The sequence below is a fragment of the Cupriavidus sp. 291-E7 genome, assembly GCF_057798835.1.
In genome coordinates this window covers 111,669-209,787 of sequence record NZ_JBYOJV010000012.1, presented here as the reverse complement: position 1 = coordinate 209,787, position 98,119 = coordinate 111,669, and the positions used below count along the sequence as shown (strand labels likewise).

88 protein-coding genes and 2 tRNA genes (1 of these 90 running past the window's edge) are annotated in these 98,119 nt (G+C 63.4%); 44 read left to right on the top strand and 46 right to left on the bottom strand.

Annotated features, from left to right (window positions below; translation table 11 throughout):
* Nucleotides 1-39: 39 nt before the first annotated feature.
* The 4 genes from AC3FLX_RS21735 to AC3FLX_RS21720 all read right to left on the bottom strand — a co-directional run bounded on the left by AC3FLX_RS21735 (nt 40) and on the right by AC3FLX_RS21720 (nt 2,384).
* Nucleotides 40-1,127 (bottom strand): IS3 family transposase gene (locus AC3FLX_RS21735; protein WP_488696234.1). Its coding sequence is split into 2 segments (ribosomal slippage): nt 40-875 and nt 875-1,127, totalling 1,089 coding nucleotides; the frame shifts between segments, so codons are not numbered across the junction.
* A 54-nt stretch (nt 1,128-1,181) separates the two neighbouring features.
* Nucleotides 1,182-1,370, bottom strand: a complete 189-nt coding sequence (locus AC3FLX_RS21730; RefSeq protein WP_488699383.1) for a hypothetical protein — start codon at nt 1,368-1,370, stop codon at nt 1,182-1,184.
* Between the two features lie 37 nt (nt 1,371-1,407).
* Nucleotides 1,408-1,770 (bottom strand): GPW/gp25 family protein, encoded by a 363-nt coding sequence (locus AC3FLX_RS21725; RefSeq protein WP_488699382.1) that lies wholly within the window; start codon nt 1,768-1,770, stop codon nt 1,408-1,410.
* Nucleotides 1,767-2,384 (bottom strand): phage baseplate assembly protein V, encoded by a 618-nt coding sequence (locus AC3FLX_RS21720; RefSeq protein ID WP_488699381.1) that lies wholly within the window; start codon nt 2,382-2,384, stop codon nt 1,767-1,769. Before AC3FLX_RS21720 ends, AC3FLX_RS21725 begins: the two co-directional genes overlap by 4 nt.
* Before the next feature lie 486 nt (nt 2,385-2,870).
* Here AC3FLX_RS21720 and AC3FLX_RS21715 point away from each other — a divergent pair, with 486 nt between their 5' ends.
* Nucleotides 2,871-3,686: a pentapeptide repeat-containing protein gene (locus AC3FLX_RS21715; protein WP_488699380.1), complete on the top strand. Its 816-nt coding sequence runs from the start codon at nt 2,871-2,873 to the stop codon at nt 3,684-3,686.
* Nucleotides 3,687-3,969: 283 nt separating this feature from the next.
* On the opposite strand, the gene AC3FLX_RS21710 is transcribed toward AC3FLX_RS21715, so the two are convergent.
* From AC3FLX_RS21710 to AC3FLX_RS21695, 4 genes are all read right to left on the bottom strand, one after another.
* Complete coding sequence (locus tag AC3FLX_RS21710; RefSeq protein ID WP_488699379.1) at nt 3,970-4,422, bottom strand: phage virion morphogenesis protein; 453 nt, start codon at nt 4,420-4,422, stop codon at nt 3,970-3,972.
* Between the two features lie 263 nt (nt 4,423-4,685).
* A complete protein-coding gene (locus tag AC3FLX_RS21705; RefSeq protein ID WP_488699378.1) occupies nt 4,686-5,342 on the bottom strand; it encodes an SOS response-associated peptidase in 657 nt (218 codons plus the stop codon).
* Between the two features lie 126 nt (nt 5,343-5,468).
* On the bottom strand, nt 5,469-6,818 hold the full coding sequence (locus AC3FLX_RS21700; protein ID WP_488699377.1) for a DUF1254 domain-containing protein: 1,350 nt from the start codon (nt 6,816-6,818) through the stop codon (nt 5,469-5,471).
* Nucleotides 6,819-7,179: 361 nt separating this feature from the next.
* Nucleotides 7,180-7,908: a GntR family transcriptional regulator gene (locus tag AC3FLX_RS21695; protein ID WP_488699376.1), complete on the bottom strand. Its 729-nt coding sequence runs from the start codon at nt 7,906-7,908 to the stop codon at nt 7,180-7,182.
* Nucleotides 7,909-8,137: 229 nt separating this feature from the next.
* Between AC3FLX_RS21695 and AC3FLX_RS21690 the strand changes: the two genes are divergently transcribed.
* The 6 genes from AC3FLX_RS21690 to AC3FLX_RS21665 all read left to right on the top strand — a co-directional run bounded on the left by AC3FLX_RS21690 (nt 8,138) and on the right by AC3FLX_RS21665 (nt 15,512).
* Nucleotides 8,138-9,457, top strand: coding sequence for an NAD(P)/FAD-dependent oxidoreductase (locus tag AC3FLX_RS21690; protein WP_488699375.1), 1,320 nt, complete (start codon nt 8,138-8,140; stop codon nt 9,455-9,457).
* A gap of 92 nt (nt 9,458-9,549) precedes the next feature.
* Nucleotides 9,550-10,878 (top strand): MFS transporter, encoded by a 1,329-nt coding sequence (locus tag AC3FLX_RS21685; protein WP_488699374.1) that lies wholly within the window; start codon nt 9,550-9,552, stop codon nt 10,876-10,878.
* 47 nt (nt 10,879-10,925) lie between these two features.
* Complete coding sequence (locus AC3FLX_RS21680) at nt 10,926-11,834, top strand: dihydrodipicolinate synthase family protein (RefSeq protein ID WP_488699373.1); 909 nt, start codon at nt 10,926-10,928, stop codon at nt 11,832-11,834.
* Nucleotides 11,834-13,336, top strand: coding sequence for an aldehyde dehydrogenase (locus AC3FLX_RS21675; RefSeq protein ID WP_488699372.1), 1,503 nt, complete (start codon nt 11,834-11,836; stop codon nt 13,334-13,336). The genes AC3FLX_RS21680 and AC3FLX_RS21675 overlap by 1 nt, the downstream gene beginning before the upstream one ends.
* Nucleotides 13,337-13,375: 39 nt before the next feature.
* On the top strand, nt 13,376-14,308 hold the full coding sequence (gene yddG, locus AC3FLX_RS21670; protein ID WP_488699371.1) for an aromatic amino acid DMT transporter YddG: 933 nt from the start codon (nt 13,376-13,378) through the stop codon (nt 14,306-14,308).
* A 40-nt stretch (nt 14,309-14,348) separates the two neighbouring features.
* Complete coding sequence (locus AC3FLX_RS21665; RefSeq protein WP_488699370.1) at nt 14,349-15,512, top strand: porin; 1,164 nt, start codon at nt 14,349-14,351, stop codon at nt 15,510-15,512.
* 54 nt (nt 15,513-15,566) lie between these two features.
* On the opposite strand, the gene AC3FLX_RS21660 is transcribed toward AC3FLX_RS21665, so the two are convergent.
* Nucleotides 15,567-17,270 (bottom strand): DUF1254 domain-containing protein, encoded by a 1,704-nt coding sequence (locus AC3FLX_RS21660; protein ID WP_488699369.1) that lies wholly within the window; start codon nt 17,268-17,270, stop codon nt 15,567-15,569.
* Between the two features lie 214 nt (nt 17,271-17,484).
* On the opposite strand from AC3FLX_RS21660, the gene AC3FLX_RS21655 reads away from it, so the two are divergent.
* The gene (locus AC3FLX_RS21655) at nt 17,485-19,509 is read left to right on the top strand and encodes an FUSC family protein (RefSeq protein WP_488699368.1); all 2,025 of its coding nucleotides are present in this window, start codon (nt 17,485-17,487) and stop codon (nt 19,507-19,509) included.
* A 259-nt stretch (nt 19,510-19,768) separates the two neighbouring features.
* Entirely contained in the window at nt 19,769-21,412 is a 1,644-nt protein-coding gene (locus AC3FLX_RS21650; RefSeq protein ID WP_488699367.1) for an FAD-dependent oxidoreductase, read from the top strand.
* 74 nt (nt 21,413-21,486) lie between these two features.
* On the opposite strand, the gene AC3FLX_RS21645 is transcribed toward AC3FLX_RS21650, so the two are convergent.
* The 4 genes from AC3FLX_RS21645 to AC3FLX_RS21630 all read right to left on the bottom strand — a co-directional run bounded on the left by AC3FLX_RS21645 (nt 21,487) and on the right by AC3FLX_RS21630 (nt 24,117).
* Nucleotides 21,487-21,804, bottom strand: coding sequence for an NIPSNAP family protein (locus AC3FLX_RS21645; RefSeq protein WP_488699366.1), 318 nt, complete (start codon nt 21,802-21,804; stop codon nt 21,487-21,489).
* A 31-nt stretch (nt 21,805-21,835) separates the two neighbouring features.
* Nucleotides 21,836-22,810, bottom strand: a complete 975-nt coding sequence (locus AC3FLX_RS21640; protein ID WP_488699365.1) for a Bug family tripartite tricarboxylate transporter substrate binding protein — start codon at nt 22,808-22,810, stop codon at nt 21,836-21,838.
* A gap of 106 nt (nt 22,811-22,916) precedes the next feature.
* Nucleotides 22,917-23,816: a helix-turn-helix domain-containing protein gene (locus AC3FLX_RS21635; RefSeq protein WP_488699364.1), complete on the bottom strand. Its 900-nt coding sequence runs from the start codon at nt 23,814-23,816 to the stop codon at nt 22,917-22,919.
* A gap of 100 nt (nt 23,817-23,916) precedes the next feature.
* Nucleotides 23,917-24,117 carry a DUF2188 domain-containing protein gene (locus AC3FLX_RS21630; RefSeq protein ID WP_488699363.1) on the bottom strand — a complete coding sequence of 67 codons (201 nt, stop codon included), beginning with the start codon at nt 24,115-24,117 and terminating at the stop codon, nt 23,917-23,919.
* Between the two features lie 157 nt (nt 24,118-24,274).
* On the opposite strand from AC3FLX_RS21630, the gene AC3FLX_RS21625 reads away from it, so the two are divergent.
* Complete coding sequence (locus AC3FLX_RS21625) at nt 24,275-24,613, top strand: VanZ family protein (protein WP_488699362.1); 339 nt, start codon at nt 24,275-24,277, stop codon at nt 24,611-24,613.
* Here AC3FLX_RS21625 and AC3FLX_RS21620 read toward each other — a convergent pair.
* A complete protein-coding gene (locus AC3FLX_RS21620) occupies nt 24,588-25,445 on the bottom strand; it encodes a 23S rRNA (adenine(2030)-N(6))-methyltransferase RlmJ (protein ID WP_488699361.1) in 858 nt (285 codons plus the stop codon). The genes AC3FLX_RS21625 and AC3FLX_RS21620 overlap by 26 nt on opposite strands.
* Nucleotides 25,446-25,559: 114 nt before the next feature.
* On the opposite strand from AC3FLX_RS21620, the gene mnmC reads away from it, so the two are divergent.
* From mnmC to AC3FLX_RS21580, 8 genes are all read left to right on the top strand, one after another.
* Nucleotides 25,560-27,548, top strand: coding sequence for a bifunctional tRNA (5-methylaminomethyl-2-thiouridine)(34)-methyltransferase MnmC2/FAD-dependent 5-carboxymethylaminomethyl-2-thiouridine(34) oxidoreductase MnmC1 (gene mnmC / locus AC3FLX_RS21615; protein ID WP_488699360.1), 1,989 nt, complete (start codon nt 25,560-25,562; stop codon nt 27,546-27,548).
* A 157-nt stretch (nt 27,549-27,705) separates the two neighbouring features.
* The gene (gene tig / locus AC3FLX_RS21610) at nt 27,706-29,055 is read left to right on the top strand and encodes a trigger factor (protein WP_488699359.1); all 1,350 of its coding nucleotides are present in this window, start codon (nt 27,706-27,708) and stop codon (nt 29,053-29,055) included.
* 105 nt (nt 29,056-29,160) lie between these two features.
* Nucleotides 29,161-29,811: an ATP-dependent Clp endopeptidase proteolytic subunit ClpP gene (gene clpP / locus AC3FLX_RS21605; RefSeq protein WP_488699358.1), complete on the top strand. Its 651-nt coding sequence runs from the start codon at nt 29,161-29,163 to the stop codon at nt 29,809-29,811.
* 279 nt (nt 29,812-30,090) lie between these two features.
* The gene (gene clpX, locus AC3FLX_RS21600; protein WP_238267923.1) at nt 30,091-31,368 is read left to right on the top strand and encodes an ATP-dependent Clp protease ATP-binding subunit ClpX; all 1,278 of its coding nucleotides are present in this window, start codon (nt 30,091-30,093) and stop codon (nt 31,366-31,368) included.
* A 267-nt stretch (nt 31,369-31,635) separates the two neighbouring features.
* Complete coding sequence (gene lon / locus AC3FLX_RS21595; protein WP_124685116.1) at nt 31,636-34,047, top strand: endopeptidase La; 2,412 nt, start codon at nt 31,636-31,638, stop codon at nt 34,045-34,047.
* Nucleotides 34,048-34,291: 244 nt separating this feature from the next.
* Nucleotides 34,292-34,367, top strand: a tRNA-Val gene (locus tag AC3FLX_RS21590).
* A gap of 40 nt (nt 34,368-34,407) precedes the next feature.
* Nucleotides 34,408-34,484 (top strand) — tRNA-Asp (locus AC3FLX_RS21585).
* Nucleotides 34,485-34,741: 257 nt separating this feature from the next.
* Nucleotides 34,742-36,688: a SurA N-terminal domain-containing protein gene (locus AC3FLX_RS21580; protein ID WP_488699357.1), complete on the top strand. Its 1,947-nt coding sequence runs from the start codon at nt 34,742-34,744 to the stop codon at nt 36,686-36,688.
* Between the two features lie 85 nt (nt 36,689-36,773).
* Here AC3FLX_RS21580 and AC3FLX_RS21575 read toward each other — a convergent pair whose 3' ends face one another.
* Nucleotides 36,774-37,466, bottom strand: coding sequence for an arylesterase (locus AC3FLX_RS21575; RefSeq protein WP_488699356.1), 693 nt, complete (start codon nt 37,464-37,466; stop codon nt 36,774-36,776).
* On the opposite strand from AC3FLX_RS21575, the gene AC3FLX_RS21570 reads away from it, so the two are divergent.
* Nucleotides 37,465-38,163, top strand: a complete 699-nt coding sequence (locus AC3FLX_RS21570) for an ABC transporter ATP-binding protein (RefSeq protein WP_488699355.1) — start codon at nt 37,465-37,467, stop codon at nt 38,161-38,163. The two genes, AC3FLX_RS21575 and AC3FLX_RS21570, sit on opposite strands and share 2 nt — an antisense overlap.
* Before the next feature lie 44 nt (nt 38,164-38,207).
* On the opposite strand, the gene pgi is transcribed toward AC3FLX_RS21570, so the two are convergent.
* The 8 genes from pgi to AC3FLX_RS21530 all read right to left on the bottom strand — a co-directional run bounded on the left by pgi (nt 38,208) and on the right by AC3FLX_RS21530 (nt 48,368).
* Nucleotides 38,208-39,836 (bottom strand): glucose-6-phosphate isomerase, encoded by a 1,629-nt coding sequence (gene pgi / locus AC3FLX_RS21565; RefSeq protein WP_488699354.1) that lies wholly within the window; start codon nt 39,834-39,836, stop codon nt 38,208-38,210.
* Nucleotides 39,837-40,060: 224 nt separating this feature from the next.
* Nucleotides 40,061-41,008 (bottom strand): DMT family transporter, encoded by a 948-nt coding sequence (locus tag AC3FLX_RS21560; protein WP_488699353.1) that lies wholly within the window; start codon nt 41,006-41,008, stop codon nt 40,061-40,063.
* Nucleotides 41,005-42,609, bottom strand: coding sequence for an NAD(P)H-hydrate dehydratase (locus tag AC3FLX_RS21555; protein ID WP_488699352.1), 1,605 nt, complete (start codon nt 42,607-42,609; stop codon nt 41,005-41,007). Before AC3FLX_RS21555 ends, AC3FLX_RS21560 begins: the two co-directional genes overlap by 4 nt.
* Before the next feature lie 7 nt (nt 42,610-42,616).
* Nucleotides 42,617-43,912, bottom strand: a complete 1,296-nt coding sequence (locus AC3FLX_RS21550; RefSeq protein ID WP_488699351.1) for a D-amino acid dehydrogenase — start codon at nt 43,910-43,912, stop codon at nt 42,617-42,619.
* 30 nt (nt 43,913-43,942) lie between these two features.
* A complete protein-coding gene (locus AC3FLX_RS21545; RefSeq protein WP_488699350.1) occupies nt 43,943-45,253 on the bottom strand; it encodes a TRAP transporter large permease in 1,311 nt (436 codons plus the stop codon).
* On the bottom strand, nt 45,253-45,804 hold the full coding sequence (locus AC3FLX_RS21540) for a TRAP transporter small permease subunit (protein ID WP_488699349.1): 552 nt from the start codon (nt 45,802-45,804) through the stop codon (nt 45,253-45,255). Before AC3FLX_RS21540 ends, AC3FLX_RS21545 begins: the two co-directional genes overlap by 1 nt.
* A gap of 97 nt (nt 45,805-45,901) precedes the next feature.
* Nucleotides 45,902-46,873 (bottom strand): TRAP transporter substrate-binding protein, encoded by a 972-nt coding sequence (locus AC3FLX_RS21535; RefSeq protein WP_488699348.1) that lies wholly within the window; start codon nt 46,871-46,873, stop codon nt 45,902-45,904.
* Nucleotides 46,874-47,006: 133 nt separating this feature from the next.
* Nucleotides 47,007-48,368 carry an amidase gene (locus AC3FLX_RS21530; protein ID WP_488699389.1) on the bottom strand — a complete coding sequence of 454 codons (1,362 nt, stop codon included), beginning with the start codon at nt 48,366-48,368 and terminating at the stop codon, nt 47,007-47,009.
* A gap of 198 nt (nt 48,369-48,566) precedes the next feature.
* Here AC3FLX_RS21530 and AC3FLX_RS21525 point away from each other — a divergent pair, with 198 nt between their 5' ends.
* Nucleotides 48,567-49,163: a winged helix DNA-binding protein gene (locus tag AC3FLX_RS21525; RefSeq protein WP_488699347.1), complete on the top strand. Its 597-nt coding sequence runs from the start codon at nt 48,567-48,569 to the stop codon at nt 49,161-49,163.
* A gap of 220 nt (nt 49,164-49,383) precedes the next feature.
* The gene (gene purL / locus AC3FLX_RS21520) at nt 49,384-53,430 is read left to right on the top strand and encodes a phosphoribosylformylglycinamidine synthase (protein ID WP_488699346.1); all 4,047 of its coding nucleotides are present in this window, start codon (nt 49,384-49,386) and stop codon (nt 53,428-53,430) included.
* Nucleotides 53,431-53,503: 73 nt separating this feature from the next.
* Here the strand turns inward: purL and AC3FLX_RS21515 are convergent, their stop codons facing one another.
* The 8 genes from AC3FLX_RS21515 to AC3FLX_RS21480 all read right to left on the bottom strand — a co-directional run bounded on the left by AC3FLX_RS21515 (nt 53,504) and on the right by AC3FLX_RS21480 (nt 58,630).
* Nucleotides 53,504-53,641, bottom strand: coding sequence for a hypothetical protein (locus AC3FLX_RS21515; protein WP_488699345.1), 138 nt, complete (start codon nt 53,639-53,641; stop codon nt 53,504-53,506).
* 41 nt (nt 53,642-53,682) lie between these two features.
* On the bottom strand, nt 53,683-54,126 hold the full coding sequence (locus AC3FLX_RS21510) for a hypothetical protein (RefSeq protein WP_488699344.1): 444 nt from the start codon (nt 54,124-54,126) through the stop codon (nt 53,683-53,685).
* 164 nt (nt 54,127-54,290) lie between these two features.
* Nucleotides 54,291-54,632, bottom strand: a complete 342-nt coding sequence (locus AC3FLX_RS21505; protein ID WP_488699343.1) for a hypothetical protein — start codon at nt 54,630-54,632, stop codon at nt 54,291-54,293.
* Between the two features lie 192 nt (nt 54,633-54,824).
* Nucleotides 54,825-55,619 (bottom strand): peptidylprolyl isomerase, encoded by a 795-nt coding sequence (locus AC3FLX_RS21500; protein ID WP_488699342.1) that lies wholly within the window; start codon nt 55,617-55,619, stop codon nt 54,825-54,827.
* A gap of 35 nt (nt 55,620-55,654) precedes the next feature.
* Complete coding sequence (locus AC3FLX_RS21495; RefSeq protein WP_488699341.1) at nt 55,655-55,939, bottom strand: BolA family protein; 285 nt, start codon at nt 55,937-55,939, stop codon at nt 55,655-55,657.
* A 47-nt stretch (nt 55,940-55,986) separates the two neighbouring features.
* Nucleotides 55,987-56,541, bottom strand: coding sequence for a septation protein A (locus AC3FLX_RS21490; protein ID WP_488699340.1), 555 nt, complete (start codon nt 56,539-56,541; stop codon nt 55,987-55,989).
* A gap of 94 nt (nt 56,542-56,635) precedes the next feature.
* A complete protein-coding gene (gene msrB, locus AC3FLX_RS21485; RefSeq protein ID WP_488699339.1) occupies nt 56,636-57,043 on the bottom strand; it encodes a peptide-methionine (R)-S-oxide reductase MsrB in 408 nt (135 codons plus the stop codon).
* Nucleotides 57,044-57,079: 36 nt separating this feature from the next.
* Complete coding sequence (locus AC3FLX_RS21480) at nt 57,080-58,630, bottom strand: protein adenylyltransferase SelO (protein ID WP_488699338.1); 1,551 nt, start codon at nt 58,628-58,630, stop codon at nt 57,080-57,082.
* A gap of 432 nt (nt 58,631-59,062) precedes the next feature.
* On the opposite strand from AC3FLX_RS21480, the gene AC3FLX_RS21475 reads away from it, so the two are divergent.
* The 6 genes from AC3FLX_RS21475 (at nt 59,063) to AC3FLX_RS21450 (ending at nt 65,952) form a co-directional block, all read left to right on the top strand.
* On the top strand, nt 59,063-60,688 hold the full coding sequence (locus AC3FLX_RS21475; protein ID WP_488699337.1) for a 3-(methylthio)propionyl-CoA ligase: 1,626 nt from the start codon (nt 59,063-59,065) through the stop codon (nt 60,686-60,688).
* A gap of 148 nt (nt 60,689-60,836) precedes the next feature.
* Nucleotides 60,837-62,096 (top strand): branched-chain amino acid ABC transporter substrate-binding protein, encoded by a 1,260-nt coding sequence (locus AC3FLX_RS21470; RefSeq protein WP_488699336.1) that lies wholly within the window; start codon nt 60,837-60,839, stop codon nt 62,094-62,096.
* A gap of 108 nt (nt 62,097-62,204) precedes the next feature.
* Entirely contained in the window at nt 62,205-63,152 is a 948-nt protein-coding gene (locus tag AC3FLX_RS21465) for a branched-chain amino acid ABC transporter permease (RefSeq protein WP_488699335.1), read from the top strand.
* A 3-nt stretch (nt 63,153-63,155) separates the two neighbouring features.
* Nucleotides 63,156-64,469 carry a branched-chain amino acid ABC transporter permease gene (locus tag AC3FLX_RS21460; protein WP_488699334.1) on the top strand — a complete coding sequence of 438 codons (1,314 nt, stop codon included), beginning with the start codon at nt 63,156-63,158 and terminating at the stop codon, nt 64,467-64,469.
* Complete coding sequence (locus tag AC3FLX_RS21455; RefSeq protein WP_488699333.1) at nt 64,466-65,242, top strand: ABC transporter ATP-binding protein; 777 nt, start codon at nt 64,466-64,468, stop codon at nt 65,240-65,242. The genes AC3FLX_RS21460 and AC3FLX_RS21455 overlap by 4 nt, the downstream gene beginning before the upstream one ends.
* Entirely contained in the window at nt 65,239-65,952 is a 714-nt protein-coding gene (locus AC3FLX_RS21450; RefSeq protein WP_488699332.1) for an ABC transporter ATP-binding protein, read from the top strand. The genes AC3FLX_RS21455 and AC3FLX_RS21450 overlap by 4 nt, the downstream gene beginning before the upstream one ends.
* A gap of 64 nt (nt 65,953-66,016) precedes the next feature.
* Here the strand turns inward: AC3FLX_RS21450 and AC3FLX_RS21445 are convergent, their stop codons facing one another.
* Complete coding sequence (locus AC3FLX_RS21445; protein WP_488699331.1) at nt 66,017-67,507, bottom strand: amino acid permease; 1,491 nt, start codon at nt 67,505-67,507, stop codon at nt 66,017-66,019.
* 518 nt (nt 67,508-68,025) lie between these two features.
* On the opposite strand from AC3FLX_RS21445, the gene AC3FLX_RS21440 reads away from it, so the two are divergent.
* The 11 genes from AC3FLX_RS21440 to AC3FLX_RS21390 all read left to right on the top strand — a co-directional run bounded on the left by AC3FLX_RS21440 (nt 68,026) and on the right by AC3FLX_RS21390 (nt 80,433).
* A complete protein-coding gene (locus AC3FLX_RS21440) occupies nt 68,026-70,107 on the top strand; it encodes a 3-hydroxyacyl-CoA dehydrogenase NAD-binding domain-containing protein (RefSeq protein ID WP_488699330.1) in 2,082 nt (693 codons plus the stop codon).
* 34 nt (nt 70,108-70,141) lie between these two features.
* The gene (gene pncA, locus AC3FLX_RS21435) at nt 70,142-70,807 is read left to right on the top strand and encodes a bifunctional nicotinamidase/pyrazinamidase (protein ID WP_488699329.1); all 666 of its coding nucleotides are present in this window, start codon (nt 70,142-70,144) and stop codon (nt 70,805-70,807) included.
* Between the two features lie 69 nt (nt 70,808-70,876).
* On the top strand, nt 70,877-72,055 hold the full coding sequence (locus AC3FLX_RS21430) for an acetyl-CoA C-acyltransferase (protein WP_488699328.1): 1,179 nt from the start codon (nt 70,877-70,879) through the stop codon (nt 72,053-72,055).
* A gap of 204 nt (nt 72,056-72,259) precedes the next feature.
* The gene (locus AC3FLX_RS21425) at nt 72,260-74,119 is read left to right on the top strand and encodes an acyl-CoA dehydrogenase (protein ID WP_488699327.1); all 1,860 of its coding nucleotides are present in this window, start codon (nt 72,260-72,262) and stop codon (nt 74,117-74,119) included.
* A gap of 92 nt (nt 74,120-74,211) precedes the next feature.
* The gene (locus tag AC3FLX_RS21420; protein ID WP_488699326.1) at nt 74,212-74,994 is read left to right on the top strand and encodes an SDR family oxidoreductase; all 783 of its coding nucleotides are present in this window, start codon (nt 74,212-74,214) and stop codon (nt 74,992-74,994) included.
* Nucleotides 74,995-75,112: 118 nt separating this feature from the next.
* Complete coding sequence (locus AC3FLX_RS21415; RefSeq protein ID WP_488699325.1) at nt 75,113-75,544, top strand: PaaI family thioesterase; 432 nt, start codon at nt 75,113-75,115, stop codon at nt 75,542-75,544.
* Nucleotides 75,545-75,600: 56 nt separating this feature from the next.
* Entirely contained in the window at nt 75,601-76,614 is a 1,014-nt protein-coding gene (locus AC3FLX_RS21410; protein WP_488699324.1) for an NADP-dependent oxidoreductase, read from the top strand.
* Between the two features lie 38 nt (nt 76,615-76,652).
* Entirely contained in the window at nt 76,653-77,495 is an 843-nt protein-coding gene (locus AC3FLX_RS21405) for a class II aldolase/adducin family protein (RefSeq protein ID WP_488699323.1), read from the top strand.
* A gap of 41 nt (nt 77,496-77,536) precedes the next feature.
* Entirely contained in the window at nt 77,537-78,472 is a 936-nt protein-coding gene (locus tag AC3FLX_RS21400; RefSeq protein WP_488699322.1) for a glutathione S-transferase family protein, read from the top strand.
* Nucleotides 78,473-78,550: 78 nt separating this feature from the next.
* A complete protein-coding gene (locus tag AC3FLX_RS21395) occupies nt 78,551-79,453 on the top strand; it encodes an SDR family oxidoreductase (protein WP_488699321.1) in 903 nt (300 codons plus the stop codon).
* 47 nt (nt 79,454-79,500) lie between these two features.
* Nucleotides 79,501-80,433 (top strand): alpha/beta fold hydrolase, encoded by a 933-nt coding sequence (locus tag AC3FLX_RS21390; protein ID WP_488699388.1) that lies wholly within the window; start codon nt 79,501-79,503, stop codon nt 80,431-80,433.
* A gap of 13 nt (nt 80,434-80,446) precedes the next feature.
* Here AC3FLX_RS21390 and AC3FLX_RS21385 read toward each other — a convergent pair whose 3' ends face one another.
* Nucleotides 80,447-80,968 carry an O-acetyl-ADP-ribose deacetylase gene (locus AC3FLX_RS21385; RefSeq protein WP_488699320.1) on the bottom strand — a complete coding sequence of 174 codons (522 nt, stop codon included), beginning with the start codon at nt 80,966-80,968 and terminating at the stop codon, nt 80,447-80,449.
* Between the two features lie 281 nt (nt 80,969-81,249).
* On the opposite strand from AC3FLX_RS21385, the gene AC3FLX_RS21380 reads away from it, so the two are divergent.
* The 3 genes from AC3FLX_RS21380 to AC3FLX_RS21370 all read left to right on the top strand — a co-directional run bounded on the left by AC3FLX_RS21380 (nt 81,250) and on the right by AC3FLX_RS21370 (nt 83,842).
* Nucleotides 81,250-82,248 carry an alpha/beta hydrolase gene (locus AC3FLX_RS21380; protein WP_488699319.1) on the top strand — a complete coding sequence of 333 codons (999 nt, stop codon included), beginning with the start codon at nt 81,250-81,252 and terminating at the stop codon, nt 82,246-82,248.
* A 112-nt stretch (nt 82,249-82,360) separates the two neighbouring features.
* Nucleotides 82,361-83,344 (top strand): tripartite tricarboxylate transporter substrate binding protein, encoded by a 984-nt coding sequence (locus AC3FLX_RS21375; protein ID WP_488699318.1) that lies wholly within the window; start codon nt 82,361-82,363, stop codon nt 83,342-83,344.
* A gap of 60 nt (nt 83,345-83,404) precedes the next feature.
* Nucleotides 83,405-83,842 carry a YbgC/FadM family acyl-CoA thioesterase gene (locus AC3FLX_RS21370; RefSeq protein WP_488699317.1) on the top strand — a complete coding sequence of 146 codons (438 nt, stop codon included), beginning with the start codon at nt 83,405-83,407 and terminating at the stop codon, nt 83,840-83,842.
* A gap of 119 nt (nt 83,843-83,961) precedes the next feature.
* Here the strand turns inward: AC3FLX_RS21370 and denD are convergent, their stop codons facing one another.
* The 7 genes from denD to AC3FLX_RS21335 form a co-directional block, all read right to left on the bottom strand.
* Nucleotides 83,962-84,933 carry a D-erythronate dehydrogenase gene (gene denD / locus AC3FLX_RS21365; RefSeq protein ID WP_488699316.1) on the bottom strand — a complete coding sequence of 324 codons (972 nt, stop codon included), beginning with the start codon at nt 84,931-84,933 and terminating at the stop codon, nt 83,962-83,964.
* 19 nt (nt 84,934-84,952) lie between these two features.
* On the bottom strand, nt 84,953-85,735 hold the full coding sequence (otnI, locus tag AC3FLX_RS21360) for a 2-oxo-tetronate isomerase (protein ID WP_488699315.1): 783 nt from the start codon (nt 85,733-85,735) through the stop codon (nt 84,953-84,955).
* A 40-nt stretch (nt 85,736-85,775) separates the two neighbouring features.
* Nucleotides 85,776-87,134, bottom strand: coding sequence for an MFS transporter (locus AC3FLX_RS21355; protein WP_488699314.1), 1,359 nt, complete (start codon nt 87,132-87,134; stop codon nt 85,776-85,778).
* Nucleotides 87,135-87,317: 183 nt separating this feature from the next.
* Nucleotides 87,318-87,959, bottom strand: a complete 642-nt coding sequence (gene otnC, locus AC3FLX_RS21350) for a 3-oxo-tetronate 4-phosphate decarboxylase (RefSeq protein ID WP_488699313.1) — start codon at nt 87,957-87,959, stop codon at nt 87,318-87,320.
* Nucleotides 87,956-89,230, bottom strand: coding sequence for a 3-oxo-tetronate kinase (gene otnK / locus AC3FLX_RS21345; protein ID WP_488699312.1), 1,275 nt, complete (start codon nt 89,228-89,230; stop codon nt 87,956-87,958). The genes otnC and otnK overlap by 4 nt, the downstream gene beginning before the upstream one ends.
* A 4-nt stretch (nt 89,231-89,234) precedes the next feature.
* Nucleotides 89,235-90,128 (bottom strand): L-threonate dehydrogenase, encoded by an 894-nt coding sequence (gene ltnD / locus AC3FLX_RS21340; protein WP_488699311.1) that lies wholly within the window; start codon nt 90,126-90,128, stop codon nt 89,235-89,237.
* Between the two features lie 21 nt (nt 90,129-90,149).
* A complete protein-coding gene (locus AC3FLX_RS21335; protein WP_488699310.1) occupies nt 90,150-90,893 on the bottom strand; it encodes a FadR/GntR family transcriptional regulator in 744 nt (247 codons plus the stop codon).
* Nucleotides 90,894-91,067: 174 nt separating this feature from the next.
* Between AC3FLX_RS21335 and AC3FLX_RS21330 the strand changes: the two genes are divergently transcribed.
* Complete coding sequence (locus tag AC3FLX_RS21330) at nt 91,068-91,502, top strand: GNAT family N-acetyltransferase (RefSeq protein WP_488699309.1); 435 nt, start codon at nt 91,068-91,070, stop codon at nt 91,500-91,502.
* Between the two features lie 30 nt (nt 91,503-91,532).
* Here AC3FLX_RS21330 and AC3FLX_RS21325 read toward each other — a convergent pair whose 3' ends face one another.
* From AC3FLX_RS21325 to AC3FLX_RS21315, 3 genes are read right to left on the bottom strand one after another with little or no spacing between them, the layout of a single operon-like run.
* Nucleotides 91,533-92,687, bottom strand: coding sequence for a CaiB/BaiF CoA transferase family protein (locus tag AC3FLX_RS21325; protein ID WP_488699308.1), 1,155 nt, complete (start codon nt 92,685-92,687; stop codon nt 91,533-91,535).
* A gap of 35 nt (nt 92,688-92,722) precedes the next feature.
* Nucleotides 92,723-93,718: a tripartite tricarboxylate transporter substrate binding protein gene (locus tag AC3FLX_RS21320; protein WP_488699387.1), complete on the bottom strand. Its 996-nt coding sequence runs from the start codon at nt 93,716-93,718 to the stop codon at nt 92,723-92,725.
* Nucleotides 93,719-93,771: 53 nt separating this feature from the next.
* Complete coding sequence (locus tag AC3FLX_RS21315; protein ID WP_488699307.1) at nt 93,772-94,533, bottom strand: enoyl-CoA hydratase/isomerase family protein; 762 nt, start codon at nt 94,531-94,533, stop codon at nt 93,772-93,774.
* A 78-nt stretch (nt 94,534-94,611) separates the two neighbouring features.
* Here AC3FLX_RS21315 and AC3FLX_RS21310 point away from each other — a divergent pair, with 78 nt between their 5' ends.
* Complete coding sequence (locus tag AC3FLX_RS21310) at nt 94,612-95,268, top strand: GntR family transcriptional regulator (protein WP_488699306.1); 657 nt, start codon at nt 94,612-94,614, stop codon at nt 95,266-95,268.
* A 37-nt stretch (nt 95,269-95,305) separates the two neighbouring features.
* Here AC3FLX_RS21310 and AC3FLX_RS21305 read toward each other — a convergent pair whose 3' ends face one another.
* The 3 genes from AC3FLX_RS21305 to ygfZ form a co-directional block, all read right to left on the bottom strand.
* Complete coding sequence (locus tag AC3FLX_RS21305; RefSeq protein ID WP_488699305.1) at nt 95,306-96,163, bottom strand: NRDE family protein; 858 nt, start codon at nt 96,161-96,163, stop codon at nt 95,306-95,308.
* Nucleotides 96,164-96,233: 70 nt separating this feature from the next.
* On the bottom strand, nt 96,234-96,524 hold the full coding sequence (locus AC3FLX_RS21300; RefSeq protein ID WP_488699304.1) for a DUF4936 family protein: 291 nt from the start codon (nt 96,522-96,524) through the stop codon (nt 96,234-96,236).
* 19 nt (nt 96,525-96,543) lie between these two features.
* Entirely contained in the window at nt 96,544-97,554 is a 1,011-nt protein-coding gene (ygfZ, locus tag AC3FLX_RS21295; RefSeq protein ID WP_488699303.1) for a CAF17-like 4Fe-4S cluster assembly/insertion protein YgfZ, read from the bottom strand.
* Nucleotides 97,555-97,760: 206 nt separating this feature from the next.
* Here ygfZ and mltG point away from each other — a divergent pair, with 206 nt between their 5' ends.
* On the top strand, nt 97,761-98,119 hold the 5' end (the start) of the coding sequence (gene mltG / locus AC3FLX_RS21290; RefSeq protein WP_488699302.1) for an endolytic transglycosylase MltG. Its footprint extends 640 nt past the window's final position; 359 of the gene's 999 nt are visible here — the first part of the coding sequence; it begins with the start codon at nt 97,761-97,763; its stop codon lies off the right edge, out of view.

Genomic DNA, 98,119 nt, shown 5'->3' with positions numbered 1-98,119 from the left:
GGTATTCCCCCCATTTCTAGCGGTCGCTGGAAGTAGAGGCTAGGCCATGATGGCCGATCGTTGTTTCGGGGTAATGCCACCGAGCGCCATATTGGGGCGTTCGTGATTGTAAGACCATAGCCATTTTGTCGCGTAGTCCTGGACTTCGGCGACGGTCTCGAACAGGTAATGCGCCAGCCAGTCATACCGCACAGTCCGGTTGTACCGCTCGATATAGGCGTTCTGTTGAGGCTTGCCTGGCTGGATGAACTGCAACCTGATTCCCCGCTTGCGGGCCCAGTTCTTCAATGCTTCGCTGACATACTCCGGGCCGTTGTCACACCGAATCGCCTGCGGCGGCCCTCGCCACTCGATGACCTGATCCAGAGCGCGGATCACTCGCGGTGATGGCAGCGAGAAGTCCACGTCGATGCACAGGCCTTCCCGGTTGAAGTCGTCGATGACATTGAACAGCCGAATGCTGCGGCCGTCGGCCAACTGGTCGTGCATGAAGTCCATCGACCAGCTTTCATTCAACGTCAATGGCACCGCCAACGGTTCGGGCTGCTCACGCACCAGCCGCTTGCGGGGCTTGATGCGCAGGTTCAACTCCAACTGCCGGTAGATACGATAGACGCGTTTGTGATTCCAGCCAAAGCCTTTGACGTTGCGCAGGTACAGGAAGCACAGACCGAACCCCCAGTTGCGCTGGTTGTGGGTCAGCTTGACCAGCCAATCGGCGATGACGTCATTCTCCGTCGAGCTCTTGGCCTGATACCGATAGCACGTCTCGCTCACGCCAAAGGCAGCGCAGGCCGTCTTGACCGTCAGGGCGCGTTCTCGCACGGCACGCATGGCCATCTCACGTCGGTGAGATGGCCTTACCACTTTTTTTCGATGGCTTCCTTCAGGACATCGGCCTTCAGGCGTTCCTCGGCATACATCTTCTTGAGGCGGGCGTTCTCGGCTTCCAATTCCTTCATCCGTGTCATCAGCGCCGCATCCATGCCGCCATATTTGGCCCGCCATTTGTAAAAGCTAGCGTTGCTCATGCCGTGCTCCCGGCATAGCTCCGGAACCGGTGTGCCGGCTTCGGCCTGCTTCAAGATGGCGATGATCTGGCTGTCCGTGAATCGGGAGGTCTTCATGCAAATTTCCTAAGGTACCGCTGATAGAAAATTCTACTTCCCGCGACGCTTACTTTACGGGGGGAATACCCGTTGGCGCAGCACGACCTCACCGTATGCGTTCTCCTGGATCAGCTTTACTACGGGCTCGGATTCCAGTTCCAGCGTGCGCGCTACGGCGTTCTGCTGGTGAGTGGGGAAGTAGCTCACATAGCGCGCTTTCCGCTCGTCGACGATGGCCTCAAAGTCGATAGGTTCGACCACGAGCGGAGGGGGGGGCGGGACAAATCGATCGGGGTGGTCATTGCCGGGGTTCCTGCAGTGGGATGGAGAACCTGTCGGGTCCGCTGGCGCGCGCCCCATCGACCCGGTCGGCATCGATCTCGACGGTCATCCTGCCTTTGGCATCGATACCAAACGAGGCGGCATGGACCCGCACCCGGGGTTCCCACCGGACGACGGCGGCCACGGACGCCGACATGACGCGCAGCCGCGTGATGGGGTTCAGCGGCTGGTCAATGAGCATGGGTACTTCAGAACCATAGCGGCGGCGCATCACGCGCGAGCCAATAGGCGTGGTCAGGATGTCGCGGATCGATTGAAGGATGTGCGCGAAGCCGGTGATGGCGCGGCCGGTGAGGCTGTTCAGGCCGAGGTAGGTCATTTCGGGCCGTCCGTCGAATCGCCGCCACGCCGCACGCCGCCGTGTTGGTGGGTGTCGAGCACCACGTCGTTGGAGGACAGCTTGCCGCCCCGGTGGACGAAGTCGCCTGAGATGGTGTTGCCGTGATCGCCACCCCGGCCGGCGATGCCGTTCTGGTAAGAGAACAGCCCCCTCACGGTAACGTCGCCGTCGAATGTGGTGTCGGGACACTTGACCAGCACGCTGGTCGCGGCTTCGACGATGACCTTCCGGATGCCTGTGATCGATAGGGTGCCGTTGGCGTGGTTGTAGATCGTCGTGGCGCCGTCCGGGTACTGCGTTACCGTTTCGGTCGGGCTATGGCTCGGTGTGTCGATGCCGTCGGACGGGATGCCGCACAGGATCACACCATTGCGCAGTTCACCGCTGGGGCAGAGGAGCAATACCTGCTCGCCGATGCTCGGCGGGCACCAGGTGCGCGTCTGACCGGCGCGGCGCTCGATCCAAGGGAGCCAGTCGGTGGTGATGCCGCCGGTCTTGACGCGGACACGGGGCGGCTTGGCGTGCTGCACGTCGGCGACGGTGCCGAGGCGCAGTAGGTTCTCAAGAAGGCGGAGGAGTTCGGCGGAAGGCATGACCGCCAGCGTGCCTCAGGCGCGCGGGGAGGTCATTTGGTGGCTGTTGTGCGCGTCAGGCGAACAACAAGGGCGTTCTATACGAAGTCAAGTAAGCGCTTTGTTTGTGCTTAGTTTGGAAATGAGGCAGACAGCGGTAATGAAACAAGGCGAATTCAATCGTTAGCTTTGCCGCTCAGGGAGGGGGTACATCTTTCGCGTTGGGGCAACCCAGCTAAGGAGGGGTCATTCTCAGTCGCTCGATGGCCGTAGATTTTCCGTGAAGGAAAAGTTGAGTCGGTGGGTGTGCGAGCGAATATTAGTCGTGAGTTGACCATCGACTTCGCGATATGGGTATTCTAGTTTTTTGCAAACGGTGTGATTCTTCGTGGAATCAGGGCCAAATAAAGAGGTGAAGATAGTATGACAGAAGAGTCTTAAATATCTTTGGGGGTGCACCAAGCTAGGTGTGGATTTGATACGGATGGTAGAACTAATATTTATTATATGGAAAGATTGTCGCTGCTTTTGAAGATTTTTCTGTTGTTAATTGTCGCGGTGGTGGTCGCGACAGTTCTTTATCAAGAATTGCCTTTGTATTTTGAATATTCTTTGTGGGGGCAAGATTCATTTTATTCTGGCATCATCACGAACTTTTATAATAGCGTGATAGATTTCTTTATATTCACCATTATTTTGATGGTGGTATTTAATGGGTATGAGAATAGGGATAAGATTCGGCGCTACAAAGAGAATATTGATGACTGTAGATTTTTCTATTCTGAGGATGCTGCATTTAGAAATGCCGGCAACATCAGAAGGTTGCAGGAAATGAAGGTGTTCTCCTTGGACTTATCTAAGGTGTCGCTTATTAACACTAAGCTAAAGAAAATAGAATTGTCCGATTGTCGAGTGATGGGTTCGGATTTAACGGCCTCAAATTTCGACGGGTCGAGCTTTTCGAAATGCGATTTTAAAGGTGTGCAAGCTCAAAGATCATCATTCAACACAGTTGCAATCAATGATTGTAATTTCAAATATCTTGATTTTTGTGGGGCGCAGATGACGAGTGCAAAAATCAAAAGCTCAAGCTTTAATAAAGCTAAATTGCAGAATGCGCGATTTAGAGCGACCGTCTTCGAAGACTGCGAGTTCTTCGATGCCGTGATGGAGGGTTGTGATTTTGAGCGCGCAGATCTGCGAGGGGCGCGCGGATTGACAGTCGAGCAGCTTTTGGCTTGCGCTAACATCAAATATGCGAAAGTGGATTCACACTTGAAAGCGCAAATAGATGCGATAGACCCAAAGCTGTTGACGAAATGAACAAATAATCTGGGTAAAGCACACTGCCAGCAATGTGCTTTACCCAGAGGGGAATCGAACCCCAAGCACCAAGTAAATTGATACTGAATCAGCCGAAGCTGAAACCGCCCATGCGTCCGAGTGTGAGAGCATTCTAATGGCCGATGAAGCAGTCAGTCAAGGTGCTCCAATTTTCTTTCGGCGTGTCATCTACACAGCCCCCCTGCGCACTCAATCCTCATGGACCTGGCTTCGAGTCGCTGCTCCGCAGGAAGGACTGCATGTTGAGTGTACGGCGCCATACTTACTTGTCGCCGGTCCAGCTTAGCGAGACATCCACCAACCGCCTTACATCCCCCTCCCCAAATCCCAACAACTCCCGCCGCGCATACTCCACCTCCATCCCGCCCCGATTCACCCGATCCCGCAGCCCAAACTGGTGAACCGCCGCTATCCGCCGGACGCCGCCGGCGAACTCCACTACCGCGCTGTCCGGCCCCGCCTGCACCTTCAAGAACCTCGTCGTCCGCAGCTTGGCAAACATCATTCGCCTGACGCGGCCGGCCTTCGCCCGTAGGCGTGGCTTGCGCGGCTCGTAGGCCGTGCCGTCCGGGTTGCGTTGCTCAGCGATGCGGGCGGACTGGCGACGGCGTAGCTCGGTCGCCACGGCGCGCATTAGCTTGCGGCGTTGGCCGGGCTTGAGCTGCTGTAGAAAGCCGCTGGCCCAGGCTGCGAGTTCGTCCAGGTCGGCGGTCACGGAGTGGGAAATTTCCAGCCGGCGGGGTCGTCGTAGGGGTCCGGCGGCTCCGCGGCGTGGTTGATGGCGTAGCGGGTGCCGTCGAACCTGCCTATGGCGTTGATTTAGCAAGAGGAGCGAGTCCCCTCCCGCGCACCAACTAATCTTTTTGTTGAGTAACCGCAACTTCTACACTCCACACCATTCAACGGCACTTAACGCCGTAAAGCCAGACCCAGTAACGGTTGGCGAGTGTTTTCCCTATCTCAGGATCAATGCCTAGATCAGCCGTCGCCAGCCTGCGCAGCGGTTTTGGCTGGCGGGACTGGCGCCGCTTCCGCGACCATCGCGTCGCTCGGATATAGCCGCAGGATGCTGCGCGCCAACTCCGAGTTGCGACATTCCAGCCAATCGTCCCAATCCTCGCGCGGCAAAACCACGATGCCGCGCTTTTCGTCACCTGGTTTGTGAAAACGTCGCATCAGCGGGTGTGCGTCGGCATTGAGCGTTGGCATCGTGAACGACGTAGCGCCGTCTGGCCACTCGCGCCACAGGCCGGCGATGGCAAACGGCTCGCCCCCTGGTAGTCCGATGCGCCAACGCACCGCCTTGCCTGTCTCCCAGTTCGGCTCGAAGAACCCCGTCGCAGGTATCAGGCACAGCTGACCAGCCTTCCAGTACTTGGCGAATGAACTCAGCTTCCCGATGGTCTCCATCCGCGCATTGGCTGTGGGGTAGTACCGCACACCAGGCGGAATCGTCCGCTTTGGAACCATGCTGAATGAGCCGAGAACCGCCTCGCGGCCACCATCTGGGGTGGAGCGGATGATTGGCGCGGCATAGTCCGGCCACGCCTCTGCCTTCCACTCGCCGGGCGGTGGCTCAACGCCAAATATGTCACGCAGAACTTGTCGCTGGACTGGGGCATAGTTCACGCACATTGGTTCGTCTCCCATGCGGGGTGAGCAATGGTACGGCGTGCCTCGTATCCCACTCGTCCTGATGCAGACGAATACTGGCGTCGGCAAGATGGGAGGGGCGCTTGTTCGCCCCTCATGCCCAGCGCACTATTCGACGGCTTTCACCGGCGGTGGATTCCACTGGCCCGTAATGACCTGAGGCTTGGGTGCATACAGGCGTAGCGTCAGTCCGAGTTTGCCGGATTTCGGAGCGGGCAGCCAATTCGACGTCTTACCCGACCCAGGGTCATCGCTCTGTATGTAGAGATCCAGCGAACCGTCAGCGTTGTACTTCAACGCATCGCGGTCACCGATTGCGAATCGGTTGAGGGCATTTGCAACCTGGAAGCCTTCCGCGTCGTACATGGTGAGCGACCAGAATGCGTCCACCGGCGGCAGTTCCTCCTTGCTGAAATGCATCACGTAGCGCTTGTCGGCGGTGACAGGCTTGCCGCTGGCATCGCTGACATTCAGCGGATATATCGCGTCTTCCACCTGATTCGCACCCAGACCAACTTGCGCGATGATGGCGCGTTTCAAGTAGTAGTTGCCGTAGACGCCCATCGTGTCTGTATTCATCGACCAGCCGTTGGCAACCCGGGCAATCGAATCTCGCTTTTCGCGCATCATTCGCTGGCCTTCCGCCATAGCTTGAGCGAGGACATCGTTACTGACTTTCGTGGTATCAAACGCCTTGCCTGGCTCCAGACCTATGCGTCGCATGCGGGCGACGATCGACCAGTCGGTCTCGTGCGGCGGGTTCGCCTTCATCAACTCCGCGGCGTACTGAAAGTACTGCGTAGCGGGCATGCCGCCGACCTGTCGAAGCGGCTCGGTCCGGGTGTCCACGGACGGATCAATGCGCTGCTCCAGTTTCGGCGGCGTCTTTCCCCAGCTCGCCAGCGGCGTCAGGCGGAATCCGTCCTGTATCTTGTGGACGGCGGCGTAGTCGGTCGGGCTGTTGGTCTGCGTTCTGCCGATGATCCACGCGAACGTGGTGGGCGAATCGATTCGCCAGACACCCTTGGGCAGCGTGCCGCGCCAGCCCGGTGGCACGATGGCGAAGTCAGCGGCCTGAGTGCCATTGGTACGCTTGCCGGGCACTGCGAAGACGTCCGACCACATGTCCATAATCGGCAGCATGTAATAGCGGCCGCCGGTATCGGCCGTCGACAGCACGATTGGCCCCTTGCTCAGGTCAAGCCACGCCGAGGAATACAAGGTGTCGAAGTTTGGCCGAACCACGCTGCGCATGTCGGCGGTGGGGAACGCACGAACGTGCCTGAATGAGTTGGCCGGGCCGCCGAACGGGCTGACCTTGGGGTCCAGGTTGACGAGCTGCTTGCGTGTGACATCCATCACCACCAGTGGATAGAAATAGATGTAGGCCTCTCGGGCAATTTCCCGCAGATCCTCGGCATCGCCTTGCGCAGCGGACGCATGATTTACCGGAAGCATAGTGACAGCCGAAACTGCCAGGATGGCACTCAGCCATGTTCGGAAACGCTCTCTCATTTTTCTCTCGCTTAGAGTCGGGAAGCAGGATGCGACCGGAGAGATTGTCGGGCTAGAGCGATGCGGCGTTCGAACCTGCGAAAACTTTCATATCCTCGATAAGGACGGCTTAATACAAGAGCGTCGCCGCAGGGGGGACCAGCCGACAGACTTCGATTGGGAAGCTGCCAGCTAGTCGCCGCCAAGCACTAAGTTGATCGGCGTCGCAGTGATAAGGCGGTGCGGTATCGAGAGCGCAGACAATACATAGCCGAGGCGGGATCAAAAGAAAGCCCGCGTGAGGGACGTCTCGACGCTCCAGAAATCACAGGACGAGCGCGACATCCACGCCCACGGGTGCTACGTACTCTGTCATGCGGCGGCGCGACAGGTCCATATGGGCCCGCACGATGTCGCCCGCCGCCTCTGCATCGTGGCGCGCAATGGCATCGATGATCTCGTCGTGCTGGTCGGCTGCCTTGCCCAGATCCAGTTCCATATCGGGGGGCGCGGGATGCCGGTAGAAGATTTTCCCTAGCCGCGCATGGTCGATGAGGATGCGGCGCAGGCTCGGCATCAGGTACGGGTTGTGCGCCATCTTGCCGATCTGCAGGTGAAACTGGTCGTTGTTGAGGACGCGATTTTCCACGTCGTTGTTTTCGATGGCTTCGCGGAACCGCCTCTGGATGTCCTTCAATTCCTCGATTTCGCGCGCCGTCGCGTTCGTCGCGGCCAGTTGCGTGGTCGCAATGTAGATCATCGGCGCCGCCAGGAAGAAATTCCGCAGCGACTGATGGTTCATTGACGACACGCGCGCCGCCCGGTTGGCTTCCAGCTCGATATAGCCCTCGGCCGCCATCTGCCGCATCAGCTCGCGCACGGGCGGGCGTGACAGGCCAAATTCCTCGCTTAGCGCCAGTTCGTCCACGACCGCACCTGGTGCCATTTCCATGCTGACGATCCGGCGTCGCAGTGCTTCCGCCAGCAGCGCCTTGCGATCCACCGAAACGTCAGACGTTGGCGCGTCGTCCGCACCAGCCTTGGTTCTTGCCATTTGAGACCCCTGTCTATCAATCGTAGACATTCTATGGCATTGCGGTCGCTCGATCGTTCATTCCCGCCAAAAAGTGAACTGAACAACATATTCAGCGATTGTGCCTGCCCAAGCGTAAACCCTCATAGCCGTTTGTCTATCGTATAAATATTCTGTGTCTACAAATGATAGACACAAAAACCGGGGCAGCCAGGAACGATGGCAAAGCTGCTCCGGAAGTGAGGGCGACATGACCAAAGTAACTTCGACACCGGCCGACGATTCCACCTGCGGCTGGTTTCACCTGAGCCGGGCGCGCAAGCCGATGCCTGCCCATTCCGGCAAGACCACCGCGCGCTGGGTGATCATCGGCGCGGGTTTCACCGGCCTGGCAGCGGCCCGCCAACTAGCACAGCGCTTCCCGAGCGACACCGTGGTACTGGTGGAAGCCCAGGAAGTCGGCTTCGGCTCGTCCGGCCGGAATGCTGGCTTTGCGATCGACTTGCCGCACGACATCGGCGCCGACGACTACATCGGCGACATCACCACGGCGCGGCACTGTATGAACCTGAACCTGACCGGTCAGCGGATACTCAAGGCGCTGGTCGACCAGTACCGAATCGATTGCCAGTTCCGGGCGTCCGGCAAGTACCAGGCGGCGATCGAGGATCGGGGCATCGCGGTGCTGGACGCCTATCGCCGCGGCTTGGACAAGCTGGGCCAGCCGTACGACATGATCGAAGGGGCAGACCTGCCGGATCACATCGGCACGTCGTTTTACCGGCGCGCGCTGTTCACGCCGGGTACGGCGCTGATCCAGCCGGCGGCGCTGGTGAAAGGGCTGGCGGACAGCCTGCCGCCGAACGTGGAGCTGTACGAGCACACCGCGATCACCGATGTGGAGTACGGCGACAAGATCGTGCTCACTCATCGCGATGGCAGCATCTCGGCCGACACGCTGATCCTGACCAACAACGCCTTCGGCCAGCGCTTTGGCTTCCTGCGCGGCACGATGCTGCCGGTCTTCACCTATGCCAGCCTGACCCGCCCGCTGACGCTGGCCGAGCAGGTCCAACTGGGCGGCAAGGAATTCTGGGGCCTGATCCCCGCCGACCCGTACGGCACCACGCTGCGCCGCACCCACGACAACCGCATCCTGGTCCGCAACAGCTTCAGCTACAACCCGGACGGTCGCAGCAATCCCAAGTATCTGGAGCGTTTTGTTCATACGCACAGGGAGTCGTTCGCGCGGCGTTTCCCGATGCTGCCCGGCGTGGAATTCGAATACACGTGGGGCGGATCTCTGGCGCTGTCGCGCAACCACATGGGCCACTTCGGCCAACTCGCCCCGAACGTCTACGGCGCGCTGTGCTGCAACGGGCTGGGCATCACGCGTGGCACGGTCACGGGTCATCTGCTGGCCGAACACCTGGCCGGCGAACGCAACGAACTGATCGACTTCCTGCTGTCGTCGCCGGGTCCGAACCGCAATCTGCCTGAGCCGATCCTGTCGATGGGCGTCAACGCCAACCTCTGGCTCGGCCAGCGCCGGGCGGGCAGGGAGGTCTGAACACGCAGGCGGGCGGCAGCGCCGCACCGAACCTTATGAATGCCAGGCCCAAAGCAGGTCTGAGCAATACACGGTCAACCAGGAGACAAACGGTGGCAAACAATGTGTCAATCGAGGACGTTCCTCTTAACAACTTTCATCAACTGCTATGCATCCGTTCGGGCGGAGGCTGGCTGCTGGACGGCTATGTGCTGAGCATCATCGGCGTGGCTATGGTGCCGCTGGCCGCGGCGCTGGGGCTGAGCAGCTTCTGGCAGGGCATGGTGGCGGCATCCGCGCTGATCGGCATTTTCTGCGGCGGATTTCTCGGCGGCCTGCTGACCTGCCGGCTGGGCCGCAAGAAGCTGTATTTCGTGGGGCCGACGATTTTCGTGCTGTGCTCGCTGCTCCAGTACTGGGCCACTTCCGGGGCGGAACTGTTTTTCATGCGCTTCCTGATCGGCATCGGCGTTGGATTTGAGTACCCGGTGGCCGGCGCGTTGCTGGTCGAGTTCCTGCCGAAGAAGTATCGCGGCCCCCGGCTGGCGATGCTGACCATCCTGTGGTTCGCCGGTGCCGCACTGGCCTATGTCGTCGGCAACGCGCTGCTGGGCTCCGGACGCGCCGATGCCTGGCGCCTGGTGCTGGCCAGCCCGGCAATCATTGGCGTGGTGCTGCTGGTCATCCGCATGGGAACGCCGGAGTCGCCGCGCTGGCTGTTGAGCAAGGGCAGGGCGTCGGAGGCCGAGCGCATCATCCGCAAGGTCTACGGTCCCACGTTCTCGCTGCGTAACCTGCCCGAGCAGGCGGCCGAGAAGAAGGTGTCGCTGCTGGCGCTGCTGCACTCGGGCTACGGCAAGCGCATGTTGTTTGTCTCGGTGTTCTGGAGCTGCTCGGTCATTCCGGTCTTCGCCGTCTACGCCTTCGCCCCCACAGTGCTGCAGGCGCTGAACCTGAAGGGCGAATGGGCATCGCTTGGCTCGGTGGCCATCACCTTGCTGTTCGTGGTCGGCTGCATCATTGCGACTCGCCTGATCAATGTCATCGGCCGCCGCAGCATGCTGATCCACAGCTTCCTGTGGTCGGGCCTGGCCCTGCTGGGCCTGGGCGCCTGTTCTGACGGCAACCAGATGCTGGTGCTTGTGCTGTTCGGCGCCTATGCGCTGTTCATCGGCGGTGCGCAGGTGCTGCAGCTTGTGTACCCCAACGAGTTGTTCCCGACGGAAATCCGCTCGGCCGCGGTGGGCCTCGGTGCTTCGCTGTCACGAGTGGGGGCGGCCATCGGCACCTGGCTTGTGCCGATCTCGCTGCAGACCATCGGCATCGGCCACACGATGTACGCCGCAGCCGGCGTCACGCTGGTGGGCCTGCTGGTCTCGCTGCTGCTGGCCCCCGAGACCCGTTCGCTCAGTCTCCAGGAGGCGGCCTCGCTGAGCCGCTAACCGTCCCTTATCCCCTTTTCTGAATTCCTGAAGTAACGGAGAGCATCATGAAGTTCGAAGGCATCTATACGCCGGCCATCACGCCGCTGACCCCGGAAGGCAAGATCGACAACGCCGCGTTCGGCGACGTGCTGGAGTCGCTGATCGAAGCCGGTGTGCACGGCATCATCATCGGCGGGTCCACCGGCGAATACTATGCGCACACCACGGAAGAACGCCTGGCTCTGGCTTCCCTCGCCAAGGAAGTGATCGGCACCCGCGTGCCGCTGATCATCGGCACCGGTGCCGTGCGCACCGAGGATTCGGTCGAGTATGCCAAGGGTGCCAAGGCCATCAAGGCGGACGCTATCCTGGTCGGCTCGCCGCCCTATGCGCTGCCGACCGAAGCCGAGAATGCCATACACGCGCTGACCGTGGACAAGGCGGCCGGCCTGCCGATCATGCTCTACAACTATCCGGGCCGCATGAGCGTGTCGATGGGGCGCGAGTTCTTCCGCACGGTCACGTCGGCGTCGAAGAACTTCGTCGCGATCAAGGAAAGCTCGGGTCAGACGTCGCAACTGCATATGCTGGCCACCGAGTTCCACGACATCGACATCTCGTGCGGCTGGGACGACCAGGCGCTGGAGTTCTTTGCCTGGGGCGCTCGTAGCTGGGTGTGCGCCGGCTCCAACTTCATCCCGCGCGAACATATCGCGCTGTACGAAGCCTGCGTGATCGAGAAGAACTTCGACAAGGGCCGCCGCATCATGTCGGCCATGATGCCGCTGATGGACTTCCTCGAAGGTGGCAAGTTCGTGCAGTCGATCAAGCATGGCTGCACCGTTGCCGGATTGAAGGCTGGCGGCGTCCGTGCTCCGCTGCAGGATCTCGACGACGCGGACAAGCGGCGCTTGCAGGCGATCATCGCCGAACTCAAGCGCGTAGTGGCCACCATCGTCGAGGAGAAGGCGTAATGACCCAGCTGCTGACTGCTGTCGAGTACGCCGCCATTGCGGACAAGATCACGCTGCCGACGCAGGCTTTCATCGACGGAAAGTTTGTTCGCGCGGTGTCGGGCAAGACCTTCCAGACCACCAACCCGGCAACGGGCCAGGTGCTGACCGAGATTGCCGCCTGCGATGCACGTGACGTGGATATCGCCGTGGCCAAGGCCAGCGCCGCCTTTGAGGACGGTCGCTGGCACCGCCAGTCGCCGGGGCAACGCAAGGCTGTGCTGCTGAAGTTCGCGGACCTGCTGGAAGCGCATGCCCACGAGCTGGCCGTCATGGAGAGCCTGGATAGCGGCAAGCCGGTCCGCGAGTGCCAGAACACCGACGTTCCAGAGACCATCCATACGATCCGCTGGCATGCCGAACTGATCGACAAGATCTACGACAGCACGGCACCCGTGGGCTCCGCCGCGCTGTCGCTGGTGGTGCGCGAGCCGATCGGTGTAGTCGGCCTGGTGTTGCCGTGGAACTTCCCGCTGCTGATGCTGGCGTGGAAGATCGGCCCGTCGTTGGCGGCCGGATGCTCGATCGTGGTCAAGCCGGCCAAGGAAACCACGCTGACCGCGCTGCGCGTGGCGGAGCTGGCCCATCAGGCTGGCGTGCCGGCCGGCGTATTCAACGTGCTGCCTGGCGGCGGCAAGGAAGTTGGCGAGCCACTTGGCATGCATATGGACGTGTCGATGGTGAGCTTCACGGGCTCCACCGCTACCGGCCGGCTGTTCCTGAAGTACGCGGCGGAATCGAACCTGAAACGCATCGTGCTGGAATGCGGCGGCAAGAACCCTGCCGTGGTGATGAGGGACGTCGAGGACATCGATGCCGTGGCGCAGCATGTGGTGAACGGTGCGTTCTGGAACATGGGCGAGAACTGTTCAGCGTCGTCGCGGCTGATCGTTCATGCCGATGTCAAGGACGAACTGCTGGCTCGCATCGGCGTGCACATGCGTGACTGGAAGATGGGCGATCCGCTCGATCCCGAGCACCGCATTGGCTCGCTAGTCAGTGAGGCGCATTTCCAGAAGGTGCGCTCGTATATCGAGCAGGCCGACGCCGAGAACCTGCGCGTGGCATTTGGCGGCGGTACGAAAGGCGAATCGTTTGTCGAGCCCACCGTGGTCGATGGCGTACCTGCCGAAAGCCGGCTGTTCCGCGAGGAAATCTTCGGGCCGATCCTGTCGGTGACGACCTTTGCCGATACCGATGAAGCCATCGCATTGGCGAACGATTCCGTGTACGGCCTGGCGGCATCGGTCTACACCAGCAACCTGAACCACGCGATCCGGCTGTCGCGCGAGATCCGCGCAGGGGTGGTTACCGTGAACTGCTTCGGCGAGGGGGACATCACCACCCCATTCGGCGGCTACAAGGAGTCTGGCTTCGGCGGCCGCGACAAGTCGATCTGGGCGCACGACCAGTACACCGAGATCAAGACGATCTGGATTGATGTGCCCGCTGCGGCCAGCTAATCGACAGCGCTTTACGTTCCTCACGACGGTTTGACCCACATGGCAGTCATGCAAAGAAAACAGGCAACGCTGATCGGCTTGGTCGCGGTGCTCCTCTGGAGTTCCATTGTTGGCCTGATTCGCGGCGTCAGCGAGAGCTTCGGCGCCACGGGCGGGGCTGCCCTGATGTACTCGGTGGCCTCCGTGCTGCTCTGGATCTCGGTGGGTCCTGTGCGGCTCAAGGCGCTACCTCCGTCCTACCGCATTTGGGGCAGCCTGCTGTTCGTGTCGTATGAGCTGTGCCTGTCTCTGTCGATTGGCTACGCCAACACGGGCCGGCAGGCCATCGAAGTGGGCATGGTCAATTACCTGTGGCCGACGTTCACGATGCTGGCCGCGATCCTGTTCAACCGTCAGCGGGCCAACTGGCTGATCGTGCCCGGCTTTCTGGTGGCGATTCTGGGTATCACGTCGGTACTCGGTGGCGACCAGGGGCTGGACATTTCCAGTATGGCGGCCAACGTGCGCGACAACCCGCTGAGCTATGGCCTGGCGTTTGCTGGCGCGGTGATCTGGGCCGGCTACTGCACGGTGACCGCGCGCATTGCGCAGGGCAAGAACGGCGTCACGCTGTTCTTCATTCTGACCGCGCTGACGCTGTGGGCGAAGTTCCTGTTCACGGGTGGCGAGATGATGGGTTTCAGCGCCGGCGGCTTGATCTACCTGGCGCTGGCGGCCTGCGCGATGGGCTTTGGGTATGCCGCGTGGAACGTCGGCATCCTGCACGGCAACGTCACGGTGCTGGCCGGGGCGTCGTATTTCATACCCGTGCTGTCGGCGGCGCTGGCCGCCGCATTGCTGCATGCGCCGTTGTCCTTTGCATTCTGGAAAGGCGCGGCGATGGTTGTCGCGGGGTCCATCCTTTGCTGGCTGGCCACCCGGGGCAAGGGCGAGCGGGCTGCACCAGCAACGGGGTCAAGTCAGACGACCTAGCAAATCCACCCCGGGGCAATGTACCCCAAGGAAAAATCAGATGAAATCGGAGAGAGACAAGCGCGCGCAGTGGCTGTGCATGGCAGCCCTGTGCGCGGGTTCCGCGTCGGCCTCGGCGCAGAGTTCGGTGACGTTGTACGGTGTGCTCGACGAGGGCATCAACTACACCAACAACGTTGGCGGCCATAGTCAGGTGGCAATGGCCAGCGGATTTCCGCACGGCAGCCGCTGGGGCCTCAAGGGCAACGAGGACCTGGGCGGCGGGACCAAGGCGATTTTCCAGCTTGAGAACGGCTTCGACGTCGACAACGGCCGTGCCTTCCAGGGTGGCGCGCTATTCGGCAGGCAGGCGTACTTGGGACTGAGCGACGAACGCTGGGGCGCAGTGACGCTGGGGCGCCAGTATGACTCCGTGGTCGACTATCTGGCGCAGACGTCGGCGGGAGGTACTTGGGGTGGCTACATGTTTGCCCATCCCTACGACAACGATAACCTGATCAACACGTTCCGCGTCAACAACACGGTCAAGTACTCCAGCCCCGTGCTGGGCGGCGTAAAGTTCGGCGGCATGTACGGCTTCAGCAACGACACGAAGTTCTCGAACAACCGCGTGTTCAGCGGCGGCGCGCAGTACGCGAGCGGTGGGCTGACATTGGCGGCTGCATACCTGCAGGCAGACAACCCGTCGGCGACGTCCTTTGGCGCAATCAATAATGGCGGAGACCAGAACCTGCCAGGCAGCAAGCTCAGGATCTGGGGCGCGGGCGGCACCTACGAGACCGGCAAGTTCCAGTTCGGCGTTTCGTACGCCAGGACCGATGTGGCAGACCCGCGCAGCTCCGCCTATGTCGGGGATATCACGCCTCCGTCCGGGACGCTCAGCGCGCTACGGTTCGACAACGTCGAGGTGAATATCAAGTACCGACCAGCCCAGCAGTACTGGTTTGGCGCGATGTACGCCTACACCCGCGCCACCTTCGACGCGACATCTGGCAAGCAGCACCCGGTCTATCACTCGGTTGGCCTGATGGCGGATTATCTTCTCTCGAAGCGCACGGACGTCTATCTGCAAACGGTGTACCAGCACGTGGGCGGCGACAAGACCGGCAGCGTGCTGGATGCCGCCTACGTGGTCAGCGCCGCCGGCGTGGCGTCTGGCCGGAATCAGGTGGTGTTCCGGCTGGGGCTTCGGCACTTTTTCTGAGGAATTCTGTGCCGGATTTGATGGGCGGTGTTCGACCATGCCTCCGCGGTGAGGTCAAGCGATCTTGCGAATCGCGGGCGGCTTCCAGGAGCCGTCCAGGATCGGCTGCTTGCCCCAGTACGCGCGGATGTACAGCGAGAAGGCGCCACCAGGTGCGGGCAGCCAGTTAGATTCGCGTTCCGCGCCTGGGGATTTCGCTCCGGCGTAGAGCGTCAGCGAGCCATCGGGATTACGCTTCAACGTTTTGTTCTTCGTGCCGAGCGAATAGCGCTTGTGATCGTTCGGGTGGAACAGGTGCTTGTCGTTGTACAGCGTCAGCGACCAGAAACCGTTGACGGGAGGCTCCTGGCCTGCGGGGAATACGATTTCGTAGGTATTTCCGCCGCTGAGCGCGGCACCCGACGCGTCGAAGTCGGTGTAGAAGTACTGGGTCTCGGTTGGCCTGTTGTCGAACATGTTCGACTTGGCGGTGCCGGTGCGGTCGAAATAGTCGAAGCCCGTCTGCGCGTTGTTGGTCGAACGGTTCCATCCGTTGCCAGCGGGCAGCCCATTGCGGCGCCATTCGAAGAAAGGGTTGATGGCGTCGCGCTCGGTCTCGACTGCCACAGCGTCCAGCGCCTTCTTGATATCCGGATCGCGCTTGGCCACTTCCATCATGGAGCGGAACTGAGCGTACATCGCCTCTTCGCCCGGCAGCGGCGGCACGGTTTCCAGGACTTCACCGAACTGGTCGAAGAATTTTTCCGGGATGACCCATTTGGTTTCGCCGCCCTCTGCGCCATCAGATTTCGGACCCTTGATTTCCGGTGCCTTGGCCCACTCGATGGTCTTCATCTTGCCGTCGAACTGCTTCAGCGGGTAGAAGACCACCTGGTTCAGCAACGGCTGGATCGCCTTGCGATCCTCGGCGGTATCGTTCATGAAGATGCGCGGGATGGCGTTTGCCAGTGTTGTCGGGCAGCGGACGATCTCGGTGATGCCCGCAGGCTTGCTGCCTTTCCAGTTTGGCCCGGCGAGCAGATAAAAGCCGGGCCTGGTCTTATAGGGCTTGCCAACGTGCCCGAACTGATTTGTGCGTGCGTCGTAGAGCGCGTAGACCCAGAACCGGTCACCGAAGTTGGGCACCTGGGCCACAATGGGTTCCTCGTCGAGCGAGAAGAATCCCAGCCCATACACAACGTCCTGATTCGGGCAGGTGACGAAGGTTTCGGCTGGATCGATATAGTCGTGGAGCATGGCCACCTGGCCACGCGGCGCGGCAGGCAGCACGCCATTCAGTAACCCCGGATACGGCGCCTGGGTTATTCGGGCATTCCGATTGAGCATATTGACCATTGGCCAGCCCCACACATAGGCCATACGCGCAATGACCTGCGCGTAGCCGGCGTGCATCGGCAAGCCAGCCGGAGGCTGGACTTCCTTTGCAGCGGCTGACTCCGCCTGGCGCCCCGTGGCCTTTGTATTGCCTTTGGCGTCGGCCGCTGCCGCGATTCCCGGAGCGGTGGACAATGAAGCCAACGTTAGCGGCGTGGCCCCTCCGAGTACCGCGATCAGTCTGCGCGTGACGTTGATGCTCTCTTGGTCTGCCATCGTCAGCCTCTTGTAGTAATGAACGGGACTGGTGTGGCACCTGCCAAAGGGCGAAAACTGCAAGGCGATGGCTTGGAACACGCAGTCAGCATTCAATACTGCACGTCTTCCCGGACGGCCAGAAGTCAAAGATTTTGTGGCTGATGTTGCTGTTTTGGGAGAGCGCATATATACAACCAAATGCTCGCCAATCGCCTGATCTCATGCACTGCAGTGCGGCCGTGTGAGACGCGGCTCAATACGCACGATTCACCTCGGCCACGCCGAACTCCTATCCTCCTGTTCGCAAGATCGACCTGCGTTCTCCTAGAATGGGGAAGCAGCAGCGCTTAAAGAAATCGTCCAACGCGCGAGTGACTTTGCGGAGGAAGGGTGCCTTGCCATGATCGGAAAACTGGTATCGCTGGTCAGCCGTCGCACCCTGCGAGCAGAAGGGCATGTGTTTGCAATAACACCTGAGCGCATTGCGATGACCGAGGGGATACACGCAGCGCTTGCAATGGCGCCAATGCTCTGTGCGGCAGCGCTTGTCAATCGTCCGGAAATCGCGTTCGGTGCCGTGGCGGCGTTCTGGACCTGTCTTTGCGATCCCCAGGGGGCAAAGTCGGAGCGCCTGAAGACGATGGCCATGTTCACAGCGCTGGGAGGCGTCGTCTTGCCGATGGCGGTATATGGCGCGCATTGGGGTTACGCCGCCAGCATCGTCACCCTGTTTGTCCTGGTCTTTCTCTGCGGGCTTACGCGGTCCTACAAGCCAGCGCTGGGACCCATGCCGGCGCAGGCGGGATTGATTGCCTCGCTCGCTGTCGTCATTGGTATTGCATCGCCCGAACCACTGGCCGGTGCTTTGGCGCACGCCGGCTATTTTCTGCTTGGATCGGTATGGACCATCTTCTTTTGCGTCTTTCTCTGGCCGATGCCGTTTCCCCAGTCATCGTGTCTGACCCTGGCGAGCATCTTCGGCAGGCTTGAGGACATGACGGGATATCTGCTGTCGCTGGATGCGCGTCCGGGGATGGATGCCAAGAGCTGGGAAGAGTTCGATACGGTCCATCGGCGCGGTGTGCGCATGTCGATTGAGCGCGGCCGGGCTTTGGCGGCGCATGACGTTCGCAACAACCCCGTTCTGGGGCGGGGTATCGATGCGGCGGGCAGGGTGTTTTCCGCGTTGATTGCCTTGGGCCATTGCCGGCGCAATGGCGCGCTGGCGCAGGACGAACAGGTGCAGGAAATGCTGGAGGACCTTCGGCGACTGCTGCAAAGTGTAGGCGCGCAGGTACAGCATCAATTGCCGGAACCCGAAATCTTGATGACCCAGTCCGCGGACCTGTTGCGGCGGACGGCCGATCGAAACGATCCGACAGCACGTGCCGTTGCCTTTGCGGCGATGGCAATCGGTCGCCTCGCCGATCATGACCACACGCCTGCCGCTGAACGGCGCACCGTGCCTGGCTCGGTTGCCGGTGCGATCAGGATCGATGCACTGGTCTGGCGTCATGCGCTTCGCGTCGCCGTCGCGGCGGTGTTGGCCTACATGATTGGTACATCTTTCAGCGTCACGTTTGCGTACTGGGGCGCTATCGCTGCCATCGTCGTGACGCAGCCGATGTCGGCCAATACCTGGTTGCGCATCGTAGAACGCGCCTGCGGGACACTCGTTGGCGGGGCCATCGCGGCGGTGCTGCTGACGACCCTGCACGGGCCCGTGGCGATGACCCTCGCCATACTGCCGCTTGCCGTAGTGACCGTCGCATTGCGGCTGGTGAACTATGGTCTGTTCGTTGTCTTCCTGACGCCGATGTTCATGATGTTGTCGGATTTCATCCATCCCGCCGAGGGATTGGTGCTAGCCAGGCTGACAAATGAATTCGTGGGCGCCTGCGTGGGCGTCGCCGCGAGCTTTCTGCTTTGGCCAGAGAAAGAGCATGGCGTCCTGAAAGCCGCCATAGCCGCTGCGATATCGGCCAATATGATGTTCGCATCGGCGGCGCTTCGCATGGGATGCGACGCCGCTGCCAAGCTGGACCGGCTGCAACGCGAGGCCGGGCTCGCGAGCACGCGTCTGGAAGTGGCAAGAGAGCGCATGCTGCTGGAGGGGCATTGGCGCTCGGTGCAACTGGAACGCCTCCGCGAGGTCATCGTGGCGCTAAGGATGGTATGTGGTGTTACCGCGGTCATCGAAATCTTGCGGAACGGAGAGCCAGATGCGCATGACCTGCAGCGTGCCGATCGCTACGACGCGATGACAGCGGGATTGCTGGAGGCGCTGAATTCGGGCCAAACGAGGCTGCCCGTCCATGCTGGTACCCCAGCGGGCGATGATCTGGAGCAGGCGATACGGGGACTCGTGAACGTTTTTGACGCCTACCTGGCGGAGGCGCCGGAGCGTCGGCATGCCACGGCTTGACCGGGCTTGTGGCCGCGCGCAAAGACCGGCAAGCGCTCGGTGAGCGCCTGCCTTCTTGCAGGCGCGGGCGCGCGGCGTTGCGGTATGCGGCAAATTCTTGCGATGGGCGTCCTGGTGGCTAACAATTCTTAGCAGCTTTTCACGCCCGCGCGCACTTTGGCGGAAGTAACGTTGGAGATTCCCGGCCGACGGGCAACCCGCACTGGAGCCCACGATGACAAGCGACGCCCCCAGCACAATGACTTCACGGCGCCACCAGATGTACCCGCAGATCACGGAAGCCGATATCGAGCGCATGATGCACTTTGGCGCCCGGCAAACCTACGAGTCTGGCGTACACCTGGAAAGCACTGGTGTTCGTACGCCAGGCATGTTCCTCATTCTGAACGGTACGGTTGCCATCATTCAGCGAGATGGCTTGGGTAACACCAGGCCTATCGTCCAGTTCGGACGAGGTGATTTCGTTGCCGAATTGGGCGCGATGTCTGGTAAGCCCTCGCTCGTCGACGCCGTAGCGGTAGGCCGCGTGGATGCATTGCTCATTCCGCCGCGGCAGCTCAGGGCACTGATCGTGGCCCAAGCCGACCTGGGCGAGCGATTGATCCGCGCGTTGATCCTGCGCCGCGTCTCGCTGATCGAGTGGGCGGCAAGCGGTCCGGTACTGATTGGTCACGCCGGTTCGGCAGAGTTGCTAAGACTCGAGGGATTCTTGCGCAGCAACGGCGAGCCTTATCGTGTTCTGGACGCTCGTGAAGACGCCGCCGCCGCCGCGCTGATCGAAGAGTACGGCGCGGCGCACGATGAACCGGTGGCAGTGTGTCCCGATGGCTCGGTGCTGGTGAATCCCAGCGAAGCGGCATTGGCCCGTTGCATGGGAATGGTGGACACGGAAGAGCGGCACGAGATCTTCGACGTGGCGGTCGTGGGCGCGGGGCCCGCCGGGCTGGCGACAGCGGTGTACGCCGCGTCGGAAGGCCTGCACGTCGTGGTATTGGATCGACGCGCGTATGGCGGCCAGGCGGGGGCGAGCGCACGGATCGAGAACTATCTTGGCTTTCCCACCGGCATTTCGGGCGCGGCACTGACAGGGCGCGCGCACGTCCAGGCAGAAAAGTTCGGCGCGGAGATCCTGATTCCGGCCGAGGTGCAGACGCTCGACTGCGCGCGCGTCGGGCCCGACAGGGCGTTGCGGCTCCAGTTGACCGATGGCCGGTGGCTGCGCACGCGCGCGGTGGTGATCGCCAGCGGCGCAAGATATCGCCGCCCGGCGGTACCTACGCTGCCTGACTATGAAGGGCGAGGCGTCTGGTACTGGGCCTCTGCCATCGAAGCCCGGATATGCGCGCAGGCAGAGGTAGCACTCGTGGGCGGTGGGAATTCGGCGGGGCAGGCGGCGGTATTTCTTTCTCAGCATGCGTCGCGCGTGCATGTCCTGGTTCGCGGGCCAGGGCTTGCGGCGAGCATGTCGCGGTATCTGATTGATCGCATCGCCGCCGCGCGCAATATCGTGGTACGTCCGTTTACGGAAATCGTGCAATTGCACAAGGGAGAGTGCAACAGCTTGGCCGGAGTCACCTGGCATGATCGCCACACTGGTACTACGGAACAGAAAAGTCTGAAAAACGTGTTTCTGTTCGTTGGGGCCGATCCGGAAACGGCGTGGCTGGGCGACTGCGGCGTGACCACCGACCGTTCCGGGTTCGTACTCACAGGGCCCGCGGTTGGTGACACGGGCCCTGACGATCGGCCGCCAGCAGCACTGGAGACTTGCGTACCCGGCGTATTCGCCGTGGGCGACGTCCGATCTGGATCGGTCAAGCGTGTCGGCGGGGCAATCGGCGAGGGCGCGGCCGTTGTCGCACAAATCCATGAATATCTGGCGATGGCCAACGAATCGTCCTGAGGCGGAACGTTGGCAGCCGTCTTTCCCAAGTCTCCGGCTGCCGGGCGCTTCGCGCGCCACGGTGGCAGGTCAGCTTACGGCTCGAAGAACGATACCGGTGTCATCAGCCGGTTCTCCTGTCGGATCAGATAGCTGGCCTCGGCACTCTTCTTCAGATACTCGGCCCACGCCGGGTCTTTCTGCAGCGCCTGGCGCTTGGCTTCTCGATCGGCCGCGCTGTCATAAACCCAGATATGCGTGTAGCTGTTGACGTCGCCGGTTTCGGTTTGCATATAGGCCAGCGGCTTGCCCAGGTGACGGCTCTGGGTCGCATAGCCATGCTCGGCATACAGCGCCAGGTGTTTCTTGATGGTGCCAGGGTGGCAGGTGTAGGTGCGAACGTCGTACAGCATGGTGATCCTTGAACGATGGCGGTGAGTGGTGTCAATCGACGGTGGCGCCGGACTGCTTGACCAGCACGGCCCAGCGCGACACCTCCTGATTTACGTATTTCTGGAACGCGGCGTGGTCGTCGCCCACTGGGTCGGCGCCGAGACCCTTGAGCCGTTCCTTGACGGATGGATCGGCCACGCTCTGGACGATGGCCTGCGACAGTTTTTCGACGGCCGCCGGTGGCGTGCCGGCCGGGGCGAACAGACCGAACCACGACCGGGCGGTCATCGCCGGGAATGGTGTTTCGGAGAAAGCCGGTACGTCGGGCAGGGCGGCATGGCGCTTGTTGCCGGTGACCGCGAGCGCCTTGAGCTTGCCGCTCTGCACCTGTGCGAGCACTTCGGGCAGGTTGGCGAACATGATTTGAACCTGGCCGCCCATCACGTCATTGAGCGCCTGCGATCCACCCTTGTAGGCCACGTGCGTCATCGTTGCGCCGGCCAGTGTGCTGAATTGCTGCCCGGCCAGGTGCGACGCGGTACCGGTTCCGCCCGACGCGTAGTTGACGCGGCCGGCATGGGCTTTGGCATAGGCGGCGAGTTCGCTCGCCGAATTGACCGGTACCGACGGATTCACCACAAGCAGCAGGGGTACCGACGCCAGGTTCGACAGACCGACGAAATCGCGCGTGAGACTGTAGTTGAGCTTCTGGTACAGCGATGCGTTGATGGCGTGGCTCGATGTTGCCATCAGCAGCGTGTATCCATCCGCGTCCGCGCGGGCGGCCGAGACGGCGCCGATGTTGCCGTTGGCGCCGGCCTTGTTCTCCACCACCACCGACTGGCCAAGCCGGGGCGACATGGCTTGCGCCACGGTGCGCGCAATCACGTCGGTGGCGCCGCCAGCGGCGAACGGTACGATGATGCGCAAGGGACGGTCCGGGTACTCCGCCATCGCGTTAAAAGTAGTGACGGCCAGCGCGGTGGCCACGGCAAGGCCCCGCCATGCGGCAATTGCTTTATACATCCTGTCTCCTGTGCCTCTGGTTCTGACGACCATGCGGAACACTCTACGCAACTGCGGGGCAGTGGCGTTAGGACGGATCAGACGTTGTATTGGACTTTTTCGCGCGTTATTCCAGCGGACGACAGTGCTTGCGACGGAATTCGCCCGGCGTCAGGCCGGTCTGTTTCTTGAAGAAGCGCGCAAAGTAGGCCGGGTCTTCGATATTGAGGCGGAAGGCAATCTCGGCGATGCCGGTTTCGGTATTGCTGAGCCAGCGCTTGGCTTCCAGCACCACGCGTTCCTGTACCACCTGGCTGGCCGTGCGTGCCAAGGTCCGCTTGACCGCGTCGTTGAGTTGACGCTCGCTGACGCATAGCGCTTCGGCGTATTGGCCGATCGTTGCAAAGCGCAGATAGTGGGTTTCCACCAGCATCGTGAAACGGCGCGTGAGCGCCTGATGCGGGCCAACGTCGCCAGCCTGCCCGCTGTCGGGGCGCAGGCGGCGCAGTCGCGTGAGCAGGATCAGCAGGCTGGCTTGCACCACATCGGTAAAGCCGGGCTGGCGATCGCGCGCCTCGCGCTCCATGTCGCCCAGCAAGGGCAGCAGGGCGTCATGCTCGGCCTGAGTCAGATAGAGCGCGCTGTTGCCTTGGGATGGATGGATGAACGGGAATTTTGCGACATCATCGGCGCGCGGGAACATCCGCGCGAAAAAGTCGGTGCTGAAGTTCAGCACGTAGCCATAAGGCTTGACCGATGACGTCCACGCATGGACCTGGCCTGGCGACAGGAAGAACACCGAATGGTCGCACACGTCGAAATGCGCAAAGTCGAGCATGTGCGTGCCGCTCGCCCGCGTCATCCAGAGCAGGTGATAGTAGTTGTGCCTGTGCAGGAAGCCGCGCGGAATATCGTCGCGGTCCTGCAATCGCACGAGGTCGAAATAGAACGACCCATCGCCCGCGAAATCGGACGTATCAAAGGTGGGAAACTCACCAGAGAGGCTGGAGGAGAGGGCTTCGGGCAAGCGCGGGTCTTCCTTGCGATGGCGTGGGTATCGAGCGCCATCCTATCGCAAATCCTCCGGGTGACAATCGTGGCTTCTGGGCGCCGCCTGCGAGGGCGGATCAACGGAAGTCGTCGCGTTCCTGAATCTGGCCATCGGGGCCATAGATAATCAGTTCCACCCTGTCTTGCCTGGCCTTTTCCCTGGCAGCGGCAATGGCTTCTTCCTGTGACGGATAGTGCGAGGTTGCGCCGTCCGTGCCTTCCACCTCGACAACCCAGCCGTTACGCTCCGTGGGTACCACAAGTATGTTGTCAGCCATGATGAATCTCCAGGCGTGGATCCATTTCACCAGTCTCGCGCGGGTCGGCATCCGGGCGGTATCGGGCAAACGCCTACACCGCTCTGTGCTGCGCACCACAGAACGCGGCGGCATCCTGTAGGATCCTCGCTGCCATTACATTCCGCGATTTACTTCGGTGCTACGTCTGACGTCCGTCCACTTCCGCCTGCTGTTCGGCCTTTGCGCGCTTGCCGTGCTGGTGCTTTCGCTGCTGCCGCCCGACATCCCCGAGCCTTCCACGGGCTGGGATAAGACCAACCATCTGCTGGCCTTCGGCGTGCTGGCGATACTGGGCCTGCGCGGCTGGCCAGGGCGAAGCTGGCACGTGGTGGCGGCGCTGGTCGCCTACGGCGCCTTGATCGAATGCCTGCAATCGCTGACGACCTATCGCGATGCCTCATGGCTCGACCTGCTGGCCGATGTCATCGGCATCGGCATCGGGCTGGTCTTCAGTTATCGAGCGATTCGAGCGTAAACGTCGCGCCGCCGTCCTGGCCCAACAGTTCGACGAGCTTGGGCATCGCTTCCTGCAGCGCGGCCTTGAGCGTCCACGGCGGGTTGACCACGAACATGCCGCTGCCATGCAGGCCCAGTCCGCCTTCCACCGGGTGCTTGACGGTCAGCGTCACATGCAGCCAGCTCTTGAGCGGCAGGCGCTTCAGTTGCGCGGGCAACTGGGTGGATTCGCGGCGCTGGACTTCCGGATACCAGATCGCGTAGACGCCCGTGGCGAATCGCTCCAGGCCGGCTTTCAGCGTATCGAGCGTGCGGGCGTAGTCCTGCTTGTCTTCGTAGGAAGGATCGATCAGCACCAGCGCACGGCGCGGCGGGGGCGGCAGGATGGCGCGGATGCCGTTGAAGCCGTCACCGTCGTACAGCATCACCTTGCGGCCCGCGCCGCGGAAGTTGTCGCGCAGCACCTGGATCTCGGTGCTGTGCAGTTCGAACAGGCGCAGGCGGTCAGGTTCGCGCAGCATTTGCCACGCCAGCCACGGTGAGCCTGGGTAGTGCTTGAGGCTGCCATCCTGGTTCAGCTCGCGCACCTGGTCCAGGTAGGCTTCGAGCATCTCTGGCAGAGCCTGGCCATTGGCCGCCGCCCGCCAGAGTGGGCCGATACCGGTTTCAAATTCCGATTTTTTCTGCGCGTAGGCGTGGTCCAGCGCGTAGAGGCCGGCGCCCGCATGCGTGTCGACATACCAGAACGGCTTGTCCTTCTGCGTCAGGTAATCCAGTAACTGGACGACGACGGCGTGCTTGAGGACATCGGCATGGTTGCCGGCGTGGAAGGCGTGACGATAACTGAGCATGGCAAGGCGGGATGACGGCGCGCAAACTTGGGTCAGATAAGGCCTGACGGGCAGCGCGCGCGAAGGGCGCTATGCTACCATCCGCCGCCATTTCCGGCCGTATTCCCGATCATCATGTCGCGAGCCATCGAGTCCGCAGCGCCCATTCTTTCCGATCAGGGCATCCCATATTCCCCGCGTTACGACGATGTTTATCACAGCACCGCCGGCGGGCTTGCGCAGGCGCAGCACGTCTTCCTGGCAGGCAATGGCCTGCCCGGCAACTGGGCCGGACGTGACCAGTTCGTCATCGTCGAAACCGGCTTCGGGCAGGGGCTGAACTTCCTGGCTACCTGGCAGGCGTGGCGCGACGACGCGTCGCGCTGCGGGCGCCTGCATTTCGTATCCATCGAGAAGCACCCGTTCACGCGCGAAGGGCTGGCGCAGCTACACGCCGGCCTGGGCGACCTGGTGCCGCTGGCGCAACAGCTCCAGCAACAGTGGCCCGATGCGCTGCCGGGACTGCATCGGCTGACATTCGAGGGTGGGGCGGTCACGCTCACGCTGGCATTTGGTGACGTGGAAGCCGTGCTGCCGAAGCTCATGGTTGGCGCCGACGCGTTCTATCTGGACGGCTTTTCGCCAGCGCGCAATGCCGATATGTGGTCGGATACCGTGTTTCGCGGACTCGCGCGGCTGGCGCGCATGGGCGCCACGCTGGCCACCTATACGGCAGCCGGATTCGTGCGACGGGGGCTGCAGGTGACCGGCTTCGAAGTCAATAAATCGCCTGGCTTCGGCGGCAAGCGCGATATGACCGTCGCCCGTTTCGCCCCGGCCTGGAAGAACCGCCGGCACTCGCCGCCGGACGCCGCCCGCTGGCCGGAGCGGCATGCCATCGTTATCGGAGCAGGGCTTGCAGGTTGCGCCGTGACCGAAAGACTGGCGGCGCGTGGCTGGCGTATCACGCTGTTGGACGCACATGATGCGCCGGCGCGCCAGACGTCAAGCCATCGCGCGGCGGCAATGCACGCGCATGTGTCCGCCGATGACAGTCTGCTTTCGCGGCTGTCCCGTGCCGGGAACCTGTATGCGCTGCAAGCGTGGCAGGCGCTGGCAGAGGCGGGTCAGCCGGTTGGGTGGCATGGCAGTGGCGTGCTGCAGATTGGCGAGGACGATTCGGAGGACGACGCGCAGCGTGCCGCGCTGGATACGTTGGGTTTTCCGGAGTCGTTCGTGCGCTGGATGTCGCCCGAAGAGGCGGCTGCGCGGCATGGCGCCACGGTGCCACGCGGCGGACTCTGGTTTCCGCGCGGCGGCTGGGTGGCTCCGCCGGACATCTGTCGCGCCCAGCTGGCGGCCGCCGGCAAGCATGTGGACGCCCGGTTCCAGAGTCACGTCGCCAGCATCGAACATACCGATGGCGTGTGGCATGCCAGGGATGCTTCGGGAGCGGTGCTGGCCAGCGCGCCAGTGCTGGTGCTGGCCAATGCGTATGAGGCCGAGCGCCTGGTGTCGGGCCGCTTCCTGGCGCTCCGGCGCATAAGAGGGCAACTGACCGACCTCGATGCAGGGCAGGTCGAGATGCTGGGCGGCTGGCCCGATTGCGTGGTGACGGGCAGCGGTTACCTGCTGCCGCCCGGCGCGGACGGCGGCGTGCGCGTGGGTTCCAGCTATCAACCTGACGCAGGGCCCCTTGCCGAAAGTGTCGAGGTGCACGCCGCGAACCTTGGCCGGCTGAAGTCGCTGTTGCCGGACCGGTCCGCCGCGTTGGCGACGATCGATCCTGCCACCCTGCGCGGCCACGTCGGCGTGCGCACGGTGACGCACAACCGCCTGCCACTGATCGGCCGCATGGTCGATGAGACGCAGGCGCTGGCGCATGCTGGTGCGTTGCGCGGTGCCCATTTGCGCGATGTGCCGCGCATGCCAGGCTTGTACGGGGCCCTTGCATATGGTTCGCGCGGCCTTACATGGGCAGCTCTGGGTGCGGAACTGATTGCTTGCCAGCTCGAAGGCGAGCCGCTGCCGCTGGAGACGGATCTGGCGGATGCGATCGACCCGGCCCGCCTGCTGCTGCGCGCGCTGCGTCATGATCAGGCGCTGGACCCGGAACAGGACTGACTAGGGTAAAAACTGCCGGAAGCGAACCAAAACCGTGCGATAATCCGCGTTTTCCGTTTGCGCGGAGACCTCCGCTCGCGGGCACTGGCCGCGATCAGGCGGCAGGCGCGCAGACGGTTGCGCTGACAACAACTATTTCTGGATTGGATTAACGACCATGTCGAACGTCATTGAAAACCTCGGCAAGCTGGACCGCAAGGTGACCCTGGCTATCCCCAAGGCCGAAGTGCAGAAGGAAACCCAGGAACGCCTGGCACGTCTGTCGAAGACCGTGAAAATGTCCGGCTTCCGTCCGGGCAAGGTGCCGATGAAGATGGTCGAGAAGCAGTATGGCCAGCAGGTGGAATTCGAAGTGCGCTTCGACAAGGCCGCCCGCAAGTTCTTCGACATCACCCAGGCTCAGGAAGTGAAGGTAGCCGGTCAGCCGAAGTTCGACATCAAGACCGAAGGCGTGGCTGAAGACGAACTGGCTTTCGAAGCCACGTTCGAGGTGTATCCGGAAGTCAAGATCGGCGAGCTGGCTTCGGCCGAAGTGACCCGTACGAAGACCGAAATCGGCGACGCCGAGATCGACAAGACCGTCGACATCCTGCGCAAGCAGCGCGTGCACTTCCACCATCGCGGTGAGTCCGGCGCCCACGGCGACGGCGGCGGCGACGTGACCGCCCAGAACGGCGACCGCGTCACGGTGGACTTCGTCGGTAAGATCGACGGCGTCGAATTCGCCGGCGGCAAGGCCGAGGATTTCGTGTACGTGCTGGGCGAAGGCCGCATGCTGCCCGAGTTCGAGCAAGCCACGCTGGGCCTGAAGGAAGGCGAGGCAAAGACTTTCCCGCTGACCTTCCCCGAGGACTACCACGGCAAGGAAGTGGCCGGTAAGACCGCTGACTTCACGATCACGCTGAAGAAGGTCGAGTGGGCGCACATGCCGGAAGTGGACGACGCCTTCGCCAAGTCGCTCGGCATTGCCGACGGCAGCGTGGAAAAGATGCGCGCCGACATCCGCGAAAACCTGGAGCGCGAAGTCAAGCGCCGCACGCACGCCATGCTGAAGGATCAGGTCATGGAAGCGCTGCTGAAGGTGAGCGAGCTGGACGTGCCCAAGGCACTGATCGAGCAGGATCAGGAGCGCCTGGTGGAAATGGCTCGCCGCGACCTCGAGCAACGTGGCATGCCGAACGCCAAGGACATGCCGATTCCGGCCGAGATGTTCGCGCAGCAGGCAGAGCGCCGCGTGAAGCTGGGCCTGATTCTGGCGGAGATCGTCAAGGCCAATGGCCTCGAAGCCAAGCCGGACCAGGTCAAGGCTGAAATCGAGGACTTCGCCAAGAGCTACGAAGACCCGAAGGAAGTCATGCGCTGGTACTACGGCGACCAGCAGCGCCTGGCTGAAATGGAAGCCTACGTGCTCGAAAACAACGTGGTAAATTTCGTGTGCGACAAGGCCAAGGTTTCGGACAAGACGGTGTCGTTCGAGGAACTCACCGCCGCGCCTGAACAAGCCTGAGGTCGGGCTTGACCGGCGGCTGCGCCACGCAGCCTTGCCGGTCAACGTCAACCGGCCTCGCGCGCTGGCCGGTTGACGCCATTCCTGAATATCTGGAGAACCTGCATGACCCGCAATGATTTGCTTGATCGTCTGGCCACCACGCAGGCTTCTGCCCTGGAGACCCAGGGTCTTGGGCTGGTGCCGATGGTTGTCGAGCAGTCCGGCCGGGGTGAGCGCGCGTACGACATCTACTCGCGCCTGCTGAAGGAACGCGTCATCTTCATGGTTGGCGAGGTCAACGACCAGACCGCCAACCTGGTAGTGGCACAGTTGCTGTTCCTGGAAAGCGAGAACCCGGACAAGGATGTGTCGCTGTATATCAATTCGCCCGGCGGCTCGGTTTCGGCCGGTCTGGCGATCTATGACACGATGCAATTCATCAAGCCCGACGTGCAGACCCTGTGCATGGGCATGGCCGCAAGCATGGGTGCATTCCTGCTGGCTGCCGGCGCCAAGGGCAAGCGTAGCGCACTGCCGAATTCGCGCATCATGATTCACCAGCCGCTGGGCGGTGCCCGTGGCCAGGCCTCGGATATCGAAATCCAGGCGCGCGAAATCCTGTATCTGCGCGAGCGTCTGAACGGCATCCTGTCCGAAGTCACTGGTCAGCCGGTCGAGAAGATTGCGCGCGATACCGATCGCGACAACTTCATGAGCGGTGATCAGGCGGTGGATTATGGCCTGATCGACAAGGTGATTTCCCGCCGCGCTTGAAATCTGGCCGGTGTGTCGGCACATTGGTCCGGACGCGATCCAGTCGGAATCGTCCGGACTGTGTCCGGCAAAGCCGGGCACCAGCCGCATAGGCCTAGCGTCGTTCCAAATGACGAAGGCTACACCGGAACGAGGCTGTGTGCCTCGTTTTTGCGTTTTGCCCCACATGCAGGGGATGCCGCCGACTGTGCCAATTGTTTTGGCGTATGATGCGTTTAATGCGTTTCCCGCCCGGCCTTGGGCTTGGCGGGATCCACACTGCTAATGTGACTGATTCCTATGGCGGACAAAAAAGGTTCATCCAGCGAGAAACTTCTCTACTGCTCGTTCTGCGGCAAGAGCCAGCACGAGGTGAAGAAGCTCATCGCGGGCCCGTCGGTGTTCATTTGCGACGAATGCATCGACCTGTGCAACGAGATCATCCGTGACGAGGCCGCCGCGACCGACAAGGACGCCGCCGCAGTTACGCGCTCGGATTTGCCCACGCCCCATGAAATCCGCGAAAGCCTCGACCAGTATGTCATCGGTCAGGAGCAGGCCAAGAAGATCCTGGCCGTCGCGGTCTACAACCATTACAAGCGCCTGAAGCACCTCGGCAAGAAAGACGATGTCGAGCTGTCCAAGAGCAACATCCTGCTGATCGGGCCTACGGGCTCCGGCAAGACGCTGCTTGCCCAGACGCTGGCGCGCCTGCTGAATGTGCCGTTCGTGATTGCCGATGCCACCACGCTGACCGAAGCCGGTTACGTTGGTGAGGACGTCGAGAACATCATTCAGAAGCTGCTGCAGAACTGCAACTACGAGGTTGAGAAGGCGCAGCGCGGCATCGTCTACATCGACGAAATCGACAAGATCTCGCGCAAGTCGGATAACCCGTCGATCACGCGTGACGTGTCGGGCGAAGGCGTGCAGCAGGCACTGCTGAAGCTGATCGAAGGCACGATGGCCTCGGTGCCGCCGCAAGGTGGCCGCAAACATCCGAATCAGGACTTCCTGCAGGTGGATACCACCAACATCCTGTTTATCTGCGGCGGTGCGTTCGATGGCCTTGAGAAGGTCATCATGCAGCGTTCGGACAAGACCGGTATCGGTTTTGACGCGCAGGTGCAGAGTAAGGAAGAGCGCGAGGTCAGCGAAGTGCTGCCGCAGACCGAGCCCGAAGATCTGATCAAGTTTGGCCTGATTCCGGAACTCATCGGGCGTCTGCCTGTAGTGGCAACGCTGGCAAAGCTCGATGAAGCCGCGCTGATGCAGATCCTGGTCGAGCCGAAGAATGCACTCGTCAAGCAGTATCAGAAGCTGCTGGCGATGGAAGGTGTCGAGCTGGAGATTCGTCCCGGCGCGCTGACTGCGATCGCGCGCAAGGCGATCCGCCGTAAGACCGGCGCACGCGGTCTGCGCTCGATCCTCGAGCAGTCGCTGATGGACGTCATGTACGACCTGCCCAACTACAAGGGTGTGCAAAAGGTGGTGATCGACGAAAACACGATCACTGGCGACGCGCCGCCGCTGCTGATGTATGAAGAGCAGCAGCCCAAGGTAGCGGGCTCGAACTGAACGAGGTCGAACTGACGCCGAACGCGCAGGACCCACGTGGTCCTTACCATACTGGCGAAACTTTCAAGCTGCCGTTCGCTGGAAAGCGAGCGGCTTTTTTTCTTCAATTCCACAAACGAACGGGAGCAAACGCGGGTATGCTGTTTCAGAGTGGGTTGCAGGTGCATTTCGCAGCACTTGAATTTGTACCGGGGAATTGAAGGTGGGTATCTTGCAATCGATTCCCGAGACCCTATTTACGCCTTAAATGACTGACTGGGGAAAATGATGTCCGGAACACAACTCCTCCCGGCTGAGCCGATTCGCCTCCCACTGTTGCCGCTGCGCGACGTGGTGGTGTTTCCGCACATGGTGATCCCACTGTTCGTGGGTCGCCCGAAGTCCATCAAGGCGCTCGAGACTGCGATGGAGTCGGGCAAGAGCATCATGCTCGTGGCACAGAAGACGGCCGCCAAAGACGAACCGACTGCCGAAGACCTGTATGAGGTCGGCTGCATCGCGAATATCCTGCAAATGCTGAAGCTGCCCGACGGCACCGTGAAGGTGCTGGTGGAGGGTACGCAACGAGCAAACATCACCGAAGTGAGCGAGGACGATTCGCACTTCATGTGCGAAGCCGTGCCCGTACCGCCCGCACCGGACGAGTCGGCCGAGACCGAGGCGCTGCGCCGCGCCATCGTGTCGCAGTTCGACCAGTATGTGAAGCTCAACAAGAAGATCCCTCCTGAGATCCTGACCTCGCTGTCGGGCATCGATGAGGCAGGCCGCCTGGCCGACACCATTGCTGCGCATCTGCCGATCAAGCTCGAGCAGAAGCAGAAGATCCTGGAAATGGTGAAGGTGACCGAGCGCCTGGAAAGCCTGCTGTCGCAGCTTGAAGGCGAGATCGACATCCTTCAGGTGGAAAAGCGCATCCGTGGCCGCGTCAAGCGCCAGATGGAAAAGTCGCAGCGCGAGTACTACCTGAACGAGCAGGTCAAGGCCATCCAGAAGGAACTGGGCGAGGGCGAGGAAGGTGCCGACCTTGAAGAGCTGGACAAGCGCATCAAGGCTGCCCGCATGCCCAAGGAGGCCAAGAAGAAGGCCGACGCCGAGTTCAAGAAGCTCAAGCTGATGTCGCCGATGTCGGCGGAAGCGACCGTCGTTCGCAACTACATCGACACGCTGGTCAACCTGCCGTGGCGCAAGAAGAGCAAGGTCAACAATGACCTGGCCAATGCTGAGCGCGTGCTGGACGAAGACCACTATGGTCTGGAGAAGGTCAAGGAACGCATCCTTGAGTATCTTGCCGTGCAACAGCGCGTGGACAAGGTCAAGGCGCCGATCCTGTGCCTGGTTGGGCCTCCCGGCGTGGGCAAGACCTCGCTCGGCCAGTCGGTGGCACGCGCAACGAACCGCAAGTTCGTGCGCATGGCACTGGGTGGCGTGCGTGACGAGGCCGAGATCCGTGGCCACCGTCGCACGTACATCGGTTCGATGCCCGGCAAGATCCTGCAGAGCCTGTCGAAGGTCGGCGTGCGGAATCCGCTCTTCCTGCTCGACGAAATCGACAAGATGGGCATGGATTTCCGTGGCGACCCGTCGTCGGCACTGCTCGAAGTACTGGACCCGGAACAAAATCACACGTTCCAGGACCACTACATCGAAGTGGACTTCGACCTGTCGGATGTGATGTTCGTGGCGACATCGAACTCGCTGAACATTCCGCCGCCGCTGCTGGACCGGATGGAAGTGATTCGTCTCTCGGGTTACACCGAAGACGAAAAGGTGAACATCGCAACGCGTTACCTGCTGCCCAAGCAGATCCGCAACAACGGTCTGAAGCAGGGCGAAATCGACGTCACCGAAGCGGCGATCCGCGACATCATCCGCTATTACACGCGTGAAGCCGGCGTGCGATCGCTGGAACGCGAGGTGTCGAAGATTGCGCGCAAGGTGGTCAAGCTGCTGCTGCTGAAGAAGGAGTCGGGCGCGGTCAAGGTGGATTCCGAAAACCTCGACAAATTCCTCGGCGTGCGCAAGTACGACTTCGGCCTGGCCAACAAGGAAAACCAGGTAGGCCAGGTGACCGGTCTGGCGTGGACGGAAGTGGGCGGCGATCTGCTGACCATCGAAGCCGCGATCATGCCGGGCAAGGGCAACATCTCGCGCACCGGTTCGCTGGGCGACGTGATGAAGGAGTCGGTCGAGGCAGCGCGTTCGGTGGTGCGTTCGCGGGCGCGTCGTCTGGGTATTGCGGATGAGATGTTCGAGAAGCGCGACATCCACATCCACGTGCCGGAAGGCGCCACGCCCAAGGATGGTCCTTCGGCGGGTATCGCAATGACGACCGTGCTGGTTTCGGTGCTGACGGGCATCCCCGTGCGTGCCGATGTGGCGATGACCGGTGAGATCACGCTGCGTGGTGAAGTGTTGCCGATCGGTGGTCTCAAGGAGAAGCTGCTGGCTGCCCATCGTGGCGGTATCAAGCTGGCGCTGATCCCTGAGGAAAACGTGAAGGACCTGGCGGACATTCCCGACAACGTCAAGAACGCCATCGAGATCGTGCCGGTACGCTGGATCGACAAGGTGCTGGAGCTGGCACTCGAGCGCAAGCCCGAGGCGCTGCCCGAGGAAGAAGCCAAACCTGCCGAAGTGGCAGACAAGGCTGCGGCCCAGGTCGAGCGTATTCATCACTGACCGACGTCCGACGTCAGAAAAAACGCCGCGGGAGTAATCCCGCGGCGTTTTTGTTTGTGCTGGATTCATACGAGGCGTGTTCGAAGCGCGGGATGAAGAGAATCTTGCAATCAACACTTGGCAAATCGAAAAGTCTCGTATTACAATCGCGGCCTCGCAACGCAAACAGCGGCAACTAAGCAGTAACCGCCGAATCGTGCGAAGCGAGATTACCCTGCAGGCAATTAGCTTGCGCGGTCCAAGTGGGTGCTTAGCTCAGCTGGTAGAGCGGCGCCCTTACAAGGCGTAGGTCGGGGGTTCGAACCCCTCAGCACCCACCACACTTGACCGTTGCGATGCAGCCGAAAAAGGGCCCAATCTGGAGTGGTAGTTCAGTTGGTTAGAATACCGGCCTGTCACGCCGGGGGTCGCGGGTTCGAGCCCCGTCCACTCCGCCAAATAAAAATGCCCGCGCAAGCGGGTTTTTTTATTTGTATCGTCCAAGTCGATACTGGCAACGGATTCCCAGGGTGCCAAGCATGGCGAATGCCAGCTATGCGGCTATCGTGCGGGGCGCGAAGGTGTCGCCGTATCGTGGCGATTCCTGACTCAACACCATCTCTCGCCACATATTCCGCAGGTCAGTCGTTCCGCTCCTGCTAGAATCGCAAGGTTTGACCGTCGGCCCAAGGCCCAACCCATTAACCCGACCAGCATGCTTGATTTCGTACGTAACAACCGGCGCCTGATGCTTATGCTGCTGCTGGTGCTTGTCTTCCCGTCGTTCGTGTTCTTTGGTGTCGAGAGCTACTCGCGCTTCATGGACAGTTCGCACGATCTTGCCAAGGTCGATGGACGTACCATCACCGTGCAGGAAGTTGACAACGTGGTGCGGGACCAGAGCGAGCGCATGCGCCAGATGCTTGGGAACAACTACGATCCGCGCATGTTCGAGGGTGCTGCCGCACGCCAGTCCGTGCTGGATCAACTGATCCAGCAGCGAGTGGTTGCCGATGCCACGGCAAAGAAGAACCTGACCGTCACCAAGGAACAACTGCGCCAGGCGATCTCGACCATTCCTGCGATCGCGCAATTGTATGGCTCGGATGGCAAGTTCGACGAGAAGGCCTATGTGGCGCTGCTGGCCCAGCAGGGCATGACGCCTGATCAGCTCGAGGCGCGCATGCGTTTCGAACTGGCCACGCAGCAGCTCGGCAGCGCCGTCGGTACCACCGCGTTCGTTCCGAAGTCGCTGCTCGATCGCCTGATCGCTATCCGCGACCAGCAGCGTGAGGTGCAGGCCCTGAACTTCAAGCCGGCCGACTTTACGTCGAAGGTCACGCCCGATGCCGCTGCGCTGAAGGCCTACTATGAAGCCCACCTTTCGGCTTACAGGACGCCCGAGCAGGCCAAGGTCGAATACGTGGTGCTGTCTGGCGATGCACTGGCGGCCAGCCAGGCCGTGACGCCGGAGGAACTGAAGTCCTACTACGACAGCAACGCCCAGCGCTTCCGCACGGAAGAGCAACGACGCGCCAGCCACATCCTGATCACGGTTCCGAAGGACGCCAAGGAAGCGGATCGCAAGGCAGCGAAGGAAAAGGCCCAGAAGCTGCTCGATGACGTGCGCAAGCATCCCGAAACGTTCGCCGACGTGGCGAAGAAGAGTTCGCAGGATCCGGGTTCGGCGGAGAAGGGTGGCGACCTCGGCTTCATGGGACGTGGCGCACTGGTCAAGCCGTTCGAGGACGCCATGTATGCGCTCAAGGATGGCCAGATCAGCGATCTCGTGGAGACCGACTACGGCTACCACATCATCAAGCTCACCGGTATCAAGCCCGCGGCCACCCAGCCGCTGGATGAAGTGCGTCCGGAACTCGAAGCCGAGCTGAAGAAGCAGCTGGCCAGTAAGAAGTATGCGGAACAGGCCGATGCCTTTGGCAACACGGTCTACGAACAGTCCGATAGCCTCAAGCCGGCCGCCGACAAGTTCAAGCTGACGATCCAGACGGCTGACAACGTGACGCGCAATCCGAACCCTGCGCTGGGCAAGGACAATCCCTTGAACAACGAGAAGGTTCTGAAGGCGCTGTTCAGCGACGACGCAATCAAGAACAAGCGCAACACCGAAGCCATCCAGGTTGGCCCGACGACGCTGGTTGCAGCGCGCATCGTGGATTACCGCCCGGCCGCGGCCCGCAAGTTCGAGGAAGTGGAAGCGCAGGTGCGCCAGGCCTACATCGCCCAGCAGGCAGCCGAGCTGGCCCGCAAGGATGGCGAGGCGAAGCTGGAAGCGCTCAAGAAGGCGGACAGCGCCACCGGCTTCGGCCCGGCAATGACGGTGTCGCGTGCCAAGGCCGATGGCCTGTCGCCGAAGGCCGTGGATGCCATCATGCGCGCCGATGCCACCAAGCTGCCGTCCGTGGTCGGCGTGGATCTGGGTGCCGATGGTTACGCGCTCTATCGCATTACCAAGGTGGCTACGCCGCCGCAGACGAATGCGGGCCAGCGCGATGCCGACGCGCAACAACTGAGCCAGCTGGCTGGTCAGACCGAGCTGGCCGCCTACTACGAGGCACTGAAGGCACGGGCCAAGGTGAAGGTACTGCGTCCGCCGAAGTCCGGCGATGCAGCGCCCGCCAGCGAAGCGGCTGCGAACTGACGCGCTGCCCGTAACGTGCCCCAGCAAAAAGCCCCTGCAGGTGCAAACCTGCAGGGGCTTTTTCTTGCTTCCTTGTTTCCCTGCTTCAGCCAGCCTTGTGGGGTGACTTGAGTATCGGCTTCAGTGCCGGCCACACAGTGTCGAGCAGCGTGGACTGTGCTGCCGATGTCGGATGAATCCGATCCTCCTGGAACCACTCGGGCCGCGTCACCACCTTGTCCAGGAAGAATGGCACGAGCTGGGTACGGTATTCCTTGGCCAGCTTGGGAAACAGGCCGAAGAATCGCTCGGTATAGTCGGCGCCGTAGTTCGGCGGAATACGCATGCCGACGAGCACCACCTTGGCACCGGCCTTCTGGGCATCGCCAATGATGCTCCGCAGGTTGGATTCGGTCGACGGCAGGGAAAGGCCGCGCAGCGCGTCGTTGGCGCCCAGTTCCACGACGACGATGGCCGGCTTGTGCCGCTTGAGCAGATCAGGGAGCCGGGTCTTTCCGCCAACCGTGGTTTCGCCGCTGATACTGGCATTCACGACGCTATAATCGAACCGCTCGCCACGCAGGCGTTCCTGAAGCAGGCTGACCCAGCCAGTGCCGCGTGCAATGCCGTATTCGGCTGACAGGCTGTCGCCCAGTATCAATACCGCTGGCCCGGTCGGTGCGCCGGCTGGTGTCTGCGCCGCGGCGGGCAGCGTCAGTGAACAAAGCAGGGCGACGGTTGTCGCACAACAAGCAGCCAGCATCCGCCGGCGCCCAACGTTTGCAATCTTCTCGCGCATGTCCTCTTCCATTCTTGCTGTCGAGTCACTCGGAAAGACCGTAGCCGACACGACGGGTTCGCTGACGATTCTGCACGACGTCTCGTTTTCCGTCACGGCCGGTGAAACGCTGGCGATCGTCGGCGCATCGGGTTCCGGCAAATCCACGCTGCTGGGCCTGCTTGCCGGTCTGGATCTGCCGAGCACCGGCTCCGTGCGGCTGCATGGGCACGATATCTTCCAGCTTGACGAAGACCAGCGTGCGGCGCTGCGCGGTCGCCACGTCGGCTTTGTGTTCCAGTCGTTTCAGTTGGTCGGGCATCTGACGGCTCTCGAAAACGTGATGCTGCCGCTGGAGCTGCGCGGCGAGACAGCGGGTGTGCGTGAGCGTGCCACGGAAATGCTGGAGCGGGTAGGGCTGGCCAAGCGGCTGACTCACTATCCGCGTACGCTGTCCGGCGGCGAGCAGCAACGAGTGGCCCTGGCGCGTGCCTTCGTGGCGCGTCCCGACGTCCTGTTTGCCGACGAGCCGACCGGCAGCCTGGACACTGCGACCGGCGAGGCCGTGATCGCACTGATGTTCGAACTCAATCGCGATGCCGGGTCCACGTTGGTGCTGGTCACGCACGACCGCTCCGTGGCGGCGCGCTGCGGCCGTATCCTGACCATCGACGCCGGCCGGGTGGCCAGCGATGAACTGATGGGTACCGAAGTTTGAATCGATAGGTGTCGGCCAGCGCGGCCGCCATCCCTGTCCCGCGTTTAGCCGCGGCTCAACACGCCTTGTGCGCGGGCGATCAGCGCGGCGGTCGACGCATCGTGCGTTGCTTTGCCCTGGCCAGTGAGTTCCTGCTCGATCGGCCGCGCCAGGATCTTGCCTAGCTCGACGCCCCACTGATCGAACGAGTTGATATTCCACACCACGCCCTGCACGAACGTGCGGTGTTCATAGAGCGCGATCAATGCGCCCAGCACGTGTGGGGTGAGGTCGTCCATCAACAGCGTGTTGCTGGGGCGGTTGCCGTCGAACACCATATGCGGAATGCGCGATTCGTCGGTCACGCCAGCCGTGCGCAATTCTTCGGCGCTACGGCCGCGCATTAGCGCCTCGGCCTGGGCAAAGCAGTTGGCCAGCAGCTTGGCGTGGTGGCCGGGCAGATCGCGCGGCGGCACCAGCGGGGCCACGAAATCCACGGGCACGATCTGCGATCCCTGATGGATCATCTGAAAGTACGCATGCTGACCGTTGGTGCCTGCCGTGCCCCAGACCACAGGGGAAGTGTCCACCTGCACGGGGTCACCGTTGAGCTGGACCGACTTGCCGTTGCTTTCCATTTCCAACTGCTGCAGGAATGCGGGAAACAGTTCGAGCGATGTCGAGTACGGCGCCATGCAACTGGTAGGCATGCCGAAGAAGTTGCGGTACCAGACGCCCAGCATGCCCATGACCACTGGCATGTTGCGCGCCAGCGGCGCGGTGCGGAAGTGATCGTCCATCGCCCGGCCGCCCAGCAGCAGATCTTCGAATGCGTCGAAGCCGATGGCCAGCGCAATCGACAGGCCAACGGACGACCAAAGCGAAAAGCGTCCGCCGATCCAGTCCCAGAACTCGAACATATTGGCCGGATCGATGCCGAACTTCACCACCGCCTCGCGGTTGGTGGACACGGCCACGAAATGGCGGGCCAGCTGGTTCTCAGCCACGCCATTGCGCAGGAACCAGTCGCGCATGCTGCACGCGTTGGCCATCGTCTCCAGCGTGGTGAACGTCTTCGAACACACGATGACCAGCGTGCGGGCAGGGTCCAGTCGCACCAGCGTTTCGGCGAGTTCCGTGCCGTCGACATTCGAAACGAAATGCATACGCGGGCCGTGCGGGTCCGCCAGGTGGGCCAGCGCGCGACAGACCATGCGCGGGCCAAGGTCCGAGCCACCGATGCCGATGCTGACGATGTCGGTGATGGTCCGGCCGCTGAAGCCCTTCCACGCCCCGGTGCGCACGCGTGCGGCGAAATCGCGCATGCGGTGCAGGACATCGTGGATGCCCGGCATGACAGACGCGCCGTCAACCTTGAACGGCGCATCGGGCAGGGCCCGCAGCGCGACGTGCAGCGCCGCGCGGTCCTCGGTGGTGTTGATATGCTCGCCCGCGAACATGGCGTCGCGGCGCTGGGTCACGCCTGCTTCCTCGGCGAGCTTCATGAGCAGCGCGAAGGTTTCGAACGTGATGCGGTTCTTCGAGAAATCGAGGTACAGGCCAGCGGCTTCCAGCGAGAAGTCCTCGACCCGGCGGGCAGCCTCGGCGTCGGCAAACCACTGCTGTATCGGCGTGTGGCGGATGGCGTCGTGGTGTTGGCGAAGGGCGGTCCAGGCGTGGAATTCAGTCGGCATGCGTGATTCTGGGTGTCTTAGGCGTGGAGCGAGCGGCAAGGCCGATCTGAACGCAAGTATATCGCTCCGATGTGATGTCAAAAGCCGAAAGTAGCAGCAAAAAGTAACGGCACTTGCGGTATGCCTAAAACGTTAGCAGGCCGGCCCTCCTGGCCCTATCGGTCATTGTCTGACGTGCACGCTGTCAGGCACCCGACTCGATTTTTTGTGCGCGGATCTGCGCGTCAGCGCCGCAGACGCCCGGCAATGCGGCGCAGCAGCGGTTCGCCACCGGCCACGAACACACCCCCCGCGCAGATCACGGCGATGCCCAGTGCCGTCGTCCAGTCCGGCAGGTGATCGAACGCGAAGTACCCGACCACTGTGGCGGAGAATATCTGCAGATACAGGAACGGACTCAGGAAGGAGGCATCGGCGTACTGGAAAGCACGGATCACAAAGTAGTGCCCCAGTGACCCCGTCAGACCCGCCGACAGCAGCAGCGCGCATTGCATGGGCGTCGGCATCGCCTCGAACCAGAAGAAGGGCACCAGAAGCGTGGTCAGCGCGGCACCCGTCACACCGCTCTGGATCAGCGTAGTCATCGGCGCATCGTGGGCGGCAATGCGCCGCGTCAGCATCTGCAGCAGGGCGAACAGCAGGGCCGACAGCAGCCCCAGCGACACGCCAAACGCATCGAGTTCGCCGCCTGGGCGCACCACGACCAGCATGCCTGCAAAGCCAATGCCGACGCCGATCCAGCGCGTCCAGCGCACATGCGCGCCCGGTCGTTCGCCGAGCAGCCACGGTGACAGCGCCACGACGATCAATGGTGCGCAGAAGTTCAGCGCCGTCGCGGTCGCCAGCGGCATCAGCTTCAATACGCTGAAGAACACCAGAGTCGAAGCCAGCATCAACGCGCCGCGCAGCCACTGCAGGCGCGGTGCGGCAGGGCGCGATTGCTGCCGCCAGCGGGCCGGGCCGATCAGCAGGAAGATGGCAACCACGTGGCCCAGGTAGCGTACCCAGGCCACCGCCACGACGGGCAGCCCCTGCTGGGTCAGCGTCTTGCCGGTCGCGTCCAGCAGGCTCAGGATCCATTGGCCGATCACAAGCAGCGCAATGCCCGTCAGCAGATGCCGGCGCGTGTGTTCGCCGCCTGTGCCGCCATTGAGTGTCGCAGCCTGGGTCATGCGTCGCCGCCTTGCAGCAGCGCATTGAAGATGGTGCGAGCGGGCAGGTAGAGTTCGCTTGCGGTCAGCCCCGCTGGCCCGGTGCCGCCCTCGACGAGGCGGTCCGCCGCGCGGCCGTGGATCCACACCGCCGCGCGCGCCGCTGTCAGCGGCGGCATACCCTGTGCCAGCAGCGCTCCGATCATGCCGGCCAGCACATCTCCGGTACCGGCCGTGGAAAGCCCCGCATTGCCAGTCGGATTGATGGTGGCCGGCGCGTTCTCGCGCGTGGCGATCACCGTGCCCGACCCCTTGAGCACCACGGTGGCCTGCCAGCGCGCCGCCAGCGCCTGCGCGGCGGCCAGGCGGTCGCGCTGCACGTCGGCGACGCTGGCGCCAAGCAGGCGCGCGGCCTCCAGCGGGTGCGGCGTCATGACGTAGTCGAGCCCGCTGTCTGTCAGCTGCTGTTTGAGCGTTTCATCGGCGGCCAGCAGATTCAGCGCATCCGCGTCGAGCACCAGTGGCAGTGGCGGTTCCGCATTGGCGCAGACGTCGATCAACTGCGCAAGCTGCTTGCGGGCGGCTGTGCCGCTGCCCATGCCGGGTCCGGCAACGAACGCGGACATCGTGTCGAGCGCCAGTTCGGTGACGGGATGGAGCATCAGTTCGGGATGCACCGGATCGATGCTCGGCGCCGGCTGCGCCAGAAATCCCACGTGCACGCGGCCCGCGCCAAGATGCAGTGCCGCGCGCGCGCCAAGCAGCGGCGCGCCGGTCATGCCGTGGTTGCCGCCAATCACCGCCAGGCTGCCGAAGCGGCCCTTGTTGGCGGCATGGTCGCGGCGCGGCAGCGCGTGTGCAAAGGCGCCGGGCTGGTTGACGATGGCCACGGGCCGCTCGGCCGGCGGATAGTCCAACCCGAGCGGGGCGATGTCGATGCTACCCGCGCAGTCGCGGCCATCGAGGGTCAGCAGGCCAGGCTTGGCCGCCAGGAATGTCAGCGTGCGCCGCGCGCGGATAGCCGGCTGCCCCGCGCCGGTATCGGCAAAAAGGCCACTGGGAATGTCGAGCGCATACACCGGCAGGTGCGAGTCATTGAGGTGGGCAATCCAGCGCGCCACGTCGCCATCGGCGGCGCGGTTCAGGCCGATGCCAAGCAGGCCATCGACAATCGCGACGCAGCCGGTGGGCCACGGTGGCAATGCGGTATCGGCGTCGGGATGCATGGCGAGCAGCGGCACCCCGGCGGTGCGCGCCTCGAACCACGCTCGCGCGGCATCGGCAGGCAACCGGTCGGCTTCCGCAATCAGCCATGCCTCGACCAGGCGCCCCGCCTGGTGCAGGCGCGTGGCCGCTACCAGCGCATCGCCGCCGTTGTTGCCACGCCCGGCAAGGAACAGGATGCGCCCGCTGGGCACGTGGTGGTGGACCCAGTCGGCGGCCGCGGCGCCGGCGCGCGACATCAGCGTGAAAGGCGGGGTCGCATCAAGGCCGGCCTGTTCGATATGGCGAATCGTTGCCACATCGTAGAGCGGCGTCGCATCGCTGCCGGCAGCGTCCAGCGTGAACCACTCGGGCGCGTTCTCGGCAGGTGCGGGGGCTGGTGGCACTACGGTATTCATGTCCTTGTCACGCGGGCGCGAGGCGGTAGCGCGCCGGGGTCAGCCCCTCCATGTCGATGGACGGGCCGCCGCCCCGGCCTGCACTGGCGGCAATCTGATCTGCGGCAATTTTGCCCGATCCGCAGCTCATCGCCCAGCCCGTCGAACCGTGGCCCAGATTCAGGAAGAGTCCCGGCACCCTGGTAGCCCCGATCAGCGGCGGCCCGTCGGGCAGCATTGGCCGCGCACCCGCCCAGAGCGTGGCTTCCTGATAGTGGCCGGCTACCGGAAACCAGTCGCGTGCCACCTTGATCAGCGTATTCAGCGCGGCTGGCCGAAGGTCCAGCCGGCGCGAACCCAGTTCCGCAGTGCCGGCCACGCGCAGCCGGTTGCCCATGCGGGTAATGGCCACCTTGAACGATTCGTCCATCAGCGCACCGAGCGGCGCCTGCAGTTCGTCGCGCACCATGACAGTGGCCGAGTAGCCCTTGATCGGATAAAGCGGCACCCTCAACCCCAGCGGGCGCAGCAGGCGGGGGCTGCCCACGCCGGCGGCAACCAGCACGCGGTCGGCGGTAAGGATTTCGGGAGCGGCGCCGCGTTGCGCGGGTACCAGTTCTACCGACAGCGTCCCGGACTTGCCGATGCTCAGCCGTGCCACATCCGTCTGAAAGCGGAATTGCACGCCGGCCGCTTCGGCGTGCTGATGCAGGCGGCGCACGAACATGGGGCAGTTACCCGACTCGTCCTCGGGCAGGTGCAGGCCGCCCGCGAGCGGTGTGTCATCGGTCAGCCCCGGCTCGATGCGCCGGCAGCCGGGTGCGTCCACGAGTTGATGGGGTACCTTGTTCTCGCGTAGCAGAGCCAGTGCCGGCGCCGCCAGATCCAGGTCCTGCTGGGTGCGGAATAGTTGCAGGTAACCGCGCGACTGCTCGTAATCGATGGCCAGTTCCTCGCGTAGCTGGTGAAGGCATTCCCGGCTGTAGAAGGCAAGGCGCTGCATGCGCAGCTTGTTGGCGCGGTAGCGTTCGGCGTCGCATTCCCGCAGCCAGCGGCCAATCCAGCGCCACATCGCAGGGTCGGCGCTTGGGCGGAACAGCACCGGCGATTCGCGCTGGAACAGCGCGCGCAGGATCTTGCCCGGCATGCCGGGCGCGGCCCACGGCGTGACATAGCCGGGCGCGATCACGCCGGCATTGCCGAAGCTGGCTTCCTGCGCAGCGGCGCCGCGCCGTTCCAGCACGGTGACATTGAAGCCGGCCTGGCGCAGGTACCAGGCCGAGCAGACGCCGATGGCGCCGGCGCCAATCACGATGACGTTCATCCGGGCAGATGTCCTGTTGAGGAACGCGGTTTACTTGAGCTCCTTCGCCATCACCACGTCGGGCAGCCAGGTGACCACGGATGGCCAGACGGTGATGATGCCGATGGCAACCACCATCATCATGAAGAATGGTAGGGACACGCGCGCGATGTAGTTGCTGTCCTTGCCGGTCATACTCTGGAGCACGAAGAGATTGAAGCCGACTGGCGGCGTGACCTCCGCGATTTCCACGAGCAGCACGATGAAGATGCCAAACCATACCAGATCGAAGCCGGCGGCCTGCACCATCGGCAGCACGGTGGCCGTGGTCAGCGCAATCATCGAAATGCCGTCGAGCGCCGTGCCCAGCACGATGTAGATCACGGTCAGCACCGCGATCAGTGCCCAGGGCGACAGGTGCAGCGCGGCCACCCATTCGGCCAGCGCACGCGGAATGCCCGTGAAGCTCATCGTCACCGACAGGAACGATGTGGCGCCGAGCACGAACATGATCATCGCGGTCAGCCGTGTGGCCGACATCAGGCTCTCCCAGAACGCCTTGCGCGTGAGCGATCCGCCGGCCCAGGCCAGCCCCAGCGATGCGACCACGCCATAGGCCGCCGCCTCCGTGGCGGTGGAGTAGCCGGCCATCATGATCCACGTGATGAACGCGATCAGGATGATGCAGGGCATCAGCTGCCGGATCGATGCCATGCGGGCACGCCAGCCGAATGTTTCTGCCTCGGGGGTCTTCGACGGATTCATCAGCGCCCAGACCACGATATAGCCCGAGAACAGCAGCATCAGCAGCAGGCCCGGCAAAAAGCCGGCCAGAAAGACCCGGATGATCGATACATCGGCGGATACCGCATACACCACCATCGTGATCGACGGCGGAATCAGGATGCCGAGCGTGCCGGCGCACGACAGCGATCCGAGCGTGATGCGCTCGTCGTAGCCGCGCCGGGTCAGCTCGGGCAGGGCGGACTTGGCGATCGTGGCACATGTGGCCGCCGACGATCCCGAGACCGATCCGAAGATGCCGCAGCCCAGAATGTTGACGTGCATGAGACGTCCGGGCAGCCAGTTCAGCCACGGCGACAGGCCATTGAACATCTGCTCGGAAAGCTTGGTGCGGAACAGGATCTCGCCCATCCAGACGAACAGCGGCAGGGACGCCAGCGTGTATGACGCGCTGGACGACCACCACGAATTGGCCAGGTTCACCAGCGCGTCGTGATCGGAAAAGACCACCAGGCCGACCCACGAGGTGACGGCGATCGCCACGGGAATCCAGGCACCGATGGCCAGGAAGACCATCATCACCAGCAGCAGGACCAGGGCAACGAGTACGGTGCTCATCAGACGGTCTCCCCGAAATCGCCGGCGGCGAGCTTGGATTCCTGCGCCAACTGGTAGCGCGGTTTCTGACGGCGCATCACGCGCAGCCACTCGTCGGCAACGGCCAGCAGAAAGCCGAGAGCGCCAAGCACTGCAAAACTCTGGGGAATCCAGAGCGGAATCACGATCTGACCTTGCGACACGTCATTGATATCCCAGCTCTGCCAGGCGAACGTGCCCAGGGCCCACGCGGCGTAGGCGGCAAATACCAGGCAGATGGTCAGCGACAGTACTTCCAGCAGCCAGCGCCGCTTCGGGCCCACTGCTTCCAGCAGCATTTCCACGCGCACGATGCCGCCGTGCTGAAAGGTCTGGCCAAGGATCAGGAAGGCCGATGCGGCGCACAGCCAGGCGACGATGTCATCGCCGCCTTTCAGGACGATCAGGGTTTCGCGCGAGATCGACATCGCAATCATCACGATGCAGACGGCGAGAATGCAAAGGGCGCCAAGCGCGGCGAAAAGGTCAAGCAGATGGTCGAGCCATCGTTTACGAAGAATGGGGGCTTCCATGAGGACGGGATACCTGTAATGCGCAACGGCGAAAGACGAGCCAGGCGTGGATGCGTGCGGCATCCGCGCCCGGCCATTGATGCGAGTTCCGGCGGGATTACTTGCGGTAGGCGTCCAGGATTGCCTTGCCGTCGTCGCCAGCGCTCTTGGCCCAGTCGTTGACCATGACCTCGCCCACCTTCTGCATGTCGGACTTCAACTGCGGCGAGGGCGGTGCCACGGTCATGCCGTTCTTCGAGAGCGTGCCCAGGTATTCCTTGGTTTTCTGCTCCGATACTTGCCAGCCGCGCTTCTCCGCATCGGCCACGGCCTTGAGCAGGGCATCCTGCGTGGGCTTGTCCAGTGCGTTGAACGCCTTCTTGCTGACCACGAGCATGTTCTTGGGCAGCCAGGCATCCACGGTGTAGAAGTACTTCACCGATTCCCAGACCTTGGTATCCACGCCGGTGGCACCCGACGACATGAACGAGTTGACGGTGCCCGTGGCCAGCGCCTGCGCCAGGTCGGCCGCCTGGATCGTCACCGGTTGCGCACTGACCAGTTCGGCGATCTTTGACGTGGCCGGGTTGTAGGCGCGCCATTTCAGGCCCTTCATGTCGGCGGCGCTGTTGATCGGCTTGTTTGCGTAGATGCCCTGCGGCGGCCAGGCCACCGCGTACAGCAGCTTCATGCCCTGGCGGTCCAGTACCTTGTCGGTAACGGCTTTCGATGCCTGCCAGAGCCGGTACGAATCGCCATAGCTGGTGGCCAGGAACGGCACCGCGTCGATGCCGAACACCGGGTTTTCGTTGGCCAGCAACGACATCAGGATCTCGCCCATCTGCACCTGGCCGGTCTGCACGCCGCGCTTGATCTCGTTGGCTTTGAGCAGCGAGCCATTCGGGTGGATGACGATCTTGAGCTTGCCGCCGGTGGCCTTCTCCACATCGTTGGCCATCAACTGCAGGTTTTCGGTGTGGAGGTTGGTGGCCGGGTAACCGGTTGGCAGGTCCCACTTGGTATCCGCCCGTGCCGCCGTGGCGGCCAGCAGCAGTGCCGCCGCCGCGACTGCCATTGCCTTGACTCGCATCTCGATCTCTCCTGGTGTTGCGCATGGGCGCCTGCCCGACTGCGCGGGTTTGGAACTACCTGGAACTGCCGCCGCCCCATGTCTTGATTGTTTGCAGGCGTGGGGCGGTACTGCGGTCACGGCGCGGGTTGGCTCACCCCGCGTGCTGTGACGGTCGAACGATCGATTCCAATGCAAGGGCCGTGCCCAGCAAGCGTCCATCGCGCATCGGGCCGTGTGACAGCATCAGGCCGACGGGAAGTTCATCGGGCGCGTGGCAGGGCAGCGAGACCGAGCAGCCGTCAAGAAAGTTGAAGGCGGACGTATTGCGCAGAAGCAGGCCGTTGGTGCGGAAGAAGAGGGCGTCGTCGGACACCAGCGGCGCGATCGGCGGGGCGACGAACGGCACGGTCGGGCAGACCACGGCATCGAACGGCGCCAGGCGGGCCTGCATGCGCGAGATCCAGTCCAGCCGGGCCCGATGCAGTGCGATGTAGTCGGCCGCGCTCATCGTGGCGCCGCGCTCGATGCGCGTCAGGACGCGCGGGTCATACAGGTCCCGATGCGTGGCCAGCAACGGGCGGTGATGCGAATAGGCCTCGGGCGCCGAGAATCCGCCGGCGGCGTTGAGGCCGGCCAGTTCGTCAAGCTCGGGCATATCCACGTGTTCCACGCGCACGCCGGCAGCCGAGAGCCGGCCGATCGCGCGGTCGAAGGCGCGCGACACCACTTCGTCCATGTCGTCGAGAACCAGCTGGCGCGGGATGGCGAGCTTGATGGCGGTGGTCGCGGTGATCACGGGAAGCGCGGGCGTATCCGCGATCACGCTATCCATCGCGATGCAATCGGCCAGCGTGCGCGCCATCGCGCAAGCCGTGTCGAGCGTGTACGACAGCGGAAACGCACCGTCCAGCGGCACCCGGCGCGCCGTGGGTTTGAAGCCGGTGATGCCGCATAGCGCCGCCGGAATCCGGATCGATCCGCCCGTATCGCTGCCGAGCGCGGCGACGGCCGTGCCCAGTGCCACCGAAACCGCCGCGCCCGACGACGATCCGCCCGGAATACGGGCCGTGGTGCTATCGCACGGATTGACCGGTGTACCGAAATGGGGATTGATGCCGACTCCCGAGAACGCGAATTCGGTCATGTTGGTGCGACCCACCAGGGCCGCACCGGCCGCGCGCAGCCGTGCCACCACTGCCGCGTCCGCCGTGGCCGCTGGGGCGTCCTGGCGCGCTGCGGAGGCGGCCCGAGTGACTTCGCCCGCCACGTCGTACAGATCCTTGATCGATATCGGCAGGCCGGCCAGCGGGTGGAGCGCGCGGCCGGCCTGTGCGGCGGCATCGGCGGCGCGGGCCACCTGGCGGGCGGCTTCGAACGTGGTGTGCAGGTAGACGGCGCTGCCTTCGGGGCTTGCCGCGCGGGCTTCCGCCTGTTCGATCAGGTCGGCGCGGGAGGTTTTGCCGGCGCGCAGGCTGGCGTGGAGCGATTCAAGCGAGTCGAGATGAGGCAGCATGCGGCGCGTGACAGTGAAAGGCGTCGCGGAACCAGACCGCATTCACGCATTGCCTCTGTGAATTAAGGTATTCATGCTGAGAATTCGCCGATAAACTGTCAAGCCGAAATTGCCTGAACCGGCTTCGGGCTTTCACCTATCGCCACGTTGGCCGCAATCCTGGCGAACCACCCGCCGCTTTCCATTTGGAGACCATTCATGGCCCGCAAGCCCGCCCCGGAACGTCACGCCGATGCCGCCGCTGATGCCGCAGACGGCGCTGCCACGCGGGCCGCGCCGTTGACACGTGCCGCGGGCGTCAACATCGTTTCTTCGGCGCATCTGGTATCGGTGCGCAGCCCCGAGCTGTCCGAATTCGAATTTGGCCTGAACACGGCGTACAACGCCTACAGCCGCTGGGTCGTGCGGTGCATGGGTGCCGCCGGGGTGCGTGACCTGACCTTTCTGGACGTGCTGGTGCTCCATCACGTGAATCACCGCGGCCGGGCCAAGCGGCTGGCTGACATCTGCTTCGTGCTCAACGTCGAGGACACCCATCTGGTGACCTATTCGCTGAAGAAGCTCGTCGGGCTGGGTCTGGTGGCCGGCGAGCGCGTGGGCAAGGAAGCGACCTATGCCACCACCCAGGGCGGCACCGAGGCATGCGCCCGGTACCGCGAAATCCGCGAGCAGTGCCTGACCAGCAATTTCACCGAGGGCAGCGATGAAAACGTCGAAATCGGCGAGCTGGCGCGCCTACTGCGTGTGCTGACCGGTCTCTACGAACAGGCGGCACGGTCGGCGACCTCTCTCTGACGCCACATCGGGCGGATTCAAGCGGAATTCGGGCGCCGGAAGCGGCACCGGACGCCCGCGATGTCCGATTTTCCCGGTACTGTCCGCCCAAGCCGTATTGCGCAATGCAAAAAGCGGCCGCCAACAAGGTACAATAGCGGTTTCCCGACAGTCGGCATTCCATTCAGCAGTGCCGGCAGCCGCTTAGCCCCACCTCCTACGCCTCCTGACCGTACCGATCATGGCGCATTTCTCGTGCTTCCCTGGCGCTTTGGCGCTTTCTGCTTTCCGTCAGCAACGCCTGCTTGCCGCGCTTCAACAAGTCGACGCCGATATTGAGTCGGTGCATGGCCAGTTCGTGCATTTTGTCGATTCGGACACACCGTTGTCCGCCGAGGACCAGACGCGCATCGGCGCCATGCTGACCTACGGCGCGCCGTTTACGGCCCAGTCCGACGGCGACCGTTTCGTGGTGATTCCGCGCTTCGGCACGATCTCGCCGTGGGCCAGCAAGGCCACCGATATCGCCCATAACTGCGGTCTGACCCACGTGCACCGCGTCGAACGCGGCGTCGAGATCACCGTAATTTGCAGGAAGGGCCTGCTGCGCGGCCGCAAGACGCTGGACGCCGGAACGCGCGCCGCCGTGGCCGCGCACCTGTTCGACCGAATGACCGAGACCGTGATCGCCACGCGCGATGAGGCGGCCGGCCTGTTCCAGGAACTGCCGGCCAAGCCGCTGCAGTTCATCGATATTTCCACTGGCCGCGCCGCGCTGGTGGATGCCAATACGGCGATGGGCCTGGCGCTCTCGGACGACGAGATCGACTATCTGCTGGAGAACTACGGCAAGCTCGGCCGCAATCCGACTGACGTCGAACTGATGATGTTCGCGCAGGCCAACAGCGAACACTGCCGCCACAAGATCTTCAACGCCACGTGGACGATCGATGGCGTCACGCAGGACAAATCGCTGTTTGCGATGATCCGCAACACGCACCAGTTGAACCCGCAAGGCTCGATCGTGGCCTATTCGGACAACTCGGCCGTGATGGAAGGCGATGTGGCCGAGCGCTGGTTCCCGCGTGGCGCGGAGCAGCAATATGGCCGCCACGAGGCGCTGACCCATACGCTGATGAAGGTGGAAACGCACAACCACCCGACCGCCATCTCGCCGTTCCCGGGTGCCTCGACTGGCGCCGGCGGGGAAATCCGCGATGAAGGTGCCACGGGCCGTGGTGCCAAGCCGAAGGCCGGCCTGACCGGCTTCACGGTGTCGAACCTGATGCTGCCCGAAGCTGTCGAGTCGTGGGAAAACGCCCGCGACGCCGCACAGCCGGTGGCGCATCGCAACCCGGACGACAAGCACGGCGTGACCGGCAAGCCGGACCGTATCGCATCGCCGCTGCAGATCATGATCGACGGCCCGCTGGGCGGCGCCGCGTTCAACAACGAATTCGGCCGTGCCAATCTGGGTGGCTACTTCCGCGTCTACGAGCAGAACGTCGGTGGCACCGTGCGCGGCTATCACAAGCCGATCATGATTGCCGGCGGTATCGGCACTATCGACGCCAGCCATACGCACAAGGACCCACTGCCGGCCGGCACGCTGCTGATTCAGCTGGGCGGCCCGGGCATGCGCATCGGCATGGGCGGTGGTGCCGCCAGCTCGATGGCTACCGGTACCAACACGGCCGACCTGGACTTTGATTCCGTGCAGCGCGGCAACCCGGAAATGGAGCGTCGCGCGCAGGAAGTGATCAACGCCTGCTGGCAGCTCGGCGACGAGAACCCGATCCTGTCGATTCACGATGTCGGCGCGGGCGGTATCTCGAATGCTTTCCCGGAGCTGGTCGACGGTGCCGATCGCGGTGCCCGCTTCGATCTGCGCCAGGTGCATCTGGAGGAATCCGGCCTGTCGCCGGCCGAAATCTGGTGCAACGAGTCGCAGGAACGGTACGTGATGGCGATTGCCCCGAACGACCTGCCGCGCTTCCAGGCCATGTGCGAGCGTGAGCGCGCGCCGTTTGCCGTGGTGGGTATTGCCACCGAAGAGAAGCAGCTGCAGCTCGTGGACTCCCATGTGGATGCGGCGCTGAAGGAGCACCATCCGGTCAACATGCCGATGGAAGTGCTGCTGGGCAAGCCGCCGCGCATGCACCGCGATGTGCAGCGCGTGGAGCGGGAACTGCCGCCGGTGGATGTGACCGGTATTTCGCTGGAACAGGCCGTGAGCGACGTGCTGCGTCATCCGACCGTCGCCAGCAAGTCGTTCCTGATCACGATCGGTGACCGTACCGTGGGCGGCATGAACGCGCGCGACCAGATGGTCGGCCCGTGGCAGGTGCCGGTTGCGGACGTGGCCGTGACGACGCTCGACTACAAGGGCCGCGCCGGTGAGGCGATGACGATGGGCGAGCGCACGCCGTTGGCCGTGATCGACGCGCCGGCATCGGGCCGCATGGCGATTGGCGAGGCGCTGACCAACCTGGCGGCTGCCCCGGTCAAGGATCTGAACAAGGTCAAGCTGTCGGCCAACTGGATGGCCGCCTGCGGCGTTGCCGGCGAGGATGCCAAGCTGTACGACACCGTGCATGCCGTGGGCATGGAACTGTGCCCGGCGCTTGGCATCAGCATCCCGGTGGGCAAGGATTCGCTGTCGATGCGCACCAAGTGGTCGGATGCCGATGGCGACAAGGAAGTGGTGGCGCCGGTTTCGCTGATCATCTCGGCGTTTGCAGCCGTGGACGACACCAACAAGACGCTGACCCCGCAACTGCGTACCGACCTCGGCGAGACTGTCCTGATCGCGATCGACCTCGGTCGTGCGAAGAACCGCATGGGCGGCAGCATCCTGGCGCAGGTAACGCAGCAGGTGGGCGATTGCGCACCGGACGTGGACAGCCCGGAAGATCTGAAGAATTTCTTCAATGTGATCCAGCGCCTGAACCGCGAAGACAAACTGCTGGCCTACCACGACCGTTCCGACGGCGGTTTCCTGGCGTCCGTGGCGGAAATGGCATTTGCCGGCCACACTGGCGTGTCGCTCAATGTCGACATGCTGACGCTGGATCCGACCCAGGAGCAGGACTACGGCGACGCCAAGAACTGGGCACAGCAGATTGCCGAGCGCCGCAACGACCAGACGCTGCGCGCGCTGTTCTCGGAAGAACTCGGTGCCGTGATCCAGGTCCGTGCGCAAGAGCGTGACGAAGTGTTCGCCGTACTGCGCGAGGCTGGCCTGTCGGCATGCAGCCATGTGATCGGCAAGCCGAACACGAACGACCAGATCGAGATCTATCGCGATGCGAAGAAGGTATTTGGCGCCGCACGTGCCGAATTGCAGCGCACCTGGACCGAGGTGAGCTGGCGCATTGCGCGCCTGCGCGACAACCCGGCCTGCGCCGACAGCGAGTACGAAAGCGTGCTGGACGCGGCCGACCCCGGTATCAGCCCGGTGCTGACGTTCGATCCGGCGCAGGATGTCGCAGCCCCGTTCATCGCTACCGGCAATCGGCCGCGCGTTGCCATCCTGCGTGAGCAGGGCGTCAATTCGCAGATCGAGATGGCCTACAGCATGGACCTGGCAGGCTTCGATACGGTGGACGTGCACATGAGCGACCTGATCGCCGGTCGCGCCAGCCTGGCGGACTTCAAGGGCTTTGTGGCCTGCGGCGGCTTCAGCTACGGCGACGTGCTGGGCGCGGGTGAGGGCTGGGCCAAGACCATTCTGTTCAATGGCCAGATGGCCGAGCAGTTTGCCGCTTTCTTCAACCGCCAGGACACCTTCGCCCTGGGCGTGTGCAATGGCTGCCAGATGATGAGCAACCTGGCCCCGATCATCCCGGGCGCCGGTGCATGGCCGAAGTTCACGCGCAACCAGTCGGAGCAGTACGAAGCCCGTTTCGTGACTGTGGAAGTCCAGCAGTCGCCGTCGATCTTCTTTGCCGGCATGGAAGGCAGCCGCATTCCGATCGCCGTGGCGCACGGCGAAGGTTTCGCCGACTTCTCGCAGCAGGGTGATATTGGCAAGGTCAACGTGGCACTCCGCTTCGTCGACAACCGCGGCGCCGTGACGCAGGCCTATCCGCTGAACCCGAACGGTTCTCCGGATGGCATTACGTCGGTGACGACCGTCGATGGCCGTTTCACCGCGCTGATGCCGCACCCGGAGCGCGTTTTCCGTGCCGCCACGATGAGCTGGGCACCGGACGCCTGGAAGGCCGTCGCGGACGGAGGCAGCCCGTGGATGCGCATGTTCCGCAACGCACGTAAGTGGGTCGGTTGATCGGACTCGCCGCTTCGAACGAACGCCCGCATATGCGGGCGTTTTTTTATGGCACGCGAGGTCTGCGCTGGCATCAGTCCCGTGTGAGCCGCAGCCATTCGCAGAACAGGATACTGAGTGTGGTGTAAATGATGATGCCCCACTCGAAACGCCGGCCCCACTTGCGCTGGAACGCTTCATCCTCCAAGTAACGGGTCAGAAATTTCTCCATGTGTGACTCCTCGTGGACGTTGATAGGTGGCAGCCGGTAGTTCAACTGCCGTTGACTGGCAGCGCCGCGTGGGCGTAGGCATAAGCAGCGGCGCTGGCGCAACTCAAAATGACGGAGAGATAGAGAGTCATCCCCGCCTTTGCATGTTTGCGGCGGCTTCTCGGATGGGCGTCCAACGTACCCAGCAACACGAGCACTGAGCCGGCGACGATCAGCAGGACGTGCATGCATAGCAGGACCCAGGCATCCACTCGGGAGTGATCGGCCTGGTCGATCCACACGGCGAGCGCGTAGCAGGCGCTCGCGCTAATCGGAATCGCCGCCCATAGCATTTGCCCATCCTGGATCGCCCGACGCACGATGCCGCGGCTCCGGGACCGCGTGAACTCCGGTACCTTGGCGAACGGCAACAGCGCGAACGGCGCCAATAGCGGAATCACCGCGTTGAAGACAATCCAGCCGATTAGTTCTGATGCGTCTGCCATGCTGCTCCCCAAAGGCCCATTGGAAATGACCGCGTGTGACGGGCTGCGTGCTTTCATGCACGCAGCGCAGTGATCCTAGGCTTCGGGGTATGGCGCGCCAAGAGGGGTTTTGTGAACTTGTGTGTCCGAAAACCAGGCGCTTGCGTCAGGTCATGAGAAGAATCTCAGACTGCAACGGGAGCGGAAATATCGGAGGGACTTTCGTCAGGCTGCAGTGCCGGCGCTTGCTGCGTGCGGAGTCGATCGCTCCACGGCAGGTAGCGCGAATAGAGCAGGCGCATGCGATCGGCGCCGGGCGGCACGGGGATTTCTCCGCGCACTTCCATGAACGCGATGGTGGCCTGCAACAGCTTCGACTGCGCGTAGCGGTCGCGTACGGGAAGGTGGGGGTGCAATTCGCGCCAGCGGCCGCCCGTGCATTCGATGTTGGGCATTCCCAGCGCGCAGTAGACCATCCCGCTGGAATAGAGGTGCCACATGTACCAGTAGCCGCTCGTCACGCCCATATGCCTTTGATCTCCGTGCTCGATGCCGCGCCTGGACGAATGTCCTGGTCGCTCCGAGCTTTCAGATATTACTGAGGGCGGTGGGTCGATGGAACCCGCAAACTGAACCAGAATGTTACCGAGCGCGCCAAACCGCACGCAAAAACAAAAACCGGCGCCTAAGCGCCGGTTTCGTTGCAGCAAGACTCAGACTTACTGGATCTTTGCCTTGTCCTTGAGCGACTTCATCATCGCCTGGAACTGCTCACGCTGCCAGGCCTGGTCGCCCATCAGCATTTGCTGGAGCTGAGGCTTCACTTCCTCGAACGACGGGATCTTGGCATCGCGCACATCCACGAGTTCGATGATGTGCCAGCCGAATTGCGTCTTGACCGGCGTATCGGTCATCTGGCCCTTTTTCAGCCCGGTCATCGCGGCCGAGAACTCAGGCACGTAGCTGCCGTTGTTGGCCCAGTCCAGATCGCCGCCGTTGGCTGCCGAACCCGTGTCCTTCGACGAAGCCTTGGCCACGTCCTCGAACTTGGCGCCGCCCTTGATCTTGGCGATCAGTGCCTTGGCATCGGCTTCCTTTTCAACCAGGATGTGGCGGGCATGGTATTCCTTGCCGTTGCCGAACTGACCCTTGATCTTGTCGTATTGCTTGCGCAGTTCGTCGTCGCTGGCGCCATGCGTGCGGACGTAGTCTTCGAACACGGCACCGGCCAGCACGTTCAGACGAGCCTGTTCCAGTTGATCCTGAATGTCATCGCGCTGCAGGATGCCGCGCTTGGACGCTTCCTGCACCAGCAGTTCCCGGTCGATCAGCATGGTGCGGGCACGGTCGCGCAGTTCGGGCGAGGCGGGCTGGCCGGTGCCGGCAATCAGCTTGTCCACCTTGGCCGACGGGATGGGCTTGCCATTCACAACGGCGGCGTTCTGGGCGAACACGGGCAGGCTGCCAGCAGCGAGCACAGCCGCCAGGCTGAACGAGAGGACGGTGGTCTTCATGGAGTCAGGTCTGAAAGTAGCGAGAGCGCGTCGCGTCATGCTTCGCGGGATTGATATTCTTGGTCGGTGTACGCGCTGACGGCCAGCGCATGAATTTGCGAGGGGAATAGATCGTGCAGCGCATCATACACCATACGGTGACGCGTCACCCGCGAATGGCCGGCGAACCGGTCGCTGACGATCAGCACGTTGTAATGACCCCCACCCGACGCCGCGCCGGCATGGCCCGCATGGGCCGCGCTGTCGTCATGCACGTTCAGGTGAGTGGGGTGGAGCGCCGCGCGCAGCAGCGTCTCGATGGTGGCGGGATCGGCGGCCATCGGTAGTCCTTCCGGAGGGTGAACAGGCGAGGATGGAGCGGTTCCGCTTACTCGGAACGGCCTTCCTGCGACGGGGTTTCCTGGATATGGCGCGACAGCCAGATGCTCTGCGCCACGATGAACACGACCATCAGGCCCATGCTGCCGAACAGCTTGAAATTGACCCAGGTATCGGTGGAAAACTGGTAGGCGACGTACAGGTTCACCACGCCCATGACGGCGAAAAAGGCGGCCCAGGCGGCATTCAGCCGGCCCCACATCGGCTCGGGCAGCGTCACCTGCTTTTCCATCATGGCGCGGATCAGGTTCTTGCGCCAGCCGATGACCGATCCGATCAGCGTGACCGCGAACAGCCAGTAAAGCACCGTCGGCTTCCACTTGATGAACGTTTCGTTGTGCAAAACGATCGTCGCGCCGCCGAACACGCCAATGATCAGCAGGCTGACCCATTGCATCGGCTCCACCTTGCCGTGGCGAAAGCGAACCCAGGCAATCTGCAGCACCGTCGCCACAATGGCCACCGCCGTGGCTTGATAGATGCCGAATACCTTGAAGGCGACAAAAAACAGGATGACCGGGAACAGGTCGAACAGGAATTTCATGCGGACCAAATCAGGTTGGCGGGCCAGGTATGTAGCCTGGCCTGCTGGCAATCCGACGGGCGGATTGGACGTGGCGTCCGGTGTGCGGGTGAAATCACCCGCGATCAGCCGGATCGCGATCGTCGAATTTTAACGCAGCCGAGTTGATGCAATAGCGCAGACCGGTCGGCGCGGGGCCATCTTCGAAAACATGGCCCAGATGGCTGCCGCATTCCTTGCAGCGAACCTCCACGCGCGTCATGCCATGACTATGGTCCACATGCTCGGCAATGACCTCGCCATTGATGGGCCGAAAATAGCTGGGCCAGCCGCAGCCGGCATCGAACTTGGTGGTCGATTCGAACAACGGCGTGCCGCAGCCCACGCAATGATAGATGCCCTGGTCCCAGTGGTCCCAGTAGCGGCCCGTGAACGGCCGCTCGGTGGCGGCTTCACGCGTCACGCGGTATTCGACGTCGGACAGCTGCTCACGCCATTGGGCATCGGTCTTGGTTGTGGTCATCTTGTTTCCTTTGTGGGATCCCGCTGGTCCTGCCGCTCAGGACGAACAGCTGACTTCGAGTCCTGAAGCCCAATCGGGCGGCAGGGCCGCATAGTGGGCCGCTTCGGGCTGCTCGTCGAAGGGTTTCGAGAGCACGCCCAGCACGCGGTCCACTTCGGAAAAGTCCTTGTCACGCGCGGCGCGGATGGCGGTTTCGGCGATGTGGTTCCGGAGCACGTATTTCGGGTTGACTTGCAGCATTGCAACCCTGCGCGCCGCGTCTTCGGACTGTTCCGCCTGCAAACGGGCACGGTATTCGGCCGCCCAGGCGTCCCAGGCGGCGCGGTCCATGAACAGGTCGCGCACCGGTGCGTCGCAAGAGGCGTCCTGCGACCCTACCTGGGCCAGGTTGCGCCAGAACAACGTGTAATCCACGCGGTTGGCGTGCATCACGCGGAACAGGTTCGTCATCAGCGTCTCGTCCTGTTCCTGCTCGGTACGAAGTCCGAGCTTCGCGCGGTAGTGGCGGAAAAACGCCGAGGCATAGCGGTCGCGGAACGGATCGAGCGCCTCGCGCGCGGCCTCCACGGCGGCTTCCTTTGCGGCTTCGGCATCCGCGGCGGTGGTATCGCGCCACAGTGGCAGCAGCGCCTGGGCCAGGCAGTGGAGGTTCCAGAACGCGATCTGCGGCTGCTGGCTGTAGGCGTAGCGGCCCTGCTGGTCCGAATGGTTGCAGATGTGATTGGCGTCGAAGGCATCCAGGAAGCCGAACGGACCGTAGTCGATCGTCAGGCCCAGGATCGACATATTGTCGGTGTTCATCACGCCGTGGCAGAAGCCCACGGCCTGCCAGTGCGCCACCATGTCGGCCGTGCGCAGCGATACCTCGCGCAGTAGCGCCTGATAGGGGCTGGCCTCGTCGCGGCAGGCCGGATAGAAGCGGTCGATCACGAAATCCGCAAGCTGTTTCAGCGAGGCATGATCCTCGCGTGCCGCGAAATGTTCAAAGTGGCCGAACCGGATGAAGCTGGGCGCCAGGCGCGTGACCACGGCCGAAGTCTCGATGGTTTCGCGCCGCACCGGCGCATCGGACCCGACGATCGCCATCGCGCGCGTGGTCGGTACCCCCAACGCATGCATGGCTTCGGAGCAGAGGTATTCCCGGATCGACGAACGCAGTACCGCGCGGCCATCGGCCATACGGGAATACGGAGTCAGGCCGGCGCCCTTGAGCTGGATCTCCCACGGGCCGTCCGGCATTTGCGCTTCCGCCAGCCGGATGGCACGGCCATCGCCAAGCTGTCCGGCCCAGACTCCGAACTGGTGGCCCGAGTAGACCGTAGCCAGCGGGTCGGCCCAGTCGGGCACGGCATTGCCGATGAAGGTATCGATGAATTGCGCGTCCTGCGTGACGGCGGGCAGCCTGGACGCATCCCAGCCCAGCAATGCGGCGGCGGCCGGGGCCACGCCAATCAGATAGGGCGATGGCAGGGGCGTAGGTGCCAGGCGCGTGAAGAAGCGTTCGCCAAGGGCCGCCATGCCTGGCGCCGTGGTGAACGGTACGGCGAATGGGGTGCGCGGCAGGGCGTCGGTGGAATCAGTAGGCATCGGATGCGCTGGCAAAGGTGCGGGGGTTGCCCCTGGACAGACCTGGATCAATAGCCGGCCGGGGCATGCGCCGGATGGCATTGCCGCGAGTCCCGTTCCGGTTCACATAGACGGCGTGCATGACGCTAGGGGAAAACGACATATTGAGACACATCAGGGCACGCAGTATTGTACTTGCACCGGTTTTCCCCTGCCGGCCAAGGGTTGTCCGCTGCTCGTAGACCAGTCAAAAAACGACGCAAATGGCGGACATCAATCCCGTGCATGGCAGGGTGCGCAAGTGGGTTTGGAGAGAGACACCACTACGCGTCAGTCCACCAACATCACCAACAAGTTTCTTCATTTTTTGTCGATGCTTTTGCAGGATGTGGGAAAGATCGGCCAAAAATAAGAACGGTTGTTCGTTTTCTTCCGAACCAAGGAGACCGTTTCATGGCATTGATGGGTCAAATGATGAGCGCGCCGCTGCTCATTTCCTCCATCATCAGGCACGCTGCGCGCTACTACGGCAGCACCGAAATCGTCTCACGGCGAACTGAAGGCGACCTCCATCGATATACCTATCGCGAGTGCGAGCTGCGTGCCCGTAAGGTGGCGCAGGCGCTCGAGGCGCTGGACGTGGAGCAGGGCGATCGCGTGGGCACGCTGGCCTGGAATGGCTACCGGCACCTGGAGGTCTACTATGGCGTGTCGGGCATGGGTGCCGTCTGCCATACGATCAATCCGCGCCTGTTCCCGGAACAGATCGCCTATATCGTCAATCACGCCGAAGACCGCTTCATCTTCTTTGATGCCACGTTCCTGCCGCTGGTGGAAGGCGTGGCGCCACACTGCCCGAACGTGAAGGGCTGGATCATGATGTCCGACCGCGCCCATATGCCGGCGGAATCGAAGGTCGACCTGCTCTGCTACGAGGATCTGATCGACGCCCACGATGGCGAGTACGAATGGCCGGAACTCGACGAGAACCAGGCGTCGAGCCTTTGCTATACGTCCGGCACCACCGGGAATCCCAAGGGCGCGCTGTATTCGCACCGGTCGACGGTGTTGCATTCGTACGCATCGGCGCTGCCGGACGCGCTGGGCTGCTCGGCCAAGGACGTGATCCTGCCCGTGGTGCCGATGTTCCACGTCAACGCCTGGGGCCTGCCTTACTCGGTGCCGCTGGTCGGTGCCAAGCTGGTATTTCCGGGCGCCAAGCTCGACGGCGCGTCGCTCTACGAACTGTTCGAGCAGGAAGGCGTGACGTTCTCGGCGGGCGTGCCGACCGTGTGGCTGGGACTGCTGCAGTACGTGCAATCGAACAAGCTCAGGTTCTCGACGTTCCGCCGCACCGTGATCGGCGGTTCGGCCGCGCCGCCGGCGATGATCCGCGCGCTGGAATCGCTCGACGTGGAGGTGATCCATGCCTGGGGCATGACCGAGATGTCGCCGCTGGGTACGTCGTGCAAGCTGCTGGCGCGCCACAAGGACCTGCCCGAGGATGCGCGGCACAAGATCCTGGAAAAGCAGGGCCGCGTGATCTACGGCGTCGACATGAAGATCGTCGACGGCGAGGGCCAGGAACTGCCGTGGGACGGCAAGGCGTTCGGCGACCTGCTGGTACGTGGCCCGTGGGTCATCGACCATTACTACCGCAATGACAACAACCCGCTGGTGGATGGCTGGTTCCCGACCGGCGACGTGGCCACGATCGACGAAGAGGGCTACATGCAGATCACGGACCGCAGCAAGGACGTGATCAAGTCGGGCGGCGAATGGATTTCGTCGATCGATGTCGAGAACGTGGCCGCGGCCCATCCGGCCGTGCACATGGCCGCCTGCATCTCGGCGTACCACCCCAAATGGGACGAGCGCCCGCTGCTCGTGGTGGTCAAGCGCCCCAATATGGATGTCACGCGCGAGGAACTGCTCGGCTTCTTCGAAGGCAAGGTCGCCAAGTGGTGGATTCCCGACGATGTGGCGTTCGTCACCGAAATCCCGCTGACCGCGACGGGCAAGATGCAGAAGCTCAAGCTGCGCGAGCAGTTCAAGGATTACAAGCTGCCCAGCGCCTGAGGCATCCACGCCTCGGGCATCGAATGTCCGGCAAGGTGGCAGGCATTTGCGGTGTCCCCCACGGGGACAAACGCAGACGCGGCCGCGCGCGCGTGGAGGGCGCGGGCGGCCGTCAATCGCCAACGACAACAAAGTGAAGGAGACAGGTATGACGAGGTTGCGTCCGCTGGTAAAAGGTGTGGCTGCAGTTGTTGCTCTGGGTTCCGCGCTGGCATCGGGTATGGCGGCGGCCGAAACGGTGAAGATCGCCTTTATCGATCCGTTGTCGGGGCTGATGGCCCCGGTGGGCCAGAACCAGCTCAAGAGCTGGCAGTACGTGGCTGACGTGGCCAACCAGAAGGGTTGGGGCGGCGCGCACAAGTTTGAAGTGGTGGGCTTCGATAACAAGCTGAGCCCGCAGGAAAGCCTGACCATCCTCAAGCAGGTGGTCGACCAGAATATCCGCTATATCGTGCAGGGCAACGGCTCGTCGGTGGGCCTGGCGCTGGAAGATGCGGTGGCCAAGCACAACGAGCGCAATCCGGGCAAGGAGATCGTCTACCTGAACTACGCGGCCGTGGACCCGGACATGACGAACAGCAAATGCAGCTACTGGCATTTCCGGCTGGACGCCAACTCGGATATGAAGATGGAGGCCCTGACGACGTATCTGGCCAAGGATACCAACGTCAAGAAGGTCTACCTGATCAATCAGAACTACTCGTTCGGGCACCAGGTGGCGCGCGCCGCCAAGGACTACCTGAAGCGCAAGCGGCCAGACATCCAGATCGTCGGTGAAGACCTGCACCCGCTGGCGCAGGTCAAGGATTTTGCCCCGTATGCGGCCAAGATCAAGGCGTCGGGTGCCGATACCGTGATCACGGGCAACTGGGGCAGCGACCTGGCCCTGCTGATCAAGGCGGGCAAGGACGCCGGCCTGCCGGTCAACTATTACACCTACTACGCGGGCACGACCGGCGTGCCCACGGCGATGGGCGCGGCGGGCGCCGAGCACGTCAAGTACGTGGGCTACTACAACCCGAATAATCCGACGTTCCGGGGCGCGGATATCGTCGAGGGCTACAAGAAGAAGTACAACGACGACTTCTATGTGATGGCGTCTTACACGGGCGTTGCCATGCTGGCCAAGGCCATCAAGGACAGTGGATCGACCGATCCGGTCAAGGTGGCCAAGGCGATGGAAGGCATCAAGGTGGAGAGCATGAACGGCACCGTGGAGATGCGTAACTCCGACCATCAGGCCCAGCAACCGCTGGTGGTGGCCACCTGGACGAAGGTCAACGGCAAGGACGTCAAGTACGACCAGGAAAACACCGGTTACGGGTGGAAGACCAACGCGACGCTGGACCAGTTCGTGGCGGCGCAACCCACGTCGTGCCAGATGAAGCGGCCCGGCAGCGGCGGCTGATCGGCCGGCTGGACGTGGGATGGGGTTCCCCGTGGCGCGGGAACCCCTGACAATATGGCTTTTGTCGGGTTACGTTCCGGCTCCGGGAACCGGCCCTGAGGACTCGCCGTGGAATTCTTCGTCATCTCGCTATTGAACGGCGTCAGCTATGGGCTGCTGCTGTTCATGCTGTCATCGGGGCTCACGCTGATCTTCAGCATGATGGGCGTGCTCAATTTTGCCCACGCCAGCTTCTACATGCTGGGCGCCTACTTTGCCTACACCATCGCTACCAAGGTCGGCTTCTGGCCGGCACTGATCCTGGCGCCGCTGCTGGTGGCGGGTGCCGGTGCGCTGGTGGAACGCTTCGGGCTGCGCGCCGTCCACAAGTACGGCCACGTGGCGGAGCTGCTGTTCACGTTCGGACTGGCCTACCTGATCGAGGAAGGCGTCAAGCTGGTCTGGGGCCTGGCTGCCGTGCCTTACCGCATCCCGGCCGAACTGGACGGGCCATTGTTCACGGTGTTCACGTCGTCCTTTCCCAAATACCGCGCCTTCATGATGCTGGTGTCGCTGGGCATGCTGGTGGCGATCTACCTGGTACTGACGCGCACGCGCATCGGCCTCGTGATCCAGGCCGCGCTGACTCATCCCGAAATGGTCGAGGCACTGGGCCACAACGTGCCGCGCGTTTTCATGATGGTGTTCGGCGGCGGCGCGGCGCTGGCAGGGCTGGCCGGTGTGATCGGTGGCAATGCCTTCGTCACCGAGCCTTCGATGGCGGCCGCCGTGGGGTCGATCGTCTTCGTTGTGGCGGTGGTGGGCGGCATGGGTTCTCTGGTCGGGGCGTTTATCGCCTCGATCCTGATTGGCGTGCTGCAGACGTTCGCGGTGACCATCGATGCATCGCTGGCGGGCCTGTTCGGCAGCTTTGGCGTGGCCGTCAGCGACGCAACGCCCCTCAGTTCGGTATGGAAACTCACCGTGGCCCAGGTGGCGCCGGTGATGCCTTACCTGCTGCTGGTGGTCATGCTGATATTCCGCCCGCGCGGGCTCATGGGCACCCGGGAGAGCTGAGCGATGGAGTCGACGACGATGGAACAAAGCTCCAATCCGGTGGTGACGGGGCGCACGCTGCGGTACCGTCCGCTGAACCTGGCGCGCTGGATCATCTGGAGCATCACGGCGCTGCTGATGCTGGTGATGCCGCTGCTTTTCACCGGGGGTTTCGCGGTGACGCTGATGTCGCAGATGGGCATCATGATCATCTTCGCGCTCTCCTACAACATGCTGCTGGGCCAGACTGGCATGCTCTCGTTCGGGCACGCCGTGTATTCGGGGCTGGGCGCCTTCATCGCCGTGCACGTCCTGAACATGATCGGGGCTGGCAAGGTCTGGCTGCCCGTGTCGATGCTGCCGCTGGTGGGCGGCCTGGCCGGGGCGTTCTTTGGCGTGCTGTTCGGTTACGTCACAACCAAGAAGTCCGGCACCACCTTTGCGATGATCACGATGGGTATCGGCGAGATGGTCTTTGCCAGTTCGCTGATGTTTCCCGATTTCTTTGGCGGTGAGGGCGGCATCTCCACCAACCGCGTGGCCGGTGATCCGTTCCTGGGCATCACGTTCGGCCCGGGTCGCCAGGTCTACTACCTGATCGCGATCTGGTGCTTTCTGTCGATGGTGGCCATGTACGCCTGGACGCAGACGCCGCTGGGCCGCATCGCCAACGCGGTGCGGGACAATCCCGAGCGCGTGGAATTCATCGGCTACAACACGCAGCGTGTGCGCTACCTGGTGCTGATCCTGTCGGCATTCTTCGCTGGCATTGCGGGTGCGCTGTCCGCCATCAACTTCGAGATCGTCTCGGCCGAGAATGTCAGTGCGGTTCGATCTGGCGGCGTGCTGCTGGCCGCGTTCATCGGGGGCGCGGGGGTGTTCTTTGGCCCCGTGATCGGCGCCATCGTTTTCACGCTGTTTGCCGTGGCGCTGTCGGACCTGACCAAGGCCTGGCTGCTCTATCTGGGTCTGTTCTTCGTGATGATGGTGATGTTCGTGCCCGGCGGCATTGCGAGTCTGTTGCTGATGCAACTGCCGCTGGTGGCGAAGAAGAAATTCGGGCGCATGGTGCCGTCGTACTCGCAGGCGGGCGTGGCGGGCCTGGTGTTGCTGGCTGCAATGATCCTGACGGTGGAAATGGTCTACAAGGTGCAGGTCGACAGCGCCAACGGCACGGCGATGACGTTGCTCGGCATCGGCTTCGATGCGGGAACCTTGCCGCCGTGGATCGTGGCGGCGGCGCTATGGGCGCTGGGCTATGCGGCATGGCGCTGGGCCACGACGAAGGTGCGCGCGGAGCTGGACGCCATTCAGGCGGAAACGGGAGGCCAGGCATGACTGCCGCACTCGAACTTTCGGACGTTCGCAAGCGTTTCGGGCAAACCGAGATCATCCGTGGCGTCACGCTGACCATCGGCAAGGGCGAGCGTCACGCACTGATCGGACCCAACGGTGCCGGCAAGTCCACCACGTTCAACCTGATCTCGGGACGCTTCGCGCCAACCTCGGGCACGGTAAAGCTGAATGGTGAGAGCATCGCAGGATTGCGGCCATTCGAGATCAATCGCATGGGGCTGTCGCGCAGCTTCCAGATCACCAACATCTTTCACCGGCTGTCGGTATTCGAGAATCTGCGCTGTGCGGTGCTCTGGTCTCTGGGGTACAAGTATTCGTTCTGGCACCGGCTCTCGGCGCTGCGCGATGCGAAGGAGCGCGCGGACGAGGTGCTGGAGCTGATCGGCATGCAGCACCGCCGCAACACGCAGGCGGGCCTGCTGACGTACGCCGAGCAGCGCGCGCTGGAGATCGGCATCACCATCGCCGGCGGCGCCGAGGTGATTCTGCTCGACGAGCCCACCGCGGGCATGAGCCGCTCGGAGTCCGACCATGCCGTGGAACTGATCCGCAAGGTGACGGTGGGCAAGACGCTGGTCATGGTGGAGCACGACATGAGCGTGGTATTCGGCCTGGCCGACCGTATCTCGGTGCTGGTCTACGGCGAGGTGATCGCCACGGACACGCCCGAGGCCATCCGCAACAACCGCCGTGTCAAGGAAGCCTATCTTGGCACCACGCTTGACGAACCCGAGATGGCAGGAGCCCACGAATGAGCAAGCCCATGCTGGAAGTTGCCGGCCTGCATGCGTACTACGGCAAGAGCCACATCCTGCACGGTGTGGATGCCCATATCGACGAAGGCGAGATCGTGGCGCTGCTCGGGCGCAATGGCGTGGGGCGTTCGACGATGGCCAAGGCGATCCTGGGCATGGTCAAGGCCGAGGGATCGGTGCGCTTCCGTGGCGACGAAATCCTGGGGCGCCGCACTTTCGAGATCGCGCACGCGGGTATCGGCTATGTGCCGGAAAACCGCGACATCTTCCCCACGCTGACCGTCCGCCAGAACCTGCTGCTGGGCGAGAAGCGCAATCCGCGCCAACAAAAACCGCGCTGGAGCGTGGAGGACATGTACGCCATGTTCCCGCGCCTCAAGGAGCGCGAGAACACGTCGGCCGGCGTGCTCTCGGGTGGCGAGCAGCAGATGCTGACGCTGTGCCGCACGCTGATGGGCGACCCGGACCTGATCCTGATCGACGAACCGACCGAGGGCCTGGCGCCAATGATCGTGACGCTGGTCGGCGACTTCCTGAAGACGCTCAAGGCGCGTGGCGTGTCGGTGCTGCTGATCGAACAGAAGCTGGCCATTGCGCTGGATATCTCACAGCGCGTCTATGTGATGGGGCATGGCCACATCGTGTTCGAAGGCACGCCGACGGAACTGAAGGCGAATGCGCAGATTCGGAAGGAATGGCTGGAGGTCTGATGCGGCCTGCGATTTCTCTCCGCGTGTGTTCACACGTCCCTACGGTAGCCTGCGCGCATTCCGCTTATTTCTTCTTCACGATCTCGAAAGGCATGTCCTCGTAGGCGATGATTCGCGTCTTGCGCACCAGCCGATAGCCCAGCCAGAGGACCAGGAATACTGGCACGCCGATATACGTGGCCAGTATTTCCTGCCAACGCCCCGGAATGTCGGCAAAGGCCTGGTAGTTCTGGCCGGCCACGATCACCAGGCAGAGCACGCCGGCAAAGATCGGGCCAAACGGATAGAGCGGCGATCGATAAGAAAGGTCGGTGACCTTGTGGCCTTGCGCGATCAGCCCCTTGCGAAAGCGGTAGTGGCTGATTGCAATGCCAAACCATGCGAAAAAGCCGGTCATGGCCGAGGTGTTCAGCAGCCACAGGTAAAGCGCCTTGTCGCCAAACAGCGAACTGAAGAAACACAACGCGCCGATGGCCGTGGTGACGAGCAGCGCATTGAATGGCACGCCGCCGGCAGTCAGCCTGGCGAATGCCCGCGGGGCGCGGCCGCTCACGGCCAGGCCATAGAGAATGCGCGTGGACACGTACATGCTCGACGTGCCGGCCGATAGCAGCGCGGTCAGGATCACCGCGTTCATCAGTCCCGCGGCCAGTGCCAGTCCGGCATGGCGGAACACCAGTGCGAACGGGCTGACACCGACGTCGGTCACGTCGTTGCGCAACAGATTGGGATCGGTATAGGGAATCAGTACGCCGATGATCAGGATGGCCAGCACGTAGAACAGCAGGATGCGCCAGAACGTCTGACGAATGGCGCGAGGAATCGTGCGTGACGGGTCGGTGGCCTCACCGGCGGCAACGCCGACTGTCTCGGTGCCCAGGAACGAAAATCCCGCGATCATCGCTACCGCGAACATGCCGGGCAAACCGCCGACGAACGGCGCCTCACCTGCCGTGAAATTGTGCCAGCCGGACTGCGGGCCGCCCTTGAGGATGCCGGCGATCATCAGCACGCCAACAACCAGGAAGATGATCACGGTAACGATCTTGATCAGTGCGAACCAGTATTCGGCTTCACCGAAGCCACGTACCGAGAACGCATTGAGCGCGAACATCAGGGCCAGGAAGCCGGCGCTCCAGTAGATGCCCGGCACGCCAGGGAACCAGTACTGCATGACAAGCTGGGCGGCGGTCAACTCCACGGCGATCGTCACCGCCAGGCTGAACCAGTAGTTCCAGCCCAGGGCAAAACCGAAGCCTTCTTCCACGTAGAGCGCGCTATAGGTAACGAACGAACCGGCCACCGGCATGTGCACGGCGAGTTCGCCCAGGCTCGTCATCAGGCAATAGACCATCAGCCCGATCAGGCAATACGCCAGCAGCGCGCCACCAGGCCCGGACTGCGCAATCGACGCACCCGAGGCGACAAACAGGCCGGTGCCGATGGCGCCGCCGAGCGCGATCATGGTCAGATGGCGCGCCTTGAGCTTGCGGTGCAGGTCGTCGTGCTCGACAGCCGGGTGTTGGTGCTGGGCAGGAGGTCGTTGGGAGGACATCAGGTTGGCTGGGTTGGTTGGGAAAGTCGCCTGCCTGCAGCCTCGTGAGCGGAAGCGTGGGCGCCGTCCCGAAAAACGAAAAGGCGCGAGTCTACAGGCTCTTGTCCGGCCGATTGGAGTCCGGCGTCAAACATTTTCGTTTGCGATGGAGGATTCGTCTTTCGGGTGTATTTGGCGCCACAATTCACGACATTCCTTCCTTTTTCCTACGGGTTCCCCCTGAGGGTTTCAGTCTCGCCGCAGGATCAACATGAACGCCGGAAAGGGCCGCCATAAAGCCCGCGCATGGCGCCGCGCGCGCGGCCCAAAATTGAAATTGAACGACCGTGCTATTTTGTGTATGCTTGTTTCGCTTTCGAGCCGGAAGGCTTGTGGCACAAGGGATTGCGGGCCAACACCAGCAGGCGCCGGAGTCCTTGCGGTACCAGAGCAATAACTGCATTCGAGAATTCGAATCCCGAGACAACCCATGAGCCCCTAGAAAGAACGAAGGGCTCACAGCTACCAAAGGAACGCGTATGACAGCGCAGTATCAGGTACAGGACGGCGTAGCCGTTATCACGCTCGACAATCCCCCCGTCAACGGGCTCGGTCACAGCACCCGCCTTGGCATCGTCGAGGGTTTGACCCGTGCGCTGGACGATGCCGCCGTCAAGGCCGTCGTCATTACCGGTGCCGGCAAGGCGTTCTCGGGCGGCGCCGACATCCGTGAATTCAACACCCCAAAGGCCACGCAGGAGCCGACGCTGCATTCGGTGATCCGCGCGCTGGAAGCGTCGACCAAGCCGGTCGTGGCCGCCATCCACTCCGTCGCGATGGGCGGCGGTCTGGAACTGGCCCTGGGCTGTAACTACCGCGTGGCTGCCAAGGGCGCGCAGATTGCACTGCCCGAAGTGAAGCTGGGCCTGCTGCCCGGCGCCGGTGGCACGCAGCGCCTGCCGCGCCTGATCGGCCTGGAGCATGCGCTGAACATGATCGTGACCGGCACGGCCATTCCCTCCGAAAAGTTCGCCGGTTCGAAGCTGTTCGATGAGATCGTCGATGGCGACGTCCTGCCCGCCGCCGTCAAGTTCGCGCAGAACGTGAGCGCGGCACCCGGACCGTACCCGAAGGTGCGCGACCTGAAGGTGCGCCATGAAAATGCCGAAGGTTTCCTGGCTTTCGCCAAGAACACCGTGGCCGCCGTGGCCAAGAACTTCCCGGCACCGTCGAAGTGCGTGGAAGCCGTGGCAGCGTCGCTGAAGCCGTTCGAACAGGGCCTCAAGGAAGAGCGCGAAGGCTTCATGTACCTGGTGGGTACCCCGGAATCGCGCGCGCTGCGTCATGCATTCTTTGGCGAGCGTGCCGCCAGCAAGATTCCCGATGTATCCAGCGATACCCCGATCCGCAAGATCGAAAAAGTTGCCGTGATCGGCGCCGGCACGATGGGCGGCGGCATCACGATGAACTTCCTGAACGCCGGCATCCCCGTCACGATGCTGGAAACGAAGCAGGAAGCGCTGGATCGCGGCGTGGCCACGATTCGCAAGAACTACGAGAACAGCGCCAAGAAGGGCAAGCTCACGCAGGAAAAGGTCGAGCAGCGCATGGGGCTGCTGACCACCACGCTGTCCTATGACGATATCAAGAACGCGGACATGGTCATCGAGGCCGTGTTCGAGGAAATGGGCGTCAAGGAAATCGTGTTCAAGAAGCTGGACGAAGTGATGAAGGACGGCGCGATCCTGGCCTCCAACACGTCCACGCTCGACGTGAACAAGATTGCCTCGTTCACCAAGCGTCCGCAGGACGTGGTCGGCATGCACTTCTTCAGCCCGGCCAACGTGATGAAGCTGCTGGAAGTGGTGCGCGGCGAAAAGACCGCCAAGGATGTGCTGGCCACCGTCATGCAGATCGGCAAGAAGATCAAGAAGACGGCCGTCGTGTCGGGCGTCTGCGATGGCTTCATCGGCAACCGCATGATCGAGCAGTACAGCCGCCAGGCCGGTTACCTGCTGGATGAAGGCGCGCTGCCCGAACAGGTGGATCGCGCCATCGAGAAGTTTGGCTTTGCGATGGGTCCGTTCCGCATGGGCGATCTGGCCGGTAACGACATCGGCTGGGCCATCCGCAAGCGCCGCGCCGTGGACAAGCCGGACATCCAGTACTCCAAGACCGCCGACAAGCTGTGCGAACTGGGCCGCTTTGGCCAGAAGACCGGCGCCGGCTGGTACGACTACAAGGCGGGCGACCGCAAGCCGTACCCGAACCAGCAGGTCAACGACATGATCGTCGAGCACTCGAAGGAGCTCGGCATCACGCGCCGCAAGATTTCCGACGAGGAGATCGTCGAGCGCCTGGTGTTCGCACTCGTCAATGAAGGCGCGAAGATCCTGCAAGAGGGTATTGCCTCGAAAGCCTCGGACATCGACATGGTCTACCTGACCGGCTACGGCTTCCCGCTGTTCCGCGGCGGCCCGATGCTGTACGCAGACCAGGTTGGCCTGTTCAACGTGGCACAGGCGATGAAGCGCTACGCCAAGGGTTATCACGGCGAAGCCTGGGCCGTGGCCCCGCTGCTGCAGAAGCTGGCCGACGAGGGCAAGGGCTTCAACGGCTGAGACACGACGACCTGAATCGACAGGATAGGGAATCATGGCCTACGGCGCGCAGGACTGCCTGCTGGTGATCGACGTGCAGAACGACTTCATGCCCGGTGGCGCGCTTGCCGTGCCGCAGGGCGACGAAGTCGTGCCCGTGATCAACCGGTTGGCGGCGGCATTCGAGCACGTGGTGCTGACGCAGGACTGGCATCCCGCCGGTCATGCGTCATTTGCCACGAGCCATGCCGGCCGCGCGCCGTTCCAGACCACCACGCTGCCGTACGGCGAGCAGGTGCTGTGGCCCGACCATTGTGTGCAGGACACGCCGGGCGCCGCGCTGCATGCGGACCTGCATGTCCCGCATGCGCGGCTGCTGATCCGCAAGGGTCACCATGCCGGGGTGGACAGCTACAGCGCCTTCCTGGAAGCCGATCGCACGACGAAGACCGGGCTGGGCGGCTACCTGCGCGAGCAGGGCGTTCGGCGCGTGGTCTGCGTCGGGCTGGCGACGGACTACTGCGTGGCCTGGAGCGCGCTCGATGCGCGCGCGGCGGGCTTCGAGGCGGTGGTCGTGGAAGACGCCTGCCGGGCGATCGACCTGGACGGCTCGCTGGCGCTTGCGTGGCAGGACCTGGCTGCGGCCGGCGTCCAGCGCACGACGTCCGCGGCGTTGCTGGCCGGTGGCGTGGACCACAACCCCTGGCTTCCTGAATCCTGACGCTTCACGTCGACATACCGAATATTTCTCGCAAATTTGCAGAGACACCAAGATACCGAGGAGCAACACATGAACGAGGCAGTCATCGTATCCACGGCCCGCACCGGGCTGGCCAAGAGCTGGAAGGGCGCTTTCAACATGACCCACGGCGCCACGCTGGGTGGTCACGCCGTCCAGCACGCCATTGCCCGCGCCAAGATCGAGGCCGGTGAAGTGGAAGACGTGCTGATGGGCTGTGCCAACCCCGAAGGCGCCACCGGTGCCAATATCGCGCGCCAGATCGCCCTGCGTGCCGGCTGTCCGGTAACCGTGCCCGGCGCCACCGTGAACCGCTTCTGCTCGTCGGGCCTGCAGACCATCGCAATGGCCGCGCAGCGCGTGATCGCCGACGAAGGCGACATCTTCGTGGCCGGCGGCGTGGAATCCATCTCCTGCGTGCAGCAGGAAATGAACCGCCACATGATCCAGGAAAGCTGGCTGAACAAGAACAAGCCGGAAATCTACTGGAGCATGCTGCAAACCGCCGAGAACGTGGCCAAGCGCTACAACATCTCGAAGGAGCGCCAGGACGAATACGGCGTGCAGAGCCAGTTGCGTGCCGCCGCCGCGCTGGAAGCCGGCAAGTTCAAGGACGAGATCGTGCCGATCACGGTGCTCGCTGGCGTGGCTGACAAGGCCACGGGTCAGCTGATGACCAAGGAAGTCACGATCGATGCCGACGAAGGCATCCGCGCCGACACGACGCTGGAAGGCGTGTCGAAGATTCGCACCGCCATGCCGGGCGGCGTGATTACGGCCGGCAATGCGTCGCAGTTCTCGGACGGCGCATCGGCAGCCGTGGTGATGAATGCCCGCGTGGCGGCCGCCAAGGGCCTGCAGCCGCTGGGCGTGTTCCGTGGCTTTGCCGTGGCCGGCTGCGAGCCCGATGAAATGGGTATCGGCCCGGTGTTCGCGGTGCCGAAGCTGTTGAAGAAGACGGGCCTGAAGGTCGAGGATATCGGCCTGTGGGAGCTGAACGAGGCGTTCGCGGTACAGGTGCTGTACTGCGCCGACAAGCTCGGCATCCCGATGGATCGCCTGAACGTCAACGGTGGTGCCATCGCCGTGGGTCACCCGTACGGCGTGTCCGGTGCCCGCCTGGTCGGCCATGCGCTGATCGAAGGCAAGCGCCGTGGCGTGAAGTACGTCGTCGTGACGATGTGCATCGGCGGCGGCCAGGGTGCCGCCGGCCTGTTCGAGGTGCTGTAAGGCGTCTTGGGCGCATGTTGTTTCCCCTCTCCCATGTAACGGGATAGGGGCGGCGGAGAGGGCGGCGCGTCAGGTTGCTATGTTGCGGCTGGCGTTGCATTCCCTCTCCACCAACCCCCTCTCCCGTTCGCGCGAGAGGGGAGCTTTCCATCGCATATCGAAGGCCACGCGTGCCCTTCGTTTCAGCCCGGAGCCTCGTATTCCATGTCGCTGATTCTTTCCCGTCGTGATCTCAACTTCGTCCTGTACGAATGGCTCAAGGCCGAGACGCTGACGCAGATTCCCCGTTTTGCAGACCACTCGCGCGAAACCTTCGACGCCGCGCTCGATACCTGCGAAAAAATCGCCACGGACCTGTTCGCACCGCACAACAAGAAGAGCGATGCCAACGAGCCGCATTTCGATGGCGAGACTGTCACGATCATCCCGGAGGTCAAGGCCGCGCTCAAGGCGTTCTGCGAAGCCGGCCTGATGGCCGCCGGGCAGGACTACGAGTACGGCGGCATGCAGTTGCCGGTCACGCTCGAAAAAGCCGCATTCGCCTATTTCAAGGCCGCCAACGTCGGGACGAGTTCCTATCCGTTCCTGACGATCGGCAATTCGAACCTGCTGATGACGCACGGCACGCCGGCGCAGATCGACACCTTCGTACGTCCCGAACTGGAGGGGCGATTCTTCGGCACGATGTGCCTGTCGGAGCCGCAGGCCGGATCGTCGCTGTCCGACATCACCACGCGCGCCGACTACGAGGGCGAATCGCCACTGGGCCAGCAATACCGGTTGCGCGGCAACAAGATGTGGATTTCGGCCGGCGAGCACGAGCTGTCGGAGAACATCGTCCACCTGGTGCTCGCCAAGATTCCGGGGCCCGATGGAAAACTGATTCCGGGCGTCAAGGGTATCTCGCTGTTTATCGTTCCGAAGTACCTGGTGAACGACGACGGTTCGCGTGGCGAGCACAACGACGTGGTGCTGGCTGGCCTGAATCACAAGATGGGCTATCGCGGCACCACCAACTGCCTGCTGAATTTCGGCGAAGGCATGAAGCACAAGCCGCGCGGCAAGGCTGGCGCCATCGGCTATCTGGTTGGCGAGCCGCACAAGGGCCTGGCCTGCATGTTCCACATGATGAACGAAGCGCGTATTGGCGTGGGACTGGGCGCCGTGGCGCTCGGTTACACGGGATACCTGCACGCGCTCGACTACGCGCGCAATCGTCCGCAGGGGCGCCCGGTCGGGCCGCAGGGCAAGGACCCGGCCAGCCCGCAGGTCAAGCTGGTGGAACATGCCGATGTGCGCCGCATGCTGCTGGCGCAGAAGAGCTATGTCGAAGGCGGTCTGGCGCTGAATCTGTACTGCGCCCGGCTGGTCGACGACGAACACGCCGCCAAGAGTGCTGGCGAGACGGAAAATCAGCGCGAGCTGTCGCTACTGCTCGACATCCTCACGCCGATCGCCAAGAGCTGGCCATCGCAATGGTGCCTGGAAGCCAACAATCTGGCCATTCAGGTACATGGCGGCTACGGCTACACGCGCGAGTACAACGTGGAGCAGTTCTACCGCGACAACCGCCTGAACCCGATCCACGAAGGCACGCACGGCATCCAGGGGCTGGACCTGCTGGGCCGCAAGGTCGTGATGCAGGACGGCGCCGCCTTCCAGCTGCTCGGCAAGCGCGTGCAGGCCACGTGCGAGCGAGCTGCCGCCAACGGCGACAAGGCGCTGGCGGAGCAGGCCGGTGCGCTGGGCGCCGCAGTCGCCCGACTGGCTGAAGTCACGCGCAAGCTGTGGTCGGCGGGCGATCCGAACGTGACGCTGGCCAATGCATCGATCTATCTCGAAGCGTTCGGCCATGTCGTCGTCTCGTGGATCTGGCTGGAGCAGGCGCTGGTGGCGCAAGCCGCGCTGGCCGGCGCGGCGGGTGAGGATGCCGATTTCTATCGCGGCAAGCTCGCGGCGGCGGCGTACTTCTTCCGATTCGAGTTGCCGAAGGTGTATCCGCAGCTCGACCTGCTTGCGTCGCTGGACCGTACGACGCTGGATATGCAGGACGCCTGGTTCTAATCCGCGACCCGCCATGAACGAGCCAGGCCAGAAGCGCTTTGCTTCGTTCTTGGCGGGATGCGGAAATGCAGAATAAAGAAACGGAGACAAACATGAAAACCATCCAGCAATTGTTCGACCTCAAGGGCCGCACGGCACTGATTACGGGCGGCTCGCGTGGGCTGGGTCTGCAGATTGCCGAGGCACTGGGCGAGCAGGGCGCGCGAATCGTGCTGTCGGCACGCAAGGCCGACGAACTGCAGTCGGCGCAGGCCCACCTGAAGGCGCGCGGCATCGACGCCGACTGGATTGCCGCCGACGGCTCGCGCGATGACGAGATTGCCCGACTGGCCGACGAAGCGCTTGCCAAGCTCGGCCATGTCGACATCCTGGTCAACAACGCGGGTGCCACGTGGGGCGCGCCGGCCGAGGATCATCCCATCGAAGCCTGGGACAAGGTGATGAACCTCAATATCCGTGGGCTGTTTCTGCTGTCGCAGAAGATCGGCAAGTTGTCGATGATCCCGCGCCGCTATGGTCGCATCATTAACGTGGCCTCGATCGCCGGCCTGGGCGGCAATCCGCCGGGATCGATGGAAACGATTGCCTACAACACGTCGAAGGGTGCGGTGATCAACTTCACGCGTACGCTGGCTGGCGAATGGGGCGAACACAACATTACCGTCAACGCGCTGGCCCCGGGTTTCTTCCCGTCGAAGATGACCAAGGGTTCGCTCGACCGCCTTGGCGTGGACAAGATGTGCGAGGGCGTGCCGTTGCACCGTCTGGGCGACGACGAGGATCTGAAGGGCGCCGCGCTGTTGTTCGCGTCGGATGCCGGCAAGCACATCACCGGCCAGGTGCTGGCGGTGGACGGGGGTGTCAGCGCGGTTTAAGTCGGCTTAGGTCGGTGTAAGTCGCGCCAGGTTTGCTCCCGTTACCCGCGGAGACGGAAGGGAGCGGACCGGACCAGGCGCATAATCCAGGCCGAAGGTTTTTCCTATTGCCCCCAACATGACCCAACGCCAACTCACGATACCGTTTCTCGCCGACCTCGGCGTGCTGTGCAACTACATGGAAGGCGGCCGCAGCGAGATCGAGCTCGATCTCCAGCAGCGTCACCAGAACAGTTGGGACATGGCGCACGGCGGCGTCATCATGACGCTGCTCGACGTGGCGATGGCCATCGCCGGCCGATCGTCCGATGCCGAAGGCCGCGGCGTGGTCACCATCGAAATGAAGACCAGTTTCATGGCCCCGGGGCGCGGCAAGCTGACCGCGCGCGGCCAGACCGTGCATCGCACGTCGACGATGGTGTTCTGCGAAGGCGAAATCGTCGACGCCGACGGCAAGATCGTGTCGAAGGCATCCGGCACATTCAAGTACATCAAGCGCATGCCGCCCAAGCGGGATACCGGCGCGGCGGATTCGGGCGCCGACGGTTGATCCCGTCGCGCCAGCCGTTCTCCTTTCACCACGCAAAACAAGCGAAGGAACCGAATATGTCGAAGCAAACCTACAAGCGCATCGTCCTGGCCTCGCGCCCCACGGCAGCCGTCACGCCCGATAACTTCCGGCTGGAAGAGGTAGCGGTGCCCGATCTGGCGGACGGCCAGGTGATGGTGCGCAACCATTACCTGTCGCTGGACCCGTACATGCGCGGCCGCATGAGCGAAAGCAAGTCGTACGCCGATCCCCAGCCTCTGGGCGAAGTGATGATCGGCGGCACCGTGGGCGAAGTCATCGCCAGCAAGAACCCGAAATGGAACGTCGGCGACAAGGTCGTCGGCATGTTTGGCTGGCAGGAAATTGGCGTGACGGACGGTAGCGGCATGCAGAAGGTCGACACCACGCATATCCCGCTGTCGGCCTATCTTGGCTCGGTTGGCATGCCGGGCGTGACGGCATGGTATGGCCTGAACAAGATCATCGGCCCGAAGGCGGGGGAGACGATCGTCGTCAGCGCCGCCTCGGGCGCGGTCGGCAGCGTGGTTGGCCAGCTCGCCAAGCTGGCTGGCTGCTACGTGGTGGGCGTGGCCGGTGGCAAGGACAAGTGCGACTACGTGACCAACGAACTGGGCTTTGATGCCTGCGTGGACTACAAGGCCGCCAAGGATGCCAAGGAACTGTACGCGATGGTCAAGGCCGTGACGCCGAAGGGCATCGATGGCTACTTCGAAAACGTCGGTGGCGATATCCTCGATGTGGTGCTGTCCCGCCTGAACCCGTTCGCGCGCATCGCCGTCTGCGGCCTGATCGCCGGTTACGACGGCCAGGACATGCCGATCCGCAACCCGCGCGCCATCCTGGTGTCGCGCTGCAAGATCGAGGGCTTCATCGTTTCCGAGCACATGGACGTCTGGCCGCAGGCGCTCAAGGAACTGGGCGGCTATGTGGCACAGCGCAAGCTCAAGTTCCGCGAGAGCATTGCCGAGGGCCTGGCCAGCGCGCCGGAAGCCTTCATTGGCCTGCTGAAGGGCAAGAACTTCGGCAAGCAGCTCGTGAAGATGGCCTGACCGGTAATCCATCCCCACAAAAAAACAGGAGACAGCCAATGAACGCCCCGCAAACCGCCGCTGACAAGGATGACATCGCGGCGGGCCTGTCCGAGGAGGTCAAGGCCCGCTACCGCAACCTGCCGCGTCCGCCGAAGTTCGATACGCCGGCACAGGAGCGGCTTCATCGCAAGCAGCGGCTGGCTGCGGCGTTCCGGCTGTTCTCGAAGTTCGGTTTTGATGAAGGCGTGGCCGGCCATATCACCGCCCGCGATCCCGAATTTACGGACACGTTCTGGGTCAATCCGTTCGGTGTCCACTTCAGCCAGGTCAAGGCCTCGAACCTGATTCGCTGCGACCACCACGGCAACGTCGTGGAGGGTGACTATCCGGTCAACGCCGCCGCCTTCGCGATTCATTCGCGCGTGCACCAGACGCGCGAAGATGCCGTGGCGGCCGCGCACTCGCACAGCACCTATGGCCGCGCATGGTCCACGCTGGGCCGCAAGCTCGACCCGCTGACGCAGGATGTCTGCGCGTTCTACAACGATCATGCGCTGTATGACGACTTTGGCGGCGTGGTGGTGGAACTCGACGAAGGCCAGCGCATTGCCAACGCACTGGGTCAGAACAAGGCAGCGATCCTCCAGAATCATGGGCTGCTGACGGTAGGCAAGACCGTGGACGAGGCCGCGTGGTGGTTCATCACGATGGAACGGTCGTGCCAGGTGCAGATCCTGGCCGAATCGGCGGCCGCCCGTACCGGCCAGGCGCCCAAGCTGATTGGCGACGCGGCGGCCCGCCAGGCCTATTCGATTGTGGGAACGGCCCAGGCCGGCTGGTTCCAGTTCCAGCCGTTATACGCACGAATTGTTAAAGAACAGCCGGATCTGCTCGATTAAGAAGGGGTCGAAAACCAAAAATCCCTTTTTGAAAGGCCAAGATGCCAGACATCATCCTTCATCAATATGCAACGTCGCCGTTCTCGGAGAAAGTTCGGCTAGTGCTGGGCGCCAAGGGCTTGTCCTGGTGCGCGGTGGAAATTCCGCCGATCATGCCCAAGCCCGACGTCACCGCGCTGACTGGCGGCTACCGCCGTACCCCGGTCATGCAGATCGGCGCGGATATCTATTGCGATACGGCGCTGATCTGCGCGGTGCTGGACAAGATGGTGCCGAATCCGCCGTTGTATCCGGCCGCCCAGGCAGCGCAGTCGCGCATCATGGCCGCGTGGATCGACAGTGCGCTGTTCACGGCCACGGTCACCTATGCCATGCAGCCGGCGGGCGTGCAGTCGATGTTGGCGCATCTGTCGCCGGGCCAGATCCAGGCCTTCATGGCCGACCGCAAGGCCATGCGTGGCGATACGAACGCGCTGCGCATGCCGCTGCCCGAAGCCGCGGCCATGCTGCATGAAACGTTCGCGCAACTGCAGGAGCAGTTCTCGACCGGCGTGCAGCATGTGGCTGGCCCGGAACTGTCGATTGCCGATTTCTCGTTGTTCCATTGCATCTGGTTTATCCGTCGCGCACCGGCCTTGGCCGCGCTGCTGGACGGCTATCCGCTGGTCAAGACGTGGTTTGCGCGCATGCAGGCCTACGGGCACGGCAAGCTCCGGGTGATTCCTTCGGAATCGGCGATTGCCGATGCCTACGATCACGATCCGGTCCAGCATGACCCGACGATCTTGCCCGGTGCCGGCTTTGCGGCTGGCGACGCGGTAACCGTGACGCCTACCGACTACGCGAAAGATCCTGTTGCCGGCGTGCTGCTGACACTGACTGAGCATGTGGTGACCATTCGCCGGCAGGACATGCGCGCAGGGGCGGTCAACGTGCACTTTCCGCGTCAGAACTATCACGTGCAGGCAGCGGGCTGAACTGCCGAACGTTATCCGCGCTCCCGCATGCGGGAGCGTGAGACACACAGACAAGATCCGAAAACGGAGGAGACAACCATGAAGCAGTTCGAAGGCAAGGTGGCCGTCATTACCGGTGGCGCATCGGGATTCGGCAAGGAATTCGCGCGGATTGGTGCCCAGCTGGGCATGAAGCTCGTGCTGGCCGATGTCCAGGAAGACGCGCTCGACACGGCGGTGGCCGAATTCAAGGGGCAGGGCGCCCAGGTCATCGGATTGCGTGCGGATGTATCGAAAGCCGAGGAGGTTCAAGCACTGGCCGATGCGGCGATGACCGCTTTCGGCGAAGTCAATCTCGTCTTCAACAACGCCGGCGTGGGCGCCGGTGGCCTGCTCTGGGAAAACACCGAGAAAGACTGGGAGTGGGTGCTGGGCGTCAACCTGTATGGCGTGATTCACGGCGTGCGCATTTTCACGCCGCTGATGCTGGAATCTGCCAAGAAAGATCCGACGTTCCAGGGCCATATCGTCAATACGGCATCGATGGCCGGCCTGCTGAATCCGCCGGCGATGGGCGTCTACAACGTTTCCAAGCACGCAGTGGTATCGCTGACCGAGACGCTTTACCAGGATCTGAGTCTGGTCACCGAACAGGTGCGCTGCTCGGTGCTGTGCCCGTACTTCGTGCCGACCGGCATCAGCCAGTCGCACCGCAACCGCCCGGCCGGGCTGACCAACGAAGCGCCGCCGACGCGCTCGCAGATGGTGTCGCAGGCGTTGTCCGACAAGGCAGTCAATTCGGGCAAGGTCACGGCGGCCGATGTGGCACAGCTGACGTTCGACGCTATTCGTGACGAAAACTTCTATATTTATTCCCACCCGCAGGCGCTGGCCACGGTGCGGCACCGCATGGAGGACATCGTCAACCAGCGCAATCCTGGCGATCCGTTTGGCGACAAGCCCGAAGTTCGGGCCAGCCTGGTTGCCGCGTTGCGCGGCTGACCTGGCCACTTTCTTGCATCGTCGACCGGGAGACTGTGATGGCAGAGATGGAGACCATGATGACCGCACCCGCCGTGATTCACCACCTGCAGTTCGCCAACCTGCCCAACGGCACGCGGCTGCATTACGGCAGTGCGGGAGAACCGGGCAAACCGCTGATTCTGTTCGTGCACGGTTTTCCGGAGTTCTGGTTCGCGTGGGAGCGCCAGCTTGCTGAATTCGGCCAGACCCATTTTGCGGTGGCGCCCGATCTGCGCGGCTTCAATCTGTCGAGCAAGCCCGCCGGGGCGGAGGCCTACAAGCCCAAGCTGCTCGTCGAAGACCTCGTGCAGTTCATCCGGGTGCTTGGCTATGACCGTTGCGTGATCGTGGCGCACGATTGGGGCGGGGCGGTCTGCTGGAATCTGGCCGCGCAGTTTCCCGACCTGATCGAGCGCTTTGTCATCATCAACTCTCCGCATCCGTACCTGTTCGCGCGAGCGCTGTCGGCGGACCCCGCCCAGCAGCAGGCATCGGCCTATATGAACTGGCTGCGCAAGCCCGGCGCCGAACAGGCGCTGGCCGCGAACGACTTCGCGCTGCTGGAGAAGATGCTGACCGGCGAGGCGGGCAGCCTCCCGGCGTGGTTCAACGGCGAAACGCGGGCGAAGTACCACGCGGCATGGTCGGAGCCGGGCGACGAAGGCTCGCATCCGCTGACCGGCGGCGTCAATTATTACCGCGCCACGCCGATGCATCCGCCGGCCACTGGCGAGACCGCGCCCGATATCTCGCGGCTCGATCCGGCCATGTTCGTGATCCGTGTGCCTACGCTGGTGATCTGGGGCGAGAATGACCGCGCGTTGCCGAAGTCGCTGGTCAACGGGCTGGAAGAATTCGTGCCCGACCTTCGGCTGGAGCGGATTCCCGAGGGTACGCACTGGATCATCCACGAGCAGCCCGAGCGGATCAACATGCTGATCCGCAGCGCGCTGCCGTGATGCCCGTCCGGTCCTAGTGCAGGCGTGCTCGATAGAGCTTGAAGTTTTCGTCGTCAAAGCAGACGAACGTCACCTGTTCGATCGAAGGCGCCTTGGCCAGCGCCTCGCGTACGGCTGCGATGGCGATATCGACGGCCCGTTCGCGCGGAAATCCGTACACGCCCGTGCTGATATTGGGGAATGCCAGGGTGCGCAGGTTGTGATCGGCCGCGAGGCGGATGCTGTTGCGATAGGCGCTGGCCAGTAGTGCGTCCTCGTTCTTTGCGCCGCCGTGCCAGACGGGACCCACGGCATGGATGACGTACGGAGCCGGCAGCAGGCCGCCCGTGGTGATGACCGCTTCGCCGGTCGGGCAGCCGCCTTGCGCGTCGCGGATGGCCCGGCACGCCGTCATGATGGCCGGTCCGCCCGCGCCGTGAATGGCGCCATCCACACCGCCACCGCCCAGCAGCCCGCTGTTGGCGGCATTAACGATTGCATCGACTTCCATCCGCGTGATATCCCCGTGCACAACCTGAAAGTGTTCGCCAGTCATGGTGTCTCCTGATTTGAAGGGGCTGCCGGTGCCGCAGGTGTCATTCGACGTGCGGCATCCCCTCCAGCATAGGCTGCAAACGTGCTGTTGGCAGCATGGCCGGTGATCGCGCAAAAGGTGTAGCAGGGGCGATGTTGAGGGTTATTTTGTACTGCTGGCCGTTGCAATTGCTGGCATGATTCGGAAATCGAACGACCGTTCACAATTTGCATCACTGAACCTGGTGTGCCCCCGTCCGGTATCGGTCTAACATGACCGGTTGTCCGGTTTCGATCGTCCATATGTCCGCCCAGCCTTCTCAGTCCGTTCATGGCTTGCCCGTACAGCCGCTCGACCCGCAGGTCGCGCAGCTGCTGGAGCTGATTGCGCGGGCCAAACGTCCGGCCATCCACACGATGGAGCCGGCGGACGCCAAGATCGGCTACGAAAAAAGTGCGCCGATTCTGGATCTGTCGCCGGCGACGGTGCACGGCGTCGAGGATTTCACGGTCGCGGCGCGTGATGGTTTCGGTATTCCGGTGCGGCTTTATGCGCCGCGCGCCGCCAGTTGGGCTGACCCATTGCCGCTGCTGGTCTACTTCCACGGTGGCGGATTCACGGTCGGCAGCATCAATTCGCACGATTCGCTGTGCCGCGTGTTCTGCAACGGCGCCGATTGCCTGGTGCTTTCGGTCGACTACCGGCTTGGCCCCGAGTGGAAGTTTCCCACCGCGGCCGACGATGCATTCGACGTGCTGCATTGGGTTTTCGACGAGGCGGCCCGTCTGGGCGCGGACCCGGCTCGCATTGCGCTCGGCGGCGATAGCGCCGGCGGCACGCTGGCGGCGGCCTGTGCGATTGAAGCGCGCAATGCGGCCCTGGCGCCGGTTCTGCAGATGCTGATCTATCCAGGCACCAGTGCCCGCCAGGACACGCCATCGCACCGCGCGCTGGCCGATGGTTATCTGCTGACGGCCGGGATGATCGACTGGTTCTTTTCGCAGTATCTGGACGAAGCATCGAGCCGCGACGACTGGCGCTTTGCGCCGCTCGACGGTGGCGGGCAGGGGGCCGATGTCCGTGGCGTTTGCCCGGCCTGGATCGCCGTCGCCGGCTATGACCCAATGCACGACGAGGGCGTGGCCTATGCCGGCAAGCTGCAGGCATCGGGTGTCACGGCGACGCTGGCCGACTACCCGACGATGATTCACGATTTCTTCAAGATGGGACGCTTTATCCAGGCGGTGGCTGGCGCGCATGCCGATGCCGTCGCTGCCCTGCGGGGAGCCTTCCAGACGTAGCACAGGATTTTCGGCCTGACCTCTCCCATAACAACCGGGGCGGGCCTGCAACTGTTTCACGGTTTATCGAAGTCGCAACAGTGCATTTTTGCAGCAGAAGGAGACAACACTCATGCAACGCCGCCACTTTATGGCCCAGGTGGGCCTGCTCGCCGCTTCGGCCGCTTTCGGACTGGCCGCCATGCCGGTCCACGCCCAGGCGGACAAATTTCCGAACCGCCCGATTCGCCTGATCATCGGCTACACGGCCGGCGGTTCCACCGACATTCCGTTCCGCGTGCTCGCGGAGAATGCCTCGAAGATCCTGGGCCAGCCCGTGATCGTCGAAAACAAGCCTGGTGCCGGCGGCGTGCTGCCCGCCCAGCTGATGCAGTCCACCCCACCGGACGGCTATACGCTGGCCCAGGTGGCCATGCCCGTGTACCGCCTGCCGTACACCACCAAGATCAACTGGGACCCGGTCAAGGACCTGAGCTACATCATCAACCTGGCCGGGTATTCGTTCGGCCTGGTGGTGCCGGCCGATTCCCCGATCAAGACGATGCAGGACTACATCGCCTACGCCAAGGCCAATCCGGGCAAGCTGACCTACGGATCGCCGGGGTCGATGACCACGCTGCACCTGACGATGGAAGATCTGGCCATGCGCCAGGGCGTGCAGTTCTCGCACATTCCGTACAAGGGCAATTCGGAATCGATGCAGGCTCTGCTGGGCGGCCACGTGATGTCGGTGGCCGATACGCCGGCGTGGGCCCAGTATGTGGAATCGGGCAAGCTGCGTCTGCTGTCCACGTGGGGCGACAAGCGCTCGGCGCGCTTCCCGAACGTGCCGACGCTGAAGGAGCTTGGCATGGGCATCGTGCAGACCTCGCCGTTTGGCCTGGTGGCGCCCAAGGGCACCGATCCCGCAATCGTCAAGAAGCTGCATGACGCGTTCAAGCAGGCGATGGAAATGCCGAACTACCGCGAATCGCTGGCCAAGTTCGACATGGAGCCGTACTACATGGGCAGCAGCCAGTACGCGGCCTTTGCGGCGGACACGGTCAAGCGCGAGCGCGCGATCATCGAGAAGCTGGGGCTGAACAAGCCGCAGTAAGCGCGTTGAACGAGCGGGGCGTTCCTTCGGAAGCGCCCCGTTTTTTTATTGGGGAACCGGATGGCAAAAGAGGAATTCCGCCACAGCATGCCGCTGCGCGTACGCTGGGCCGAAGTCGATCCGCAGTCGATCGTCTTCAACGCGCACTACCTGACGTACTGCGATATCTGCGTGACCGAGTACTGGAGAGCGGTAGGCATCCGCTATCCCGAAGACGTGCTGCACGCGCATGGCGTGGACATCTTCGTGGTCAAGTCCACGCTCGAATACCATGCCTCGGCGCGCTTCGACGACATGCTGGATATCCGCGGCCGCATGGCGCGGCTGGGTCGGTCCAGCATGCTGTTCCGCGTGGAGATGTATCGCGGCGACGAACACCTGATTACCGGGGAGATCGTCTACGTGTGCGCGGACCCGAAGACGCAGAAATCGGCGGCGATCCCCGCGCAGGTACGCGAAACGATCGATGCGTGGGAAGTGGTGAAGCCGGCCGCTTGATGCGCGTGATGAGGGTTTGAAAGCGCTTTGCCCTCTCCCCCGACCCCTCTCCCGCATAGCGGGAGAGGGGCCGGGGGAGAGGGCAGGCGCCGTTCAACAGCGTAACCGCACAACCAAAGTCAAAGCGCGATGCCCGCATCCTCCGCATAAGCGCGGATCACGGAATCAAAATCCGCGTCGCTGACAAAGCCAAGTTCCAGCGCGCGGGACGGATTCCATGCTGCCGGCCACGTGCCGACGATCTTCTCGATGCGCTCCTCGCGCTCCCATGTCACGCGGTCTGCCACCGCATCGCCGGCCACGCGGCGCAGGGCTTCCACCATCTGGGCCGCCGTCACCGACAGCCCTGGCAGGTTCACCACGCGACGGTTGCCAAAGCGCGCGCCGGAGAGTTCGAGACCATTGACCAGCGCCTGGATCGCGCCGCGCGGCGACAGCAGCCACAGCGCGGTATCCGGGTGAACCGGGCAATTGGCAGCCACGCCCGACAGCGGTTCGCGGATGATGCCGCTCGCAAACGACGATGCGGCAGCATTGGGCTTGCCCGGGCGCACGCTGATCGTCGGCAGGCGCAGCACGCGGCCATCGACAAAACCCTTGCGGCTGTAGTCCGACAACAGCAGCTCGCCGATGGCTTTCTGCGCGCCGTAAGACGATTGCGGATTCAGCGCGGTATCGTCCTGCACCACCGGCGGCAGCTCGCCGCCATAGACGGCCACCGAGCTCGTGAACACCACGCGCGGCGCGTGGCCGAGCTGGCGGCAGGTTTCCAGCAGCGCATGCGAGGCATCCAGGTTCACGCGCATGCCCAGGTCGAAATCGGCCTCGGCCTGTCCGCTGACCACGGCGGCCAGGTGGAAGATCGCGCCGGTGTCGCGGTCGATTGCCTGCGCCAGCACGGCGGGGTCGGACAGGTCGCCCGTCACCACGCGCACGCGGGCATCGTCGATCTGCGGGGCCACCACGTCCAGCAGCGTCAGTTTGTCGATGGTGACGGCCTTGCCGTCCAGGTTCAGCGTCCCGCGCTTGAGCAGGAAGCGGGCCAGTTGCAGGCCCAGGAAACCGGCGCCGCCGGTAATCAGTACGTTCATGGTTGCAGCAGTCCTGTGATTAGCGCTTCAGGTAGGGCTTGAGCCAGTCCAGGCCCGCCGATGTGCCGGCGCGCGGCCGGTACTCGCAGCCGATCCAGCCCGTGTAGCCGAGCCGATCGATCACGTCGAACAGGTACGGGTAGTTCAGTTCGCCGATGTCCGGCTCGTGCCGCTCGGGCACGCCCGCAATCTGGATATGGCCGATGCCGGCAAAATCGCGCTCCAGCTTCTTGGCGATATCGCCTTCCACGATCTGGCAGTGGTAGCAGTCGAACTGCACCTTCAGGTTGGCGGCGCCCACCTGCTGGCAGATGGCCTGGCCGTCGTCCTGGCGGTTCAGGAAGTAGCCCGGCATGTCGCGCGTGTTGATCGGCTCGATCAGCACCGTGATGCCGTGCGCGGCAGCCGAAGCGGCGGCGTAGGCCAGGTTTTCGAGGTAGACGGCGCGGCAGCGGGCACGATCCGCGTCGGCCGGCACGATGCCGGCCATCACGTGCACGCGGTCGTTGCCGATCACGCCGGCGTATTCCAGTGCCTTGGCAAACGCGTTGCGGAACTCCGTCTCGCGGCCGGGCAGGGCGGCGATGCCGCGCTCGCCAGCACCCCAGTCACCCGGGGGCGCGTTGAACAGGGCCTGGGTCAGGCCGTGGTCGTCAAGCCGCTTGCGGATCTCGGCGGCCGGGTGATCGTACGGGAACAGATACTCCACGGCCTGGAATCCGTCCTTCGCGGCCGCGGCAAAGCGGTCCAGGAAGTCGTGCTCCGTGTACATCATCGAGAGGTTCGCGGCAAAGCGCGGCATGTCAGTTCTCCTTGAACAACAACTGCGACGAGAATGGATTTCAGCGGTTGACCAGCTTCGCCGGGGTCAGCCACACCAGCAGCGCACCCACTACCAGGATGGCCGACAGCACATACATCGGCAACTGCGTGCTCTGGGTCAGATCCTTGAGCGCGCCCACCATGTACGGGGACACAAAACCTGCCAGGTTACCCACCGAGTTGACCACGGCGATGCCCGAGGCAGCGGCAATCCCGCTCAGGAACGAGGTTGGCAGCGACCAGAACAGCGGCGCGCAGGTCAGCACACCGGCGGCAGCCAGCGACAGCGCCGCGATGGCCACGGTCGTATTGTGGGTGAACGACGCGGCAATCGCAAAGCCCGTGGCGCCCATCAGTGCCGGCACGATCAGGTGCCAGCGGCGTTCGCGGCGCGCATCGGCGCTGTGACCCAGGATGTTCATGACCACGATGGCGCAGAGGAACGGGATGGCCGACAGCAGACCGATATTGAGGTTGCCGGTGACCCCGCTGGCCTTGACCAGCGTCGGCATCCAGAACGTCAGCGCGTATTGGCCGGTCACAAAGCAGAAGTAGATCAGGCACATCCACCAGACACGGCGGTCGCTGAACACGGCGCCCAGCGAATGCACGTTGCGCTGGCCGTCCGTGGTGGCGGCTGTCGATGCGGCGCGTTCGTCTTCTTCGATGTTGCGCTTGAGCACGCGCTTTTCATCGCTGCTGAGCCAGGGCGCTTTGTCGATGCCATCGCGCAGCACGAAAATCGTCACGATGCCGATCGCGAACGCAGGCAGCGCTTCGATGAAGAACATCCACTGCCAGCCGGCCCAGCCGTGCGTGTCGTGGAACGCATCCATGATCCAGCCCGACAGCGGATTACCGAACATGCCCGCTACCGGAATGCCCGACATGAACAGGGCAATCATCTTGGCGCGGCGGTGCGACGGGTACCAGTACGTCAGGTACAGGATCACGCCCGGATAGAAGCCCGCTTCGGCCAGGCCGAGCAGAAAGCGCATGACGTAGAACTGCGTCGGTGTCTGCACGAACACGAATGCGGCGGAAATGATGCCCCATGTGATCATGATCCGCGCAATCCAGATGCGCGCGCCGATGCGGTGCATCAGCAGGTTGCTTGGCACTTCGAACAGGAAGTAGCCGATGAAGAACAGCCCGGCGCCAAGACCGAACACGGTTTCCGAGAACTGCAGGTCCTGCGCCATCTGCAGCTTGGCAAAGCCGACGTTGACGCGGTCCAGATACGCGATCACGTAGCACAGCATCAGGAACGGCATGATGCGCCAGAACACCTTGTGATAGGCGCTTTTTTCGGTCGCGTGGTCGGCATTCAGCCGTGCGTCGGCGGCAGGTGTCCCCACCGCGGGGTTGGATGCGGTCATGGATAAGTCTCCTTGGTCTTGAACCGGCTGAGGGTGGTCTCCCTCTCCCGCGCGGCGGGTGAGGGTTGGGGAGAGGGCAGGGCTTTGTTGTTCGACGTCGCCGGTTAAGGCGCTAGTCCTCTCTCCGAAGCCTCTCTCCCGCATGTGGGAGAGAGGAGTCAAGCATTCGGGAATTGTTGCGGTCTACCACTTCGCCTTGAACGTATCGCGTAGCTCCAGCAGCGCGTTCTCGTCGAGCGGCGCGGGTTTGTCCCTGAGCATCATCCAGAGCTTCGCCGTTTCTTCGAGCTCTTCGAGCGCCCAGGCTGCACGCGACACGCTGTCTTCCCACACCACCGGTCCCAGGCGCGCCAGCAGCACGCCGCGCACGTCGTTGGCCAACTGCGCCACGCGCGCGGCCACGGCCGGATCGCCGGGGCGATGGTACGGAATCAGCGGGATATGGCCGACCTTCATCACGTAGTAGGGGGTGATCGGCGGCAACACGTCATCGGGTTGCCAGACGCCTGCCAGCGTGAGCGCCACAAGGTTGGTGGAATGGGTGTGGACCACACCGTGCGCGTTCGGATTGTTGTCGTAGACACAGCGATGCAGCGTCAGTGTTTTCGACGGCTTGTCGCCGGACACCCAGGTGCCGTCCGTCGCCACCTTGGCAACCTTGGCCGGGTCAAGCGTGCCCAGGCAGGCGTCGGTCGGTGTAATCAGCCAGCCGTCTTCAAGACGGGCGCTGATATTACCGGCCGTACCGACCGTATAACCACGCTGGAACAGGCTCGCGCCGACGCGGCAGATCTCTTCGCGTAGTGCGTTTTCGTTCTGGCTCATCGTGCTGCTCCAAGCGCCTGCAGCGCTTCGTCGAAGAAATTCTCGCCGCCGAAGTTGCCCGATTTCAGGGCCAATGCCAGCGGTGCCTGGTCCAGGGTGACCGTGGCCGGCACACCGGGGGCAATCTGCTTGCCGATGCGCAGCGACTGCACGCCCAGCGCCTGCACCACGGCGCCCGACGTCTCGCCGCCCGCCACCACAAAGCGCCGCGTGCCGCTCGCCTTGAGCGCGGCTGCAATGCCAGCCAACGCATGTTCGACGAGTTCGCCGGCACGTGCCACGCCCAGCTCGGCCTGCACGGCCTTCACCTGTTCGGGTTGCGCGGTGGCGTAGACCAGAACCGGTTCGTCGTGATCTCGCACGAAGGCCAGCGCTTCGTCGACCACGGCTTCGCCGCGCGCCAGGCGCAGCGGGTCGATGCGAAGGGCGGGGCGCTTCTGCGCAATCCAGTGCGCGACCTGTCCGTTCGTCGCGCGCGACGCGCTGCCAGCCAGCACGACACCATGCCCGTTGACGGCCGGCACTTCGGCGGCGTCCGTGCGCGCAGGCAGCAGCCCCGCGCGGCGGAAATTCTCAGGCAGGCCCAGTGCAATGCCGGAGCCTCCCGTGATCAGCGGCAGCGAGGCGCAGCCCTCGCCCAGCGCGAACAGGTCGGTATCGGAAATCGCGTCGGCCACCGCGAGCTTCACGCCTTCGGCGCGCAGCGCGTCGATGCGTGCACGCACCGCATCTGCACCCTTGGCCACGGTGTCGTAGCGCAGCAGTCCGGTCTTGCTCTGGCTCTGGCGCTGCAGCACCCGCACCAGGTTGGCGTCCTTCATCGGCGTCAGCGGATGGTGCTCCATGCCCGACTCGCTGAGCAGCGCGTCGGCCACGAACAGGTGGCCGCAGAAGATCGTGCGTCCGTTTTCGGGGAAGGCCGGGCAGGCGATGGTGAAGTCGCTGCCCAGCGCGTCCAGCAGGGCCTCGGCCACCGGGCCGATGTTGCCCTGGTCCGTCGAATCGAAGGTCGAGCAGTACTTGAATACGAACTGGCGGCAGCCTTGCTCGCACAGCCATTCCAGTGCGGCCAGCGATTGCGCCACGGCATCGGCAGCCGGAATCGTGCGCGACTTCAGCGCAACCACGATGGCGTCGGCATCCACTGCGGACTTCGGCACGCCAATCGTCTGCACCGTGCGCATGCCGTTACGCACGAGCGTGTTCGCCAGATCGGTGGCGCCCGTGAAATCGTCCGCGATGCAGCCAAGCAAGGGTTGATTCGTGGCCATCTGCTTACTCCTTGGCGTTCGGCAGCTCGATTCCGGGGAAGATCTTGATCACGGCCGAGTCGTCTTCGCCGCCGTGTCCGGCGGTGGACGCCATCATGAACATCTGATGCGCGGCGGCCGAAAGCGGCAGCGGGAATTTGCTGGTGCGCGCGGTGTCGAGCACCATGCCCAGGTCTTTCACGAAGATGTCGACGGCGGACAGCGGCGTGTAATCGCCAGCCAGGATGTGCGGCACGCGGTTTTCAAACATCCACGAGTTGCCGGCACTGTGCGTGATGACGTCGTAAAGCGCGTCGGGGTTCACGCCTTCACGCAGGCCCAGTGCCATTGCCTCGGCCGCCGCGGCGATATGCACACCGGCCAGCAGCTGGTTGATGATCTTGACCTTGGAGCCGGCGCCATGCGCGTCGCTCAATCGATAGACCTTGCCGGCGATGGCGGCCAGCACGTCTTCGGCCAGTGCATAGGCTTGCGCCGGGCCCGACGTCATCATCGTCATTTCGCCGCTGGCAGCGCGTGCGGCGCCGCCCGAAACCGGGGCGTCGAGCATCAGCAGGCCCTTTTCGGCCAGCCGTTCGCCAAGCGATTCGGCAAAGCCGGGCGGAACGGTGGCGCTGGCGATCACGAGCTTGCCGGCAGCCATTTTCGAGACGGCGCCCTGTTCGCCGAACAACACCGACTCGGTCTGCGCGGCGTTGACCACGAGCGTGAGCACCACGTCGCAGCGCTCGCCCAGCTCGGCCGGGCTGCCGCATGGCACGCCTCCGGCTTCGGCAAAGCGGCGCAGCACTTCGTCGCGGAGGTCGAAAGCATGGACTTTGAAACCGGCGCGCAGCAGCGACTGCGCCACGCCATAACCCATCGCGCCCAAGCCGATGACGCCAACATTTCTGGACATGGAAATCTCCTGGATGCGGATTTAATGCGACGGGCCGGACGGCAGGTCGCCAGCGGCGTCCTCGCCCTCGCCGAGCTGGGAGAGCCGGCGCGCCGCGTTGTACATGTGGTTCTGTGCCGCATTGCGCGCGGCGTCGGGGTCGCCGGCCCGAATGGCGGCGACGATGGCCTGGTGTTCCTCGCGCACCTGCCGCGAGAAATCCTCGCGCCGCGCCTCGTTGGTGCGCGTTACCTGCGTGGCGGTTTCCAGGTACTGGCTCAGGAACGCCAGGGTCTTGAGAAAGTACGGGTTGCCGGTGGCTTCCGCGATGGCGCGATGAAAGGCCACGTCGGCGGCCACGCCATCGTCGCCCTGGGCGACTTCGGTATCGATACGCGCCAGCGCGGCATCGATATTGGCCATCGTCGCGTCGGTGCGGCGCCGTGCGGCCTGGGCGGCCACCTCGGCCTCGATGGACCGGCGCAGCTCGACGATCTGGAGCACGGCTTCGAGTGTGTCGACATCGGTGTAGTCGATCCGCAGCGGCCGGATGCCGGCCTGCTCGGTCACGAACACACCGCTGCCCTGACGCGATTCGACCAGCCCTTCGTACTTCAGCCGCGCAATGGCCTCGCGGATCACGGTGCGGCTCACGCCGAACTCCTCCGACAGCACGGCTTCGGTCGGGAGCTTGGCGCCACGTGGAAACACGCCGCCTTCGATCTTTTCGAGTAGCTGTTCGGCCACGCTGTCAGTCAGCGCGCGAGCGGGAATCTTCTGGAACATCGTTATCACATCATCGGGTAGTCAGGTCATCATACAAATTTAACGAAAGGATGGCAGGGGGGTAATCCCTAGGATGGTGCGCCCGGCGTACGATAATCGCGCAAGTCGGGCTGTCTGATTGATCTGGCTGGGCGTATGATTGCGCCTCTTTCAGACTTCCATATCCGCCGCATCATGTCCGTCACTTCCAATTCCGTACTGGTCTGCGCCTGGGACGAAGCCCGCGAGCGCGCACGCGCCATCCGCTACAGCGTCTTTGTGGAGGAGCAGGGCGTACCGGTGGAACTGGAATGGGACGATATGGACGCGCCGAGCTGGCACGCGCTGGCCTTTGCCGCCGACGGCACGCCGGTGGCCACGGGGCGCCTGCTGCCCGACGGCCATATCGGGCGCATGGCCGTGCTGAAGGTGGCGCGCGGCACCGGCATGGGCGCCCGCGTGCTGGATGCGCTGATGGCCAAGGCTGCCGAGCTGGGCTATGCCGAGCTGATTCTCAACGCGCAGACCCACGCCGCGCCGTTTTACGCGCGCGTGGGCTTTGAGCAGGTGGGTGACGAATTCGAGGAGGCGGGGATTCCTCACGTCGAGATGCGCAAGCGCGTCGGATAAATCCGACCTTCCGCCCCCGCCCCCGGTGCGCTAAGCGCCAAATTCGCTTAGCAGCGCATCCCGATCCTGATCGAGCCGGGGGGCCGGCCGTATCGCGCCGGCGTGCCACGATTCGCCGATCTTGATGGGATTGCCTGCCACGCGCAGCGACTTGTCCGCGCCGATGCCGACATCGAGCAGCATGTGCCGGGCCGCCACGTGCGCGTTGTCCATGATCTGCGGCACGCCGTTCAGCGGGCCATGCGGCACGCCGGCGGCTTCCAGTATTGCTTCCCACTCGGCCGTAGGCGCCTCGCGCAAGCGGGTTTCCAGGCAGGCCTTCAGATCCGCATGGTGTTCGTTGCGGGCCGGTACCGATGCAAACCGTGGATCGTCGACCCATTCGGGCCGGCCGAGTGCGCCGCAAAGCCGCTCGAAGAGGGCGTCGTTGCCCACCGCGATGACCACGAAGCCGTCCTGCGTGGCGAACATGTCGAACGGCGTGATCGAAGGGTGTCGGGTACCGAGCGGCTTCGGCACGTTGCCAGTGGCCGAAAAGCGGGCGATGGGATTTTCGAGCAACGCCACCTGACAGTCGAGCATCGAGATATCGACGCGCTCACCCAATCCGGTTGCGGCGCGCCGCAGCAGTGCTGCCTGGATGCCGATCGTGGCATACAGGCCGGCGCCGATATCGCCAATCGACACGCCGACGCGCGCCGGGTTGCCGCCCGGTTCGCCAGTCACGCTCATGAGGCCGCCCATCGCCTGCACCACCATGTCGTACGCGGGGCGATTACGGTAGGGGCCGGTCTGGCCGAAGCCCGAAATCGACGCATATACCAGGCGCGGAAAGCGCGTGCGCAGCATTTCCCACGTGTAGCCGAGCTTGTCCATCACGCCCGCGCGGAAGTTCTCCACGAGCACGTCGGCACCTTCGAGCATCCGCTCCAGCACCGCCCGGTCGGCGGCGTCCTTGAGGTCGAGCGCTATCGACGATTTATTGCGGTTCACCGATGCAAAGTACGCGGACTCCCCGTCGACAAATGGTCCCACCTGACGGGAATCGTCGCCACGGCCGGGGTTCTCGATCTTGATGACGCGGGCGCCCAGGTCGGCCAGCATCATCGTGCAGTAGGGGCCGGCCAGCACGCGCGTCAGGTCGACGACCGTGATGCCGTGCAAGGGGCCGTGAGATGTGGTCATGCGGTACTCCTGTGTGTGCGTTGCTTGGGCCGGCATCAATCGATCTTCGCCCCGCTTGACTGCGCCAGGTCGACGCCGATCTTGCCTTCGCGTGCCGCGAATTCTCGGAATTCGGCTACCGATGTCGACACGGAGACCTCGTCGCCCTGGGCCAGGAAGCGCTTCCTGAGCTCGGGGTCGGCCATGACCTTGGCGGTGGCGGCGAACAGCTTGTCGATGATTTCGGGCGGCGTCCTGGCGGGTGCGAACAGCCCATACCAGGCGGACAGGTCATAGCCCTTCACCCCGCTTTCGGCGATGGTCGGCAGTTGCGGATTGGCGTTGGAACGCTGGGCCGATGTAACGGCGATCGGTACCACCTTGTGGGTGTCGATCATCGGCTTGACCGATGGCGCCGTGCCGAAGGTCAGTTGCACATCGCCGGCCGCCACGGCCTGCGCGGACGGTGCGCCGCCCTTGTACGGCACATGCGTCATGCGCACGCCGGTCAGCTTGGTGAAGTAGACGCCGGCCAGGTGCGTGATAACGCCGTTGCCCGACGACGAATAGTTGATGGCACCCGGATGGGCCTTGGCCTGGGCGATCAGGTCCTGCACGTTCCTGATGCCGCTGTCCTTGTTGACGGCCAGGATCAACGGCGCGGCGGACAGCTTCGTGATCGGTACGAAATCGGACGGCTCGTACCGGATGTTCTTGTACAGCACCTTGTCGCCGCCCATCAGGCTGGCCGTGGCGATGTAGAGCGTGTAGCCGTCGGGCGCGGACTTGGCCACGTACTCGGCCGCGATGGTGGTGCCCGCGCCGGGCCGGTTGTCGACGACCACGGGCTGCCCAAGCTCGCGGCTCAGCGCATCGCCGTAAAGCCGCGCCGTGTTGTCCGCGCCGCCGCCGGCCGGAAATCCGATCACGAGCCGGATCGGCTTGTTGGGATAGCTGGCCTGCGCCGAGGCGGCAATCGGCAGCACCGCGATCAGGGTGCCAAATGCAGTCAGCGCTGTGAGCGCGGCGCGATGGGTCAGGGTGGTCGTCATCATGATGTCTCCTCCGTAGCTGTGTCGCCACTTGAGTGAATGGACGCGGCAGGCTATCTGCCGCGGAACGCAGGGGTCCGTTTCTCCTTCCACGCCGCAGCGCCCTCACGCAGGTCTTCGGAGGTTTCCGAGCGATGGATGTCGTGCCGCAAGGCGTCGGCGTCGAGCCGTCCGCAGGCAATGTCGTTGAGGTGGCGCTTCATGCCGAGCAGCGCAATCGGCGCCATGCCGGCCAGCTGCGCGCTCAGCGCTTCCACGCGCGTGGCCAGCGCATCGGCGGGCACTACTTCGGTCAGGAAGCCGATGCGCAGCATCTCGTCGGCCTCGATGCGGTCGGCGGTCAGGAACAGCCGCTTGGCGGCGTTCAGTCCCAGCCGCGACACGTAGCGTTCCATGCCGCCGCGATAGAAATGCAGGCCCAGCCGGGCGGCGGGCATGAACATGTCGCAGGTGGGTACGCCCACCCGGAAATCGCACGCCAGGCACAGGTCGGTGGCGCCGCCATAGACACCGCCCTGGACGGCCGCAATCGTGATCGGGCGCGCGGCCTCGATAGCGTCGATCACCTCGCCGAAGTTGGCTGCGCCTTCCTCGGCCTTGCCGGCAAGCGAACCGATGTCGTAGCCGCTGCAGAAGTACTTGCCTTCGGCCGCGAAGCGCAGAACGAGCACGTCGGGCATGGCATTTACCGCGGATACGTGGTCGCGCAGTGCAATCAGGTCGCCAGGAGTCAGCCGGTTGGCTACCTTGGGCCGCCGCAGCGTTATCGTGGCGACACGGCCTTCGATGGCCAGGGAGGGTGAGGTATCATCCATTCCGTTATATCTCGAAGCCTTTTAAATATATCAGCAAAGGCTACAGATATTTTTCTATGGAAAGTAGAGGGTATACCCGTGCAATCGCTACAAGACCGGATTCGGGAAAGCGTGATCGCCGCCATTCAGGCGGGAGAGCTGAGGCCCGGGGCGCAGATCGACGAGAAGATGCTGGCCGAGCGGTTCGACAGTTCGCGCACGCCGGTGCGTGAAGCGCTGCTGATGCTGGCCGCTCAGGGGCTGGTATCCATCGCGCCGCGTGCCGGCATGTTCGTCCACAAGCCCAGCGCGGCGGAGCTGGTGGCGATGTTCGAAACGCTGGCGGAGATGGAGGGCGTGGTGGCGCGCCTGGCAACGCGGCGCATTTCAGCGGAAGGGCGCAAGGCGCTGATCGAATCGCACGAGGCAGCCGGCATCCCGGCTCGCGCGCGCGACGCGGCGGCCTATGCAGAGGCGAACCGGGCGTTTCACGAGGTGTTGTACCAGGCGGCCGCCAATCCGTTTCTGTCGGAGCAGATCGTCCAGTTGCGGCGGCGCCTGGCTATCTATTGGCAGCGGAAGGACCTGATCAATGAGGCGCGCGTGGCCACGTCGTACCGCGAGCATGGCCACGTGGTCGAGGCGATTCTGAGTGGCCAGGCCGATGCCGCGGCCGAAGCCATGCGTACGCATATCTCGGCGGGCGGCAAGGCGCTGGCTGATCTGGTGCTGCTGGCCGATGCGTCATCGGCGTGAAGCAGCGCGCGGGGGTGAAGCCGTGTGGCGGCGAGTATTACCGTGGCGCGGGGACCGTACCCTTGTCGCGGGCCACGTTCAACCTGCCTTCGTAGGACACCTCACCGGTCTGGCCATCCGCATTGAAGCTGCGCTCGATGAAATCGAAGCGCCCGTCATGGCGCACGCGCAGCACTGTGCTGGCGCGCGTGCCATAGCTCGGCGAGCGGATGAACGCCGACGACAGCAGCTTTTCCCACTCGGGTGCCACGCCGGTATTCGGCAATTCCCAGTCAGGCGCCTGCTTTTCGTCGGCCAGCATCTGCAGATAGGGCGCGGGACTGGACCCAAGCTGTCCGCGATCGGCGGCAAGTACCTCGCATAACGCGCCCACGCGGCTTCTCACCTTCGGCCACGGGGTATCGAGCAATGCGTTCGACAGACCATAGAGGCCAGGCTTGAGTTTCTGCGGCTGGCCCGATTTGGATCGGTTGCTGTACCACCAGAGATCATGCAGATCGCTGGCAAGCAGGTTGAAGCCGTTGTAGGCGCCGTGCGCGCGAGCCAGGTCGTGCAGGTACTCGTCGGGCGTCTGGTTGCCGCGCAGAAAATGCGACACCAGTTCGCCGCGCGAGCGTGCGTCGGTACGTTTTTCGGAAGGGGCGCGGTAGTTGGTCAGCGCGGCAAAACGCGCGCGGGAATCGTCCGGCCACTCGGGCGATTCGGCATTGGCGATGCCCATCCACGTGCCGGCATCGCCAATCACCTCCGCCAGGTCGCGGCCGCCCAGCACTTCGGGGGCATCCTGCCACCAGTGCGCGGCCGCCGCCGGGCGGGCATAGAATTCGTCGCGGTTGCCGGCCACCACCAGGGCATAGTCCGGGTGCGATTGCCAGGCCACCAATATCAGACACATGGGGCTTCCTTTACTGCTTTGTCTTACTGCCTAGTTACTGCATGGCGGTCCGACGGCAAACTGCGCACCGTCAGAGCACGTCAAGGTCGATGAACCGCTCGCTCATCCGATCGCCGCTGATCCACTGCGCCAGTCCGCTCTGACGCCATAACCCATCAAGGGTGGCTTCGAAGGCTGGCGGCACGTCGGCATAACTTTCCATCCACGTCTGCATGCCCGCGCGGGTCTCGGGCCTGCGCATCAGCGTACCACCAATCCCGGTCGCCTCGGCGACCGTTTCCATCCAGCGGTGCCAGTGTGGCAGGGCGTCCGCCGCGTGCGCATCCGGTACCTTGAAGTAGACGTAGAGATGATCGCTCATGGCGGAGTTCCCGTGGCGTTCAACCGGCCGCTTCGGCCTCGTTCGGCAGCGGCACTTCGTACGGCAGCGCACGTGTGGCGAGCGCGGAGCCATTGGCGGCGCCCAGGTGCAGCGCGCCGGCCGCAGCATCGATCTTCAGCTCGGCCAGGCCGTCCCAGCCGCCCAGCGGCGACGCGGCGGCGTTGACGATCATGCCGCACGGCTGCTCGGGGTCTTCCGGTCGGAAGATCTCGGCGGCCGCGGCCGGCACGTCGCCTTCACCGTGCACGCGCCACATGCGGCGCTTGAGCGTGCCGCGATACTGGCTGCGCGCCACCACTTCCTGGCCGGGATAGCATCCCTTGCGGAAGTTGACGCCGCCAAGCAGTTCGAAGTTGATCATCTGCGGCACGAACTGTTCCTGCGTGGCGGCAGCGATGCGTGGAATTCCCGCGCCAATGTCGAGCCAGTCCCAGAACGCCGGCGCCGCCGCTGCCAGCTTGGCGCCCAGCGCCTGCCGCAGGGCCTCGGCGCGTTCGGTGGCGGCAACAATTTGCCAGCGCGGCTCGCCTTCGGCATCGGCCAGGCGAAGCACGGTCACGCCATCGGCATGGGCCGCGGCCAGCGGGCCCTGGGGCACCGGCAAGCCAGCCTGGCGCAGCGCGGTTTCGGCCCCGATGCCAGCGACGCCCAGCACGCGATGCGTGGCGGACAGATCCGACAGCTTGGCCTTGGCGCGTAGCACGAACATGCTCAGGCGCTTCTGGATGGCGGGCTGGATATCGGCGGACAGTTGCAGCACGATGCCCTCGGCGTCACGCCACATCAGAAAGCTCGCCATCAGGCGGCCCTTGGGCGAGCAGTAGCCGGCCAGCCGCGCGGCATCGTCCGGCAGGTCTTCCACGGCATTGGTCAGCTGGGTGTGCAGGAAGGTGGCGGCATCGTCGCCAGCCACGCGGATCAGGCCAAGGCCAGCGGGGGCGGTCACGATACCGGCATGGGGCAGGGCGGCAAAGCTGTCGGCGAGGGACGGGAATTCAGTGGCGGACATGCAGGCGGTCCTGGAAGGCTATGGATACGGTGAATTGGGGGCGCAACGTGGCAATGCAACGCGCGTGCAACGCCGCGCGTAACGCTCAGTGACACATCGGCCACAAGGCTCCCGGTATTATATGGGCCTGTCGCCATTCCGGCCGGCCGCTCCAATGATCCCGACCCGCCGGCGGGGGCATGGCGGCCGGCCTTTATCCTAGCTACATGAAACGTCTGTTCCTGCGCCTGGTCGGGGTATTGCTGGTCTTTGCCGCTGCTGCTGCCGGCGGTTTCGCCTGGTGGGCCCATCAACCGCTCGGCCTGTCCGCGTCCCCCGTCGAAGTAATCATCAAGCCGAACTCCGGCGTGGCCAGCGTTGGCCGCCAGATTCAGCGCGGTGGCGTGGCGATGGATCCGCGCCTGTTCCAGTTGCTGGCCCGCATCGCGGGGCATGGCGCCGATCTCAAGGCGGGTGGCTACCAGTTTGAAACCGGCGTGACGCCGCTCGATGTGATCGAGAAACTGGCCAAGGGCGAGGTCACGCACTACGTGGTGACGGTGATCGAGGGCTGGGAATTCCGCAA

Coding starts and splice junctions, on each gene's coding strand:
- AC3FLX_RS21725 (WP_488699382.1), bottom strand. CDS start 1,770: ATGACCTACCTCGGCCTGAACAGCCTCACCGGCCGCGCCATCACCGGC.
- AC3FLX_RS21720 (WP_488699381.1), bottom strand. CDS start 2,384: ATGCCTTCCGCCGAACTCCTCCGCCTTCTTGAGAACCTACTGCGCCTC.
- AC3FLX_RS21715 (WP_488699380.1), top strand. CDS start 2,871: ATGGAAAGATTGTCGCTGCTTTTGAAGATTTTTCTGTTGTTAATTGTC.
- AC3FLX_RS21705 (WP_488699378.1), bottom strand. CDS start 5,342: ATGTGCGTGAACTATGCCCCAGTCCAGCGACAAGTTCTGCGTGACATA.
- AC3FLX_RS21700 (WP_488699377.1), bottom strand. CDS start 6,818: ATGCTTCCGGTAAATCATGCGTCCGCTGCGCAAGGCGATGCCGAGGAT.
- AC3FLX_RS21695 (WP_488699376.1), bottom strand. CDS start 7,908: ATGGCAAGAACCAAGGCTGGTGCGGACGACGCGCCAACGTCTGACGTT.
- AC3FLX_RS21690 (WP_488699375.1), top strand. CDS start 8,138: ATGACCAAAGTAACTTCGACACCGGCCGACGATTCCACCTGCGGCTGG.
- AC3FLX_RS21680 (WP_488699373.1), top strand. CDS start 10,926: ATGAAGTTCGAAGGCATCTATACGCCGGCCATCACGCCGCTGACCCCG.
- AC3FLX_RS21675 (WP_488699372.1), top strand. CDS start 11,834: ATGACCCAGCTGCTGACTGCTGTCGAGTACGCCGCCATTGCGGACAAG.
- yddG (WP_488699371.1), top strand. CDS start 13,376: ATGGCAGTCATGCAAAGAAAACAGGCAACGCTGATCGGCTTGGTCGCG.
- AC3FLX_RS21665 (WP_488699370.1), top strand. CDS start 14,349: ATGAAATCGGAGAGAGACAAGCGCGCGCAGTGGCTGTGCATGGCAGCC.
- AC3FLX_RS21660 (WP_488699369.1), bottom strand. CDS start 17,270: ATGCGCTCTCCCAAAACAGCAACATCAGCCACAAAATCTTTGACTTCT.
- AC3FLX_RS21655 (WP_488699368.1), top strand. CDS start 17,485: ATGATCGGAAAACTGGTATCGCTGGTCAGCCGTCGCACCCTGCGAGCA.
- AC3FLX_RS21650 (WP_488699367.1), top strand. CDS start 19,769: ATGTACCCGCAGATCACGGAAGCCGATATCGAGCGCATGATGCACTTT.
- AC3FLX_RS21645 (WP_488699366.1), bottom strand. CDS start 21,804: ATGCTGTACGACGTTCGCACCTACACCTGCCACCCTGGCACCATCAAG.
- AC3FLX_RS21640 (WP_488699365.1), bottom strand. CDS start 22,810: ATGTATAAAGCAATTGCCGCATGGCGGGGCCTTGCCGTGGCCACCGCG.
- AC3FLX_RS21630 (WP_488699363.1), bottom strand. CDS start 24,117: ATGGCTGACAACATACTTGTGGTACCCACGGAGCGTAACGGCTGGGTT.
- AC3FLX_RS21620 (WP_488699361.1), bottom strand. CDS start 25,445: ATGCTCAGTTATCGTCACGCCTTCCACGCCGGCAACCATGCCGATGTC.
- mnmC (WP_488699360.1), top strand. CDS start 25,560: ATGTCGCGAGCCATCGAGTCCGCAGCGCCCATTCTTTCCGATCAGGGC.
- tig (WP_488699359.1), top strand. CDS start 27,706: ATGTCGAACGTCATTGAAAACCTCGGCAAGCTGGACCGCAAGGTGACC.
- clpP (WP_488699358.1), top strand. CDS start 29,161: ATGACCCGCAATGATTTGCTTGATCGTCTGGCCACCACGCAGGCTTCT.
- clpX (WP_238267923.1), top strand. CDS start 30,091: ATGGCGGACAAAAAAGGTTCATCCAGCGAGAAACTTCTCTACTGCTCG.
- lon (WP_124685116.1), top strand. CDS start 31,636: ATGTCCGGAACACAACTCCTCCCGGCTGAGCCGATTCGCCTCCCACTG.
- AC3FLX_RS21580 (WP_488699357.1), top strand. CDS start 34,742: ATGCTTGATTTCGTACGTAACAACCGGCGCCTGATGCTTATGCTGCTG.
- AC3FLX_RS21570 (WP_488699355.1), top strand. CDS start 37,465: ATGTCCTCTTCCATTCTTGCTGTCGAGTCACTCGGAAAGACCGTAGCC.
- AC3FLX_RS21575 (WP_488699356.1), bottom strand. CDS start 37,466: ATGCGCGAGAAGATTGCAAACGTTGGGCGCCGGCGGATGCTGGCTGCT.
- pgi (WP_488699354.1), bottom strand. CDS start 39,836: ATGCCGACTGAATTCCACGCCTGGACCGCCCTTCGCCAACACCACGAC.
- AC3FLX_RS21560 (WP_488699353.1), bottom strand. CDS start 41,008: ATGACCCAGGCTGCGACACTCAATGGCGGCACAGGCGGCGAACACACG.
- AC3FLX_RS21555 (WP_488699352.1), bottom strand. CDS start 42,609: ATGAATACCGTAGTGCCACCAGCCCCCGCACCTGCCGAGAACGCGCCC.
- AC3FLX_RS21550 (WP_488699351.1), bottom strand. CDS start 43,912: ATGAACGTCATCGTGATTGGCGCCGGCGCCATCGGCGTCTGCTCGGCC.
- AC3FLX_RS21545 (WP_488699350.1), bottom strand. CDS start 45,253: ATGAGCACCGTACTCGTTGCCCTGGTCCTGCTGCTGGTGATGATGGTC.
- AC3FLX_RS21540 (WP_488699349.1), bottom strand. CDS start 45,804: ATGGAAGCCCCCATTCTTCGTAAACGATGGCTCGACCATCTGCTTGAC.
- AC3FLX_RS21535 (WP_488699348.1), bottom strand. CDS start 46,873: ATGCGAGTCAAGGCAATGGCAGTCGCGGCGGCGGCACTGCTGCTGGCC.
- AC3FLX_RS21530 (WP_488699389.1), bottom strand. CDS start 48,368: ATGCTGCCTCATCTCGACTCGCTTGAATCGCTCCACGCCAGCCTGCGC.
- AC3FLX_RS21525 (WP_488699347.1), top strand. CDS start 48,567: ATGGCCCGCAAGCCCGCCCCGGAACGTCACGCCGATGCCGCCGCTGAT.
- purL (WP_488699346.1), top strand. CDS start 49,384: ATGGCGCATTTCTCGTGCTTCCCTGGCGCTTTGGCGCTTTCTGCTTTC.
- AC3FLX_RS21515 (WP_488699345.1), bottom strand. CDS start 53,641: ATGGAGAAATTTCTGACCCGTTACTTGGAGGATGAAGCGTTCCAGCGC.
- AC3FLX_RS21510 (WP_488699344.1), bottom strand. CDS start 54,126: ATGGCAGACGCATCAGAACTAATCGGCTGGATTGTCTTCAACGCGGTG.
- AC3FLX_RS21505 (WP_488699343.1), bottom strand. CDS start 54,632: ATGGGCGTGACGAGCGGCTACTGGTACATGTGGCACCTCTATTCCAGC.
- AC3FLX_RS21500 (WP_488699342.1), bottom strand. CDS start 55,619: ATGAAGACCACCGTCCTCTCGTTCAGCCTGGCGGCTGTGCTCGCTGCT.
- AC3FLX_RS21495 (WP_488699341.1), bottom strand. CDS start 55,939: ATGGCCGCCGATCCCGCCACCATCGAGACGCTGCTGCGCGCGGCGCTC.
- AC3FLX_RS21490 (WP_488699340.1), bottom strand. CDS start 56,541: ATGAAATTCCTGTTCGACCTGTTCCCGGTCATCCTGTTTTTTGTCGCC.
- msrB (WP_488699339.1), bottom strand. CDS start 57,043: ATGACCACAACCAAGACCGATGCCCAATGGCGTGAGCAGCTGTCCGAC.
- AC3FLX_RS21480 (WP_488699338.1), bottom strand. CDS start 58,630: ATGCCTACTGATTCCACCGACGCCCTGCCGCGCACCCCATTCGCCGTA.
- AC3FLX_RS21475 (WP_488699337.1), top strand. CDS start 59,063: ATGGCATTGATGGGTCAAATGATGAGCGCGCCGCTGCTCATTTCCTCC.
- AC3FLX_RS21470 (WP_488699336.1), top strand. CDS start 60,837: ATGACGAGGTTGCGTCCGCTGGTAAAAGGTGTGGCTGCAGTTGTTGCT.
- AC3FLX_RS21460 (WP_488699334.1), top strand. CDS start 63,156: ATGGAGTCGACGACGATGGAACAAAGCTCCAATCCGGTGGTGACGGGG.
- AC3FLX_RS21455 (WP_488699333.1), top strand. CDS start 64,466: ATGACTGCCGCACTCGAACTTTCGGACGTTCGCAAGCGTTTCGGGCAA.
- AC3FLX_RS21450 (WP_488699332.1), top strand. CDS start 65,239: ATGAGCAAGCCCATGCTGGAAGTTGCCGGCCTGCATGCGTACTACGGC.
- AC3FLX_RS21445 (WP_488699331.1), bottom strand. CDS start 67,507: ATGTCCTCCCAACGACCTCCTGCCCAGCACCAACACCCGGCTGTCGAG.
- AC3FLX_RS21440 (WP_488699330.1), top strand. CDS start 68,026: ATGACAGCGCAGTATCAGGTACAGGACGGCGTAGCCGTTATCACGCTC.
- pncA (WP_488699329.1), top strand. CDS start 70,142: ATGGCCTACGGCGCGCAGGACTGCCTGCTGGTGATCGACGTGCAGAAC.
- AC3FLX_RS21430 (WP_488699328.1), top strand. CDS start 70,877: ATGAACGAGGCAGTCATCGTATCCACGGCCCGCACCGGGCTGGCCAAG.
- AC3FLX_RS21425 (WP_488699327.1), top strand. CDS start 72,260: ATGTCGCTGATTCTTTCCCGTCGTGATCTCAACTTCGTCCTGTACGAA.
- AC3FLX_RS21420 (WP_488699326.1), top strand. CDS start 74,212: ATGAAAACCATCCAGCAATTGTTCGACCTCAAGGGCCGCACGGCACTG.
- AC3FLX_RS21415 (WP_488699325.1), top strand. CDS start 75,113: ATGACCCAACGCCAACTCACGATACCGTTTCTCGCCGACCTCGGCGTG.
- AC3FLX_RS21410 (WP_488699324.1), top strand. CDS start 75,601: ATGTCGAAGCAAACCTACAAGCGCATCGTCCTGGCCTCGCGCCCCACG.
- AC3FLX_RS21405 (WP_488699323.1), top strand. CDS start 76,653: ATGAACGCCCCGCAAACCGCCGCTGACAAGGATGACATCGCGGCGGGC.
- AC3FLX_RS21400 (WP_488699322.1), top strand. CDS start 77,537: ATGCCAGACATCATCCTTCATCAATATGCAACGTCGCCGTTCTCGGAG.
- AC3FLX_RS21395 (WP_488699321.1), top strand. CDS start 78,551: ATGAAGCAGTTCGAAGGCAAGGTGGCCGTCATTACCGGTGGCGCATCG.
- AC3FLX_RS21390 (WP_488699388.1), top strand. CDS start 79,501: ATGGAGACCATGATGACCGCACCCGCCGTGATTCACCACCTGCAGTTC.
- AC3FLX_RS21385 (WP_488699320.1), bottom strand. CDS start 80,968: ATGACTGGCGAACACTTTCAGGTTGTGCACGGGGATATCACGCGGATG.
- AC3FLX_RS21380 (WP_488699319.1), top strand. CDS start 81,250: ATGTCCGCCCAGCCTTCTCAGTCCGTTCATGGCTTGCCCGTACAGCCG.
- AC3FLX_RS21375 (WP_488699318.1), top strand. CDS start 82,361: ATGCAACGCCGCCACTTTATGGCCCAGGTGGGCCTGCTCGCCGCTTCG.
- AC3FLX_RS21370 (WP_488699317.1), top strand. CDS start 83,405: ATGGCAAAAGAGGAATTCCGCCACAGCATGCCGCTGCGCGTACGCTGG.
- denD (WP_488699316.1), bottom strand. CDS start 84,933: ATGAACGTACTGATTACCGGCGGCGCCGGTTTCCTGGGCCTGCAACTG.
- otnI (WP_488699315.1), bottom strand. CDS start 85,735: ATGCCGCGCTTTGCCGCGAACCTCTCGATGATGTACACGGAGCACGAC.
- AC3FLX_RS21355 (WP_488699314.1), bottom strand. CDS start 87,134: ATGACCGCATCCAACCCCGCGGTGGGGACACCTGCCGCCGACGCACGG.
- otnC (WP_488699313.1), bottom strand. CDS start 87,959: ATGAGCCAGAACGAAAACGCACTACGCGAAGAGATCTGCCGCGTCGGC.
- otnK (WP_488699312.1), bottom strand. CDS start 89,230: ATGGCCACGAATCAACCCTTGCTTGGCTGCATCGCGGACGATTTCACG.
- ltnD (WP_488699311.1), bottom strand. CDS start 90,128: ATGTCCAGAAATGTTGGCGTCATCGGCTTGGGCGCGATGGGTTATGGC.
- AC3FLX_RS21335 (WP_488699310.1), bottom strand. CDS start 90,893: ATGTTCCAGAAGATTCCCGCTCGCGCGCTGACTGACAGCGTGGCCGAA.
- AC3FLX_RS21330 (WP_488699309.1), top strand. CDS start 91,068: ATGTCCGTCACTTCCAATTCCGTACTGGTCTGCGCCTGGGACGAAGCC.
- AC3FLX_RS21325 (WP_488699308.1), bottom strand. CDS start 92,687: ATGACCACATCTCACGGCCCCTTGCACGGCATCACGGTCGTCGACCTG.
- AC3FLX_RS21320 (WP_488699387.1), bottom strand. CDS start 93,718: ATGACGACCACCCTGACCCATCGCGCCGCGCTCACAGCGCTGACTGCA.
- AC3FLX_RS21315 (WP_488699307.1), bottom strand. CDS start 94,533: ATGGATGATACCTCACCCTCCCTGGCCATCGAAGGCCGTGTCGCCACG.
- AC3FLX_RS21305 (WP_488699305.1), bottom strand. CDS start 96,163: ATGTGTCTGATATTGGTGGCCTGGCAATCGCACCCGGACTATGCCCTG.
- AC3FLX_RS21300 (WP_488699304.1), bottom strand. CDS start 96,524: ATGAGCGATCATCTCTACGTCTACTTCAAGGTACCGGATGCGCACGCG.
- ygfZ (WP_488699303.1), bottom strand. CDS start 97,554: ATGTCCGCCACTGAATTCCCGTCCCTCGCCGACAGCTTTGCCGCCCTG.